The sequence below is a fragment of the Paractinoplanes lichenicola genome, from assembly GCF_016785085.1.
Lineage (GTDB): Bacteria > Actinomycetota > Actinomycetes > Mycobacteriales > Micromonosporaceae > Actinoplanes > Actinoplanes lichenicola.
On record NZ_JAENHO010000011.1, the window covers coordinates 170,156 to 284,096 of the forward strand.

A 113,941-nucleotide genomic window follows, 5' to 3' on the forward strand; every position below is an offset into this window, starting at 1 on the left:
CAGCGTCGAGGGGCAGCGGCCGGGCCCGGCCACGGCGGACGGGCGGCTGCCGGTCATCGCGCACCCGCATGTGAGCGTGTGGACGGTCGAGGTCGGCGCGGACGAGGCCCGCAAGCTCGACCTCAGCGACCGCCCCCACGTCATCGCCGAGCTGGCCAAGGACGGCGCGGTCGCCTACCACCCGGGCGGCCCGCTCACGCTGACCGGCCCGGGCGAATGGTTCGTCCTGGAGTTGACCTACTAGAACAGGTCGAAGCGGAACACCTCGAAACCGGTCGCGTATTTGACGCCCATCCGCGCGCCGGTCTGCCGGGCGAAGCCCTCCAGGAACTCCTCCGCGTCGAAGTCGCCCGAGCCGAGGCCGCGCAGGTAGGCGTCGTGCGCCTCCAGCGACCGCACGCCCAGCTCGAACGTGCCGGTGATGTCGACGCCGTGCCGGCCGCGGGGCGAGCCGCCCGCCCACACCTGCTTGACGCCGTCCCACTTCTCCTGCTCGAGGTCGCGGAACACCCAGCGGTTGGCGGCGTCGCGGACGGCGTCGAGCACGGTCCGCCCCGTCACGATGTGGTCGGCCATGTTGAGGGCGGCGCCGTCGGGGTCCCAGCTGTCGCGGAAGTTGTTGGTGATCACGATCTCGGGCCGGTGCTCGCGGATCGAGCGGGCCAGCAGCTTGCGCAGCGCCACCCCGCCCTCGAGCACCCCGTCGGGCAGGCCGAGGAACTCGACGTGCGACACCCCGACGATCTTCGCCGACTCCCGCTGCTCCCGTTCGCGCAGCGGGCCCGCCTCGGCCGGGTCCATGCCGTCGATGCCGGCCTCGCCGCTGGTCAGCAGCACGTATCTCACGTCTTTGCCCTGGGCCGTCCAGCGGGCGATCGCGGCCGCCCCGCCGAACTCCAGGTCGTCGGGGTGCGCCACGATCGCGAGCGCGCGCTGCCAGTCCTCGTCGAGCGGCTGCATCTGAGCGTCATCGGTCATGGCCACCATCATCCGCCGAAAACCTCTTGATCGACTGGGCGACAATTGGAGTCGTGCTCAAGTCCACGGGGGATCTTCTCGCTTCGCTCGACCCTTTCCCGTACGGGGTGAGGATGGCTCGCGTCGCGGCATGGGCCCGCACGGCCCCCGATCGCGCCGAGGTCTGCGCGGAGCTGCGCGCCGCCGGCCCGTACGAGCGCTCGCTGGCCCTCACCGCGGCCCAGGTCACCAGCGCCACCGACGAGGTGCGGCTGGCCCTGACCGACCCCGACGCGGCCCTGCGCGCCCGGGCCCTGCAGAGCGTGCTGACGACCGCGGAGCTTGACCTCGACCGTCCCGTCACCGAGCGTCGCCTGATCTATCGCACGCTGCGTCGCGTCGACGCCCCCGCCGCGGCCGATGCGCTGCTCCCCCGCGTCCGGGAGGCGTACGGGGATCAGGAGGCCGCCGCCCTGCTGCCCGCCTGCGGCGCCGAGGTCGTCCGCGCGGCCCTGCCCGGCCTCGACCACGCCACCAACCTCACGGCCGTCGCCCGCCGCCACCCGGCCGTGCTGCTGGCCCACCTGACCGCGCAGCTCGAGGCGGCCGATCCGGAGCGCGCTGCCCGCATCTGGGCCCGCGCCGGTCACGCCGTGCTGCACTGCGACCCGGCCGGCGTGCTCGACCTGCTGGAACGGCACGGCCCCGAGACTTATCTGCCTGGAAACCTTCCCCGGTACGGGGTGCTGGCCGCCCACGACCCGCGCCGGGTGGCCGCCCTGCTGGCCGCCGCGCCGCGCGCGAACTGGATCGCGCACCGGCCGCTGCCCCGTGCCCTGACGAGCCGCCTGGCCGCGCTGCCCGACGCGGAGTTGCTGCCGCTGGCCCAGCGGGTCCGCGACGGCTCCGGATACGCGAACCTGCTGGCCGCCCTGCCGCCGAGCCGCCGCGCCGCCCTGCACAACCGGACCGTCGGCTCGGCCGGCAGCACGCTCGACCCGCTCACGATGGAGCTGCTGCCCCACGCCGTACGGGAAGACGAGGCCCGCCGTCAGATGACACGCCCGTTCGCCCGGGGCAACGAGTCGGTCATGCGCGCGCTGAGCGCCTATCTGCCGTGGCCGGAGGCCCGCGACGCGATCGTGCAGGCAACCGGCAGCGGTGACGCCGCGGAGCGGGCCAACGCGTACGCGAAGCTCATCGACGCCGCCCGCCGCTCGCGGGACCCCGAGGCGGTGACCGAGGCCCTCGGGCTGCTCGGCCGGCTGCGCAACGAACAGGACCCGGTGCGCTCGACCGTGCTGCTCACCCTGGCGCACGTCGCGCCGCTGCTGACGCCGGCGACCGCCGACCGGCTGACCCGGCTCACCACCGATGCCGTCGAGGCCCGCGACGCCTCCGCGCAGTCGCTGGCCGCCTTGAGCGCGCTGGCCGTCCGCGTGCTGCAGCAGCACGTCGACGAGCCCGCGCTGCGCGACTGGGCGCTGCTGACGATCGACCTGACCGCGGCCGGCAAGTCGGTGCCGATGCTCGGCCGCTTCGACCGCACGCTGCGCCGCGGCCAGGAGGTGATGGTCTTCGACCGGCTGCGGGGCTGGGCCGAGGCCGGGATGGACCGGGGCTTCTTCGAGCCGCTGTTCGCCCTCACCCGGGCGCTCGGCAAGCGCGCATGGAACGTCGACGGCCTGCAGGCGTTGCTGCGCTCGGCGATCGCCCCCGGCAACGTGCCCTCGGTCCATCGCACGGCGGCCGAGCTGTGGCTGGCCGATCCGCGGGCCCGGCCCGTACGGGTGGCCGAAGTGCTCGACGTCGACCCGTCGATCGTGGCCGAATCCCGGACGGTCTGGCGGACCCTCTGCGGGAGCCGCACCGACCTGCTCGACCGGGTGCTGAACCGGACCCCGCGCGGCCGGTTCCTCAAGGAAGGCGTGCGCTGGGTGCCGCCGTGGCCGGACTTCTGCGAGCGGTGGCTGCCTCGCCAGCAGGCGGTCTTCGTCCAGCTGCACGAGCGGATCGCCGACGACACCGGGGCTACGCGGCATCAGCGGGCCGCCTCGATCCAGGCCGCCGCCCGGGTTCCGGTGCTGGGCTCGGCGATCGCGCTGCGCTACGCGGAATCGTCCGACGTGGTGCTGGCCGAGGCGGCGCTGGGCGCGCTGGTGTGGACCGACCGGCCCGAACAGGCGTTGGCCACGCTGCTCGCGCACGCCGGCGACGACCGGGCGCGGGTCGCCATGTACGCGGCGGGCCGGGCCGCCCGGTTCGTGCCGCCGTCGCGCCTGCCCGCGCTGCTCGACCCGATCCTGCTCGGCCGGGCCAAGGTGACCAGCCGCAAGGAGGCCGCGCGGCTGCTGAGCCAGTTCGGGCCGCCGGCGTCGATGGGGACGCTCATGACGGCGTACGGGACGGAAGGTCAGCATCGGGACGTGCGCGCGGCCCTGATCGCGGCGGCGCGGGCCCGGCTGTGGGCCGCCGAGAGCTGGACGATTCTCGAGGCCGGGATCGCGGGCAGCCGGGAGGAGCGGCAGGCCGTGCTGGCGGGCAAGCCGGGCGGGATGGCCGAGCGCTACCGGGCCCGGTTCGCCGCGCTGGTCGACGCGGCCTGCCGCAGCGACGACCAGCTGATCCGCGCCGTCGCGTTCGCGCTGGTGCCGGACTGGGCGCCCTGGCTCGGCGACGTCACCGGGCTGGTCGTCGACCGGCTCACCGACCTCGACGCCTACCTGAACCGGTACGAGACCGCCGCGCTGGTCGGCACCCTGCACGCGGGCGGGCTGGAGACGGTGTGGCAGCGCCTGACCGACGCCGACGCGACCGACGACCCGGGCAGCGCCGAGCGCGACCGCCCGTGGCGCGAACGCCTCGACGACCTGGCCGACGCGGTGGACACCTGGGCCGCCCGAGCCGACCCCGCCGTCGACCGCGGGCCGGCCCTGACCGCCGCGCGCTCGCTGGCCGACCGGGACGGGTTCCTGACGCCGGCGCTCAAGATGATGGTCGCGCTGGGCGGTTCGGACGTGCTGGACGAGGTCGCCGACCGCTGCGCGGATCGTCCGATCGTGGCCTACCATGCCGCGCAGACGCTGACCTCGTATCTGACCCGCGTGGAGTCGATGTTCGACGCCGGGGCGCAACTGGTCCGCGCGACCGACTTCGAGCAGCGCGGCGGCCTCGCCCACGGGCTGTTCGCGGTGGCCCTGACCCGGCGCGGCTACCGGCTGGGCTGGCCCGTCGAGTGGCGCGACCGGCTGCGCTCCTTGCGGCGGCACCCCGACCCCGACGTCCGCGACGCGGCCACCGCCGTAGTCATGACCTGGTGACGGCGTGCAGTCGCTTCGTCATACGCTCGTGACGGCAGCGGCGCGCCGTCGCTTCGTCATGCGCTGGTGACTGCTGGCGCGCGTAGCTTTTTCATGCGCTGGCGGCCGCCGCGCGTAGCCGGTCGGCCAGCACTGCGCAGCGCCCGCGCAACTCCGGCGGATCGAGCACCTCGAAGTCGTGACCGAGCAGCACCATGTGCATCAGGATGAAGTCGAGGTCGGCCGCCCCGCTGAGCACCTCGCAGGTCGTGTCCGTCCTCGCGCGCACGACCGCCGCCGAAGCCGGGATCAACGCCCGAATCGTCTCCGCCCTCGCCCGCACAAGAAACCGCGCCTGATACCGGTAAACGCGGCTCGACACGCTCTCCTGCACGAACTCGGCCGCATCGGGCGCTTCCCGCGGCCTGAACCGCCACGACTTCTCCGATATTTCCGACATCCGATCGACGCGAAATGTCCGCCAGTCGTCGCGGCCCAGGTCGAAGGCCAGCAAATACCAGCGCCGATCCGAGGCCACCAGACGGTAGGGCTCGACCTCCCGCTCGGTGCCCCCGTCATCTGAGACGCCTCGACCGCCGACACCCCGACCCGCGTAGACGAAACGGACCAGCACGGAGTCGCGGCAGGCTCGGGCCAGCGTCATCAGCGCCTCGGAGTCGATCGCCGGCCGGCCTCCCCCGAAGGACGAAACCGACTCCGCGAGCGCCCGCACCTCATGGCGCAGCCGGGACGGCAGCACCCGGTCCAGCTTGGTCAGCGCCCGTAACGCGGCATCCCCGCTCTCCGCCCCGGCCAGCAGCGCGACGGCCGTGGCGATGGCCTCCTCGTCGTCGAAGAGCAGCGGCGGCAGCGCCTGACCCGCCCCGAGCTGATACCCGCCGCCCACGCCCTGCCCCGCGTTGACCGGATAGCCCAGCACGCGCAAACGCTCAACATCGCGCCGAACCGTGCGCGTGGTGACGCCGAGTCGCTCGGCCAGCTCGGGCCCGGTCCACACCCGGCGTTGCTGCAGCAGCCCGAGCAGGGCGAGGACCCGCTCGGTCGTCCCCATGTCGTCCACGCGCACACTCTTTCAGACATCGCGGACCGATCCTGTCCTCGTTCCGTGTCAGGGTGTGCGTATGGACGGCTTCGACTGGAACCAGACACTGCGCGAGCAACTCGAATGGCATTGGAACAACCACCTTCGCGCAAGACTGAACGGCCTGACCGACGACGAATACTTCTGGGAACCCGCCCCCGACACCTGGAGCGTGCGGCCCCGCGGCACGTCGACGGCCCCGATGCAGGCGGGCAGCGGCGACCACACGATCGACTTCGCCTACCCGGAGCCCGTCCCGGCCCCGATCACGACCATCGCGTGGCGCCTCGGGCACGTCATCGTCGGAGTGCTCGCCGTGCGCAACTTCGCTCACTTCGGGGCGCCCGAGGCCTCGTACGAGAAATGGAACTATGCCGCCACCGCGGACGACGCTCTCGCGCAGTTGGATGAGCAGATCGGCGTGTGGCTGGCCGGAGTGCGCAACCTCGAACAAGATGGGCTGCGCGAACCGTGCGGTCCGGCCGAGCCCTACCCCGACGCGCCGATGGCCACGCTCGTCCTGCACATCCACCGCGAACTGATCCACCACCTGTCCGAGGTCAGCCTGCTGCGCGACCTCCACCTCCGAAAGGCCACCCGATGAGCCGCACGATCCAGGTCACCTTCGACGCCCACGACCCCAAAACGCTGTCCATCTTCTGGCGCGACGCGCTCGGCTATGTGCACCCCGGCCCGCCCGGCGTCACCGTCGAGCCCGGCACCGACCCGCTTGACGCCTGGGACGATTTCCTCGAACAGAACAACGTCCCCATGGCGCGCCGCAACTCCGCCTCCGCCCTCGAGGACCCGGACGGCACCGGCCCGCGCATCTTCTTCCAGCAGGTCCCCGAGGACAAGGTGGCCAAGAACCGCCTGCACCTGGATCTGCGCGCCGCCCCCGGCCTGGACGGCGACGACCGCATGGCCGCCCTCGAGAAGGAATGCGACCGCCTGGTCGCCCTGGGCGCCAAGCGCGTCAGCCGCTCCGAGCCCAACCTGCCCCTCAGCGCCGGCTTCATCGTCATGAACGACCCCGAAGGCAACGAGTTCTGCCTCGACTGAAACCCATCAACCCGTACGAATCGTCATCTCGAACAAGAGCATCGAGGCAGAACCGAGGGTCACGTGCCGGCCTGGGCGAAACCCCAGGCCGTAGCGCACGCACGGGATAATGCGCGGCATGGCCAACCTCGGACACCTGTTCAACGACGTGCCGGACCTGTACGACCGGGTCCGCCCCGGCTACCCCGAGGCCCTGTTCGACGACCTGGCCGCGCTGGCCGGTCTGCACCCTGGTTCACCGGTGCTCGAAGTGGGCGCCGGCACCGGCCAGGCCACCGTGCCCCTGGTGGCGCGCGGTTTCACGGTGACCGCCCTGGAACCCGGCCACGCGCTGGCGGCACTCGCTCGCAAAAAGACTCGTCTCGACGTGATCAAGCCCAGGCCCGGAGCCGCCGGCGCCGGCACGGTCGAACCCACGTCCGAGGCCGTCCGCACCGACTTTGCCGAACCGACGTTCAAAGCGGCCGGCGCCGACGTGATCGAGTCCACGTTCGAGCAGTGGGAGGCCGGCTCGCGCCGCTTCGACGCAGTGGTCGCCGCCTCCTCGTGGCACTGGGTCGACCCGGCCGTCGGCTGGCGCAAGGCACACGACGTGCTACGCCCTGGCGGCCGGCTCGCCCTGCTGGGCCACGTGGTGATCCGCCGCCCCGACGAGCCCGAGGTGTACGCCGAGACGGCCGACCTGCACGAGCGCTACTCCCCCGGCAACCCCGACTGGGGTCACCCGCCGGTCGAGCAGGAAGTGCGCAACTCCGATCAGTCCCTGCACGACCTGTTCGCACCCACGATCGTCCGCTGGTATCCGACCGAGCAACACTTCGACGGCCAGGGCTTCGCCGACCACCTGCGATCGAACTCGCCCTACCGCCGACTGCCCGCCGACGTCCGCGAACCCCTGCTGGACGCCGTTGCCGACCGCATTCGCACACACATGGACAACCACGCAGTACGCCGCTACCTCACCGTCCTACGCATAGGACAGCGCAACTAAGCACCGCGTTCGAGCGCCACACTTCTCCGGCGCCCGCCCAGTTCCAGGGGCATCATCGCGGTCGGAGGCGGCACGGCGAGGCCGCGCGTTTGAGCAATGCGCGTTTGGCGGTTGAGCGCTGCGTGGCTAGGGCTGGCGGCCGCCTCGGCGCCACGGGTGGACCGTTGCGTCGTCGGGGGCCGAGCGGATGGCGGCTTCCAGCGACGGCGCCTGCAGCAGCGCGGCCCGGCCTGCGTGCGCGGCGCCGTCGAGGGCGAACAGATCCCCGTACGCGAAAAGGTGTTTGCTCGTGATCGGCGCGACGCCACCGGCGATGACCAGATAGCCGGAGTCGCTCGGAACCGCGCGGCCGAGCAGGTTGACGTAGCGGCACAGCATCACCGACTCGAAGACGCCGCCCAGGTAATACGGCTCCTCGTACGCGAAGGTGCGCGCGGCCGCGACGTCGGGCAGGTCGACGATGTGCAGGCTGCCGGTGGGATCGCCGTGGTCGTCGAGCGTGGGGCCGCGGGCGATGAGGCGATCCGCGTACGGGTCGAGGAACGTCCAATGATGCTCGGTGAGGTCCATTTTGAGCTGCAGCGAGCCGGGACGGTCGCGGCCGTACACAAAGAACTGCACGAATACCTCTGTCGGACACGCAACGCCGCCCGGTCGGTGACCACCGGGCGGCATCGGCGAAACGGTCAGGAACAGTACGTGGCTTGCTTGCCGATCACTTTGTACGGGCAGTCTGCCACCTCGGCGAGCAGCACGGCGGACTCCCGGTTGCGCGTCGTCTCCCGTGTGATGACGCTCGCGGGCGGATAGAAGCCACCCCCGGACGCCGTACGCGGGTACATCTCGAACGTGTAGGCGAAGATCTTGTGCGTGCCCCACAGCCAGTCGAGCAGGTCGCCGTCGGTGATGTACAGGTCGGACGACTGTTCCGGTGTGTAGTTGTTCGTCGCGGCCATCTGCCGGCCGAACGTCGAGAACGTGTTGTAGTCGTCGGTCGTCATGCCCGTGGTCGTGTTCGCGGTGGTGTGCCCGAACGGCCACAGAACCAGTTCCGAATAGGTATGGAAGTCCATCGCCGCGCGGATCTGCTGCTTTCCGCCCACGACCCGGCTGTTGACGAAGTCGCGCACCGCACGCGTCTCGGGGGCCGAGAAGGCGGACGGGCCGCGGTAGGTCGCCGACGACGTGCTGCCCGACGAGCCGCCGCAACAACCCCAGCGGTAGCCGTAGTTGCGGTTGAGGTCGGTGCCGACGTTGGACGAGCCGCTGTTGGGCTGGCGGTTCTTGCGCCACGAGCGGTAGCTGCCGGTGGCGATGTCGTACTCCGAGCCGTCCGGGTTGACCGACGGGATGATCCAGAGCTCGCGGCTGTCGACGACGTTGCGGATGCGCGAGTCCGTCGCATAGCTGCTCGTGTAGAGGTTGAGGACGTAAAGCGCCATCTCGACGGTCAGGTGCTCACGCGCGTGATGGTTGGCGTCGTAGAGCACTTCGGGCTCGTTCTCGTCAGTGCCCACGTTGTCCGAGATCTTCACGGCGACGATGTCGCGGCCCTCGTACGTCTTGCCGATCGTGCGCTTGCTGGCGATAGCCGGGTAGGCGGCCACCACCCGGTTCACCTCGGCGACCATCTCGCTGTAGTTGTGGTACGGCGCGTCCGACGGCGGGAAGTCGAACGTGCTGAGCACGGGCTGCACGGTGAAACCCTGCCGTTGCAGGGCGCGCACCTCGGCCGGGGTGGCCGTGATCGTGACCGTGGCGTGCTCGACGCTGTCGATGGCCACTCCGGTACGGGCGATCTGGTTGCGCTGCCCGGCCCCGCGTACGTCGTAGATCTCGTACTGCGCGGGCTCGGTGCTCGCGGCCGGTGCCGCGTCGGCGGCCGGGGTGGAGATCAGGGCGCCCAGCATCGCGAGGGCCAGGGCGGCCACCGCCGTACGTCGTCGTCTCATGAACGACCTCCTGGTGGGGAATGATGCCCACTACCCCACCATCACGGCTGCATCGATAGCAATCTATTCGGTCATGCCAATGACACCCTCCTGCCGAGGTGATGACTACGTTTACGGCATGGTCGTCGTCACCGCGTACGACTCACGCTGGCCGGCGATGGCCGCCGCCGCGATCGCCGAGTTGTCGCCGCTGCTGCCGGTCATCGAACACATCGGCTCGACCGCTGTGCCCGGCCTGGCCGCCAAGCCGACCATCGACCTGATGGCCGCGGTGCCCGCCCTGTCGTCGTTCGATGCGCGTTTGCTCACTCCGCTCAACTATGAGCGCCACATCAACGCCATGACTGACCGTTTGTTGTTCGTCCGCTGGTCGGGCGCCGCCAGAACGCACATCCTGCACGTGGTCACCCTCGATACCTGGCCGACCCGCAACCAACGCCTGCTGCGCGACTACTTACGCGCGAACCCGTCCGAAGCTGCGCGCTACGGCGCCCTCAAACGTTCGCTGGCCGCCGCCGGCAACGGCCCCCACGACTACACCCGAGCCAAGACCACCCTGATCCAGGAACTCACCGACAAGGCCCGGGCCGCGGCAGGCCTGCCCTCGGTGCCGGTCTGGGAAAAGCCGTTCTGACCCCCTTTATTGACGGCCGGTTCCGCTGCGACCATGCCGACATGAGCGTTCGCCCCTACGAGTCCTCGGACCGCGAAGCCGTCCTGGCCCTGGCACCCCGTCTCGCGATCGGCGTAGCCGACTGGCGCAACCCCGAACTGGTCCACCGAGCCGTCGAGGGCTGGCTCTCGACCGCGGCCGACCAGGCCCACCTCGACAACCACGCGGTCTTCGTAGCCGTCGCCGCCGACACGGTGATCGGCGCGGTCAGCGTCACGGAACGAACCCACTTCACCGGCGAGCAGGACGCCTACGTCGGCGAGCTGGCCGTGGCCGCCACCCACGAGAGCCAGGGCATCGGCGCGGCCCTGATGCGCGCGGCCGAGCAGTGGTCCCGCCAGCGAGGCCTCACCCGCCTCACCCTGGAAACAGGCGCCGCCAACACCCGAGCCCGACGCTTCTACGACCGGCTCGGCTACCACGAGGAAGACGTCCGCCTGACCAAGGCCCTATGACACCACCCTCATAGCTCCTACCCGCAAGCTTCAACAGGTTCGCCCCGCCACGGCCCCGCGCATGTCAGCCTGAGGAGCGCGGCCCGTGTCCGCCTGCGAGGCCGGCGCCACCGCGACCCCGCCCGACCCAGACCTCAGGCGGCGCAACCCTGCCCGACCCAGACCTCAGGCGGCGCTACCCTGCCCGCGGGCGAGTGCGGCACCAATACAGCACCGCGCACCCAACACCGCCGAAAGCGCAACCCATGCCCCGCGCGAAGACGGCCCGCACCGCCCACGCCCGAACGGCGCAACCCCTGTCCGCGCGAGGACGACGCCGCGCACCCGCGCTATGGGTCCTGCTCGTCGCAGACTGGTGGTATCTGGCGCGCACACCCCCGAACAGCGCGACTTCTGCTCGCGCGCGAGGACGGCCCCGCGCACCGCACGCCCTCGAATAGCGCAACCCCTGTCCGCGGGCGGGGTCAGCGATCAGCCGTATACTGAGAAAATAGCTCAGAACGGACCTTTTCGACTTCTCGGGACCGGGCCGCGTGCTGCGGCCCGGCAAGCTGGGGTGCTTCTGGTGCTGGCGGGGCTGCTGGCCCTGCTGGGAATCGGCAACGATCCGGTGCACGCCGACCGGCTCCTCCTGGTGGCGGCGTGCGACTTCGCGGTCGCGTTCGTGGCGCTGCTGCCGCAGTGGGCCCGGACGTCCCCGAACGCCCCCGCATGGCTCGGCCTGCCGTCGTTCCTGGTCCTCGGCATGTCGACGTGGTCGTTCGGCGGGTCGGCCAGCGGGACCGGGCCGTTCCTGGTGCTGATCTACGCGTGGGCCGGGCTGCATTTCCCCCGCTGGATCCTGCTCAGTTACGCACTGCCGGCCACCCTCGCCTATCTGGTTCCGCTCGTGGTCACCCAGCAAGCGCCACTTGTGCTGGGCAGCGCGTTCATCCTGATGCCGATCGCGGTCGCCGTCGCGCTGCTGATCGAGGCCCAGGCCCGTCACCTGCGCGAGGATCGTGAGCGTCTTGCGCGCATCGAGCAGTGGCGCTCGGCCATGATGAGCACTCTCGCTCATGATGTGCGCACCCCACTCGCCACGGTGCGCATGGTGCTCGAGGAGCTGAAGACGGACGCACCCCCGCCGGTATCGCGCATGCTCGACGCCGCCCTGCGCCAGACCTCGCGCATCACCCGGCTCGCCGAGGGCCTGCTCGACGTGCAGCGCATCGACAGCGAGGGCCAGCTTCAACTCGACCGCCGCGAGCATTCGGCGCAGGCATTGGTGAAGGAGGCGCTCACCCACGTGCGCAGTTCGGACGCCGACGTGACGCTCGAGATCCACGACGAGCAGACCCTGTACGTGGACAAGCAGCGCTTCGAGCAGATCCTCATCAACCTGCTCACCAACGCGGCCCGCTACGGCGCCCCACCCATCGTCGTGACCGTCACGCGCAAGAACGGCCAGGATCGGCTGGAGGTGCGCGACCACGGCCCGGGCATCCCCACCGAGCTCCGCGAACGCTTGTTCGGCCAGTTCGCGGTCGGCAGCGCCGAGGGCACCGGCCTGGGCCTGTGGATCGTCCGCCAGCTGGCCGAGGCCCACGGCGGCCGGGCTTTCGCCGAGGCCCGCGAACCCGGCGTGGCCATGGTCGTCACGTTCCCTTCGCTAGGGTCGAAAGGTGACCATCGAGATCCGTGACTACGACCCGTCGTGGCCGGCCCGGGCCGCGCAGGCCCTGGACGAGGCCTTCGCCGCGCTCGGGGACACCATCACCGTCGCCGAGCACGTGGGCAGCACTTCGGTGCCCGGCCTGCCCGCCAAGCCCATCATCGACCTGATGGCCGCCGCGCCTTCCCTGGATGCCGTACGCGACCGCGAAGCGGCTTTGAGCGCACTCGGCTACGACTACGTCGACGCCCACATGCCCAGGCGTCTGCTCTATCGCCGCCCCGGCTACCACCTGCACATCGTCACCGCCGACACCTGGGAAACGCGCAATCAGCGCATCCTCCGCGACCACCTGCGCACAAACGAACAAGACCGGGACGCCTACGCCGCCCTCAAGCGCGAACTTGCCGCGACCGCCCCCGACGGCGACGCCTACACCGAGGGCAAGACAGCCCTGATCCAGCAAATAATGGACAGAGCCCGAGCCGCCCGCGGCCTCCCCCCAGTAGACGTCTGGGAAGCCGGCTGACCCCGCCCCGGACGGCAACGATCAACCTGGCGGCCGGCGCGGGCGGGAAACGGGTAGCCAGCGCGGGCAGGCAAACGAGTAGCCAGCGCGGCAGGCAAACGAGTAGCCAACGCGGGCAGGCAAACGAGTAGCCAGCGCGGCAGGCAAACGAGTAGCCAGCGCGGGCAGGCAAACGAGTAGCCAGCGCGGGCAGGCAAACGAGTAGCCAGCGCGGCAGGCAAACGAGTAGCCAGCGCGGGCAGGCAAACGAGTGGCCGGCGCGGGTCGGTAAACGGGTGGCCGGAGGCGTGCGGCGGGCTTAGCGTGGCGGCGGTGAGCGCTGTGGTGCCGTACCGGGAACTGGCTCTTGATGTTGCTGATGTTCGCTACGAGCACGGGCCGGACTCCGTACGGCGGTCCGGGGTGGCCGCTGGCCGGACGTTCGAGTTCGGATGGGATCGCAGCGCGGTCTACCCCGGCACGACGCGCAGGTTCTGGGTGCATGTGCCGGCCGGTTACGACCCCGCGGCGCCGGCCCGGCTGATCGTGTTCCAGGACGGCTGGTGGTATCTCGATCCCGCGGCCGAGATGCGCGCGGCGATCGTTCTGGACAACCTCGTGCATCAGGGCGACATCCCGATGACGATCGGCCTGTTCGTCGACCCCGGACGGCTGGGCGAGACGACGAACCGGAACGTCGAGTACGACGCGTTCGATGAGCGATATTGCTCGTTTCTGACCGACGAGATCATCCCGCAGGTGAGCGCCAGGTTCAGCATCGAGCGGTCGGGGTGGGCGATCTGCGGCGGCAGCAGTGGCGGAAACTGCGCGTTCACGGCCGCCTGGCTGCGGCCCGATCGGTTCGACCGCGCGATCTGCTTCCTGTCCAGCTTCGTGCAGATGCCCGGCGGCAATCCGTATCCCGAGCTGATCCCCGCCGTGCCCCGCAAACCGCTGCGGCTCTTCCTCCAGGCCGGCCACCGCGATCTCCATTGGAACGAACCCGGCGACAACTGGCTGGCCGGCAACCTGCGCGTGGCCGCCGCCCTGGCCGAGTCCGGCTACGACTTCCGCCTGGTCCTCGGCGACGGCGGCCACAACCCCAATCACGGCGGCGTCCTGCTCCCCGACGCCCTCCGCTGGCTCTGGCGCCCGCGGAACGCACCGGACGCTGTCGAATGACCAGCCCCGGTCGCCACCGGAATGACCGTTGCAGGCGGATGGAGGTGCCGAAGGCGTAACGAACAACCGCCGCCGCCGACAGCGGAAGTTGCGCGAAGCTGTTCAGCCTTGAGCCGGCGATCAAAGCTCAAGCAGCCCGACGTCAGGCGACTCCCAAAGCGGCCGCCAAGCCGTGCGGGGTGATGAAAACCTTGTCCGCCGTGCCGGTCTGCTGAGCTTTCAGCGCGTCGTCGAGCTGGTCCAGGCCATAGAAGGCAGGCCGCAACCGATCCAACCCGAGCGGCCCCAGCAACCGCGTGGCCCGGTGGTGCGTATACGGGTTGATCACGGCCCCGACCAGGGTCAGTTCGCGGGCGAAGATCTCGTTCGGCCGGATGCGGGCTTCGTCGGACGGATGGGCCACCCCGAAGACCAGGATGCGGCCGCCGCGGGAGGCCATGGAAATCGCCGATTCCAGGATGCGGCCGGAGCCCACCGCGTCGATCACGTGCGGAAAGCCCAGACCTTCAGTCGGCTCGGAGATCCCGGGGTCGTCGGGAGCGAACACGAAGTCCGCCCCCATCCGCAGCGCCACCTCGCGGCGATCGGGCCGCGGGTCGACCACCACGATCGGCGCCAACCCCCGGGCCGCAGCCAGCGCGACCATCATCGCCCCGGCCGGCCCGGCCCCGTAGATCAGGATCGGCAGACCCGAGCGCGGGTCGAGCTGGTCCATCCCGTGCAGGCAGCAGGCCAGCGGCTCCGTCAACGCCCCGATCCACGGCACAGTCCCCACCGGCAGCCGGTACGCGATCCGCCCCGGCACCACCATCCGCGACGCCATCCCGCCGTCCAGCTTGACCCCGTACCCCCGCTTCGAGTCGCACAGGTGCTCCTGGCCGAGCCGGCAATACGTGCACCGCGTGCAGTAGTCGTGCGGCTCGACAGTGACCAGGTCGCCCACCGACAGCCCGTCCACTGCGTCCCCGACGAACGTGATCCGCCCGCACACCTCGTGCCCGAGCACCACCCCGGGCGCCGCCGGGAAGCCGCCCGCCACGATGTGACTGTCCGTTCCGCACACCCCGACCGCGAGCGGTTCGAGCGCCACCTGGTCGGGGCCGGCCTCGACGACCGGCGACTCGACCAGCCGTACGTCTCCCACGCCGAAGAATCGGGCCTCAGTCAGCAGCACGGAGCAACTCCTTCAGACGGCGGATGTGCGCCCGCGCGGCCTCCTCGGCGGCGTCCGCGTCGCCCGACCCGATCGCCTCGAAGATGGCCTGGTGCTCGTGGACGGCCTGCACCATCCCGCCGGTCAGGCTGGTCGAGCGCATCGCCACGAGCACGCGCCCCTGCACGCCGTCGAGCATGCGGGCCAGCACGGGGCTCTGCGCGGCCTGCCGGATGGCGCGGTGGAAGGCCGCGTCGAGCTCGATGTGCCGGCCGAAGTCCTGCTGCGCGGCCACCTCGCGATGTTCGGTCAACAGCGCCAACAACGTACGGCGTAGGGAGGCCTGGTATTTCTCCGTCGCGAGCCGGGCCACGGCTCCCTCGAGCACCTCGCGCGCCTCGTACAGGCTGACGAGTTCCTCGCGGGTGATCCGCGCGACCTCGGCCCCCCGGTTCATCGTCTCGGTGACCAGATCCTCCTGCACGAGCCGGATCACCGCGTCGCGCACCGGGCTGCGGCTCACGCCGAACTCCTCGGCCAGGGCGGGGACGCTCAGTTTGGCGCCCGGCTTGAGCTCGCCGCTGAGGATGCGGTCGCGCAGGGCGAGGTAGAGGACCTCGCCCACGCGCTGCGGGTCGGTCTGCAGTGGAGCTGTCATCGAAGGAACGTCCCGGCGAAGTGGCGGTAGTTGGCGGCGACCGCGGCGACCGCCTCGGGCCGCGTCAGGTCGCCGGCCAGGAGCCCCCGCATCGAGTCCCACCAGATGCTACGGCCGATCGCGAAACCGGTGAACCCGTTGGCGGCCGCATCGGTCAGCCAGCCGTCCACGGTGTCGCGCGGGGCGTTCGCACCGAGCAGGATGCACTCGCCCCCGGTCTGCGCGGCCAGGTCCGCAGCTGCGCGATAGTGCGCACCCGCGCCCATGTGCTCGAGCTTCCAGACATCAACCGGCACCTCGGCGACGATCTCCTCCATCGCCTGCAGGATCAGCTGCGGCCGCAGAGAGGTCTCGAAAGTGTCCGAGCGCTGAGCATCCAGCGGCGGCACGAGCAACTCGAACAAGAACCGCCCACCAGCATCCCGTACGGCCTGGGACACCTTGGCCAGCCGCGAGAGCTGAAGCTTGTTGTCGTCGGCGTCGCCCGCGGGGTTGTAACGGACGAGAACCTTCGGCAGCTCCGGCCGGAAGTGCGCAAGGAACCCGGGCAGGTCGTCCGGCTCGGTCTCGTAAAGAGCCAGCCCACCCTGCTCGACCGGCATGCTCAGCGTGACCCGGTTGGCCCGGGCCCGCTCCGGCACCCCCGCCCCCAGCTGCTCGTCCACGAGAATGCCCGCGTGCGCGGCGAGCGACGGGTCGGCGGCGAGCGCGGCCAGCAGTCCCTCGAGCACCATGTGCTTGCCGTCGGTGATCGCCGCGCGCTCGGCGGGCAGGGCGGTGCCGGTGTGCCCGTAGAGGGCCTGGGTGAGCCAGGGTCGCTGGTCCACGGCGAGAATGAGCAGGCTCATCGGGCGTCCTCCGACACGATGCAGGGTTTGACGTAGTCGCCGGCCACGAAACGCTCGAAGGCGTCCGGCAGCTGCGGCAAAGTGAGCGGTTCGACGATCAGGTCGCGCAGCTGTGCGCCCATGACGCGCAACAGGTCCCAGTTGGCGTCGACCTCGTTCATCGGGAAGTAGAAGGAGCGCACGGTGTAGCAGTCCGTGCGCCGCCAGCGCGGCGTCGCCGGCATCGTGTAGGGCTCGTTCGACTCCCCCAGCGCCACGATCGTGCCGCCGGGCCGGACCACGCGCTGGGCCGTCTCGCGGGCCGCCGCCGCCCCGCTCACCTCGACGACCATGTCGTACAGGTTCTCGTCGTCCAAAGACTGCGCAGGTGTGGCGCCGAACGTGACCGCGGTCGACAAACGCGCAGCATGCGGATCGAAGGCGTCCACGGCGATGCCCATCGCCTGCGCCACTGCCACCACGCCGAGGCCCAGCGGCCCGGCCCCGACGACGAGCGCGCGATCGACCGAGTCCTGCGTACGCAGAGCAAGTCGCAACGCGTGAGCAGCAGTGCCCACCGTGTCCAGCGCGAGCACCGCCACCGACAGCGGGATGTCGTCCGGAACCGGAATCACGCAGCGGGCCGGCACGTCGACATGCTCGGCGAACCCGCCGTCCCGCTGCCACCCGACGAGCTGCGACAGGTTGAGGCACTGGTTCGTGCGCCCAGCCTGGCAGCGGACGCACGTGCCGCAGAACACCGGGATGTAGACGATGCCCCGCGTGCCGTCGGGCAGCGTGCCCCCGATCTCGTGGCCGGGGACGACCGCCGAACCGCTCTGCAGCAACCGCTTGTCCGAACCGCACAGCGCGCACACATCAACGCGCAACCGCACGTCCCCGTCGGCGACCGGCCCGAGCGTCACCTTCTCGAAGGCGATCTCGCCCTGGCCCTGGAAGCGGGCCCGCATCGATGTCACTTGACGGCTCCTCCGGTGATGCCGCGGACCAGCCAGCGCTGCGCGAAGATCGTCAGCAGCAGGGCGGGCGCGGAGATGAGCGTGCTGGCGGCCATCAGACCGCCGAAGTCGTTGGAGCCCTGGCCGATGAAGTTGAACGCGATCACCGTCAGCGGCAGGGTCTGCTCGTTCGCCAGGGCCAGCGCGAACAGGAAGTAGTTCCAGCTGAAGACGAAGCTGAGCGTGAGCGCGACCGACAGGCCGGGCAGGGCCAGCGGCAGGGCGATCCTGGTGAACCGCTGCCAGCCGTTGGCCCCGTCGATCAGCGTCGACTCCTCGATGCTGGCCGGGATCTCCTCGAAGAACGGCACCAGCAGCCAGATGCACAGCGGCAACGTGATGATCAGGTGGGCCACGATCAGCAGCGTGTAGTTGACCGCCAGGCTGTCCGGCCCGCCGACCCGGATCGAGAGCACGAACAGCGGCAGCACGAACAGCACGCCGGGCGCCATCCGGGCCAGCAGGGTCAGGAAGCCCAGCGCGGCCAGCTTGCGCCGCACGATCACGTACGCCGCCGGCGCGCCCAGCACCAGGCCGAGCAGCGTCGACCCGCCGGCCACGACGAAGCTGTTGCCGATGTAGCGCGCGAAGTCGAACCGCTCGAACAGCCCGGTGAAGTTCTCCAGCGTCAGCGGCGAGGCCAGGTTGAACAGCGAGCCGGTGATGTCGACGTTGTTGCGCAGCGAGGACCAGAGCATGAAGAGCACCGGGCCGAAGAAGATCACCCCGAAGACCACGTACGCGGCGTAGATGCCGCCCAGTCGCTTGGTCATCGCGCGGCCCGCTGACGGAACCAGGTGAACACGCCCGCGATCAGCACGACGAGCACGAGCAGGGCGATCTGCAGCGTGGCGGCGTAGCTGGGCTCGTTGTCCACGAAGCCGGTGTTGTAGCCGTACACATTGAGGGTGTTCGTGGCGTTCACGGGCCCTCCCTGGGTCATGATGTAGATCGTGTCGAAGAAGCGCACGAGGTCGACCGTGCGCAGCAGCATCGCCACGGTCAGGACGGGCCGCAGCAGCGGCAGGCCGACGTTCCAGGCCGTACGCCATCCGCTGGCGCCGTCGATGGCCGCGGCCTCGAACGGCTCCTCGGGCAGCGAGCGGATGCCGGCCGCGATGATCAGGGCCATGAACGGCGTCCACTGCCAGATGTCGACCAGCGCGATCGACCAGGGCGCGATGTCCGGGTCGCCCAGCCACACGACCGGGTCCACGCCCACCTTGGCCAGGATCTGGTTGGCCGCGCCGAGCGACGGGTCCATGATCAGCAGCCAGACCAGGCCGACCGCGACCGAGGCGGTGATGGCCGGGATCAGCATCATGCCCTGGAAGATGCGCCGGCCGGGCACGTCGAGGCTCATCACGTAGCCCAGCGCCAGGCCGAGCAGCGTCTCCACGATCAGGCAGACCGCGAACAGGAACACGGTGACCTTGAGCGCGTTCCAGAACTCGGAGTCGGCGAACATCTCGGTGTAGTTCGCGAACCCCAGGAACCCGGCGTTGGTGCCGTCGGCCTGCCGGTCGCTGACCGACAACCAGATCGTGTACGCGATCGGCGCGAGCACCAGCACGGCCGTGACCACCACGGCGGGCAGGGCGAAGGGCCAGATCCCCCGGGCGATGGGGTCGACCCGGCGGCCGCGCCGAGGCGGGGCCCCCGCCCCCGGCGCGCGCTTGGCGGCGCCGGAGGCGGAGGTCGGCTTCGTCATCAGGTCGCTCATCGCGAATCAGCCGTTCTTCGCCAGCAGCGGGGTCAGGCCGTCCTGGATCTCCTTCGCGGCCGCCGGGGCGTCGGCCTGGCCGAGGATCACCTTGCCGACCGCGTCACCGACCACCTTGCGCATCTCGGGGGCCGACACGCCGACCGGGCCGACCTCGGTCGAGCCGTTCTCCTGCACGTTGGCGAGCGCCTCGTTCCACTGCTTGAGCGTCTCGGTGTTCAGGGTGTCCGTGTACGTCTTGTCCTGCGCGACCGACGTGCGCGGCGGCGCGATGCCGTTGCTGGTCAGCTTGAGCTGAGTCGCCTTGCCGGTCGCCCACTCCACGAACTTCCAGGCCGCGTCCTTGTTCTTGGAGTACGACGAGATCGCGATGCCCCAGTTGAGGACTGTCGACTTGGAGCCCGCCGACCCGGCCGGGAAGTCCAGCACCCCGATCTTGCCGACGACCTTGGACGTCTTGGGGTCGTTGATGCTGCCGATCTCGTTGCTGCTCTCCAGCTCCATGGCCGCGTTGCCCGCCGCGAACAGGGCCGACGACTGGGTGAAGGTGTTGTTGACGACGCCGGGCGGGCCGAAGTCCTTGGCCAGGGTGGCGTAGCGGTTGATGACGTCGGCCGCGGCCGGGTCGTCGAAGGCCGGGGTGCCGTCCTCCTTCGTCCACTCCAGGCCCTGCGAGTGCAGGAACGGCCCGAAGGTGAACGGCAGGGCGGCCGACTGCCCGCGCAGCGCGATCGGGGTGACCTTGCCGCCGGACTTCTCCTTGATCGCCGCGGCCACCGTGGGCAGCTCGTCGAGCGTCTTCGGGGGCTGGATCCCGTACTGCTGGAAGAGGTCGGTGCGGTAGTAGAGCACGACCCCCTCGACGTTGATGGGCGCCGCGACCGTCTTCTCCTGCACGGTCATGCCGGTCTTGACCGCGGCCGGGAAGTCGGCCGCGTCGTACTCGGTGGACTTGGTCATGTAGTCGTCGAGCGGGGCGTAGTAACCGGCCTTGGCGAACTGCAGGCCCTCGCGCGACGGCAGCGTCATGAAGACGTCCATCGACGAGCTGCGCGACTGCAGGTTGAGCGAGATCTTGTCGCGGGCCTGCTGCTCGGCGAAGGTCTGCACCTTCACCTTGACCCCGCTGGCCTGCTCGAACTCGCTCAGCAGGGGCTCGATGGCCTTCTGCCACGGATGGTTGGACATGACCAGCGAGATCTCGTTGGCGTCGCCGCCCGAGTCGCTGCCGCCACCGCAGGCGGCCAGTCCGCCCGCGAGGGCCAGGGCGAGCCCGGCGCTCAGAACCTTGTATCGCATGCGCGTGCCTTTCAACCGAGGAGAGGGGAGAGCCAGTCGTGGAAGTCGCCGAGGTCGGCGGGGTTGGTGCTGCGCCACTGCGGCGGCACGGGCCGGGTCAGGCCGGCCACCTCCGTCAGCGGCACCGGGTCGTACGTGTTGGCGTGGCGGTGGACGCCGACCATCAGGCCCGAGGCCCGGTCGGCGAGAAGCTTGGCGGCGTGCCGTCCGGCCTCGGCGGCCTCTGCCCGATCGCGTTCGGAGGCCAGCGCGCCGGTGCTGCGCTGGGCCATGCCGAGCACCTCACCGCGCGCGGCCACTCCCAGCTCGGCCGAGACCAGCGCGGCCAGCGACCGGGAGACGCCGCCGAGCAGGATGCGCGTGTGGTTGGCGGCCTGGAAGGGCTCGTCGGTGAGCTCGCTCGCGGCCCCCTCGCTGACGATCACGAACGCGCGCCCGTGCTCGGCCAGGGCGGTCGTCACCGCGTACAGGAAACCGCTTCTGTCGAAGTTGATCTCGGGGATCAGAACCAGGTGCGGCCGGTACGCGGGATCGTCGCTGAGCGTCGCGGCGAGGGCGAGCCAGCCCACGTTGCGGCCCAGCGTCTCCACGATCCGCACCGGCTCGATGCCCTTCATCGCCTCGTGATCGCGGGCCAGCCCCGGCACCACCGTGGTCAAGTAGCGCGCGGCCGAGGCGTAACCCGGGGCGTGATCGATGACGGCGAGATCGTTGTCGACGGTCTTCGGGATGCCGACCGCCGGCACGCCCCGCTCGGCCAGCGCCTGGAGCAGCGCCATCGTGCCGTTGCCGCCGATCAGGGCCACGCCCTCGATCCCGTTACGCCGCAGCACGTCCACCGCCACGTCGAGGTCGTCCGGAGTGATCGCCCGCCGGCCCGCGCCCAGCCACGACCCGCCGTGCAGCACCGCCGAGGGCGGGACGTCGGCCGCGGTGACCGGCGTGAACCGGCCCTCGACCAGGCCGTCCGGGCCGCCGCGGAGGGCCAGCACCTCGTGATCGGCGGTCGCCTCTAGGAAGCCGCGCAGGCTCGCGTTGACCACCGCGGTGGGCGCGCCGGTCTGCCCGATGAGCAGCCGCATCACGCCCCCTGCGGCTTCGCGCCGACCGACAGGAACGTCTGGAACGCCTCGAGACCGGGCCGGCCGCCCTCGTAGCCCAGACCGGAGTCGCCGAGCCCGCCGAACGGGATCCACGGCGTGTTCGGGGTGCCGTTGTTGATGCCGACGATCCCGGCCGACAGCCGATCGGCGACCGCCTGCGCGTTGTCCAGGTCGGCCCCGCAGACGTATCCGGCCAGGCCGTAGCCGGTGGAGTGATGCAGCGCGAGCGCGTCGTCGAGCCGGTCGTAGACGTGGATCGGCGCGATCGGCCCGAAGATCTCCTCGGTCAGCACCCGCGAGCCGACCGGCGCGTCGAGCAGCACGGTGGCCGGCGCGTAGTGGCCTTCCCCCGGCACCTTTCCGCTGCTCACGACGCGAGCACCGCGCGACACGGCGTCCTCGACCAGGGCCGCCATCCGGGCCGGGTCGCCCGCCGGGGCGAGGGGGCCGAGGTCGGTGGCCGGGTCGGTGGGGTCGCCGACGACCAGCTTCTCGGTGGCGGCGGCGAACGCCTCGGTGAACTCGGTCGCGACCTCGCGGGCGACGAGGATCTGGTTGGCCGCGATGCAGGACTGCCCGTTGTTGCGATATTTCGCCACGAGCAGGGTCTGGGCGGCGGCCTGGGGATCGGCGTCCGGCAGCACGATGAACGGGGCACACCCACCCAGTTCCATCACCGTACGGACGAAGCGGGGTGCCGTGCTCGCGGCGATGAGCCGGCCGACCCGGGTCGAACCGGTGAACGACACGACGCCGACCTCTTTGGCGGCCAGCCACGGGTCGGCCACGTCCTGGGGGGTGCCGAGCACGGTCGACAACACCCCGTCCGGCACGTGCCGCTCGACGACCGCGGCCAGCACCATCGACGACAGCGGGGTCAGCTCGGACGGCTTGAACAGCACCGGGCAACCCGCGGCGAGCGCCGGGGCGATCTTGCGGGCCGGGATCGAGACCGGGAAGTTCCACGGCGTGAGCACGGCGGCGATCCCGGCCGGGCGGACGCTGACCCGATGCGCGATGCCGGGCACGACGTCGAACCGCTCGGTCTGCTGCCGGTCGAGCAGGTCGGCCATGATCCGGAAGTAGGCGACGGTCAGGCCCAGCTCGGCCGTGGCCTCGGCGAGGCGCTTGCCGGTCTCCTGAGTGATCAGCGCGGGCCACTCGGGCTCCTTGGCCAGGGCCTCGACGTCGGCGGCGATCGCGCGCAGGGCGGCCGACCGGCCGGCGGGCGCGGTGGCCGACCAGAGCGGCAGCGCGTTCCCGGCGACGGCCAGCGCGGCCTCGGCGTCGGCGCGATTTCCCGTACGGACCTCGGTGAACGCCGTGCCGGTGCGCGGATCGAGGACCGGTACGGCCGGGCCGTCGCTCCGGTGGGCGCCGATGCGCACCGCCGTCGCGGCCTCGCGGATCTCGTTGACGATGGTCACGCTTGCTCCTCGTACGCGTCGAGCTGCTGGTGGTCGAGGTCGATGCCGAAGCCCGGGCCGGTCGGCACGCGGACGGTGCCGTGCCCGGTGAGCAGGCCGTCGGCGGCCTCGCGGAGGGGGTTGGAGCGGATGTCCCACTCGATGAGCCGGGTGGCGGGCGAGATCGCGCCAGCCTGCACGGTGGCGGCGGTGGCAACGGCGCCGTTGTAGAGATGCGGGTTGACGGTCAGGCCGGCCTCGCTCGCCGCGGCCAGCACGGCCAGGTATTCGGTGATGCCACCGGTCTTGCCGAGGTCGGGCTGGACGATGTCCACCGCTTCCAGGTACGGGGTGAAGGCGTCCGCGCCGTACAGGTTCTCGCCGGTGGCCAGGGGCATCCCGGTCCTCTTGCGCAGCTCTGCGAGCTCGTCGGGCCGGTCGCCGGCCAGCGGCTCCTCCAGCCAGGCGACACCTTCGTTCATCAACGCCCGCGCCATGTCGATCGCCTCGTCCAGGCGCCAGGCCTGGTTGGCGTCGGCGAAGATCTGCGCGTCGTCGCCCAGGATCGCGCGAGTGGTGCGCACATTGGCCAGGTCGGTGTCCGTACCGAAGCCGACTTTGACCTTGACGGCGGTCAGGCCCAGGGCCGCGCAGCGCTCGGCGGTCTCGGCGACGCCGGTCGGGCCGAGGCTGGAGCCGTAGACCGGCAGTTCGGTGCGCGGGTCGTCGCTCAGCAGCGCGGCCAGGTTCGTGCCGGCGTGCCGGGCGGCGAGGTCCCACAGCGCGAGGTCGACGCCGCTGACCGCCTGGTGCACCGGGCCCGGGGCGCCCCACTGCCGGCCGAGCGGCGCGAGCGTGGTCAGCAGCGCGCGCTGAGCGGCGGCCGGGGACTCGTACGTGCGGCCGACGAGGATCGGCGCGATGCCGTCCTGGATCGTCGCCAGCCGCTCGCGCCAGGCCCAGGACGGGTAGTTGGCCCAGGTCTCGCCGACGCCGACCGAGCCGTCGGCCAGCTCGACCTCGATCAGGACCATCACGCGGTGGGTCAGCGGGGCGAACGACATCGCGATCGCCTCGCCGGGCCGGGCCCGGAAGACCCGGCAGCGCACGGCGGTCACCGGGGCGTCCGGCAGGGCCGTCGTCGCCGGCGCGGGGGCGGCTTGGAGATCCATGTGCCTTCTCTCACAGTCGTTCCGATCTGCATGCAGTGTTGAACGCACGTCACGGCGACGTCAAGAGCCGGAAACAAAGAAAGCCTGCCGTTCGGCAGGCTGAGAATCGGGCGGATGCGGATTTTTACGCGGTTAAGACCCGCGTTCCGGTGCGCCGGGCCGCCGCGGCGACCTTCTCGGGAAGCGGACCGTCGACCACGAGGGTGTCGATCCGGTCGAAACCGCACACCTGCACCGGGGCGGTGGCGGCCAGCTTGCTGACGTCGGCCAGCAGCACGACCTCGTCGGCGATGTCGAGGAACGCGTGCTTGGCGCTCAGCTCGACCTCGCTGCGCACATACGCCCCGCGCTCGTCGACGGCGCTCGCGCCCAGGAACAGCAGCCGCACGCGCATGCGTTTGACCAGGTCGAGCGCGGCGAAACCGACCATCGCCTGGTTGTCGTGCAGCAGCTCGCCCCCGATGCCGATGACCCGGGCGCGGGGCCTCGAGAGCATGTGGGCCAGCACCGGGACCGAGTGCGTGATCACGCAGCCGGCGAACTCCTCGGGCAGGGCGTGCGCGACCTCGGCGGCCGTGGTGCCGCTGTCGATGCCGATCGTGTCGCCCGGCTGGACCAGGCGCGCGGCGGCCGCCCCGAGGGCCAGCTTCGCCCCGGCGTGGCTGAGCGCGCGGGACGCGTAACCGGGGTTGGTGATGCCGCCGGGCGGCAGGCTGACTCCGCCGTGGACCAGCACGACCTCGCCGCCCTCGGCGAGTCTGCGCAGGTCACGCCGGATGGTCATCTGGGAGACGCCGAGCTGTTCGCTGATCTCGGCCACCGACAGGAAACCCTTGCGGCGCAGGGCCGCCATGATGTGGCTGCGCCGCTGCGGGGCGCCGTCGTAACGCATGGCCTCCACTGACACGACGTGAGTCTAGCCCCTGTTGCTCGACTCCCATCGGATGTTAGTTTCCGAACATACTGTTGCCCGTTGTGGGGGAGAGCTCATGTCCGTCGATCCTTCCGTGCTTGCCCGACCGTCCGGTGGGTACGCCATGCTCGCCGTCGACCAGCGGGAGGCGCTGCGGGCCATGTTCGCCGCCAAGGCTCCGGGTCCGGTGACCGACGCCGACCTGACCGCGTTCAAGGTCGACGCGACCCGGGCGTTGAGCCCGTACGCCTCGGCCGTGCTGATCGACAAGCAGTTCGGCTGGGACGCCGTGATCGCGGCCGGCGCCACCGACCCGTCCTGCGCGCTGATCGCCGCGGCCGACGCCTTCACGCCGAGCCCGACCGAGTTCGTGGCCGACGTGGCCATCGACCCGCTGGTCGACCCGGCCGTCGTCTCGAAGGAGGGCGCGAAGGCACTCAAGCTGCTCGTCCTGTGGCGGCCCGACGAGTCTGCGGACTCGCGGATCGCGATGGTGAACGACTTCGTCGCCCGGTGCCGCGAGGCGGGTCTGGTCAGCATCATCGAGCCGGTCTCACGCGGGCCGCGGGACGGTGGCGCGTACGACCACGAGGCCGGCATCCACGCCGCCGCCCGGGAGCTCGGGTCGCTCGGGGCCGACCTCTACAAGTCGGAGGTGCCGACCCACGGCAAGGGCACGCCGGCCGAGATCAGCGCCGGGTGCGCCGCGCTGACGTCGGCGATCTCCAGCCCGTGGGTGGTGCTGTCCTCCGGCGTACCGGCCGAGATGTTCCCGGACGCCGTCCGGCTGGCCTGCCAGGAGGGCGCGTCGGGCTTCCTGGCCGGCCGGGCCGTGTGGGCGTCAGTCGTGGGCAGCCCGACCATGGCCGACGACCTGCGCACGATCTCGGTGGACCGGCTGCGCCGCCTGGCCGACGTGGTCGACGACGCCGTCACTCGCTGACGTGCTGCCCGTCGCGGACGTGCTGGCCGTCGGCGCGGTCGCGATCGGGGCCGTCCTGCAACGCGCCACCGGGCTCGGGTTCGCGCTGGTCGCGGCCCCGTTCCTGGTCGTCATCCTGGGCCCGTTCACCGGGGTGACGCTGGCCAACCTGCTCTCGGCCGGCCTCAACCTGATCGTGCTGGCCACCACCGCCCGGGCCCTGCGCGGCCGGCTGGCGGCCCAGATGATCGCCGGGGCGGTGCTGGCGCTGCCGCTGGGCGTCTGGGTCGTGCACGTCCTGCCCGGATCCGTGCTGCTGGTGGGGGTCGGCCTGATCTCCGCGCTGTCGGTGGCGTGGGTGGCCGTCGGCCAGAGCATGCCGTGGCTGCGCCGCCGGGGCGGGGCGGTGGCGTCCGGGTTCGCGTCGGGCTTCTTCAACACCACAGCCGGTACGGGCGGTCCGCCGCTCGCCGTCTACAAGATGAGCACGGGCTGGGACCAGCACAGCTTCGTGCCCACCGTGCAACTCGTCGGCCTGGTCAGCAACGTGCTCTCGCTCGCCTCGAAGGGCTGGCCGTCCCTGTCCCCACCCCTGCTGCTGGCCTGCGGCGGGGCCCTGCTGGCAGGAATCGGCGGCGGCCATTTCCTGGCCGCCCGGCTGCCCGACCACACCGCCCGTACGTGGGTGGTCATGCTCGCGCTGGCGGGCAGCCTGATCGCCGTAGGAAAGGGAGTGGCAGCACTGTGGTGAACGAGGCTCCGCCCCGCCGGCCGCAACGCGTCTACGGCCGCGGAACCGACCCCGACCCGCGGTTCAGCCTGGCCAACGAGCGGACGTTCCTGGCCTGGATCCGGACGTCGCTGGCGCTGTTCGCGGCCGGCATCGCGCTGGAGGCGGTGACGCTGCCGATCGCCCCCGGCTTCCGCCGCGCCGCCGCCGTCGTCTTGATCCTGCTGGGCGCCCTCGCACCCGCCCAGGCCTGGTCCGGCTGGGTGCGCACCGAGGTCGCCCTGCGCCTGGGCCGAGGCCTGCCCCCACCGGTGATGGCGGTCCCGGTGGGGGCGGGCCTCACCCTGGCCGGTGTCCTGGTCCTGCTAGGCCTGCTCTGGTGACCGCCATTGCCGGTCCTGTCCCGGTGACCGCCATTGCCGGTCCTGTCCTGGTGACCCCACCGCACCGGGCCGGGCGGTGAACGCGGACGGCGGCCTGCAGGTCGAGCGCACCATCCTGGCCTGGCGCCGCACCGCCGCGTCGGTCGTGGTCGCGGCCGTCGTGGGCGCCCGCTTCCTGCTCCCCCACCTGGGCGGCTGGTCCTTCCTGGCCGCGATCACCGCCTCGCTCGCCGTGCTCGTGATCGCGGCCGCGGCCCTGCGCCGCCGGGTCCCGCCGTCCGACTTCCCGGTAGCGCCCTCGGCCGCTCCGCAGCCGGCGCGGTGGCTGGCCGCAGTCGCCCTGGCCACGGCCATCGGCGGCCTGGGGGTGGCGCTGGCCGTGTTCGCCGCCGGCTGACTCTCCGCACTAACGAACAGCCGGCAACGCGGACGGAGATAATGCTCGGGTGAGTCCAGCCACCCACCTGTTCCGCATCGACGGCGCCACTGCCACGCCTTTCCGGAGGGCGTCGATGACCACCGAGGGTCTGATGGAGTTGCAGCATCTCGAACGGTGGATCGTCGCACACCCGGAGATCATGGGCGGCAACGTCCGGATCGTCACACAACAATTCGATCGGTGGGCGACCAGCGGCGGTCAGGTCGCCGCAGATCGGCTCGACGTTCTCGGGCTCGACGCGACCGGCCAGCTCGTCGTCGTGGAGCTGAAGCGCGACGGCGACAAACGCGTCCATCTCCAAGCCGTCACATACGCCGCGCTGGTCGCCGGCTTCACCAAGGAGACGCTCGGCATCGTTCACGCTGAGTTTCTCAACAAGTCCAAGCCGGACACACCGATCACTCCGGAAGCCGCGCTCGCCCTTCTCACGGAGCACGTCGAGGGTGAGTGGGGCGACGAACTGCTGACCCGCCCCCGCATCGTCCTCATCGCGGAACGGTTCCCGTCTCAGGTGCTGACCACCGTGAGCTGGCTTACCGAGCTCGCTCCCAGCGATCTTGCCATCCAGTGCATCGAGGTCGCTGTTTTCCGGGAGCCCGAGCCGGCCGACCAGCTGTGTGCGACGTTTCAGCAGATCTTCCCGATCGACGACATGACCGACCGGATTCTCGGACCGACCGCGGATCGCGGGGGCTCGGGCGTCAGCGTCGAGTTGGCCGAGCGCACGCGCAGGCAACGGTCCGTCCCGTTGATCGTGGACAACAACTTGATTCCCCGGGGTGCGAGTCTGCAGCTGAACTTGGGAACTCTGCTCCGGCCGGACTGGGTCAGCGAGGTCGAGTCATGGATCGCCGAAGAACCAGATCGCGGTGCGGTGACTTGGTTAGAGGACCGTCAGAAACCACTGCGGTGGGCGTATCGGCCCGACGTCGAGGCCTGGTCCGCGACCAAACTGGCACAGCACATCGTCGAGCTGGCGACCGGCCAGGCCAGGACGTTCTCCGGTCCTGATGCCTGGACTTATCAGGGTGAGACTCTGTTCTGGATCGCCGACCGCTTCTCCAAAGCAAACGAGGCCGGGGCGCTCTAGTCGACCATCTACCGCCGAGCCGGTAGATGACGGACCGGCGGCGGGCCCGGTGGGGCGCGAGGATGGTGCGCGACCATGAGCTGTCGCCGTTTCTCGCCCTCTCGAGGAGAAGACATGACCTTCGACGACATCTTCGACGGCCGGAAGGTCATGGCCATCCTCCGCGGGCTGGCGCCGGCCGAGACCGTGGAGGTCGCGACCGCGCTCTGGGACGCCGGCGTGAACGTGCTCGAAGTGCCCATCGCGACGCCCGACGCCGTGGCCTCGTTGCGCGCGGCAGCGGCCGCCGCCGATGAGCGCGGCCTGCGCGTCGGCGCGGGAACGGTCATCACGGCCGAGCAGGTGCGCGCGGCCGCGGACGCGGACGCGCAATACACGGTCGCCCCCGGGCTCGACCTTGCCGTCCTGGCCGCGAGCCAGTCGGCCGGGATGCCCCATCTGCCCGGCGTCGGCTCGGCCACCGAGGTGCAGCAGGCGTGGCTGGCCGGGGCACGCTGGCTCAAGGCGTTCCCCGCGGCCGCGCTCGGCCCGGCCTGGATATCCGCCTTGCACGGGCCGTTTCCCGACGTCCGCTTCGTGGCCACCGGGGGTCTGACCATCGCGACAGCTCCCGGCTTCCTCGCCGCCGGTGCTCGGGTCGTCGCCTTGGGCGCGGCCGTGGCCGACCCCGCTCAGCGCGACCAGATCGGCGCGCTCCTCTAGACCGTTCCCAGAGGCAGACTGCAACGCGGCGAGGCGAACCATGCGGACATCGCGTCGATGCATCGTTGACCGCGGCCCGAAATGTACTCCAACGGGCGACGGTCGCCACCTTCGCTGCTTCTTAGGATGAGGCGGGCGAACTCTGCAGCGTCGAATACGGCTGTGACGCACCGCAGGAGGTGAGAGACATCCATGATGATACGCATCGGCGATCCGCCGGATCACCCTCCTGAACGGAAACAAATAGCAAACCCGAAAGTGAAGGTGCTGTTCGGCGCGTCAGTCGCCGCTCTCGGCGTCCTGTCGATCGTCGTGCATTATCTCGGTTTGTTCGAGACATTGTTCGACGCCTGTCTCGCCTTGGTCGGCATCGTCGCCGCCATCGTGGTCCACAAGCAAGAGCAGCGGTTTCCCCTGGGACCGGCGGCCCTCATCCTGGGCGTCGTCATCGGTGGCGGCGCGACGGGATATCTCATCGACCACCGGGAATGGCTGTCGACGAATGGTCCAGGACCGCCGCCGGTGTGGTTGACGGTGGAATCGGTCTCGGACCGTAAAGTTGTCATCAACTCCGTCCGGACTCGGGCGCCGGCCAACGGCCGGAAATTCTGGGTCATGGCTCATATTCACGACGTGAACGCGCACAGCGAATTCTGGCCCAGCAAAGATCTGTCACCGCAGCCGGACAGGTACAGCTACGAATTCACCCTCCCCGGCAACGCCAGTCCCCGCCAGCGTTGGAGTGTCCGCGTTTACGAGGTTGACGACGCCACGGGAGCGAGGCTTCAGTACTACCGGACGAACAAGCTGAAGCCGCCGATTCCCGAGCTGGTTCAGCCGCCTTGTGATGACTGTTCGGCGTCCAACGAGGTTGATCTGCCTTTTCGGTGATGGTGATCAGCTGTTGCGGGGGCGGCGGGCCACGATGATCGCGTGGGTGGTCGGCCAGTCGAGCGGGTTGCCGTCCTCGTCGGCCAGCGATGCCACCGGGGTGATCCGGTTGTCGATCACCCAGTCGTTGCGCAGCGGGTGCGACGCCGGGTCGAGGTCGAAGCCGGCCTCGGCCAGCAGCGACACCCAGTCGGCGAAGTCGAGGCCGCAGAACTGCTCGTGGGTCTCGGAGAGCCAGTTGTCGGTGTAGTCCTTGCGGGTCAGGAAGTCCATGGCCTGCCCGTACGGGATCCGGACGGTGCCGTCGGGCCGGGGCGTGAACTCGAACGGGAACGCGAAGTCGACCGCGAACTGATCGAGTTTGGCGCGCGTGGACAACGAGCCCACATAGGCGGCGACCTCGGCCGACGGCAGCGCTTCCAGATCCGTACGGGGGGAACTGGGGTTTTCGCCGTCGTCGCTGGTCAGGCGCAGGATCACCGGGCGGGTGCGGTCGCCGGGGCCGCAGACGTCGCTGTTGATCCAGACGCCGCCGGGGACGGTGTGGTCGTGGATGCGGCGCGCGAACTGGAGCAAAGATGCGCGTTGTTGTCCGTATGACCAGATCTCGTGGGTCAGCGCGAACGTGAGCGTGGTGTCCACCGAGCGGTCCGGAAGCACGGCGCCGCCGAGCACGTTGCGCTGGTAGAAGTAGACGTTCGCGTTGGCGAAGACGCCCTGCGCCTTCTTGTGCACGCACTCCTGGTAGAGGTGACGCGCGACCTCGACGCCGATCAGGTCGCTCTCGTGCAGCGCGTCGTCACGGTCGGCCAACTCGAGCACCGCGCCGGCGCCGCAGCCGATGTCCACGATCCGGCCCGGCTGCACGTATTGGCGCACAGCTGTCCATTTGCGCGCGGCCGCGTCGGCGAAAGCTTCCACATATGTGCGGTAGTCGCGCGTTGCGGTCAACCCGCCCTCGTCGCCGACGACCGGATCGTTCACCACCGTCTGCACGACCGTGCTCAGTCCGTAGCGGTCGTACACGTCGACCGTCGCCGGGTGCGCGAGTTTGCGCCACGAGTCGTCACCGGCGGCCAGCCGCAGCAACACGTCCCAGGGCCGCTCGGGCACCGAAGGCAGCGCGGGATCGGCCTCGACCGGGGCGATCCGGAAGCCGAGCTCCTCGTAGAGGGCGGCGACCTGCGGCGTCGAGCAGGCGACCAGGGTGTCGGCCGGCGTCAGGTCGAGCCCGGTCGCCACGGTGACGGTTTTGAGCGTTACTTGCGCGAACCTGTCCGTCGGCGCGGTGTCGAAGATCGGCACGACCACCGACCGCAGCCCGGTCTCCACGCTGAACCGCTCGATCGCCGCCTCGCGCCGGTGGTACGGAATCGGGTTACGCTTCGTGTTCTCGTGGTTGGCCGACGTCACCGCCCACACGATCGTCCCGGCGCCCTCGTCCGCGAGCCGCTGCAGGTAATCGGCCTGGAACTGGGTCAGCAGGTGATGCCGGCCGGGAAAGAGCACGTAACGCGGCGTGGAGGTCACGGTCGTTGATCATAGCCCCGCCGCCTTGGGCAGGGTCGGGTCGTGCTCGCGCGTGAGAGCCAGTCACCCCTGCCGCGGTTCATGATCCTGGTCTACGAACGGGACGTTCCGGACAGCTCCGCCGCGGTCTCACCCACGTTCCTCGAGGCCCACCTGGCGCTGCCCCGCCAGATCGCCGGCACCGGCGGCCGCATCGTCGCCGGCCACGCCGCCCGCCCCGCCTCGGCTGCGGTCTCCATTCGCGGCGCCGTGGTGACCGGCGGCTCGCTGGCCCCGGCCGAGCAGACGTTCGCCGGTCACTTCGTGGTCTAGGCGTCGGATCTCGACCACGCCGTATGGATCGCCCGCATGATTCCGGTGGTCGACTGCTGGGTCGAGGTGCGTCCGCTGGTCACGGCCTACCGGCGGTCGCTCAGCGGGCGATCAGGACCGGGCAGCCGGAGCGTTGCAGCAGGCGGCTGCCGATGGCGCCGAGCATCAGGCCCTGATAGCCGTGGGTGCGGGGCCCGACGACCATCAGGCAGGCCGACCGGGACCGCTGGATCAGAACCTTGTCGGTGCGGCCGGACACGTATGCGCGGTGGGCCCGCACGTCGGGATATTTCTCGCGCCACGGGTCGAGCTGGGCGTCCAAGTCGGCGCCGAGCGGGTCGGGGGCCTTGACGCCGCCGACGGTCAGCGCCTCGACCTCGGCGTTGTGCAGGGCGGCCTCCTCGAACGCGTGGCCGGCGACCGTGGCGGCGGCGGGACTGTCGTCCAGGCCGGCCACGACCGGGCCCGCGTCGGCGCCGTGCCGGCCGCGGACGACCACGACCGAGCTGCGGGCCTGCGTGGCGACCTGGCTGCTGACCGAGCCGATGGGCAGCCCGGGCAGGCCTCCCTCGTGCCGGCCGCCGACGACCAGCAGCGCGGCCTCCTCGGCGGCGTGGATCAGGATCGGGACCGCGTACCCGGGCAGGGCCTGGCATTTGACCTCGACCTCGGGGGCGACCTCGCGGGCGTGGGCGACCGCACGACGCAGGATGTCGCCGGCGCGTTCCTCGGCGGAGTGGCTGTCGGGGCTGGATCGGCGGCGGTAGAAGGCCGTCAACACCCTGAGCTCGGCGTGGCGGCGTACGGCTTCCGTGGCGGCCCAGCCGACGGCCGCAGTGGCCTGGGGTGATCCGTCTACGCCAACAACGATCCTGGTCTTGTCCATGTCCGCCTCCCTGAGGAACAGGCGGTCGCCGAACGGCGGCACGACGCCCAGCGTTCACCCGCCGGGCCGCCACTGACAAGGCCGGGTGCACGGGCTGTCGAACCAGGCGGAGGATGCGCATGACCGTCGATCAAGGCAGACTGCGTCGAATGGACGAACGCAGTGACCTCGCCGGTGTCGTCCTCGGTGGCCGGTACGAGCTGCACGAGCCGATCGGCGCCGGTGGGATGGCCGTGGTGTGGCGGGCCCGCGACCACGTGCTGGCCCGCACCGTGGCGGTGAAGATCGTCGGGTCGGACCGGGGCGAACAGCATCGGATCAGGCGGGAAGCGCAGGCCGCGGCCGGCTTGTCGCATCCGAACATCGCGCAGGTGCACGACTACGGCGAGCTGACGGCCGAGGGCCGGGTTCTGCCGTACGTGGTGATGGAGCTGGTCGAGGGGGGCACGCTCGCGGATCGCATGGCGGACGGTCCGGTGCCGCCGCGCCAGGCCATGCGGATCTGCGCCGAGATCGCGGCCGCGCTGGCCGCCGCCCACGCCCTGGGCCTCGTGCACCGCGACATCAAGCCGGCCAACGTCATGCTCGGCCCGACCGGCGCCAAGGTCGTCGACTTCGGCATCGCGGCCGCCACCGCCCCCAGCGGAACCGGGGAGCTCGACCCCGAGGTGCTGGGCACCCCCGCCTACCTGGCGCCGGAACGGCTGATCGACGACGCCGTGGAGCCGGCCTCCGACGTCTATGCGCTGGGTGTCGTCCTTTACCGCCTGCTCTCCGGGCACTCGCCGTGGAGCAGCGAGGACACCACCCAGATGCTGACCGCGCACATCTATCTGGAGCCGGCGCCGCTGCCTCCGGTGGCCGGGGTTCCCGCGTTCGTCGCCGAGCTGTGTGAGCGCTGCCTGATCAAGGACCCGACCCGGCGGCCCAGTGCCCGCGAGGTGTCCGCCCTGCTCAGCCGGGGTGCGACACACCCGGAACCGGGGGCCGCCGCGTCGCTCCCGGGTGGCGGGGCCGACGCGACGGCGAAGGATGCCCGCCCCCGGCATCGTGGCCGCTTGGCGGTCGCGGCCGCGCTCCTGCTGGCGACCGGCGCGGCCGGATGGCTCCTGATTCCCGACGACCCGCCGGACGGGGTCACGGCCGCCTTCCCGTCGGGTTCGCCGCCACCCGCCGCACCGGGCGGGCGATCCACCGCGCCCAGGGCCGGGTCCACGCCCGGGTCCTTACCCACCACCACGAAGGCAACGGCAACGACCACGGGCGCCACGCCCGATCCCGCCGTGACCCGGACCGTCGCGCCGGTTCTGACCGCAACTCCGACGGCCGGGCCGGCCACACCCTCCGCACCCGTTCCGACGAGGACGACAGTGGCACCACCGCCCGGTCCGGGCCCGGATCCGGAGCCGGTCACCCGTGCCTGGTCGTCCGACGCGGGCAGCCTCACCGCGACCTGCCCCTCCCCCGCCACCGCGGAGATCCTCACCTATCAGGCCCGCAAGCCGTTCAAGGTCCAGTCGGCCGGCACCGGCCCGTCCGCCGCCCCGGCCGTCACCTTCAAGCACGGCAACGCGGTCACCACGATGACGGTCACCTGTTCCGGCGGGCAGCCCGCGATGGCCACGACGTGACCCGCCACGGTCAGTGCGATTCGCGGGAGACCTTGTCGCCGGTCGCGCCGAGCAGGAAGGACTGGTCGGCGCCGGTGTTGGCCTGGCCCACGGTGTCGACGTAGAGCTTCTCCCAGCCCCGCACGGGGGCCGCGTACGCGCGGGCGGCCTCGGCCGACGGCGAACGGGCCTCCCACTCCTCGGCCGGCAGATCCACGTCGAGGCGGCGGTTCTCCAGGTCGAGCACGATCGTGTCGCCGGTGCGGACCTTGGCCAGCGGACCACCAGCAGCCGCCTCGGGGGCCACGTGCAGGACCACAGTCCCGTACGCGGTGCCGCTCATCCGCCCGTCGCAGATGCGCACCATGTCGCGGACGCCCTCGGCCAGCAGTTTGGCCGGCAATGGCATGTTCGACACCTCGGGCATGCCGGGGTAGCCCTTGGGCCCGCAGCCGCGCAGGATCAGCACCGAGTCGGCCGTGACCTCGAGCGACGGGTCGTCGAGCCGCTCCTTCAGGTCCTCGACCGAGTCGAAGACGACGGCCGGGCCGCGATGCTGCAGCAGCGCGGGCGTGGCCGCGGCCGGTTTGACCAGGGCACCGTCGGGCGCCAGGTTGCCGTAGAGCACGGCGATCCCGGCCTCCATCTGCAGCGGGTCGGCGCGAGGACGGATCACCTCACGGTCGTAGACCCGCGCGATGTCGAGCACTGACACGAGCGGCTCGCCGAGCACGCTGATTGCCGCGGGATCCAGCAGATCCTGCACCTCGGAAAGCACCGCATGCAGCCCACCGGCCCGATACAGGTCCTCCATCAGGAAGCGACCCGCGGGCTGAAGATCGACCAGCAGCGGCACGCCCGCCCCGATCCGGTCGAAGTCGTCCTGCGTGAGCGGAACCCCGAGCCGACCGGCGATCGCCAGCAGGTGGACGACGGCGTTGGTCGACCCGCCGAGCGCGGCCAGGGCCACGATCGCGTTGTGGAACGAGGCCCGGGTCATCACCGCGCTGGGCCGCCTGTCCCGCTCGACCAGGTCGACCGCGAGCACCCCGGTGGCGTGCGCGGCCTCGAGCAGCCGGCTGTCGGGGGCCGGTGTGCCCGCGATGCCCGGCAGCGTCATGCCCAGCACCTCGGCCAGCAGGCCCATGGTCGAGGCGGTGCCCATGGTGTTGCAGTGGCCTCGGCTGCGGATCATCGACGACTCCGAGCGCTGGAACTCGTCGGCGCTCAGCGTGCCCGCGCGCACCTCCTCGCTCAGCTTCCACACGTCGGTGCCACAGCCCAGCGGTACGCCGCGGAACGTGCCCGTCAGCATCGGCCCGCCCGGCACCACGACGGCCGGCAGGTCGACCGAGGAGGCGGCCATGAGCAGCGCCGGGATCGTCTTGTCGCAGCCGCCGAGCAGCACGACCCCGTCGATCGGGTTGGCCCGCAGCATCTCCTCGATCGCCATCGCGGCCATGTTGCGCCACAGCATCGCGGTCGGCCGCACCTGCGTCTCGCCGATCGACACCACGGGCAGGTTGAGCGCGATGCCGCCGGCCCGGTGGATGCCGTCGGCCACGCTCCGCCCGACCTCGTCGAGATGCGCGTTGCAGGGGGTCAGGTCGCTGGCCGTGTTGGCGATCGCGATGTGCGGGCGGCCGTCGAACGCGTCGGCGGGCAGCCCGCGCCGCATCCACGCCCGGTGGATGTAGCTGTTCCGGTCGTCGCCGCCGTACCACTGTGCGCTCCGCCGTTCAGCCATGTGACGACCGTAACCCCGGTGCCGCAACTCGGGAAGATCCTTCAACTGCTCGTAACTTGCGCCTACCATCCGGAACATGACTGCCCGCTTCGTCGCCCGGCCGGCCGGTGATCAGGCCTACGCCCTCGGCGAGGGGCCTGTCTGGGACGCGGAGCGGCAGCGCCTGCTCTGGGTCGACATCCTGGGCGGCACGGTGCACGCGGGCACGGTCACCCCCGAGCACATCGCCGTCACCGAGACCTGGGAGTTCGACGATCTGGCCTGCGCGGTGGCCGTCTCCGAGACCGGCGACCTGCTCGTGGCCACCCGCGACGACGTCATCAGAGCCGATTCCCGTACGGCTGTCGCCCGCCTCGGCCGTCCGGAGAGCCGGCTCAACGACGGCGCGGTCGACCCCCAGGGCCGGTTCGTGGTCGGGAGCATGGCCCTCGACGACACGCAGGGCACGCAGAAGCTTGTCCGGCTCGACGGGAACGCCGTCACCGTGCTCGACGACGATCTCACCCTGTCCAACGGGCTGGCCTGGAGTCCCGACGGCCGCACGCTCTACAGCATCGACTCGATCCCCGGCGTGATCTACGGACGCGACTACCCTGACGGCGTACGGCGGAAGCTCTTCGGCATCTCGGACGGCCTGCCCGACGGACTCTGCGTGGACGCGATCGGCAACCTCTGGATCGCCGTCTGGGGCCGGGGCCGCCTCGAGTGCCGCTCCCCCGCCGGTGACCTGCTGGCCGTGGTCGAGGTCGCCGCGCCCCAGCCGACCAGCTGCGCGTTCGCCGGCCCCGACCTCGACATCCTGGTGATCACGACGGCGACCCAGGATCTCGGCCCGGCCGACCTGACCCGCCACCCCGCGTCGGGCCGGTTGTTCACCGCCGACGTGGGCGTCAAAGGACTGCGTACGCCGTACTGGATCCCCTGAGATCGGAGAGTCCCACCCGTGTTTCTCATGCGCATCGGAGCCCCCGGCGCCGAAAAGCCCGCCGTCCGCGCCGGTGAGTCCGGCTACGTCGACGTGTCCGACCTGGTGCGGGACTTCGACGAGGAGTTCTTCGGCGGCGACGGGGTGGCGCGGATCGCCGGGCCGGTGGCCGAGCGGATCGCCGCCGGGGACGTCCGCGAGCTCGGCGAGCAGCGGATCGGCGCCCCGATCGCGCGGCCGCACCAGATCCTCTGCATCGGCCTCAACTACAGCGATCACGCGGCCGAGACCGGGCAGGCCGCGCCCGACGAGCCGATCCTGTTCACCAAGTCGCCGAACACGCTGGTCGGCCCGAACGACGACGTCCGGATCCCGCGCGGCTCGGCCAAGACCGACTGGGAGGTGGAGCTCGGCATCGTGATCGGCCGGCGCACCTCTTATCTGGAGTCGGTCGAGGCCGCGGCCGCCGCGATCGCCGGCTATGTGCTGGTCAACGACGTCAGCGAGCGCGCGTTCCAGATGGAGCGGGGCGGGCAGTGGGTCAAGGGCAAGTCGGCCGAGACGTTCAACCCGGCGGGCCCGTGGCTGGCCACCCCCGACGAGATCCCGGACGTCAACGACCTGGCCATGTGGCTCGACGTCAACGGCGAGCGCCGGCAGACCGGCAACACCCGCACGATGATCTTCGACCCGTTCTTCGTCGTGCACTATCTCAGCCAGTTCCTCGTGCTCGAGCCGGGCGACCTGATCAACACCGGTACGCCGCCCGGGGTCGGGCTCGGTCTGAAGCCGCCGGTGTATCTGCGGGCGGGCGACGTGATGACGCTCGGCATCGAGCACCTGGGCAGCGCCCGCCAGCAGGTCGTGGGCCCCCGATGACCGCCCTGCGTGCGATCGTCACCGGCGGCGCCTCGGGCATCGGGCTGGCGACCGCGACCCTGCTGGCCGAGCGCGGCTATCGGGTCGCGACCCTCGACCTCCACACCGGTGTGCCCGCCCCGCTGCTGGGCCTGCGCTGCGACGTCAGCGACGACGCGTCCGTACGGGCGGCGGTGGCCGAGGCGGCGTCCGCGTTCGGCGGGCTCGACGTGGTGGTCAACAACGCCGGGATCGGCGCCCAGGGCACGGTCGAGGAGAACGACGACGCCGAGTGGGCCCGCGTCTTCGACGTCAACGTGCAGGGCATCGTACGGGTCAGCCGGGCCGCGCTCCCCCACCTGCGCGAGTCGGCGCACGCGGCGATCGTCAACACGTGCTCGATCGCGGCCACGGCGGGCCTGCCGCGCCGGGCCCTCTACAGCGCGACGAAGGGCGCCGTGCTGTCGCTGACCCTGGCCATGGCGGCCGACCACTTGCGCGAGGGCATCCGCGTCAATTGCGTCAATCCGGGTACGGCGGACACGCCCTGGGTGCAGCGGCTGCTCGACGCGGCCGACGACCCGGACGCCGAACGGGCCGCGCTGGAAGGCCGGCAGCCCTCGGGGCGCCTGGTCACGGCCGACGAGATCGCGCACGCCATCGCCTACCTGGCCGGGCCGGACGCGTCGGCCACGACCGGGGTGGCGCTGGCCGTGGACGGCGGGATGCAAGGTTTGCGACTGCCCAAATAGGGCCGCCCGTGGCAGGATACTGACCGGTAACCACTGCCTCGGACGGAAGTGGGTGGCATCGTGGCCGACTCGCGCACCGCGTACCGGACCTGCCCGTTCTGCGAGGCCGCCTGCGGTCTCGAGCTGACCCTCGACGGGGACAGGGTGACCGCGGCCCGCGGCGACCGGGAGCACGTGTTCAGCCACGGCTTCGTCTGCCCCAAAGGTGCCATGTTCGGGCAGCTCAACGACGACCCCGACCGGCTGCGCCGCCCCCTGGTCAAGCGGGGTGGCGAACACGTCGAGGTCGAGTGGGACGAGGCGTTCGACGAGGTCGCGCGGGGGCTGCGGCCGATCCTCGACACGTACGGGCCGCACGCGGTCGCGCTCTATCTCGGCAATCCCAACGTGCACACGATGGCCGGCGGCCTCTACGTGACCCCGCTGGTCAAGGCGCTGGGCACGCGCAACGTGTTCTCGGCCAGCACGGTCGACCAGATGCCCAAGCACGTCTCCAGCGGCTATCTGTTCGGCAGCCCGCTGACCATCGGAGTACCGGATCTGGACCGTACGGACCTGCTGCTCATGCTGGGCGCGAACCCGTGGGAGTCGAACGGCAGCCTGGCCACGGCGGCCGACTTCCCGGGGCGGCTCAAGGCCATTCAGCAGCGCGGCGGCCGGTTCATCGTGGTCGACCCGCGCCGCACCCGCACGGCCGGGCACGCCGACGAGCACCTGTTCATCCGGCCCGGCACCGACGCGTACCTGCTCTTCGGCATCGTCCACACGCTCTTCGCCGACGGCCTGGTCGCGCTGGGCCACCTCGAGCCGTACGTGACCGGAGTGGACACCGTCGCCGAGCTGGCCGCCGGTTTCGCGCCGCAGGACGTCAGCGCGGTCTGCGGCGTGCCGGCCGAGCGGATCCGGTCGCTGGCCCACGAGCTGGCGGCCGCTCCCCGCGCCGCCGTCTACGGCCGGATCGGCACGTGCACCGTCGAGTTCGGCACGCTGACCTCGTGGCTGGTCGACGTGATCAACGTGCTGACCGGCAACCTGGACCGGGCCGGGGGCGTGATGTTCCCGCTCGCGCCGCACCTGTCGAAGGGCCGCGGCACGGGCAAGGGCTTCCGGGTCGGGCGGTGGCACAGCCGGGTGCGCGGGCTGCCCGAGGTCAAGGGCGAGCTGCCGGTGGCCACGCTGGCCGACGAGATCGAGACGCCGGGCGACGAGCAGGTGCGCGCCTTCATCACCGTGGCCGGCAATCCCGTGCTGTCCACGCCGAACAGCGGGCGGCTCGACCGGGCCCTGTCCGGGCTGTCGTTCATGGTGAGCGTCGACCCGTATCTGAACGAGACCACCCGGCACGCCGACGTCGTGCTGCCGCCGCCCGACGCGCTGCGGAAGGGGCATTACGACTTCTCCTTCCTGGCGCTGGCGGTGCGCAACTTCGCCGCGTACTCGCCGCCGGTCGTGCCGTTCGGCGGGCCTGACGAGTGCGACATCCTGGCCCGGCTCGCGCTGATCGCCTCCGGCCGAGAGGGCTCGGCCGACGACGTGCACGAGTCGATGGTGCGCCAAGCGCTTTCCCGCGCAAATCTCGAGACCGCGTCCGGGTCGTCACCCGCCGAGCGCCTGCTGGACGTGGCGCTGCGCTCGGGGGCGTACGAGGGAATGTCTTTGGATCTGCTGCTGGCGAACCCGCACGGCGTGGACCTGGGGCCGCTGCAGCCGCGGATCCCCGAGGTGCTGCGCACGCCGAGCGGCAAGATCGAGCTGAGCTTCGACGGGCTGGCGGCGGAGACCGACCGGTTGCGGGGCGCGCTCGACCGGCCGCGCGACGGGCTCGTGCTGATCGGCCGGCGGCACCTGCGCTCCAACAACAGCTGGATGCACAACGTGCCCGCCCTGGTGAAGGGCCGCGACCGCTGCACGCTGCAGATCCACCCCCTGGACGCGGCCCGGCTCGACCTCGGCGACGGCGACGACGCCCAGGTCACGTCGCGGGCCGGCGGGCTGGCGGCGCGGGTCGAGGTGACCGACACCGTGATGCCGGGCGTGGTGAGCCTGCCCCACGGCTGGGGTCACGGCCAACCCGGCACCCGCATGACAGTCGCCGCCGACCACCCCGGCGTGAACTCGAACATCCTGACCGACGAGACCACGGTCGACCCCCTGTCCGGCAACAGCGTCCTCAACGGCATCCCCGTCGAAATAAAGGCCCTGGCCGGCTAAGGCCCGTCGATCGAAAGCACCACCCCGGCCGCCAGGCGATAGGGGTTCGTGGCGACCAGGGCGCCGATCGCACGGCGCAGGCGGGACACCTCGGCCCGGACGGTGACCACGTGGTCGGCATCGCCGTACAGGAAACGGCTGAGCTGCGCCGCCGTCAGACCGGCCGGGCCGCACGCGTCGAGCAGGCCGATGATCTCGGCGTGGCGGCGGGTCAGCGGCGTGCGCCACGGCTCGGCCTCGCCGCGAACCTCCAGGACCGGACCGGAACGCAGGTCGAGCGTGGCGTGGATCGTCGCCTGCGGGCCGGCCGGGCGCACGAGCCAGCCCTCGGGCAGCCGCTCCGGCAGGCAGAGACCCATTCCCGGTACGCCGAGGGCCGCCCCCTCGCGCGGCGCGCCGATCCGGTCGCGGGCCGCCACCCCGCTCGCCGCGGCCACCCAGCCCTGCTCGTCCACGATCAGCAGCGGACCGTGCGCGGTGGCGACCACGTGCGCGGCCGAGCGCCGCAGCCGGTCGAGCCGGTCGGCGTGATGGCGCCACAATTGCGCCTCGGCCAGCCGTACGCCGGTCTCGACCAGCGCCTCGATCGCCGGGTGGAGGGTGAGCGCGGGCCCGCTGACGTCGACGATGCCGAGCAGGTCGCCCGTACGCGGGTCGTGCACCGGATGGGCCGTGCAGTACCAGGCGTGCTGCGCCTCCTCGAAGTGCTCGGCCGAGAACAGCTGGACGGGCGCCGCTTCGACCAGGGCCGTCCCGATGGCGTTGGTGCCGACGGCCGCCTCCGTCCAGTCGGCGCCCTCGCCGAACCCGAGCCCGTCGGCTCGGCGCAGCAGCCCGGGCGGCCCGGCCCGCCACAGGATCACGCCGGCGGCGCCGGTGACGACCAGCAGGAACCCGTCGGCCAGCCGCAGCAGGTCGTCGACGACCAGGGCCAGCGGGGATTCCCGGCGCAGCCGCTCGACCTCGTCGAACGGCACCGGATCGCGCGCGTTGGCCCGGGCCGGGTCGAGACCGAGCCCCAGCACGCGGGACCACGAGCGCTCGACCAGCGCGCGCGGGCGCTGCGGCGGCCTGGCCCCGGCGAGCACCGCGTCGTGCACCTTGCGCAGCTCACGGGCGTGCCGCGTCAGGTCGGTGCCCGGCCGCACCGCGCGGAAATCGCCCACGACTGAGCATGGCCCGCTTGTGCAATGTGTTGCAACCCTGTTGCGGACCGAAGTCGTCGCGGTCTCGTGAGCCCATGACGCAGACAAGAGAACGGCAGCGCGTGGACGACTGGCTCGCGTCCTTCGAGGCCGCGCTGCGGGCCCGGGACGTGCCGGCCGCGGCCGCGCTGTTCGCCCCCGCCTGTTTCTGGCGCGACCTGGTCGCCTTCACCTGGAACATCACAACGGTCGAGGGCCGGGACGGCATCACCGACCTGCTGACGAACACGCTGGACAACACCGATCCGTCCGGCTTCGAGCTGACCGAGGACCCGACCGAGGCCGACGGCGTGATCGACGCGTGGATCCGGTTCGAGACGGCCACCGGGCGCGGCGCCGGGCACCTGCGGCTCACCTCGGAAGGCGCCTGGACGCTGCTCACGACGCTGCGCGAGCTCAAGGGCTTCGAGGAGAACAAGGGCGAGCGGCGGCCCCAGGGGGTCGAGCACTCGCTGGCTCAGGGGCGCAAGTCGTGGAAGGAGAAGCGTGACGAGGAGGCGGCCACCCTGGGTCACGACGAGCAGCCGTACGTGGTGGTGATCGGCGGCGGTCAGGGCGGGATCGCGCTCGGGGCCCGGCTGCGGCAGCTCGGCGTACCGGCGCTGGTGATCGACAAGAACGCGCGGCCCGGTGACCAGTGGCGCGGCCGGTACAAGAGCCTCTGCCTGCACGACCCCGTCTGGTACGACCACCTGCCCTACCTGCCGTTCCCCGCGAACTGGCCGGTCTTCTCGCCCAAGGACAAGATCGGCGACTGGCTGGAGATGTACACGCGGGTCATGGAGGTGCCGTACTGGACTTCCTCCACCGTACGGTCGGCGCAGTTCACCGCTGGGCGGTGGAGCGTGATCGTGGAGCGCGAGGGCGGGACGGTCGAGTTGACCCCGGCGCACGTGGTCTTCGCGACGGGGATGTCGGGCAAGCCGAACTGGCCGTCGTTCCCGGGCCAGGACGTGTTCCGGGGCGAGCAGCAGCACTCGAGCGGGCATCCCGGACCGGAGGCGTACGAGGGAAAGAAGGTTGTCGTCGTCGGGTCGAACAACTCGGCGTTCGACATCTGCGGCGCGCTGTGGGAGCACGGCGCGGACGTGACCATGGTGCAGCGCTCGTCCACGCACATCGTGAAATCGGCCTCGCTCATGGATATCGGCCTGGGCGATCTCTACTCCGAGCGGGCCGTCGCGAGCGGGGTCACCACCGACAAGGCCGACATGATCTTCGCATCGATCCCTTACCGGATCATGCACGAGTTCCAGATCCCCCTGTACGAGCGGATGGCCGAACGCGACGCCGAGTTCTACGCGCGGCTCGAGAAGGCCGGCTTCCGGCACGACTGGGGCGCCGACGGCTCCGGGCTGTTCATGAAGTACCTGCGCCGCGGCTCCGGCTACTACATCGACGTGGGCGCGGCCGACCTGGTCGCCGACGGCCGGGTCAAGCTCGCGCACGGCCAGGTCGACCACCTGACCGAGGACGCGGTCGTGCTCGACGACGGCACCACGCTGCCCGCCGACCTGGTGGTCTACGCGACCGGGTACGGCTCGATGAACGGCTGGGTGGCCGATCTCGTCGACGCCCCGACCGCGGCCAAGGTCGGCAAGGTGTGGGGGCTGGGCTCGGACACGCCCAAGGACCCCGGCCCGTGGGAGGGCGAGCAGCGCAACATGTGGAAGCCCACCCAGCAGGAGAACCTGTGGTTCCACGGCGGCAACCTGCACCAGTCGCGGCACTACTCGCTCTATCTGGCCCTGCAGCTCAAAGCCCGGTACGAGGGCCTGCCCACTCCCGTTTACCGGTTGCAGGAGTCGCATCACACGGGCTGACACCTTCGGTCTCCACACTGGAGGCATGCCGGAGCCCTGGGTCTTTGTCGTGTCGGCGCTCGGCGCGATCATGGTCGTCGGCTTCGTCCAGGAGCGTCTCGACGAGAAGGCCGCCCGGCTGGGCCGCACCTTCAGCAGCAGCGAGCAGCCTTGGCCGCGCCGGTGGCGGTGGCTGTGCCGGACCGGGCGGCACAGCTCGCTGTCGTACGCGACCGGCGAGGCGCCGTGCGCGGTGGAGTTTCGCTGCACGACCTGCGGCGACGTGACCGGGGCGGGCTTCGAGCACCTCTGGGGCGAGTTCGGCGAGAAGGATCCCCGGTGCGTCGCGACGTCGCTCTGTGTGAGCTGCGACAAGCCTCGCTACCAGGACCGGCACCGCGAGACCGTGGTGAAGGCCTGGGAGACGCCCGACCTGGCCTTGCGCGAGCGCTTCGAGGAGTGCGCGGTCATCGCCGTGTGCGAGGACTGCGAATCCGAGCGCGAGGTGACACTCGACCACGACCACACCTACCCGGGCGACCGGTACAGGTGCGGCCGATGCGGCTGGGTCGACGACATCGGCGAGTGAGACGGCCGGGCCGGTCGGGACAAGCGTCCCGGCCGGCCCGGAGGGCGTCAGGCTACGGCCGCGAAGCCGCCGTTCCAGGAGAGCTTCTCGCCGGCGGCCAGGGTGATCTGCAGGAAGGCCAGCGACTCGAGCTCGCGGGCCCGCTTGAGCGAGCCGGCGTCGACGGCGCGCAGGCCGGCCGCGGTGACGACCTCCGAGACGGCCGCCTTGGCGTCGGCGTCGTCGCCCGCGATCAGGACGGCGGTGGTCTCGGCACCGACCGAGCCGGTGGCCAGCGTGCCGGCGAAGTTGGTGTTGAAGGCCTTGACGACCTTGGACTGGGGCAGCGCGGCGGCCAGTTCGGCGGCGGCGGACCCGTCGGCCGGGACGGTCAGGTTGTCGAAGGTGGCGAAGTCGACCGGGTTGGTGATGTCGACGACGACCTTGCCGGCGAGCTGGGCGCCGCGGGTGGCGACGATGTCGGCCAGCGCGGCGTGGGGCACCGCGAGGATCACGATGTCGCCGGTGACGCTCTGGTCGGCGCTGGAGGTGTTGAGCTGCTGCACCTCGTGGCCGCCCTTGGCGACGAGCCCGCCGATGGCCTGACCCATGTTGCCGGTGCCGAGGATGCTGATGTTCGCCATGATGCCCTCCCGAGCCATTTGGTTGTTGCGACAACCATTGCACGTACGGCGAGGTTGTAGCAACAACTAATGCCGTGAGAGACTTGTGACCGTGGACACGCGATGGCTCGACAACCAGCAGAAGGCGGCCTGGGTGCGCCTGGCCGCCGTGATCGAACTTCTGCCGGCCGCCCTGGACTCGCAGCTGCGCCGCGACGCGCAGCTCACCCACTTCGACTACTTCGTGCTCGCCATGCTCAGCGAGGCACCCGCGCGCACGCTGCGGATGACGGCGCTGGCCGAACACACGACGGCCACGCTGGCCCGGCTCTCCCACGTCGTCCAGCGGCTCGAGACGCGCGGACTGGTCGAACGTTTCCCCTGCCCCGAGGACAAGCGCGCCACCAACGCCCGGCTGACCGAGGAGGGCTGGAAGAAGGTGCAGGAGGCCGCGCCGGGCCACGTGACGACCGTACGGGAAAGTGTCATCGATGCCCTGAGCCCCGAGCAGGTCGAGCAGCTCGCGGGCATCGCCGACGCGATCCTGCACCGCCTGGACCCTGAGCGGGCCCGGGCGGCGGTGTACGAGAGATACGACGAGCCCGGCTAGCGGCCGTAGCGGCTCTTCAGGTGGCGCCACCAGTCGCGGAACATCCACTTGTCGAACTCGGTGATCTGGGTCGCTGAGCCGGCCTTCATGATGAAGCCCTGCCCGGGGGTCGGGTCCCAGTCGTAGAAGTCGTCCAGCCCGTACGTGTGACCCAGCTCGTGCAGGAAGATGTGGATGTCCGAGGCGTTGACGTTGCTCAGGAAATACTCCGAGCCCATCCGCTGACCCCAGTCGCCGCCCGCGCCGCCGCCGAAGCCCGCCGTCAGCCACAGCGAGTGGTCGTAGTGCCGGGCCGCGCCGCCGGGACAGCCGTTGTAGTTGCCGTCCTGGTGGAAGAAGCGGCCGCAAGCGGGGGCGCACTGCGGGGCGTTCTCGTTGATGTTGCCGACGGTGATGTCGACCGACGTGTCGCTCCACTCGAGCTGCGCGCGGTCCCGCACGGCCCAGCCGACGACCTTGACCGGCACCTGCGTGTACGGCCAGTTGTTCCAGCCCTGCCCGTTATCGAGCAGCTGATCCATCCACTTCTGATACTGCCGTTGCAGGGCCGCGTGGATCGAGTCACGTTGCGCCGCCGTCACATGGGCCGTCGAGTCCCACCGTACGCAGTAGTTGATCGCCCCGCCCGCGGCGAACAGCTGGTCCCAGCCGTAGTTCTTGAACCCGTACAGGTTGCCATTGCTGTAGGTCTGCTCCTGGTGCGTCCAGACCGCGGCCAGCGGCTGCACGAGCTGCGACGGCGGATTCCAGACATTTCCGGCCGGCGGGGTAGTCGGCGGTGGGGTCGTCGTCGGCGGGGTGGCCGGAGGTGTTGTGGGAGGCGTGGTCGCGGGCGGCGGAGTCGACCCGGTGCACGTCGTCCCGTTCACGGCGAACGCGGTCGGTACCGGATTGGCACTCGTGAACGAGCCGTTGAAGCCGACGCTGATCGACCCGCCGGAGGCGACCGAGCCGTTCCAGCTCGCGTTGGTCACGCTGACAGTGGATCCGCTCTGCGCGAACGTGCCGTTCCAGCCTTGTACGACCTTCTGGCCGGCATCCGGGAACGCGAAGGTCAGCGTCCAGCCGTTGAGCGCGTCACCCAGGTTCGCGACCGTAACCGAGGCGCCGAAGCCACCGGACCATTGATTCGTGACCGCATACGTGACGCGGCACCCGACTGCGGCGTACGCCGGACGCAGGACCGCCACGACGCAGAACACCGCCATCAAACAGGCGACGGACCAGGCAATGCGACGTTTCATCGCTCCTCCTTGGCGAGGGATGGGGGGTTGAGGGCTCGGAGAGAGGAGCTGTGGGCGGGGGTGCGGGGATTGGGGTTCGGGGAGTCAGAGGGTCGCGTCTGTTTTTCGCTGGCGACCGAACGATCGGCGGGGTGGGATGTCGCTATGACGTCTCCCCGGGTGCCGGGCGCCGCGGTTGCCGCCGCGTCCGTCACCGTTGTGTTCTGGGCTTCGGCCTTCGTCGGGATCCGGGCCGCGGCCCCCCACTTCTCGCCCGGCTCGCTCGCGCTCGGCCGGCTGCTGTCCGGCTCGGTGGTCCTGGTGCTCTTTTTGGCCGTACGTCGTCAGGGCCTGCCCCCGCGGGCCGCGTGGCCCGGCATCGCGATCTCGGGCGTGCTCTGGTTCGGGCTCTACATGGTCGCGCTGAACTGGGGCGAGGAACTGGTCGACGCGGGCACGGCGGCGATGGTCGTCAACGTCGGCCCGGCGCTGATGGCGCTGCTCGCCGGGTGGCTGCTGAACGAGGGCTTCCCGCCGCGCCTGCTGGCCGGCATCGCGGTCTCGTTCGCGGGCACGGTCGTGGTCGGCCTGTCGATGTCCGGCGCCGGGCGGGCGTCCGTGCTGGGCGTGCTGCTGTGCCTGGTCGCCGCGATCACGTACGCCTCCGGGGTCGTGGCCCAGAAGCCGGCCCTGCGGCACGCGACCGCCCTGCAGGCCACCACGTTCGGCTGCCTGATCGGAGCGATCGCCTGCCTGCCGTTCGCCGGGCAGCTCGTGCACGACATCGCCGGCGCGCCCGTCTCGGCCACGCTCAACGTGATCTACCTGGGCGTCTTCCCGACGGCGGTCGCGTTCACGACCTGGGCGTACGCGTTGGCCCGGACGACCGCGGGCAAGATGGGCTCCACCACGTACGCGGTCCCGGTCGTCGTGATCGTGCTGTCGTGGCTGATCCTCGACGAGGTGCCGAGCCTGCTGGCCATCGGCGGCGGCGTGCTCTGCCTCGCCGGCGTGGCCGTCTCGCGCAGCCGCCCCCGGGCCACTCTCGAGCGAGCCCACCAGTGACGTCACCGGCGCAGGTTAAGCGCGTGTTTCCAATGACGTCAATCAATGCGGCCGAATAGTGGGAGCGCTCCCAAGTTTCTCTCTGCGAGCTTGCGCGGGCGGGTGCGGGCTCGTACCATCCGCCCTACTCTGTGGTTGTGTCCACCGACGACGAACGCCCGGCCCGCGTCGAGGACGTGCGCGCGCTGGCCGAGGCCATGCCCGACGTCGTCGTGAGCGAGGGCGACTATCCCGGTTTCGCGGTCGGGGGCAAGGCGTTCATCTTCTTCCGCGAGCCCCGCAAGGACGCGGTCGACCCCGAGACGGGCGAGCGCTATCCCGACGTGATCGCGTTCCACGTCGAGTCGGAGGACGACAAGCAGGCCCTCGTGCTCGACGAGAGCACGCCGTTCTTCACGACGCCGCACTGGAACGGCTATCGGGCGGTGCTGCTGCTGGCCCGCGACGTCGGGCGACTGAGCCGGGCCGAGCTGGCCGAGATCGTGCAGGACGCGTGGCTGGCCCGCGCCCCGAAACGCGCGGCCGCGGCCTGGCGGGCGGCTCGCGCGGGCTGACTAGGATCGAGACATGTGGTTCTTCGGGGCGGTCGCGCGGTGGCGGGCCTGGTTCCTGGTCGCGGCGCTCGCGCTCGCCGTCCTGCTGCAGACGGCCTTCCCGCTGCAGCTGGCCGGGTTCGGCCTGACGTTCGGCCTGATGTTCCTCTCGTTCTTCGGCTACCTGAAGTATCGCCCGGTCACGCTCGACCCGGTCGCCAGTCCGGGGTTGGTGCTGTCCGCCGCGGCCTTCACGTTCCTCGGGACGAATCTGGTCTCCGACGACATCGGCGATCTGATCGCCGGCCGGGACGACATGCTGTGGTGGGGCGACATCCCGTCGGGTGCGCTGTGGGTCCTGCTCGTCGCGTACTGGTGGTATCTGGCGCTCGGCCCGCAGGGCGTCGAGATCCGGGCCGACGGGGTCCACGACCGGCAGCCGCTCGGGCGGATGTTCGTGCCGTGGGAGGCGCTGGGCTCGGCGACCGTCGGGCGCCGCAACGAGATCTTCCTGCGGATCGTCCGGCCGGAGCTGGTCGTGCGGCGCGGGCTGCGGCTCCAGCCGTCGACGATCAACCCGGTCGTGGATGCCGGCTACCTGGCGAGCGTGATCAACGCGCGGCTCGAAACCGGCGATAACGCCCCACTGCCGCAGTCCTGACACCTAAAGTCGGGCACATGCTGGATCCGATGCTCAACGGCGCCTCGGCGCAGGTCAACTGGGCCGAACCGGACGGCGTGCTGGGCACGTACGTGGCGCAGATGGACCGGCTCACCGAGCCCGTCGACCCCGGGGTGCCGCTCAGCCTCAGCGTGCACGGGCTGCTGGTCAGCGGCGAGCTGATCCCCCAGTGGCAGTGGTTCGCCGAGGTCAGCGAGCTCAACGACCACGAGGACGCCTTCTATGTGGGCACGGCCGAGCACGTCAAGGAGCAGTCCGACCTGGCCCACGCCGCGGTCAAGATCCGGGACACGGGCGGCGAGGTCACGCACCGGCAGTACACGGCGCTGATGGCCCCGACCCGCTACATCCACCTGCGCAACGCGCGGATACACAGCCCGGGCCTGCACCACAACGACGCCGGCACGCTGTGGCGGGGACGGCTGGCCGACGTCTCCGGCTGGACCCCCGGCACCGGCACGCTGATCGAGGACTGACCCGCTACGCGGCGAATCGGCGGCGGAAACGCCGCCAGCCGCCGCCCGCGCCGGTGACGATCCGGTCGCCGATGATGACCCACTCGGCCAGCAGCGAGGCCGCCCGGTCCATCGTGCGGCGGGCCTGCTCGAAATCCTCGCCGTCGTGGCGCAGCAGCCACAGGTCGCGGGCCTGGTCCCACGCGCGGGCGCGGGTCACGGTGACGAGCACGCGCTGGCTCCAGTCGTCGAGCGGGCCGACGAACTCGTCCAGCTCCAGCTGCCACTTCGTCGAGAAGCCGCGGCGCAGGGGCGGGATCTCCTCGTAGAAGATCTCGTTGACCAGCAGGTAGTCGGGGTGGATGGTGTCGTCCTCGGCGTGCGGCGCGCCCGTCTCGTTCCACGTGCCGATCAGCGCCAGCGCCAGGTCGTGGTTGATGTGCGCGTTGACGCCGAGCATGGCCGCGGTCAGCCGGCTCATCCTGGTGTCGCCGGCCCGCTTGAACAGGACCTCCCAGACGTCGGGGGGTCTCCTCGTCGTCGTTGTTCCACAGGTCGAGCGCGGCGAAATAGCGCTTGGCGAACTCGATGTCGAGCAGCTCGAGGAAGTCGGGCTCGTTGACGCCGGTCAGGATGGCGTGCTCCACCCGCCGGGTGATCTTGAGGTAGAGCGAGTTGAACGCGGACACCCTGTTCTTGGCCGGGCTGGGCGGCAGCTCGTCGAGGACGGCCTGCAACGCCACGAGCCGGGTGACGACCGACCCGATGCTCTGCGGCTGCTCGCCGAGCAGCTCGGTCACCTTCTCGCGCAGCGGATGCCAGCCGCGGCCGGCCGGGATCTCGAGCGCCGACAGCTCGATCCGCTTGGTGCGCATCAGCTCGGCGCTCCCCCGCGCGAGCTCACGATCAAACGCCGTGGCAGTCATGCCGAACACAATTCGCTTCCGAACGGCTTCGCACCACCTCCGTGTCGGCAAACTTACCGACGGCGGCCCCCAGGGGTCAGAACTGGAACACCGGCCAGCGGTCGACCGGCTGGAACCCGAGCGCCGCGTTGACCGCCCGCATAGGAGTGTTCTCCTCGGCGTTCCACGCCTCGATCACGCGCAGGGCCGGCACCCCGGCCCGGGCGTACGCGTGGTTGGCCGCCTTCACGATCAGCCCGACGGATGCTCGAACCGGGCCAGGTGTTCCCGCCGGCTGGGCGCGAGAACGTCCGGCGCCTCGACCATCACGTCGTACCACTGATCCATCGCGATCGGGTCGAGCGGACTCGTCATGCCTTCAACCCCGTGATCAAGGCCTCGAGGAGGTCCGTGCGGTCGGCGATCCCCTGGACGGAGACCCATTCGTGGCGGGCGTGCGCTCCTCCGCCGGGCGGGGCCAGGCCGTCGACCGTGGGGCGGCCCATCGCGCCGGTGGTGTTGGTGTCGGCGGCGCCGTCTGCCGGATGCCCGTCGAGCGTCTGCCCGATCCCGGCGGCCACGGCGACGATCCGCGCCAGCAGGCCGGTGGTCGGTTCGGCCTCGCGCCACGTGGGCCGGTGCGCGAGCAGCGTCGTCGTCAAAGCAGCCCTTTCCCGTACGGGGGTGAGCCCGTCGAGCGCGCCCAGGACCGCCCGCTCGTCGTCCAGGGAGACGAAGCGCAGCCCCAGGTCGGCCCGCGCGTGCCCGGCGACCACGTTGGTGCGGCCGCCGCCGGCGATCGTACCCGCGTTGAGCAGCACCGGCCGTCCCTCGACGAGCGCCCGCACCCGAACCAGCTGGTCGACCAGCTCGTCGATCGCGTTGACGCCGGCGTCGGGATCCAGGGCGGCATGGGCCTCGACGCCGGTGACCTCGATGCGGGCCCGCGTGCTGCCCCGGCGGCCCGTCTTCAGGTCGCCGCCCGGGTGCGGCGGTTCCATGCCGAGCACCGCGGCGGCCCGTACGGCCTCGGCGCGCACCAGGTCACCCGCGGTCGGCGAGCCGATCTCCTCGTCGGCGGCGACGACGACCCGTACCTCGGGGTGGTCTTGATCTGTGCCTCGCAGCCGGGTGACCGCGGCGAGCAGCGCGACCAGGCCCGCCTTGGTGTCGTAGACGCCCGGCCCGCGCACGGTGTCGCCGTCGACCGTGAACGGCATCGAGGCCAGCGTGCCGACCGGCCACACCGTGTCGTAGTGGCTGAGCAGCAGCAGCTCACCGCCGGTGACACCGCGGGCGGGCAGGGTCCAGAGCAGATGGCCGCCCTCGCGCGCGGTCGCGAACCCGGCCTCGGCGGCGTCGGCCTCGAGCACCTCGGCCAGGGCGGCGAGCGCGCGGGAATCCCCGGTCGGCGACTCCAGGCCGGCGTATTGGCGCAGCTTGTCGAGCATCATATACGGACGCTAAGTTCGCTCCCCCACGTTGTCAACGGCCGCTGCCGGGGGCAAGATGACGAACATACGGTACGTATCTTGGAGGTCGATGTGGGGATCGAGGTGCGCGACCTGGCCGGGCTGCACGAGTGGTCGCTGGCGTCGGCGCTCTACCGGGCCGTCTTCGGATACACCCATCCCGAGTTCGGCATCAGCCCGCGCCTGCTGGCCGCCCTGCGCGAGAACTCGGGGTCGGTGATCGGCGCCTTCGACGGGCCCGCCCTGGTCGGCTTCTGCTACGGCTTCACCGCGGTCGACAGCGGCGAGATCTACCACTACTCCCAGGCGGCGGCGGTCGCGCCCCGCTCCCAGGGCTTGGGGATCGGCCGCCGGCTCAAGTTCGCCCAGGCCGAGGCGGCGCGGGCCACGGGCGCCCGCACGATGCGATGGACCTTCGACCCGTACGCCCTCCGCAACGCCCACTTCAACCTGTCGGTGCTCGGCGCCACAGCCGTGAAGTTCCTCCCCGACTACTACGACGACGGCTCCTCCGACCGCCTTCTCGTCACATGGAACCTGACCGCCGCTCACCCCCTCCCCCGCGGATCTGGTCTGCCGGACGTCACCTGCCGGGCTGTTCATGCTCGCTTCGCCGCGCCCGAGGCCGCCGAACGCGCCCGGCTGCGGGAGGCGCTCATGGCACGCTTTCAGGACGGCGGCGTCCTCGTCGCTGTGGAAACGCACGGCGATCAGGCCATCTACCGGTTCGAGAGGGCAGCGAAGTGACCTCCAGCCCCGCCGAGCGGTTCGACCGCAACGTGCAGCGGCGCTCGGCCCAGGTGCTCAAGCAGCGCGTGCTCGACCAGCAGCGCGAGGCGTTCGAGAAGGCCCTCGCGTGGGCCGCCGAGCACGACGCCATCGAGCAGGCCGCGGCCCGCATAGTCTCGGCCCGGCGGCGCTACCTGCTCGGCAACGGCAAGTCGTTCGGCTACGCGTCGATGCTCAACGCCGACCTCAGCGCGGGCCTGTCCGGCGTACACCTGGTCGACGGGGCGGGCCTGCGGCCGCTCGACGTGCTCGGCGACATCCGCCAGGGCGACCTGCTCGTGGCGATCCTGATGTCGCGCTACCGCCGGGACACGGTGGCGGTGGCCGAGTCGTACGTGTCCCGCGGCGGCGAATTGGTGCTGATCACCGACTCGGAGGACGCGCCGCTGACCGCCAAGGCGTCGACCCGCATCGTCATCGGCACCGACACGGCCTCGTACGCGAGCTCTCCGACCTCGGTCGTGCTGGCGCTGCACCTGCTCGCCACGCTCACCATCGCCAGCTCGAAAGGGGCCGGCCGCCGCCTGCACGAGCGCGACGCCCTGGCCGCCGAACTCGACCTCTACGTGGAGCCGGCATGACCCGCATTCAAAGCATCGAGATGTTCCGCGTACGGCTTCCGCTCGTGCACGAATTCACGACAAGCTCGCACGCCAAGCGCTCGCTGGAACACATCCTGGTCGCGCTGACCGCCACCGACGGCACTGTGGGCTGGGGCGAGATCGCCTCCCCGAGCGGCCCGTTCTATTCGGCCGAAACCGTCGAGAGCTGCTGGGCCGTGGCCCGCGACCACCTGGCCCCGATCGTGCTGCGCACCGACTGGGATCATCCCGCCACGCTGGCCGCCGCCCTGGCCAAGGTGCGCGGCAACCATTTCGCCCGCGCCGGCTTCGACATGGCGGCGTGGTCGGTGTGGTCGTCCGCGCACGGCGTCCCGTTGGCGGCCGCGCTCGGCGGCACCCGTTCCACGGTCGAGGCGGGCGTCTCGCTGGGCATCGAGCCGACGATCGACGACCTGCTGGCCCAGGTCGCGCCGCGCGTGGCCGAGGGCTACCGCCGCGTCAAGCTGAAGATCGCCCCAGGCTGGGACCTGGACCCCGTACGGGCGGTGCGGTCGGCTTTTCCCGACGTCCCGCTGCACGTCGACGCGAACGGCGCCTACGGCGTCGACCACCTCCCCGTCATGCGAGAGCTCGACAAGCTCGGCCTCCTGATGATCGAGCAGCCGTACGCTCCCCGCGCGCTCGCCGACCTGGCCGACCTGCAAGCCGAACTGGACACCCCGATCTGCCTCGACGAGTCCATCGAGGAGGTCGACGACCTGATCACGGCCCTGCGCCTGGGCGCGGGCCGCATCCTCAACATCAAGGTCTCCCGCATGGCCGGCCTGACCCCCGCCGTACGGGCCCACAACCTCGCCCAGGACCACGGCCTGCCGGTCTGGTGCGGCGGCATGCACGAATTCGGCATCGGCCGCGCCGCCAACGTGGCCCTCAGCGCCCTCCCCGGCTTCACCCTGCCCTCAGACGTCTCCGGCTCCGACAAGTACTACGCCCGCGACGTCACCACGACCCCCATCATCAGCACGAACGGCCAGGTCGAAGTCCCCACGATCTATGGCCTGGGCCGCGACCCCGACTTCGCTTTCATCCAAGCCAACACCACCACCAGCTGGCACTCTCACACTCCATGACAACCATCTACACCGCTGCAGGCGAACTAGAAGGCCTCGTACGCCTGGCCACCGCCTGGCACACCCGAGTGCTGGCCGACCCGGTAGTAAGCCACGCCTTCAGCCACGGCTACCACCCCGACCACACGGCCCGCCTAGCCGCCTACTGGTCCGAGGCCCTCGGCGGCCCGCCCTCGGGCCTGGACGAGTCCACAATCGTCCGCATGCACAGCGGCAACGGCCCCCACGAAGACATGAACCAAAGAGCCATAGCCTGCTTCGACCAGGCAATGACCGACACAGGCTTGACGGACAACCCCCTGCGCCAGGCCCTGCACGACTATTTCGCCTGGTCCACAAACACCTCAATGAACCGCTACCACACCACAGCCAACGAAGTCCCAGACAACCTCCCCATCCCCCACTGGTCGTGGAACGGCTTGCAAACTATCTAGGTCTTCGCTGTTGAACCTGAACCACAGAATGACGAGTTGCACCCACCCGAAGCCTGATTACGGCATCGAGTGTCACCGCAACCACCCACAAAGACCGCCCAAAAAATTCCATTAAAATGCAACGAGCACACGCATCACTCCTCCCCCGACCCACCACGGGTTGAGAGCCGCAGCCACACTCCACGCGCCCAAAAGCCACGGCAGAGCGCCCACGAGACGGGGACGAGCCGTCCGCGCCGCCGGAAAACGCAGGCATCCACCCAGGAGTCCAAGCTGGGCGAGCCGAGAACGAGCCACCACAAATCAAAGTCGTGACTGGGCGGGCCTTCGACGCCGGACGCAGACCCTAGCCGGCGCCCCGCCCAGAAGTCAGGACAGGTCGCGCCTGGACCAGAGCTCGGACCAGCGCTGGGAACGGGTCTGGAGCTGGGGCCGGGAACGGGTCTGGGGCTGGGGCCAGGACCGGGGCCGGGGCCGGGGCCAGGAGCGGGGCCGGGGCTGGGATTAGGACCAGGGCCGGGACTGGGACCGGAGCCGGGGCCAGGACTGGAGCCGGGGCCAGGACCGGGGCCGGGGCCAGGGACCGGGACCGGGGCCAGGACCGGGACCGGGGCCAGGACCGGGACCGGGGCCGGGGCCGAGGCTGGGGCCGGGGCCGGGCCTGGGACCAGGACTGGAGCCGGGGCCGAGGCTGGGGCTGGGACCAGGACTGGAGCCGGGGCTGGGGCTGGGCCTGGGGCCGGGGCCAGCACCGAGGGGGCCGGAGCCGACCGGACCAGGCCAGAGCGGGGCGATATCGGAGCTGATGCCGGGCGGGCCGAGACCGGGCGGGCCGGGGCCACGGCCGCGCGAGTTGGCGACACAGCCGGGCGAGTTGGGAGCCGGTTCGAGCTGGCGGGACGAGCTGCGGGCGTGGCCCGACCGGCTGGACGAGTCGAAGGCACAACCGAACCGGCCGGGCGAGCGGGCGAGATCGGCGGGCGGAGCGAACCCGAGGCTGGCCGCGAGGATGCAGGCTGCCTGCTCATGGACGCAGCGGGACGGCTCGATTGGGCATTGCGACTCGAAAGACCGGATGCATCACGGCTGCGCAGCCACGCCAATTTCTCGGCATGCCGGCGCTGCAAACCCCACGCCCGACGCTTCTGATGCTCACGCCGAAATTCTTCTGCACTGGGAGAATAATTGCGCGCCAGAGTCCGATCACGCATTGCAGCGGTATCGGCTCGGCTGAACAACGAGATCTGCCCCTTCATCTAGATATTATCCCGAATCCAGATCCGCCTTGTCAGCATTCGATCATGCCAATCAGAGTTTCGTCGCGACAAGAACCGCCAGCTCAGGAAACGCGACCAAAGGAAACGACGAGCCAATCACTTTACAGCGAAATAGCTATTATGAACAAAGGACAGACGGCGCAGGCAAGGAACGACAGGCGCGTGGGCGGTGGCTGCAAGCGGGGTAGGCGGTGCCTACAAACGAGGCGGGGGCGACGAAAAGGCGGGGTGGGCGGGGGCGACGGGCGAGGCAGGGTGGGCGGGGGCGACGGGCGAACCGGGGTGGGCGGGGGCGACCGGCGAACCGGGGTGGGCGGGGGCGACCGGCAAACCGCGGCGGGCGAGGCGACCGGCAAACCGCGGCGGCCGGGGACGACCGGCGAGGGGGGCGACGAAGACGCGGGCACAAGTGGGGTGGGCGGCGGGCGATGCGGGGGCTGGAGGCGAAGTAGGCGGTAGCAGCAGGCGAGGTGTGGCAGCCGCCGCCGGGTGCCGGCCGACGTGGAGATGGCGGAGGTGTGGTGACAGGTGCGGTGGGCGGTCACTGAGCTCGAGGTTTCAGCAAGGTGATCCGGGAGGCGCCGAGTTCGGTGACGTAGAGGTTGCCGGTGGCGAGGTCCTGGGTTACGTCGAGCGGCTGGCTGAATCCGGTGAAGCCGGTGATTCCGGTGCGCCGGTTGGAGAGTGCGCCCGAGGCGGCCACGTCGAACGTCTCGATGTCCTGGCCGGCCGAGTAGCGGACCACCAGCAGTTTGCCGTCGAGCTGGCCGCCGCGGTATTCGATCGCCCCGTTGGCCGACGCGTGCAGGCCGGCGTCGTACATGCCGGCCAGGTCGAAGTTCGGGTCGGGCGAAGTGCCTACGGGGTAGGCCCCGACCTGGAACGGGTCGGTGCTCGCCGTCGGGTTACCGCCCGCGAGCACCCATTCGCAGCGGGCCGGGTTGGGGTGGCCGTAGTACCGGCCCGCGCGCACGTCGAAGACGTAGTCGGTCTCGGCGGTGGGCACATTGGTCAGCGCGGGCACGGCCGGCCCGGTGTAGCCGCGGCGGGCGCACGCCGGGGGCAGGGTGGCCGGGGTGGCGGGCGTGTTGCCGCCGGCCGCCGAGCCGTTGGTCGGGGCGTACAGGTGCCCGTTGCGATGCCAGACCAGATCAAAGGCGTTCCGTACGCCGGTCGCGTACAACGTCAGCGGGGCGTTCGCCGCGTACGGGTCGTAGTTCTGGACGTCGAGCGGCTGCGCAGCCGGGTCGAGCCGCAGGATCGCCGCGCTGAGCAGCCGCTCGGGGCGGTTGCCCCAGGTCGAGTCGGCGGCGCCCATCGCGTTGTTGGCGCCCTGCGACACGTAGAGCGCGCCGTCCGGCCCGAAGGCCAGCGAGTTCGTCTCGTGATCCTTGACCGAGCGCGGCAGCCCGGTCACGACCGGCGTGTACGTGCCGAGGTCGGGCCCGCTGAGCCGGCCGATCCGTCCCGACCAGTCGGGCACGTCGAGCGGGCCGACGTATTCGTAGTTGTCGGTGACCCACAGGATCGGCGCGGTGGCGGTCGAGGCCGGGTCGAAGACCATGCCGATGACGGTGCGGGCGGCCGCGCCGGGCAGGCCGAGGGCCGCGGCGTTGGCCCGTACGGTGGAAATGATCGTGGGGGTGCCCAGCGTGCCGCCCGCACCGATCGGGAAGCGGAAGATCCGGCCGTCGAGGGTGCCCGCGTAGAGCCGGCCGTCGGGCCCCTTGACCACCGTCGTGAACGGTGCCCCGGTGGCCACGCCGACGGTCTTGTCGAACGCCGGGCCGCCGCCGGTGGGGTTGCCGCTCGCGGTGGTGAAGACCATCGAGTACGGCGCGAAGGGTTTGCCGGTCACGTCGGTGACGCCGCTGGTCACGGTGAACCGGTACGCGGTCAGGGGCGCGAGCGGCGCGGTCGGCGAGAGGTTGATGACGTCTCCCCCGCCGCTGGTGATCACCGTCGCCGCCACCGGAGCGCCGTCGCTGAGCCGGGTCAGCGTGACCGTCGAGCCGCTGAGCGACGCGGCCCGCACGCCGCCGTTCGGCAGCACCAGGTCCTCGACGATGCTGGTGGTCAGCGGCACGCCGGTCGCCCCGTTGGCCGGCGTGCTGGTGCGCACGGCCGGGATGGACTCGCTCCCGGCGACCGCGGCGATGTCGGCGTACGCGACCTTGGTGTTGACGCCGCCGGCCGGGCTGATCGTGAGGCGGCCGTCGGCGACCCGGACCGTACGGGTGGCCGTGGCGAACTTCGTCGCGGAGCTCGGCTTGAAGGCGGCGACGGCGTTCTGGTCCTCGATCGACACCCAGTGCGTGCTGTCGACGGCGGTGCCCGCGTCCCCCACGGCGACGGTCACGGTGTAGAGGCCGTTGGGCAGGGCCGCCTCCCACGCGCCCGGTGTCTTCACCCCGGCCGAGCCCGCCGGCAGCTGCGCGTGCATGAAGGTGGCCAGCCGCTGATCGGCCTGCCCGGCGGCCGGGTTGCGGTTGCGGCCGTTGCCGGTGAGGTCGACCGGCGTGCGCTCGCCCAGGTCGACCCAGCCGTAGCCGCGCGCGGCCGTGAACGCGCCGCCGGAGTCGCGGACGTAGCCGGCCGCGGGCGCGGTGCCGGCGTCGGAGAAGTCGACCTTGAGCGGCGCGACCGCCGCGGTAGCCGGAGTGGCGGGCATCGCGGCACCGGCCAGCGCAAGCGGGACCAGGACGAACCATCGACGAGGACGCATGCTCGACAACGTCGCACGCCGATGAGCTGCGGACAGAGTCGGAAATCGGCACCCGCGGTGAATTGCGGCGGGGCGCCAACAGCGACCACTGACGTATAAGCGGAGTGGCCGTACAAGCGATCGATTTCCGCGCGGAGGTGGTATCCCACCAGGACCGGGGCGTACCGTCCGGAGAGCCCTGCAGAAGGAAGGGAACGTTGACCGCCATCTTTGGGACCACACCGGGATCAATCGCCGATCTCGAAGTGGTCGCGCAGCTCGGCCGTGGGGCCGAGACGGTGGTCTACCGTGTCCGGCGCCGCGGCGAGGACTACGCGCTCAAGGTGCTGGCGGCGGCCGACTCGGGCCGGGCCCTGACCGCCATCCGCCGCGAGGCCGCCCTGCTCGGCTGTGTCGGGCACCCGCTGCTGCCGCGGATCTTCGAGGTGGGCCGCTCGGACGCCGGGGCCTATCTGGTGCTCGAATACATCGACGGCGCCCCGCTGACCCAGGTGCTGCGGCGCGACCCGCTCGACGAGGACGACGTGGTGCGGCTGGCCGTCGACCTGGTCGGCCCGCTCTCGGCCGCGCACCGGGCCGGCCTGGTGCACCGCGACGTCAAGCCGGACAACGTGATCGTGGACCGGTCGGGCCAGGGCCGCTTGATCGACTTCGGACTCGCGGGGCGGTACGGAGCGAGCGACGACGGGGTGGCGGGCACGCTGGCCTACAGCGCCCCCGAGCAGACCGGCATGCTCAAGCGCCCGGTCGACGGCCGCAGCGACCTGTACGCGCTGGGGGTGCTGCTCTACGAGTGCGTGACCGGCCAGGTCCCGTACGTCTCGGACGACGTCGGCGAGCTGATCCGGCTGCACGCCACCGCGCCCGTCCCCGACGCCCGCGAGCGACGCCCCGGCCTGTCCACGGGTCTGGCCGCGATCATCGCCACGCTGATGGCCAAGGATCCCGACGACCGCTATCAGAGCGGCGACGGCCTGCTGACCGACCTGCGGCGGCTGGCCGAGCGGCCGGGCGAGCCGTTCGAGCCGGGCACCGACCGCCGCGGGGTCCGGCCGCTCGGCCCGACCCTGCTCGTCGGCCGTGATCAAGAGGTGATCGCGCTGGCCAACCGCTGGCTGCGGGCGCGCGACGGCGCGGGCGGGGCGGCCGTGGTCGAGGGCCCGGCCGGCGCGGGCAAGACCCGGCTGGTGCGCGAGCTGACCAACGCCGTCGCGTCGGACGGCGACCTGGTGCTCTACGGCAAGTGCGTGCCCGACGACCCGGTCCCGCTGGCTCCCTTGCGGGGTGCGGTCGAGCGTTATCTCCGTACAGTGGAACGCCTGCCCGATCGGGAACGTGAACTGGCCGTGGGGCGGTTGCACCGGGCCGCGGGCCGCGGCGGGCCCCTGCTGCGCACGCTGTCGCCGCTGCTGGCCGACCTCATGCAGGCGCCCCGGATCGGCGAGCTGAGCCGGCAGGAGCAGTTCGTCAACGCGGTCGCGGCGTTCCTGGTCGGGCTGGCCGACGAGTTCCAGGGCGCGGTGCTGCACATCGACGACGTGCAGTGGCTCGACGGCCCGACCCGGCGGGTGCTGCAGCAGGTGACCAACCGGCTCACCGGCACCCCGCTGCTGGTCATCGCGACCAGCCGGGACGACCCCGACAGCGCGCCCGCGCTCGACCGGTTCGGCGCCGACATGGACGCCACCCTCGACACCCGGCTCCCGCTGCGCCCGCTCGACGCCGACGCCGTGCTGCAGCTGGTCGACGAGCACCTGGGCGCCGTCCAGCTGCCCCGCGACCAGGTCGCCGAGCTGGCCGAGCGGGCGGGCGGCAACCCGTTCATCGTCGGCGAGTACGTGCGGGCGGTCTTCGACGCCGGGCTGGTCACCCCGACCTGGGGCGGCTGGACGCTCGACCTGGCCGGGCTCGACCGGCTCGAGCTCTCCGGCGACGCGGTCGACCTGGTGCTGCAGCGCATCGACGGCCTCGGCGAGGAGAGCCACCGGCTGCTGGTGGCCGGGGCGACGGCCGGCCGCTGGTTCCCGACCGAGCTGGTGGCGGCGGTCTGCGGCATCGACCCGCGGCACGCCGGCGCCCTGCTGGCCGAGGCCGAGTCGCGGCGGCTGGTCACCGCGGCCGGCACGGGCGGCTACCGGTTCCTGCACGACCGGATCCGCGAGGCGCTGCTGGTCGGCCTGGACGACGCGGCCACCCGCCGGCTGCACCAGCGGATCGCCGAGATGCTCGACGCGGCCACCTTCGACGACCCCCGCTACGTCTATCTGACCGCCCGCCACTACGCGCTCGGCGAGCCGCACCGCCGCCCCGACCGGGTGCACCTGAGCGGTCTCAACGCCGGCCGACTGGCCCTCGCCGAGCACGCCCCGGCCGAGGCTCGCACGTTCCTCGAGACCGCCGGGAAGGCCGCCGAGGCCGCGGGCCTGACCCCGCTGCCCGGCTTCTTCGTCGCGCTCGGCACCAGCTGCGCCCGCAGCGGCCGGTTCGCCGAGGCGCTGCGCCATTTCGACCACGCGCTGCGCGACGAGCCGGACAAGCTGCGCCGGGCCGAGATCCGGGCGCTGGCGGCCCAGGTGCACAACGCCTCGTGGAATCCCGACCGGGCCTTCGACGCCGTCCGCCGCGGCCTGTCCGAACTGGGCAAGCCGCTGCCCCGCGGCAAGTTCGGGCTGATCGCCACCACGCTGGCGTCGGTGCTGCTCGGCCTGGTCGTCGGCCGCACCCACCTCGGTTTCGGCTCCGCCCGCGACCGGGCCCGCGAGCGCTACCGCCTCCAGGCCATCCTGTACGACCTGGGCACGTTCGCCCTGTCGATGCGGATGCGCCGGCTCATGCGGGCGATGATGAGCCTGCGCGCGCTCTATCCGATCAACCGGCTCGGCCCCGGCCGCGAATACGCGCAGCACATGGCCGGGCTCGGGGTGATCGCCGACGTGGCCGGCCGGCCCGCGCTGGCCACCCGGCTCTACGACCGCTCGGCCGCGGTGGCCGCCGAGATCGGCGACCCTGAGCTGGTCGGGTATGTCGAGTGGAAGCGCGGCGCGGGCAGCCACCTGGGCGGCCGCGACGACGACTCGCAGGTCTGGGGCCGGGCCCTGATCGAGCACGAGCGCTGGCTCGACCTGGGCGACTACCTGACCGCGGTCGGCGGGGTCTGCATGCAGTACTTCCAGCGCGGCCGCACCGCCGACGCCGAGGCCTGGCTGCAGCGGGCCAAGGCCAGGATCGGGCCGGGCGCCGAGGCCGAGGGGGCCGCGATCCGGGCCGTCGAGGCCGCGATCGCCGCCCAGCGCGGGCGGCACGACGAGGCGGCCGCGCACATCGAGGCGCTGCGCCGGTTCCTGCGGGCCAACCCGGACAACCCGATGCAGCTGATCAACCTGTACGGGGCCCGGATGATCGCGCTGGTCGAGAACGATCAGCTGGGCGAGCCGTTCGAGCGGCTGGCGGCCGAGTTCGCCGGGCTCGGGATCAAGCCGGGGTCGATCGTCCCCCAGCAGCGGGTGATCTACATCTTCGAGGCGCTGGGCCGGCTGACCCGCTGCCGCCGGGCCGCGCCGGGCGCCCCGGCCGAGCTGCGCGCCGCGGCCGAGGCGGCCATCACCCGGCTCGGCGACAAGGCGACCAGCAAGCCGCTGCGCGCGTTCCACCGGGTCGCCCGGGCCGACTTCGAGGTGCTCGACGGGCGGCCCGAGGAGGCGGTGCGCACGCTGGCCGGCGTCGAGATCGACCTGCTGCCGATGGACGCGCCGCTGATCGCCTACGAGGCGGCCCGCGTGCACGCCCGCGCGCTGCAGGCGCTCGGCCAGCCCGGCCCGGCGGCGCTGCAGGCGGCCACGGCCCGCACGATCGCCGCCGACCAGCAGTGGCCGCAGCGGGTGCGCTGGCTGGACGAGGAGTTCCCCGAGATCCGGCCCGAGCCGCCCAGCCCCGCGCCGCAGGTGACCACCGGCGGCCGGCACGCCGCGGAGGGCGGGGCGGCCGCCCTCTACCGCCGCCGGTTGGAGGCGTTGCAGCAGGTCAGCCTGGCCTCGGCGACCCTGCTCGACCCGCGCGAGCTGGCCCGGGTGGCGCTCGACGAGACCCTGCGGTTCCTCGGCGCCGAGCGGGCCTTCCTGTTCCTGCTCGACCGTGACCTCAACCAGCTCGTGCCGCACGTGGGCCGCGACGGCGCCAGCCACGACATCCGGCAGATGACCGGTTACAGCGCAACCCTGGTCGACCGCGTACGGGAATCCGGGGAGCCGCTCGTGGTGACCGGCACCGAGGAGGGGGTCGCGCTCGGCTCGCACAGCATGCAGGCGCACGGGCTGCGCAGCATCCTGATCGCGCCGCTCAAGTTCGACGGACAGCTGCGCGGCGTGGTCTATCTCGACAGCCGGGTCGCCAAGGGCGTGTTCACCGGCGACGACGTGGCGATCCTGAAGGCGATCACCAACCACATCGCGGTGTCGCTCGAGACCGCGCGGGCCGCCCAGCTCGAGGTGGCGGTGCAGACGGCCAGCCGGCAGCGCGACGTGGCCGAGACCCTGCGCGCGGCGATGGCCGATCAGAGCTCGTCGCTCGACCCCGACGAGGTGATGCGGCGCCTGCTGGGCAGCCTGACCCGTACGGTCGGGGGCAACTCGGCCGTGCTGCTGACCCGCACCGAGGGCGACGGGCTGGTCGTGGCCGCCTCGCACGGCGACGGGGCGGCGGTCGGCCGGCGGTTCTCGGTGCCGTCCGACCTGCTCGGCCTGACCGGGCCGCGCACCCGGACGGCGGCGCACGGCACGGAGTCGGTCGACGCGCTGCTCGGGGCGCCGCGCAGCTGGTGGGCGATCCCGGTGGCGGTGCGGGGCGAGTCGTTCGGCATCCTGCTGGTCGGGTCGGCCCGGGCCGAGGCCATCAGCGAGGCGCAGGCCCAGATCGCGGCGGCGATCGCCGGGCAGGGCATGACCGCGTACGAGAACGCCCGCCTGTTCAGCCAGGTGCGCCGGCTGGCCACCGTCGACGGGCTGACCGGCCTCTACAACCGCAACCACTTCTTCAGCGAGGCCGAGCGCGAGCTGCGCGAGGCCCGCGCGCGGCGCACCCCGATCGCCGCGGTGATGGTCGACATCGATCACTTCAAGAGCATCAACGACACGTACGGGCATCCGGTCGGCGACGAGGTGATCCGCGTGGTGGCCGCCCGGCTGCGGCAGGCGCTGGGCGAGGGCGACGTGCTGGGCCGGTACGGCGGCGAGGAGTTCGCGCTCGTCGTCCCGCAGGACAAGGCGGCCGCGACCGAGGTGGCGGAGCGGCTGCACCGGGTCGTCTCGGGCGAGGCGGTGCCGACCGCCGCGGGCCGGTTGCCGGTGACGATCAGCGTCGGGCTGGCCTGCGGCGACAGCGACGCCGAGCCCGATCTGCGCCAGCTGCTGAGCCGGGCCGACCGGGCGCTCTACGAGGCCAAGCAGACCGGCCGCGACCGCGTCCGCATCGCACCCTGAATCTCTACTTGAGGGTTACAACAGCAGCTCACGGTCGCGTTTTCGACCGTGCGGTCTAGGATTCGACCATGCGGTCGTCATTCATCGAGCAGGCGCGGCGGCACCAGTTCGTGCGATGCGCGCTCGACTCGCTGCACGAGGTGGGCTTCGCCGGCACGTCGCTGGCGGCCGTGGCCGAGCGGGCCCAGATCTCCAAGAGCGTGGTGGTCTACCACTTCGGCTCGAAGCAGGCGCTGCTCGAGGCGGTGGTCGAGTCCGTGTATTCCAGCGCTGTGCCCGACATTCTGGCCGCCCTCGAGGCGGCCGAGGGGCCCCGGGCCCGCCTGCTGGCCTACGTGCGGATCGCCGTGCTCTTCGCGGCCGGCAACGCGCGTGCGCTGGCCGCCGTGGGCGAGATCTTCCGCAACCTGCGGCGCCCCGACGGAACCCTGCGCTACACGGCCGCCGAGAACGAGCAACTGATCGCCTTCGTCGAGGACCTGCTGCGGGCCGGCCAGCAGTCGGGCGACTTCGGCGACTTCGACACCCGCACGGTCGCCCTCGTCATCCGGGCCGCGATCGACGCGCTGCCCGAGCGTTTCACCCTCGACCCGGCCATGACCGGCCCCGGCGTCGCCGCCACCCTGTGCGACGCCGTGGACCGGATGACCCGCTGAGCGGCCGGTCAGCCCGCGTGGGCCGCGTTCACCTGCAGGATCCAGGTGACGCCGAAGCGGTCGGTGAGCATGCCGAAGCCGGGGCTGAACGGGGACGGGCCGAATTTCTCGACGATCTCGGCGCCGTCGGCGAGCTTGTCCCAGAGGGCGCTGACCTCGTCGGCGGTGTCGCCCCCGACGGCGACGAAGAACCGCTCGCCGGTCAGCGTCATCCCGTTCTCCCGGGTGGTGGGGGTCAGCGGGGCGGTCGGGACGGCCTGGCTCGGGATGTCGTAGGCCAGGATCGTGAAGCCGCTGTCGGCGGTGACCTGGCCGAAGACGACCTTGCCGGCGTCGGGCAGCTCCTTCGGCATGCCGAAGTCGCTGTAGGCGACGACCGTCAGGTGACCGCCGAACACGGACTGGTAGAACTCCAGCGCCGCCCGGGCGTCGCCGCGGAAGTTCAGGTGCGTGTTGGTGGTGATCGCCATGGTGACTCCTCGTTGATCGGGGCCGGTGCTCCGGCGCTGAGATCAGCCTCCCAGCCGTAGGTGCCAGGGAGTGTCACCTTCTCCGAACCATCGCCGCAGCTGCTCGTCCAGCTCCCGCTGGCTGTCGCCGGTCCAGGCCACGTGACCGTCGGGCCGCAGCAGCACCGCCGGCACGCCCGGGCCGGCCACGTAATCGACCCGGTCCGACCAGCCGCCGACCCGCAGGCGGCCGGTCGGGTCGAGCAGCAGTCCCCGGCCGCGGCGCATCCGGTCGTAGAGGGTGCCCTGCTTCAGGTCGAGGTCGCGCTGGCGACGGCCGACCAGCTCGGGGCCGGGGCCGAAGTCGTAGCGCAGGTCGATCGCGCTGATCTTCTCCATCAGGCGGCGGTTGACCTCGTTGATGTCCATCAGCTCGGTGAACAGCCGGCGCAGGGCCCGCGCGCCCGGCTCGACGGCCTGCAGCGCCATCTGCGCGCGGGTGTTGTCGAGCACGTCCGCGGCCACCGGGCGGCGCTCGGCCTCGTACGTGTCGAGCAGGCCGTCCGGCGCCCACCCGCGCAGCTGCCCGGCCAGTTTCCAGCCGAGGTTGACCGCGTCCTGGACGCCGAGGTTGAGGCCCTGCCCGCCCAGCGGTGGGTGGATGTGCGCGGCGTCGCCGGCCAGGATCACCCGCCCGGCCCGGTAGCGCTCGGCCAGGCGGGTGGCGTCGCCGAAGCGGGACAGCCAGCGCGGCGAGTGCGCCCCGAAATCGGTCCCGGCCACGGTCCGCATCTCCCGCACGAGGTCGTCGAGGGTGGGCGGCGCCGAGCTGAGCCCGGCCGCGGGCACCACGACCTGGTACGCCGGCCCTCCGGCGGGACGGAGAATGAAACGCCGGTCGGTCACGGCCAGCTCGGCCGCCCGGGCTGCGATCTCGCCGGCCGGCGTCGCGAGTTCCACCTCACCCATCACCCACTGGGTGCGCGCGGGCTCGCCGGGGAAGCCGACGCCGAGCAGCTTGCGCACGGTGCTGCGCGCGCCGTCACAGCCGACCAGGTAGCGCGTGCGCAGTCGCTCACCATCGGCCGTCGAAACGGTCACCCCGTCGTCGTCCTGGTCGAGGCCGGTCACCTGACTTCCGCGCCGCAGCTCCGCGCCCAGGCCGAGGGCGTGCTCGGTGAACAGGCGGACGGCGACCGGCTGCGGGATGCCCAGCAGATAGGCGTGGGCGGAGTCCAGGCCCTCGGGCTGGGGTTTGGCGATGGCGGCGAAGAAGCCGGCGGCCGGGCGTCGGCGGCCGTGGGCGAGCATGCGGTCGAGCAGTCCCCGCATGGCCATGAGCTCAAGGCTGCGGATGTGCAGGCCGACGATGCGCACCTCGGGCGCGGGCTCGGCTTCCTTCTCCAGGATGAGCACGCTGACGTCGTGCAGGCGGAGCTCGGCGGCGAGCATGGCGCCGGTCGGGCCGCAGCCCGCAATGATCACGTCGAACACAGGTGGTGCCTTTCGGGAGTCTGGGCACTCCCGGCGACACCTACGTCAGTCGCCCGGCCGTGACGGGACGGGGAGCACCCACGGCGATCACAACGGTCATGGGTCTCACCTCCTCGGGCGGGGTCACAGTCACGGTGGAAGATACAAGCCGGCTCCGAGCCCCGTCCAGCGAATTAAAGCGGCCGGGTGTCATAGGCGGCCAGGAGCCGCTGGGCGGCCTGGGCCGGCGTGAGCGAGCCGTCGAGAATCTGCTCGCGGGCTTCAGTGGCGGCGGCCCGCACCGACGGGTCGGTCGTGAAGCGGCTCAGCACCGACTCCCGGGCCATCGCCCACATCCAGTCGAGCTGCTGGTGGCGGCGCCGCTCGGCCACGTCGGTCTTGGCCCGGTGCGCGGTCACCTGCGCCCACACCTCGTCGACGCCCGTGCCCTCGAGCGCGCTGCAGGTGAGCACCGGGGTCGTCCATTCCCCCGTACGCAACAAGCGAAGCGCCCCGGAAAGCTCGCGCGCGGCCCGCTTGGCGTCGCCCTCGTGCGGCCCGTCCGCCTTGTTGATGGCGATCACGTCGGCCAGCTCCAGGATGCCCTTCTTGATCCCCTGCAGCTGATCGCCCGTGCGGGCCAGGGCGAGCATCAGGAACGTGTCGACCATGTCAGCCACCGCGGTCTCCGACTGCCCCACGCCCACGGTCTCGACGATGACCACGTCGTAGCCGGCCGCCTCGACCACGACGATCGCCTCGCGGGTCGCCTTGGCCACGCCGCCCAGCGTGCCCGCCGTGGGCGAGGGCCGCACGTACGCGTCCGGGTCGGCCGCCAGCCGGGCCATCCGGGTCTTGTCGCCCAGGATGCTGCCCCGGCTGCGCGTCGAGGACGGGTCGACCGCGAGCACGGCCACCCGGTGCCCGGCCGCGGTCAGTTTGCTGCCCAGCGCGTCGATGAACGTCGACTTGCCCGCCCCGGGCACCCCGCTGATGCCGATCCGGTGCGAGTTCCCCGCGTACGGGGAAAGGGTCGTCAGCAGCTCCTGCGCCCGCTCCTGATGGTCGCGCCGGGTCGACTCGACGAGCGTGATGGCGCGCGCCACCCAGGCCGGCGACCGGTCGCGGACCCCGGCCGCCATCGCGGCGAGATCAGTCACCGCGGCGCCGGGACAGCTCGGCCAGCAGCTCGATCGCGGCCTCGGTCAGCACCGTGCCCGGGGCGAAGATCGCGGCCGCCCCCGCCGCCCGCAGCGCGTCGTAGTCCTGCGGCGGGATCACCCCGCCCGCGATGATCATGATGTCGGGGCGGCCCTGGGCGGCCAGCTCGTCGCGCAGCGCGGGCACCAGCGTCAGGTGACCGGCGGCGAGCGAGTTGACGCCGACGATGTGCACGTCGGCCTCGACCGCCTGCCGGGCCACCTCGGCCGGCGTCGCGAACAGCGGGCCCACGTCGACGTCGAAGCCGAGGTCGGCGAACGCGGTGGCGATCACCTTCTGCCCCCGGTCGTGCCCGTCCTGGCCCATCTTGGCGACCAGGATGCGCGGCTGGCGGCCCTCCTGCTCGGCGAACTCGGCCGCGGCGGCGCGGGCCCGCTCGATGTCGCCGGTCTGACCCGCCTCCTGCCGATACACACCGGAGATCGTACGGATCCGGGCCGTGTGCCGCCCGAACACCTTCTCCAGGGCCATCGAGATCTCGCCCACGGTCGCCTTGGCCCGGGCCGCGTCGACGGCCAGGGTCAGCAGGTTGCCCCCGCCGGGCTCCCCCGCCGCCCTGGTCAGCGCGTCGAGGGCCGCGGTGCACGCGCTCTCGTCCCGCTCGGCGCGCAGCCGGCGCAGCTTCTCGACCTGATTCGCCCGTACGGCCGCGTTGTCGACCTTGAGGACGTCGATCGGCTCGTCGGCCTGCGGGCGGTACTTGTTCACGCCGATCACCGGCTGGCGGCCCGAGTCGATGCGCGCCTGCGTGCGGGCGGCCGCCTCCTCGATGCGCATCTTGGGGATGCCCTCGTCGATCGCCTTGGCCATGCCGCCGGCCGCCTCGACCTCGGCGATGTGCTCCCAGGCGCGGGCGGCCAGGTCGTGGGTGAGCCGCTCGACGTAGGCGCTGCCGCCCCACGGGTCGATGGCCCGGGTGGTGCCCGACTCCTGCTGGATCAGCAGCTGCGTGTTGCGGGCGATCCGGGCCGAGAAGTCGGTCGGCAACGCGAGGGCCTCGTCGAGCGCGTTGGTGTGCAGCGACTGCGTGTGCCCCTGGGTGGCCGCCATCGCCTCCACACACGTACGCATGACGTTGTTGAACACGTCCTGCGCCGTCAGCGACCAGCCGGAGGTCTGGCAGTGCGCGCGCAGGCTGAGCGAGCGCGGATCCTTCGGCTCGAACTCGCGGACCAGCTTGGCCCAGAGCAGCCGCCCGGCCCGCAGCTTGGCCACCTCCATGAAGAAGTTCATGCCGACGGCCCAGAAGAACGACAGTCGCGGGGCGAACGCGTCGATGTCGAGCCCGGCCGCCCGCCCGGCCCGCAGGTATTCGACGCCGTCGGCCAGTGTGTAGGCCAGCTCGAGGTCGGCCGTGGCCCCGGCCTCCTGGATGTGATAGCCGGAGATGCTGATCGAGTTGAAGCGGGGCATCCGCTGCGAGGTGAACGAGAAGATGTCCGAGATGATCCGCATCGACGGCTCGGGCGGATAGATGTAGGTGTTGCGGACCATGAACTCCTTGAGGATGTCGTTCTGGATCGTGCCGGACAGCTGCTCCGGCGCGACCCCCTGCTCCTCGGCCGCGATGATGTAGAGCGCCAGGATCGGCAGCACGGCGCCGTTCATGGTCATCGACACGCTCATCCGGTCGAGCGGGATGCCCTCGAAGAGCTGCCGCATGTCGTAGATGGAGTCGATGGCCACCCCGGCCATGCCCACGTCGCCGGTCACCCGCGGGTGGTCGGAGTCGTAGCCGCGATGCGTGGGCAGGTCGAACGCGACCGACAGGCCCTTCTGCCCGGCGGCCAGGTTGCGGCGGTAGAAGGCGTTCGACTCCTCGGCCGTCGAGAAGCCCGCGTACTGCCGGACGGTCCACGGCTGGTTGACATACATGGTCGGGTAGGGGCCGCGCAGATAGGGCGCGATCCCGGGGTAGGTGCCGAGGTTGAGCCCCTCGAGGTCGGCCGCGGTGTAGAGCGACGGCACGGCGATTCCCTCGGGCGTCTGCCACACCGGGCCGTCGTTTCCCCGTACGGCTTCCGCGGGCTTCGGCGTGGTCAGCCGCGCCGTGGCGAAGTCGGGAATCACTGCGCTACCCCCAGGTCGTCCAGCGTCTTGGTCAGCGCGGCCACGGCGTCCACACCGACGTGGACGTACGCGTCGACGCCCGCGTAGTCGCCCCGGCCGGCCAGCAGGACCCGGGTCGCCCCCGCTTCTCGCGCCCGGGCGGCCTCGGCCTCGGCGTGCTCCGCGTACTCCTTGTCGGGACCGCACAGCACGACCACCGGCGACGAGCCCTCGGTCGTGACCGCGATGCCCCCGGCGGCGAACAGGTTGGTCGTGAACGTGAGCCGGGCCCCGTGCGCGGCGGCCGACCCGAACATCGCCAGGCGCACCGTCGGTCGCGCCCCGGTGGCGGCCAGGTGGGCGTCGCTGCGGTCGCGCAGCCGCTCGTACGCCTCGGCGTAGCGCCGCCGCGGCAACCCTCCGCCGGGCGGCTCGGCCGCGGGTCGTCGTTCGGGCACCTGCTCGGCGAGTTGGGGGAACTCGCTGACCCCGGTGATCGGGTCGCGGCGGTGGGCCAGGTTGGTCTCGCGGGCGGCCCAGACCTCGGCCAGCCGGTCGGCCACCAGCCCGCTGCCGAGCGCAGCGGCCAGCCCGCCCTCGCGCTCGATCCGGGTGAACCACTCCCAGGCCGCCTCGGCCAGCTGCTCGGTGTACTGCTCGACGTAGAACGAGCCGCCGGCCGGGTCGAGCACCCGGGCCACGTGCGCCTCCTCGAGCAGGATGGTCTGGGTGTTGCGGGCCAGCCGCCGGGCCAGCGCGTCGGGCCGGCCGAGCTGGTGGTCGAACGGCAGCACGGTGACCGCGCCGGCCCCGCCGACCCCGGCCGCGAAGGTGGCGATCGTGGTGCGCAGCAGGTTGACCCAGGGGTCGCGGGCGGTCATCATCGCGGCCGACGTGACCGCGTGCTGCCGCTGGCCACCGGCCTCGGCCGCGCCGGAGAGCTCGGCGATCCGGGCCCAGATCCTGCGGGCCGCGCGCAGCTTGGCGATCGTGGCGAACTGGTCGGCCGTGGCCGCGTAGCGGAACTCGAGCTGGCCCAGCGCGGCCGGCACGGACAGGCCGGCCTCGGTCAGCGCGCGCAGGTAGGCCACCCCGGCCGCCGCGGCCGCGCCCAGCTCCTCCACCTCGGAGCCGCCGCCGTCGTGGAAGACGGTCGCGTCCACGGTGACGGCGCGCAGGCCGGGCGTCTCGGCGGCGCAGCGCACGGCCAGCGCCGCCGCCTCGCTCAGGTCGCCCGGCGCGCCCGTGCGGGCCTGCCAGCCGAGCGGGTCGGCCCCGAGGTTGCCGCCGGCCTGGCTCGGCTCGACGCCGCGGGCGGCCAGCAGGTCGAAATACGCGCGGGCGGCCCGGCCGGTGGCGTCGCCGGCGTCGAGCACCACGGCGGCCAGGTCGAGATAGACGCCGTCGAGGGCCTCGGGCAGCGAGTCGAGCGGCAGCGCGCCGTCGCCGAGCACCAGCCACAGCGAGGTCGCGCCGTTCTCGAGGTCGGTCAGGACGGCCTCGCGGGCGTCCTTGGGCACCGGGTCGGCGTAGCGCTGCCGCACGTCCCAGCCGCCGGCGGTCGTGGTGGCGCCCCGGATGAACGGCGGCCGGCCCGGCAGGCCGGAATCCGGGCCCGTGGTGTGCAGCGCGGCGATCGTCGGCCCGCCGTACGTCACCGTGGCCAGCAACTCCTCGACGGCCTCGGGCGTGGTCTCCTCGGTCGCGGCCCCGGACTTGCGCAGCGCGGCCAGGGCCAGGCGGCGCCACTGCTCGGCGCTCGCGGCGGGAAAGTCCGCCCCCAGCGACAGGTTCTCGGCCATGCCCCGCCTTCCGTAGTCCCGAGTCACAATTAGCGGGCCGGGGCGTGACGCTGCCAACCCCTAAGCCGACGTTACGGCACCCTCGGCCGGGGTCGCACGGGTGGGCACGTCGCGGATCGGCACCGGCTGCCACCAGGTCAGGCAGCGCCACACCCACTCCAGCGGCCCGTAGCGGAACCAGCGCAGCCAGAGCACGCTGAGCAGGGCCTGCACGACCCCGATGACCAGGCCGGTCCAGACGATCGGGGCGAAGCCGGCGGCGTGCCCGAGGTCGAGCAGCGCGTCGGCCGCGAGGATCAGCGCGGAGGCGAGGACGTAGTTGGTCAGCGCCATCCGGCCCATCGGCGCGAGCACCACGTCGAGCGGGCGGCGCAACGGCGTACGCATGAGCAAGAGGAACGCGACCGTGAACAGGAACGCGCACACGGTGCCGGCCGGGAGGATCCGGTAGTTGGAGCTGTTGCCGACGCCCGCCTGCCACTGCAGCCAGAGCATGCCCGCGGCCAGCGGGACGGCGACGGCGAACGCGATCACCAGCTGCCGGCCGCGGCGTTCGAGAGTGTCCGGGATGCCGTACTCCGCGACCGCCATGCCCAGCAGGAACAGGCCGGGGATGATGAACAGGCCGTTGAAGGTGAGACTCGCGGCCACGGTGAGCACGATGCCCAGGCCCAGCACCCAGCGGCGGGACAGATATGACGCGGGCAGCAGCACGACGATGCCGAACGCGGCGTAGAACTTCAGCACCTCGCCCGGCTGCAGCAGCGTGTGCAGGGCGGAGAAGACGCCCAGCCACAGCAGGCGGCGCAGCAGCACGAGCCGCGGCTTATCGGTGCGGTTGCCCGCCGTACGCAGGAAAAGGGCGAAGCTGATGCCGAACAGCAGCGAGAAGATCGGGAACGGCCGCTGGACGAACAGCGCCTCCCACACGAACGCCCCGGGGTGGTCGGACGCCGGGCCCTCGGGACGCGGGAAGCCGGTCATCTGGACGATGTTGAACTCGACGATGCCGGCCAGCGCGAACCCGCGCAGGGCATCCAGCTCATGAATGCGGCGTGCCATGTGTTCCAGGCTTTCGCACCCGTGACGATCGTCGATAGCGCCACGAGTCGCGATCGGACCCTACTTTCGTATGCTCGGACCATGGGTCGCCGCCGGGTTCTCGACACCACGGTCGATGTCGTGCTCGTGCTCGTGGCCGCGGTCATGGGCACGATCCTGGAGCATCCCGACCGCCTCTCGGTGGGCGTGCAGATCGCCGGTGCGGCCGCCCTGCTGCTGCGCCGCCGCCACCCGTACGTGATGGCCGTCGCGCTCGCCGCACTCAACGTGTTCGTGCCGGTGTGGGCGACCGTGCTGACCCCGTACGCGGTGCTGGCCTTCGGGCGCCGTCGCACGTGGGCGGTCGTCGGGCTGCTCGTCGTGACGTTCCTGATCGGAGCGCGGGCCTGGCAGATCGCCGACCCGTTCACGGCCCCGGTCGTCATCGTCTGCTCGGCGCTGCTCGGCCTCTACGCCCGGGCCCGCGCGCGGCTGGCCGACGAGGCGACGCTGCGGGCGACCGAGCAGGCCCGCGCCGACGAGCGGGTGCGGCTGGCCGGCGAGATGCACGACGTGGTGACCCACCGGATCAACCTGATGGTGCTGCAGGCCGGGGCGCTGCGCACGACCACGGCCGACGAGCCGACCCGGCGGGCCGCCGACGAGTTGCGCGAGGCGGGCGTGCAGGCCCTGGCCGAGCTGCGCGACCTGGTCGGGGTGCTGCGCGACGGCAAGGAACCGGCCCCGCCGGGCGCCGACCTCGGCGGGGACGTGGCCGCCCTGGTCGACGAGTCCCGGGCGGTCGGGCTCCCGGTTCAGCTGACGGCCGGCGGCACGGAGGGGCGGCCGTCACCGGCGGTCCAGCGGACGATCGTCCGGATCGTGCAGGAGGCTTTGACGAATGTCCACAAGCACGCGCCGGGGGCCTCGACGGCGGTCACTGTCGGCTGTCAACGGGAAGGCATCGACGTGGAAGTGGTGAACCAGCCCTCGGCCGACCGGCCCCGGGACCTGCCGGCCGGGGGGAACGGGCTGCTCGGGCTGCGCTACCGGGTCGAGATGGTCGGCGGGTCGTTCGACGCCGGGCCGACCGCGGACGGCGGATTCCGGGTCAGTGCGCGGCTCCCCGACTACGTGCCGTCATGATCCGGGTGCTGCTCGTGGACGACGAGCGGATGGTGTGCGCGCACCTGCGGACGATCTTGTCGGCCGACGCCGGGATCGAGGTCGTCGGGGAGGCGTACGACGGGGCCGAGGCGGTCGAGTCGGTGGTGCGGCTGCGGCCCGACCTGGTGCTGATGGACCTGCGGATGCCCGGGGTGGACGGGATGACGGCCCTGGAGCGGATCACGGCCTTCCCCTCGCCGCCGCGGGTTGTCGTGCTCACCACGTTCGATCACGACGACTACGTGCTGCGGGCGCTGCGCGCGGGAGCGGCCGGGTTCCTGGTCAAGTCGACGGCGCCCGAGGACCTGATCGACCTCGTACGGGCGGCGGTGGGCGGGGGCACCGTGCTGTCCCCCGTGGCCGCCCAGCGCCTCGTCGGAGCGGCCGGGGATCGGCAGCGCGGGCGCGACCGCGTACGGGACCTGACCGAGCGGGAGGCCGAGGTGCTGGCCGGGCTGGGCAACGGCGACTCCAACCTGCGGATCGCCCGGCGGCTCAACCTCTCGGAGGCGACCGTGAAGGGCTACGTGTCGCGGCTGCTGGTCAAACTGGGGTGCGACAACCGCACGCAGGCCGGGTTGCTGGCCCAGCAGGCCGGGCTCACTCCTGAGTGAACGCCGCTCGCGGATCCAGCAGCTCGCCGTGCGCGTGCTCGCGGGCGAACTCGTCCGGGCCCAGGGCGTCGAGCGCCAGCGCCCGTACGAGGGAGAGGTCTTTGGCGTCGTCGGGGTCGGGCACCTGACCCAGCTCGGCGAACGCGACCTCGGTGACGCCGATCAGGCGGGCCGCCCGCGCATAGTCCTGCTCCGCCGCGGCCAGGGCGGCGCCGGCCAGGCACACGTACGGCACGAAGTCGGCCCAGCCGTGCGCGAAGACCCGGGCCCGGCCCTCGGCGAACAGCTGCCGGGCGGTGTCGACGTGACCGAGGCCGAGCTCGCAGAACGCCAAGTTGTGATACTCCGAGTTGACCGTCTCGGGCCGGCCCAGCGCCTCGTTGAGCGCGATGCTCTCCCGATAGAGCTCCACGGCGCGGGTCAGCTCGCCCGACATCCGCGCGATCGCCGCCAGCACATGCCGGGGCCGCTCCTCGAGGCTGCGATCCCCCGACCTCAGCGCGACCTCGAGAGCCGTCCGGGCGCGGCTCTCCCCCTCGCGCAGATCCCCGTCGCGAATGGCCACCCGGGCCAGACTGTATCGCGCCTCGACCTCCCCCGCCGCGTCCCCAGCGGCCCGGGCCCGCTCGATCTCGGCCTCACTCATCCGCACGACGGCATGATCGTCCCCACGCCGGAACGCCGACCGCACCCGCTCACTGAAATGCACGCCATGACTCTAGGATCCTCGCCGGTGACATCGTTCGATGGGTTGAAGGAGACGGGGATGTCGTACGGGGAAAAGGTCCGGCCGCGAGTGGTCGGGATCGGCGCGGCTCTGGTTGCGCTGATCGGGGTGATCACGATCGCGCGGGTGGCGTACGGGGTGGTGGACAACCTGGCCCAGGACGACTGGAGTTCCGGCGCGCGGGGTGTCTTCCTGGTGCTCAACGGGATCTCGCTGCTGTTCGCGGCGTTCTTCCTGGTGCTGGCCGACCAGGTGCGCCGCGGCCGGATGTGGGCCTGGATCGGCAGCCTGATCATGCTGCCCTTCGCCTTCCTGTACGGCGCGTTGATGCTGGTCATCGAGGCGACCAGCGATCGCGTCCCGTGGTCGGGCGGCGGCATCGCGCTGGCCGCGGTCGTCGCCTTCATCATGCTGCTCGCGCCGCGGGACGCCCGCGACTTCTTCAACCGGCCCGCCGTGCCGCAGTGGCAGGGCGACCGCTACACCGTCTAGACGGAGAGCAACCGCCCGAAGCCGGCCGAGAGCAGGGCCCCCGCATGGCCGACCGCCTCGAACTGACGCTCGCCACCCTCGGCCAGCGTCAGCGAGACGGTCACCTTCGGGGGCTCGGACCGGCTCTTGGCGTCGACCACTGACGCGGCCTGGATGATCTCCGCGGTGGCCCCACGCTCGCGGCGGGCCACGACGAACCACCAGGCCGCCCCGGCCAGGGCCGCCAGCAAGGCCACCCCGGCGGCGATCCAGAGGCCGGTGTCGAGGCCGGGGATCGCGCGGTCGCCGGCGCTCACCGCGACCAGGGCCAGCCCGGCGGCGAGGATGAGCCCGCCCGCGCAGGCCCGCACGGCACGCTGCCGAGCCTGCGACACCTCGCGCACCTCGACCTGCTCGGCGCCGAACAACAGGGTGACCGGCCGGCCACTCTCGGTGGTCACGTGGGAGATCTTCACTCCGGAAGCTTAGGGTCCGTTTCATAACTGGGGTGGGAGCGAGGCCGGGTCCAGATTTCGTCTGGTGGTGGCCCGGGGAAGCCTGGCTCCCGGTGTTGGAACCTGGCTTGCCCGGGACGCCGCCAGGCGGGATCTGGGCCCTGCCGCAGCCCCGCCACAGTTGTGAAACGGACCCTAAGGGCGGTCGGTCAGGGCGACCCAGGCGATCAGCATGGCGACGACGGCGAGCATCACGGTGAACGCGGCCAGCACAAGCGCGGTGGTGTGCAGGGAAATCACCTCACGGGGACGGTGGTGGTGACGGTGGCCTGGTCGATCTCGGACACCCGGAGCGTCATGGACAATTGCCAGTCGCCGGCGATCGGAAACGTGACGCTGCCCAAGCCCTGATTGTCGATCACGGTCGCAACCGGGGCGGCGATCGCCTCGATGCCCTGCGCCGGCATCGACGCCGACACCTTCCACTCGAGCACCTTGAGCGGCTTGCCCTCGGGGGTGTAGGCGAAGGCGTGGATGGTGTTGTACTCCCCCACGGTGGCCGGGAAGATCTCGAACTGCACCGCGTACAGGGGGCTGTTGAGCGTCTCGACGAAGCCGCGCGACCGCTCGGCGGCCACGGCTTCCACGTCCACCGTACGGCCGGTGGTGGTCTGCACGAGCACGGCGCTGGCCGCCAGCACGAGCACGGTGATGCCGAGCTCGAGCCCGACCGCGCGCCGCAGCCGGGCCGGGGTAGCCGCGGCGATCCCCCGCTGCACGAGCCGCCGCGAGACGAACGCGACGGCCAGGACGATCGCCAGCAGCCCGGTCTTGGCCAGGATCAGCCGGCCGTACGTGGAGGAGAACAGCGCGTCGAGCGTGCCGAGCTGGATCAGGGCCTGGATCGCCCCCGCCGCGACCAGCCAGTACACGGCGAACGCGGCCCATTTCGACCAGGCCGGCAGGATCAGGCGCAGCTCCCGCGTCTCGGCCCGGCGCAGCAGGAACACGGCCAGCGCGACGAGCCCGCCGAGCCAGACGCTCATGGCGGCCAGGTGGGCCGTGTCGGCCACGATCAGCAGCCACGCCTGCGGGCCGGCCGCCGGATGCCCGGTCAGCGGCCAGGTCACGAGGATGGCCAGGGTGAGCACGGCCAGCAGGGCGGCCGGTCGCCACCCGCCCCCGCGGCGCAGCCGGCCCACCAGCGCCGCGGCGATCGCCAGCAGGGCCAGCCGGACGGCCAGGGTGATGCCGAAGTCGCTGTTCAGCACCTGCCCGAGCTCGCTCATCGAGACGTCGAGCGGGCCGGCCCCGGAGGAAGCGGGCGCCTGCAGCCAGAGGCCCGCGAGAGTGGCCACCGCGATCAGGGCCAGGCCGCCGCGGGCCAGGCGCACGGGGCCCCGGCGGGAGAGCCGGCGCGGCCACCACAGGGCCAGGATCAGCACCGGGCCGAGGGCCACCGAGAGGCCCGCGTAGCCGATCCACTTCGTGACGGCCGTCGCCGTCACCACCGCCGGGTCGACCCTTTCGACCGGGGCGGTCGGGGCGTTCTCGGAGGGCGCGCCGACCGAATAGGTGTAGGCGCCGGAGACGGGGTGGCTGTCGGCCGAGATGATGCGATAACTCACCAGATAGGTGCCCAGCGGGCGCTCAGCCGGCCGCAGCTTGATGACCAGGCCCTCGGGCGTGATCTCGGGGTCGCCCTCGTTGATCCGCTTGCCGTCGGGGCCGATGACCTGCGACCGGCCCGGCACGATCCGCACGTTCTCGCTGAACTTGAGCACGACCCGCTCGGGCGCCGCCTTGACCACCGAGCCCTGCTGCGGGACGGCCGCACTGAGCACGGCGTGCGCGTAGGCCGGCGGGGCCGGCCAGCAGAGCGCGGCCAGCAGGAAACAGACCGCCAGCAGAGCGGACTTCCGCACCAGGGACCTCCCAACGTCCGGCGCAATATAACCAGGCCCGCCCGGTCGGCCTCCTCCCGCATACGGACCAGCACCGGCCGGGGATCAATACAGGCTTCCGTGGATTCAGCATGCACTGTACTGTCACCGGCATGGGTGCGGAGTGCTGCGGACACGAGCCGGACACCGGCGGCGACGAGCTGGTCACCGAACGCGAGGAGCCGGGCCGGTGGTGGCAGGTCCGCGAGCTGCGGTTCGCGGCCGCCGCGGCCGTGGTGCTGGCGGCGGGGTGGCTGGCCGGGCGGGCCGGGTTCGAGCGGGCCGGCCTGGGCCTCGAGCTGGTGTCGGCGGCCATCGGGGCCTGGGTGTTCGCGCCGGCGGCGGTCCGCGACGCGCTGCGGGGCCGGGTCGGGGTCGGCACGCTGATGACGATCGCCGCGGCCGGGGCGGTCGCGCTGGGCCAGGTCATCGAGGCCGCGCTGCTCGGCGTGCTGTTCTCGACCGCCGAGGGCCTGGAGGAGTACGCGGTCACGCGGACCCGGCGCGGCCTGCGGGCGCTGCTCGACCTGGTGCCGCGCACGGCGACCGTGCTCCGCTCCGGCGCCCAGCGGCAGGTCGAGCCGGCCGAGCTGCGGGTCGGTGACCTGCTGGTGCTGCGCCCGGGCGAGCGCGCCGCCACCGACGGGGTGCTGCGCGCCGGCCGTACGGTGCTGGATCTGTCGGCGATCACCGGCGAGCCGGTGCCGGTCGAGGCGGGCGCCGGCGACCCGGTGCCCGCGGGCGCGATCAACGGCGGCGGGGTCGTCGAGGTCGAGGTCACCGCGCCCGTCGCCGGCAGCTCGCTGGCCCGCGTGGTGCACATCGTCGAGCAGGCGCAGGAGCGCAAGGGCCGGGGTCAGCGCCTGGCCGACCGCATCGCCCGCCCTCTCGTGCCGGCCATCATGCTGGTCGCGCTGGCCGTGGCCGTGCTCGGCAGCGTCTTCGACGACCCCCGGGTGTGGCTCGAACGCGCCCTGATCGTGCTGGTCGCGGCGTCGCCGTGCGCGCTCGCCATCTCGGTGCCGCTCACGGTCGTGGCCGCGGTCGGCTCGGCCAGCCGCTCGGGCGCGCTGGTCAAGGGCGGCCTCGCCCTGGAACGGCTGGGCCGGGTGCGCACGGTCGCGCTCGACAAGACCGGCACGCTGACCCGCAACCGGCCCCGGGTGGTCGCCGTCGTGCCGGTCGGCGGCGTCCCGGCCGACCGCGTGCTGACCGTCGCGGCCGCCCTCGAGCTGCGCAGCGGGCATCCCCTGGCCCGCGCGATCCTGGCCGAAGTGCCCTCCCCCACGCCCGCGACCGACGTGCAGGCGGTCGCCGGCTCCGGCCTGACCGGCACGGTCGACGGGACGCCGGCCCGGCTCGGCCGCCCCGGGTTCGCCGAGCCGGGCGAGCTGGCGGCCGACGTCGAGCGGCTGACGGCGGGCGGGGCCACGGTCGTCGTGGTCGAGCTGGGCGGGACGCCGATCGGGCTGATCGCCGTACGGGATGAACTGAGACCGGAGGCGGCGGAGACGGTGACCGGGCTGCGGGCGCTCGGCCTGTCGGTGGTCATGCTCACCGGCGACAACGCCCGCACCGCGCACGCCCTGGCCGAGCAGGCCGGCATCGACGTGGTGCATGCGGACCTGCGGCCCGAGCAGAAGGCCACCCACGTGCGGGACGCCACGGCGATGGTCGGCGACGGCATCAACGACGCGCCCGCCCTGGCCACCGCGGACGTCGGGATCGCCATGGGCGCGATGGGCACCGACGTCGCGATCGAGACGGCCGACGTGGCCCTGATGGGCGAGGACCTGCGACATCTGCCGAGCCTGCTCGGGTACGCCCGCCGGGCCCACCGGATCATGCGGCAGAACGTCGGGCTGTCGCTGGCCATCATCGCCGCGCTGCTCCCGCTGGCCGGGTTCGGCCTGCTCGGGCTGGCCACCGTCGTGCTCGTCCACGAGCTGGCCGAGGTGCTGGTGATCGCCAACGCTGTCCGCGCGGCCCGCCTCCGGCCGTCGCCCGGCGCGGCCTGAAAGGATCGACGGCATGGAACTGCTGACCCACGGGCAGGTGCTGGCCCGGTTCGGGCACGCGCTGTCGGACGCCACCCGCTGCCGGCTGCTGCTGGCCCTGCGCGACGGCCCCGGCTACCCGGCCGAGCTGGCCGACTCGCTCGGCGTCACCCGGCAGAATCTCTCCAACCACCTGGCCTGCCTGCGCGGCTGCGGCCTGGTCGTGGCGGTGCCGGAGGGCCGGCGCACCCGCTACGAGCTGGCCGGCACCCGCCTGCGGCACGCCCTCGACGACCTGCTCGGCCTGGTGCTGGCGGTCGACCCGGCCGCCTGCCCCGACTCGGCCGGCAAAGACTGCTGCTAGAACTGAATCGTGATGCCGGCCGACTCGGCGGTCTCGCGCAGTTCGAGATAGCGGATCTCGGGCATCGCGTAATACAGGTTGTCGGTGAGCTCGGAGCGCGGCGGCAGGTCGTCGAGCAGGTGGGTGCCCCGCTGCACCTCGGCCACGGCGTCGCTCAGATGCCCGGCGCCGTCCGGGTCGAAGGCGCGGGCGAAGGCGATCCCCGGCTTGCGGGTCTTGCCGGACAGGTTCTTGATCGTGATGCGCACGGTGCAGGTCGTCGTGCAGTCGACCGCGTTCACCGTGTACTGGAAGATGCCCTCGCGGGTCACCGGCTTGCCGACCACCCCCGTGTCCGACGCCACTGGTTTGTCGTCAGCCCCACGCCCGTACGCCAGGGAGCCCCCGGCGCCGGCCACGGCGACCAGCACGACGGCGATCCACGGCCAGTGCCGGGTCCTCGAAGCACGCATGCCGCCTAAGGTCGGCACCGGCGCCACCCACTGAAGGATCAGGCGTCCGGTTCCGGGGGGACACCGCTGAGGTTGGTGGCCGTGCCGACCCACTCCTCGATCTCGCCGTTCTCGTCGAGCAGCGGCACCGCGCGCGACAGGGTCAGGCCGATCGAGCCGTCGGGCCGCCGCACCCGGTGCTCGAGCTGGAAGATCGTGCGGGTGCGGACCGCCTCGTCGATCGCCGCCAGCACGCGCGGCTGGTCCGGCGGGTCGATGTAGTGGTCGAGCCACGAGTCGGTGGGCTCGGCCGTGTCGTCGAGGAAGCCGCGCCCGGTCAGCGTGCGCATCTGCGACCAGTCGGGGCTCATCCGATAGACCACGTCGAAGCCGGCGTCGACGATCGCCTTCCACCGGGCTTCGGTGCGGCGGCGCTGGCGGGCCAGCTCGATCTGCGCGGCGACCCGGGCCACCAGCTCGCGGGCCGAGAACGGCTTGACCACGTAGTCGTCGGCCCCGGCCAGCAGCCCCTCGATCGCCGCCTCCTCGCCGGCCCGGGCGGTCAGCAGGACGACCGGCAGGGTCGCCAGCCGGGCGTCGTCGCGCACCCGGCGCAGCAGCTCGAAGCCGTCCAGGCGCGGCATCATCACGTCGGCCAGCACGAGGTCGGGCGTCCAGTCGCGCAGGATCTCGAGGGCGTGCACGCCGTCCGCGGCCCCGGTGACCTGCCACGTGCCGCCGAGCAGCCGGGCCAGGTATTCGCGCATGTCGGCGTTGTCGTCGACCACCAGCACCTGCCCGCCGGTCAGCCGGCGGCCGGGCAGCGGCGGCAGCTGCGGGTCGCTGTCGAGGCGCAGGTCGCGCTGCGACTGCTCGCGGGCGGCGTCCCACCGGACGGCCTCGGCCGCCATGGCCGAGGCGACCGGCCCGATCGGCGGGGGCGCCTGCTCGCCGTCCTGGGCCGGGCGGCGGCTCAGCGGCAGCCACACCGTGAACGCCGACCCGTGGTCGACCTGGCTGACGGCGCGGACCCGGCCGTGGTGCCGGCGGACGAGCTCGTCGACCAGGGCCAGGCCGATCCCGGCGCCCTCGTGCGTGCGGCCCCGCGTGCGGGAGACCCGGTGGAACCGGGTGAAGATGTGCGGCAGCTGGCCGGCCGGGATGCCGACGCCGGTGTCCCGCACGGTCAGCTCGGCGTGGCCGGTCAGCGCGCGCAGGGTCACGTCGACGCCGCCGGCCCAGGTGAACTTGAGCGCGTTGGACACCAGATTGGAGACGATCTTCTCCCACATCTCGGCGTCGACCCAGACCGGCCGCGGCAACGTCGGGGCGTCGACGGTCAGCCGCAGCCCGGCCGCGTCGGCGGCGCTGCGGAACATCGACACGATCTCGACGGTCAGCGCGGCCAGGTCGGCCGGCGCGAACCGGGCCCGCATCCGGCCCGCCCCGAGCTGCGAGAAGTCGAGCAGCGTGCCGACCAGCCGCAGCAGGCGCCGGGTGTTGCGCTCGGCGATCTCGAGCTCGGCCGCCACCCCGGGCGGCAGCTCGCTCGCCTGCTGCAGCACCTGCTCCAGCGGGGCCAGCATCAGCGTCAGCGGGGTGCGGAACTCGTGGCTGATGTTCGAGAAGAACTCGGTCTTGGCCCGGTCGAGCTCGGCCAGCCGGTCCAGCCGTTCCCGCTCCCGGCGCCGGGCGTCCGACTCGGCGACCTTCGCGGTGACCGTCTCGGCGACCAGCGCCAGGAACTCGCGATACCGGTCGTCCAGCGGCAGCTGCGGGTTCGCGCCGAGGATCAGGATCCCGACCACCTTGTCCTCGCCCATGTCCCGCAGCGGATGCAGCAGCGCCGCCTCGGGCGCCAGCTCCTCGGCGCCCAGAAGATGCCCCCGGAACCGCGTGCCCAGATCCTCCAGCAGCACCCGCGCGCCGTCCGCGACCTCGCGCAGCGGCCACACGCCGTGCGGAGTCAACCGCGCATCCCGTACGGCGAGAGGGCCGCCCGCGGCGACGCCCGTCGCGCCGACCAGGCCGGCCCGCAGGCCCGTGACGCCGACCAGGTACGCCATCGAGAACAGCACGTCGGCCGAGTCGCCGAGCACGGCCAGCGCGGCCTCGGCGGCGGCCCGCCGATCGACGGCGACCGGGATGGCGGCGAGCCGGTTCAGCACGTGCATGCGCCGGCCGGCCAGCACCTCCTGCGTGCGGTCGAAGAAGGACTGATAGATGCCCGCGACCTCGCCGTCGGTGGTGCGGATCGGGGTCAGCGAGACGTCGAACCACGCGTCCTGCATCCGCCCGGCGCGCTCGAACGGCAGGTGGGCCGCCTCCATCCGGGGCCGCCCGCCGCGCATCGTCTCGGCGTACAGGGGGCTGATCCGCTCCCACAGCTCGGGGAACCCCTCCCGTTGCGGGCGCGCGAACGCGGCCGCGTACCGCCCGTTGAGGGGGGCGACCGCGGCCTCGTTGAACATCAGGAAGTAGTCCTCGCCCCACATGACCGCCGTCGGATCGGGCGAGTCCTGCGCCAGCCGGACGGCCGTGCGCAGCACCGGGGACCAGTCGCAGACCCGCCCGACCGGCGTCCGGCTCCAGTCGATCTCGCCGGCCAGCCGCGCGACCTGCCCCTGGTCGCCGAACGTGGCCCGGATCGCGGCCAGTTCCTCGTTCGCGGGCGGCAGCGGGGCGCCGTTGACCACGTCGCCGATCACCGCGGGGATCTGCTCGAGCGGCAGCACCAGGTCGGCGCCGGCCTCGATCGCCGCCCGGGGCATGCTCGGCTGCTCGGCGGACTCCTCGCTCTGCGCGATGACCAGGCCGCCGGCCGCCTTCATGGCCCGCACCCCGCCCGCCCCGTCGACACCCATGCCGGTCAGCACCACGGCCAGGGCCCGCGGCCCGTACGAGTCGGCGAGCGAGGTCAGCAGCAGGTCGTGCGGCCGCTCGCGGATGTCCAGCAGCGCCGCCCCGACCGCGGTGCTGCCGTCGGGCAGGATCTCGAGCCGGCGCCGGGGCGGGGTGACGACGACCTGGCCCGGCTTGAGCAGCTCGCCGTCCAGCGCCCAGGCCACGGGCAGCCCGGTCTGCCGTTGCAGCACGTTGACGAACTGGCTGCCGTGCGTGCCCAGGTGCTGCTGCACCACGACGGGCGCGGCAAGATCCTTGGGCAGCTGCCTGAGCACAGCCCCCAACGCGTACACACCGCCGGAGGACGCCACCAGGACCACCACAGCGACCCCGGTCACGTCCGGCGACGACTGGTGGTCGCTCACGATCACACCTCGGTCACACCGGCTTCCCCGACAGTCTTACACTTCCCGCGCCCAGGTCGCCTTACTCGCGTGCGTGCGGTCGTTAATGCTCGTGCTCGTGGCGGTGGGCACTCAGGACGTCGAGGCCGAAGTCGTTCGCGGGGTCGCGCCAGACGGAGTGGGCGTGGTTGGCCGCGCGCTGGGTGTTGTCCCATTCCAGCAGCAGGCGCGGGCCCTGCACCCGGTAGTAGTGCGGCTCGCCCGGCTCGGTCGCGCCGGCCCACGCGAAGTGCACGGCGTCGAGCGAACTGCCCTCGTACGCGGGAAGGGGTGAGACCGCCGCGGGAACCCGGTCGAAATACGTGGCCAGCAGCGCCCGCAGCAGGTCACGCTGGGCGGCCGACAGGTCGGCACCGGCCACCCCCTTCGCCCGTACGGTGTATTCGAGCGCCTCATGATCGGCGTCCGCGAACCCGGCCGCCTCGTCGATCCGGTCGCTCAGCTCCTGCAGCTTGTCCTGCTGCTCGGGGTCGGCGAAGGGCCCGCGCCAGATCCCGGCCAGCGAGATGATCCGGTCGCCCTCGCCGATCGTGGTGCGGTTGCCGGTCACCAGGTCGGCCGGCGCCTTGGCGGACAGGATCGCGCGGCGCCGCTGCTCCTCGGTGAGCGAGCCGACCAGCTCGCGGGCCAGGTCCTCGACGCGGGCCAGCGGCCGGTTGACCGCCCCGCCCAGCAGCTCGGACGAGGCCGGATCGGCGCCCAGGAAACACGGCGTGGTCGCGACCACCTCGCCGTCGGCGACCAGGTTGTTCAGCGACACGTGATGCCCGCCGAACCGCCACCCCCACGTGCCCCGGCCCGGCTCGCCGAAGACGCGCAGGTAGTAGAGGCCCGGGTCGCGGCCGCGTTCGCGATCGAACGTGGTCACGAACCCGTCGGCGTGGTCGAGGACGTTCTCGAGCCCGATGATCGTCGCGACCGTGACGTAGCCGGCCCGGGACAGGCCGGTCGCCACGAGCCGCATGGCCGCCTGCTGCTGCGCCGGGCGCTGCTGGTGGAAGGTCAGGCCGCCGTGATCGGTGGGCGTGTAGAACCAGCGCCGCCGCTCGTCGTCGCTCGCGCCGGCGGCCGGCCTCGCCCCGGCGGCGGTCTCGTGCTGCTCCGCGCTCAGCAGCCCCAGCCAGGCCTGCGCGGCCCCGGCCATCTCGGCGGCAAGTTCCCGGCGATCCGACATGACCTCAATCTATAGAGTGGGTCGCGTGCCAGCGCTCGGCCCTTACTTCACGTGGCAGCCTCGCGACGACGGGCCCGGCTGGCGCCCGCTGACCGACCTGTTCGAGCCGGCCGTCGTGGCCGACCGGGTCACGACCGGGCAGCGGGCGCTCATGCGCATGTCCGGGCTGGGCCCCGGCGCCATCGGCGAACGCGTGGTCGCCTCGACGGTCTTCCTCGGCCTGGCCGCCCGGCTCGTGTCCCCGGTGCTGGCGACGGCCACGCTGACCGGGGTGGTGCCGGCGGCCGATCCCGCGCGCCTGTGGTGGCGGCCCGTGGAGAGCGGTCCCCTGCCCCTCGCGTACGGGGATCTGCCGGACTCAGCCGAGTCGCTGCACCAGGTCGCGATCGCGGGCCTGATCACGCCGCTGCTGACGGTCTTCGAACGGCAATACAAGCTGTCGCCCCAGGTGCTGTGGGGCAACGTGGCCTCGGCCCTGGGCGGGGCGGCCGGCATGATCGCCGACGCGGGCGACCCGGCCGCCGCCGCACGCAGCGCCGCCCTGGTGACCGACCTGCTCGCCGTGCCGCCCCTGCGAGGCATGGCCACCCTGCACCACCCCGACCCCCGGCACGCCCGCTGGTTCCTCGAACGGCACAACTGCTGCCTGTATTACCGCATCCCCGGCGGCGGCACCTGCGGCGACTGCGTGCTCACCGGAGAGGCCGAGCGGCGGGCGCACTGGCGGGCCGTGCTGAGCCGCCGATCCGGGGGCAGAATGATCGGGTGACTGACTTCGATCCGCGGGCCCTGCTCGCCGAAAGCCGCCTCGGGGTGCTGGCCACGCTCAAGTCGGGCGGCCTGCCCCAGCTCTCCCCCGTCACCCCCTTCTACGACCGCGACGCCGAACGCCTCTACATATCGGTCACCGACGGCCGGGCCAAGACGGCCAACGTACGCCGTGACCCGCGCGCCGCCCTCGAGGTGACCAGCGCCGACGGCCGCTCCTGGGCCACCGCCGAGGGCACGGTCGAGCTCATCGGCCCGGGCGACGACCCGCAGGGCCCCGAGGTCGACGCCCTGGTCGACTACTACCGCCGCGCCGCCGGCGAACACCCCGACTGGGCCGAATACCGCCAGGTCATGGTCACCGACCGGCGCGTCCTGCTGGTGCTCAAGGTCGACCACGTCTACGGCCAGAGCATGGGCTGACATTTGTCACGGCCGATCCCGGTCGTTCGGCCTGCTCGGGCGGCGCTCGCGGGGCGTCCACTGAGGGCATGACCCGTCGGATCGCCCCCGCGCTCGGGCTGTTCTTCCTTGCGCCGCTCGTGGCCGAGTTCCTGCTCGGCAATCTGCCCATCACGTTCCTGCCCGCGGTGGTCGCGCTGGCCCCCATGTACGGCGGGGGCGCACTGCTCATCCGCGAACTGGTGCGCCGCCGCGGGCTGGGCCGGCCCAGCATCCTCGTGCTGGCGGTGGCGTACGGCGTACTGGAAGAGGGGTTGACCACCCAGTCGCTCTTCAACCCGAGCTACGCCGATCAGCACCTGCTGGTCCACGGTTTCGTGCCGGCGCTGGGCATGTCGATCCCGTGGACCCTGTACGTGATCGGGCTGCACGTCTTCTGGAGCATCAGCGCACCGATCCTGATCATGGAGACGATCGCCCGTGACCGGCGCACGACCCCGTGGCTGGGCCGCACCGGGCTGATCGTGACCGGGGTGCTGTTCGCGGCGGGCATCGCCATCACCACCGCGATCAACATGTCACTGTGGCCCTACACCGCCACGGCGGGCCAGTTCATCGGCACCGGGGTCGTCCTGGCGCTGCTCGTCGCGGCCGGCCTGCTGATCCCCGTCAGGTTCAAGGTCAACCCCGGCCGAGCACCCCGAGCCCGTACGGTCCTGGCCGCCACCCTCGTCGCGGGCGCGCTCTTCCAGGGCCTCACCCTGATCGACCTGCCGACGTGGCTGGTCGTGGCCGTGTGGATCGCCGTCCCCGTCGTCTTCCTGACGGTGCTCGCCCGCTGGTCGGCGCGCGCCGGATGGACCGACCGGCACCGGCTCGCCGTCGGCGCGGGCGCCCTGCTCACGTACGCCTGGCACTCGTTCACCGAGACCCCGACGGGCGCCGCCGCGGCGTCGATCGACCTGATCGGCAACGCCGTCTTCACCGCGGGCGCCCTGTGGCTGATCTGGTTCGCCGCGCGCCGGTTGCGCCCGGCCGAGATCTACGCCATGCCGGACCGTCGATCAATGGCCGATGACACCCGCCGCGCAGTACGGTGACGGCGTGGCTTTCAAAACCGAGCTGACCAGCTCAGACCTCAGTGAGATCCGGCAGTCCGCCCTGGGCGCGGCCGACCCGCTCGGCATCGCCGCCGACCTGGCCGACGCGGCCGAGGCGGGGCGACTCGCGGACAAGGACGACGCGGGCTATGCCCTGGCGCTGGCCGCCGAGATCGCGGAGAGCCGCACCAAGCTCGACGCCGCGCTGCGCTACGTCGAGCGCGCCGTCGAGGCGTACGGGGAAAGGGACGACAGCCAGGCCGGCGCGGCGCGGGCCCTGCGCGCGCGCATCCTGTTCCGGCTGGGCCGGGCCGACGAGGCGATGGCCGCGCTCGAGCCGCTGCGCCCGCTGCTCACCCGCTATCCCGACGCGGCCGCCTTCGTCACCGCGGCCCTGGGTGCGGGTCAGGAGCACCGGCTGGCCGAGAAGTGGCTGACCGAGGCCGTGCAGGAGGGGCTGGCCGCCTCCGGCAGCACGACCGAGCCGTCGTCGGCCGAGGACGCCGGGGTGCTGTTCTTCCTGCTCCAGCAGCGCCACCGCCTGCGCCACGCGCTGGGCCTGCAGCACGACACGCACGACAACCTGGCCGAGCGGCTCGAGACCCGGCTGGCCAACGCCGGCGCGGGTGTCTCTCAGCAGGTCGACCTGCTGTTCTTCCGGGAGGCCGAGTTCGGCAAGCTGGCCGAGCAGTTCCCGGCGCTGTCCCCGGTCTTCGGCGAGAACTGGGACGAGCACCGCGCGATCCTCGAGCGCGAGCTGGTGCGCCTGACCAACGCGGGCCGCACGGGGCTGACCGTGCTGCCCGGCACGGTGGTCGGCCTGACCGGTTTTGCCGGCGCCGACGGCGACGTGGCCGACGCCAAGGTGCGCTCCGGCTACGCCCAGCAGCTGGCCGGGCGCGAGGGGCAGATCCCCTGGCCGCCGGAGCGCAACGGGGCCTGCTGGTGCGGCTCGGGCAACAAATACAAGAAGTGCTGCCTGCCCCGCTCCCGGTGACGACTAAACTCCTGGGGTGACCGATCCTGATGAGGATCCGCTGGTTCCTTATCAGGACTCGGATGCCGAACCCGGAACCCGCCGCGGCGACTGGCGATGGCTCATCATCACAGTCGTCGTGCTGCTGGTTCTGTGCGGCGGGGTGGCCGTCGCCCTGAACGCGTGGCTGAGCGACAACGCGGGAAAGGTTCGCGACTCGGTGGCCTCGGTGCGATCCCGCGTCTGAAACTGTCGTACCCCCGGTGTTGCATGGGTGGCATGACGATTGCCGTGACCACACCCACCGGAAATGTCGGCTCCCAGGTCGTCCGTCTGCTCGTCCAGGCCGGCGTGCGACCACGCGTGCTCGTGCGCGATCCTGACAAGCTGCCGCCCGGCCTGCGCCCGCTCGTCGAGGTGGCCCAGGGCGACCTGCTCGACGCCGCCTTCGTGGCCGGGGCGCTGCAGGGGGCCGACGCGCTGTTCTGGGCCAGCCCCGAGTCGTTCACCGCGCCCGACCCGCTGGCCGACATGGTCACGATGGGCGCGCACGCCGCCTCCGCCGTACGGGCCGCCGGGGTCGCCCGGGTGCTGCAGATCAGCAGCGTGGGCGCCGAACGCAAGCACGGCGCCGGTCTGATCGACGGCCTGGCCCGCAACGAGGAGCAGCTGCGCGGCACGGGCGCCGACGTGCTCACGCTGCGCTGCGGCTACTTCTTCACCAACCTGCTCGGCATGCTCGACGCCCTGCGGGCCGGCGTGCTGACCACCACGATGCCCCTCGACCAGCCGCTGACCTGGGTCGACCCGCGCGACATCGGCGAGGTGTCCACTGCCCGCCTGCTGGCCGGCTGGTCCGGCTCCGACATCCAGGCGGTGCACGGCCCGGCCGACCTGTCGTGGTCGTCGGTGGCCTCGATCCTGTCCGCCGCGACCGGCCGCCCTCTGCAAGCCCAGCAGATCACCGACGACGCCTTGCGATCAGCCCTGCTCGAAGCAGGCCTGACCGCGCCCGCCGCGGCCGGGGTCGTGGGCATGACGGCCGGCACCCGCGACGACTTCACGCCCGAACAGAAACGCGACTTCGTCAGCACGACCCCGTCCACGCTGGAGGCCTGGGCCTACACGACGCTGCGCCCGCTGCTGCAGTAACACGGTCCGCCGCCACCGCGGCCGCCTCGAACTAGTGTCGACTGCTCGGTGCCTTTCGGCGCTCCGCACCCGACCCACACGGCGGCGCAGCGGATCAGGCTGCGGCGTGGGTGATGCGCAAGTAATAGCCGTCGGGGTCGAAGAGCCGAAAGTCGCGCAGCCCCCACGGTTGCTCCCGCAACGGCTCGATGGCCAGTTGCCGCACCCGGCAGCGGTCGTGCAGGGCGGCCACCTCCTCCGGCCCGGCCAGTTCGAGCACGATCTCAACGCCGGCACCGCGGCGGTGATCGAGGGCCGCGGCACCGCCGGCGTCCGGCGAGCGCCAGACCCGCCCCGGCCCGGTCTTGTCATGCGCGGAGAGCCCGTCGGCCCGGCCGAGCCCCAACGTCACGTCCCCGCGGCGCAGGCTCGCATAGAACTCCTCCCGCCGAGTCACCTCGAACTCCAGCACATCGGCGTAGAAGGCCGCGCTGACATCGAGATCGTCCACAAAGAGCTCCATCCGCAATCGCATGCCCCGATCATGCCGCCGCGCCGCCGTCCCCGGGTGCCCGCCCAGCCCCTGCCCGCACCACCTCCACCGCTCGACTTCCACCGCCGCGCCTGGTCGTCCCACCTCCGCCGCCGACTTTGCTGTCGCCCCGCCCCTGCCAGCCGCGCCGTGCCGATTCACCCTGCCGCTGCTCCACCTCCAGCGCCGCACCGTGCCGCGCCGTGCCGTGCCGTGCCGCGCCGTGCCGTGCCGTGCCGCCCAACTTTCCGCCACTCCGCCTCCACCGCCGTGCCGCACAACCTTCCGCCACTCCGCCTCCACCGCCGTGCCGCACAACCTTCCGCCACTCCGCCTCCACCGCCGTGCCGTGCCGCACAACCTTGCGCCACTCCGCCTCCACCGCCGTGCCGTGCCGTGCTGCCCAACCCTCCGCCGCTCCGCCTTCACCCCGCGATGTGCCGTGCCGATCCGGATCCACCGCCGTGCGTGGTCGCCGCTCTGCGGCCGCGGCCCCTCGCCCCACCCGCTGCCGCCGGATCCCGCCCGCTACGCGGTCGCCGCGCCGCCCTGCCGCCGCTCCGTATTCATCGCCGTTCCCGGTCGCCCACCCCGCCGTCGCTTCCGCATCCGCTGCTGCGCCTGGTCGCCACTCCGCCGCTTCACCCCGCGACCGCCGCCCACGCCGTGCAGGCCACACCCTGCCGCTGCCCCCGCCGGCCATCCGCCGCCGCATGCTCAGCCCGCCGCGCACCCCACCGCCGGCCAGCAACACGCCTCTGGGTCACGCCCGCCCGCCAACGGCCCGTGACGACGACGCATCTCCCCAGCCACGCCCGGGGCAGGCGGCGGATCTCCCCCAGCCCCGCCATGCCCTGGGCAGGCGGCGCCCGGGCGAGTAGGCTCCGGGCTTACACGTGTAAGCCACCCCGAACGGCAGACGCGATCCCGACCGCCGGGCGATGCTGGGCAGAACGGCCGAAGCCGGCATGTCCCGCCTCGCCGGGCCGGCCAGCGCGGGCCGGTGCGAGACCGAGGAGAAGAGCGCCCATGGCGAACGTCGAGGAACTGCTGGCGCGCATGTCGGCCGAGGAGAAGGCCGCGCAGCTGACGCAGTACTTCTATTTCAAGCTGCCCGCCGACGCCCAGCCCGACCCGGCGCTCGGTGTCGACGTCGACGCCCAGCCGCGCGGCGTCGAGGAGGCCCTGACCCGCGGCGGAGCCGGCTCCCTGCTGTTCGTCACCGACCCGGCCGAGACCAACCGGCTCCAGCGCCAGGCCGTCGAGGGCAACCCCCACGACGTACCGCTGCTGTTCGGTTTCGACGTCATCCACGGGCTGCGCACGATCTTCCCGGTGCCGATCGCCATGGCCGCCTCGTGGGATCTCGACACCATCGCCAAGGGGCAGGCCGTCGCGGGCCGGGAGGCGCGGGCCGTCGGCATCCACTGGACGTTCGCCCCGATGGTCGACATCGCCCGCGACCCGCGCTGGGGCCGCATCGTCGAGGGCGCCGGCGAGGATCCGTTCCTCGGCGCCGCCGTGGCCGCGGCCCAGGTCCGCGGGTTCCAGGAGCACATCATCGCCGGCCCGAAGCATTTCGCGGGTTACGGCGCGGCGGTCGGCGGGCGCGACTACGACGAGGCCAACATCTCCGAGTACGAGTTGTGGAACGTCTACTTCCCGCCGTTCCAGGCCGCGATCGACGCCGGCGCCGGCAACGTCATGACGGCGTACATGGATCTCAACGGCATCCCCGCCTCGGGCAGCCACTGGCTGTTCACCGAGGTGCTGCGCGAGACGTGGGGTTTCGACGGCTTCGTGGTGAGCGACGCCAACGCCGTGAAGAACCTGGTCACCCACGGCTACGCGCGCGACCTGGCCGAGGCGGGCAAGCGGGCGGTCGAGGCCGGCGTCGACATGGAGATGGCGATCAGCGAACCCGCGTACGGCACGATCGCCGGCGCGGTCGACGACAAGGTGCTCGACGAGCGCGCCCGCAAGGTGCTCGAAGCCAAGCAGAAGCTGGGCCTGTTCGACAACCCGTACGTGGATGAGGACCGCGCCCGCGAGATCCTGGCCGACCCGGCCCACCGCGACGCCGCCCGGGTGGCCGCCCAGCGCTCGGCCGTGCTGCTGCGCAACGAGGGCAGCCTGCTCCCGCTCGACGCCGCCGCCCTGGCCTCGATCGCCGTCGTGGGCCCGCTGGCCGATTCCCGCCGCGACATCCTCGGCCCGTGGGTGTTCGACTTCGACCTCGACGAGACCGTCACCGTGCTCGACGGCATCCGTTCCGCGGCCGGCGACGGCATCCGGGTCGACTATGCGCAGGGCGTTCCGGTCACCCAGCGCACGTTCCCGTCCATGTTCGACATGTTCGGCCGCAACCGGCCCGCCGATCCCGAAGGTTTCGACGCCGAGGCCGAGTTCGAGCGCGCGATCAGCGTGGCCACCGCGGCCGACGTCGCCGTCGTGGTCATCGGCGAGTGGCAGAACATGATCGGCGAGGCCGCGTCCCGGTCGTCGCTGGAGCTGCCCGGCCGCCAGCTCGAGCTGTTGCAGGCGGTCGTGGCCACCGGCACCCCGACCGTCGCGCTCGTCATGAACGGCCGCCCGCTCGACCTGCGCTGGGCCGCCGAGCACGTGCCGGCGATCCTCGACATCTGGTATCCGGGCACCCAGGGCGGTCACGCCGTGGCCGACCTGCTCTTCGGCGCGGTCTCCCCCGGCGGCAAGCTGCCCTTCACCTGGCCGCGCACCGTGGGTCAGATCCCGCTGACGTACACGCACACCACGTCGCACGAGCCGGAGAACCAGGCGCGCCGCTACTGGGACGAGGCCAGCACCCCGCTCTTCCCGTTCGGGCACGGCCTCAGCTACGCCACGTTCAGCTACGACGACCTCACGATCACCGAGCATTCCCCCGTACGGGATGGGTCTGTGACTGTGTCGGTCGAGGTGTCCAACGAGTCGGATCGCGAGGCGGCCGAGGTCGTCCAGCTGTACCTGCACCAGCGGCACGGCAGCGCGTCCAGGCCCGTACGGGAGCTCAAAGGTTTTGACCGGGTGATCGTGCCCGCCGGGTCGAGCCGGCGCGTCGAGTTCACGGTCGGCCCCGAGCAGCGGCGCTACTGGAACGCCGAGGCCCGCGACTGGGTGCTCGACGCGTCCACGTTCGACGTCTGGGTCGGCGGCAACTCCCAGGCCGACCTGCACGGCACGTTCCAGGTCGACTAGCTCGTCGCTCGGAGGCCGTCCAGCAGACTGTTCAGGTCCGCGACGACGGCCTCCAGCTCGTCGGGGGCGTCGGCGATGCGCAGCGCCGCCTCGTTCCTCGCGCCCGACAGCACGCGAGCAGCCCCTGCCAGTCGTCTCCTTCCATTGAGGCGGCGTAGGCCACATTTGAAGCCACGCGCTGCTGCACCTGGGCGGTGACCGCCCGGAACAATTCCTTGCGCGCGAGGACTTCGGCCAGCGGCATTTCATCGTCGAGGCCCCCGACGGCGTGCTGGTCGACGTCGTCGTCAACACCGAACCCACCGGCGAGTTCGCCGAGCAGTACCGCTAGCCCTGAGCCTCGATCGCCAGCGGCTGCCACTCGCGCCAGCTCGCCAGCCGCGACTCGTAGTCGGCGGTCGCGATGCCCAGCGGCGCCTCGCCGAAGAACACACGCAGCGGCGGGTTCTCCGCGTCCACGATCTTGAGGATGGCCGTCCGCGTCGCCCGCGGGTCACCCGGGTTCGACACCCGCTTGCGGCGCCCCTCGGCGGCGATCTCGCGCACCTTGTCGTACTCGCCCAGCCGCGTCGCGTGCTTGGCCGACGCCCCACCCCAGTCGGTGCTGAACCCGCCCGGCTCGACCAGCGTCACCTTCACGCCGAAGAGCGCGACCTCCTGGGCCAGGGACTGGCTGAAGCCCTCGAGGGCCCACTTCGACGCGTTGTAGATGCCGATGTTGGGGAACGCGGAGATCCCGCCGATTGACGACACCTGGATGATGTTGCCGCCGCCGCTCTCCCGCAGGTAGGGCAGGGCGGCCTGGGTGACCCACAGCGCCCCGAACAGGTTCGTCTCGATCTGCAGGCGGGCCTCCTCCTCGCTGACCTCCTCGATCATGCCGAACTGCCCGTAGCCCGCGTTGTTGACGATCACGTCGAGCCGCCCGAAGTTCTCGTAGGCCCGAGCCAGCGCGGCGACGACGGCCCCCCGATCGGTCACGTCGAGAGGCAACGGCAAGACCCTTTCCCCGTACGTCTCCACGAGCGCGTCGAGCGAGGAGACGTCCCGCGCCGTCGCCGCGACGCGGTCGCCCCGCTCGAGCGCCGCCTCGGCCCATTCCCGTCCGAAGCCACGGGAGGTGCCGGTGATGAACCAAGTCCTGGCCAAGGGAGGATCCTCTCTAGAAAAGTCACCTCCAGTCTTATCCGGCCGCCTCCCGGATGAACCGGGTTACGTCGTTCGTCACAGCGTCCGCGTTCAGCTCGTTGAACAGCTCGTGCCGCGCCTCGGGATAGGTGCGCTCGACGAACCTCGGCCCGCGCAGGTGCTCGACACCGGCCCGCGAGCCGTCGATCGGAACCAGCGCGTCGGCCTCGCCGTGGATCCACATCACCGGCAGGCCCTCCGGCAGCGCCGGACCCTGCCCGACGGCGTCGATCGACCGTTCCAGGGCCTGCAGGGTCGCGCGCTTGAACGGGCCGTGCCAGACCAGCGGGTCGGCCGCGTACTTCTCGCCCACCGCCGGGTCGCGCGAGAGCGTCGTGATGTCGAGCGGCACGTCCGGGATCTCGTCGAACGCCAGCAGCTGCCCGACCGCGTCCCACCGCCCGACGACCGGGCTCGACAGCACCAGCGCGGCCAGGGTGTTGCCGTAGCGCTGGGCGTAGCGGGCGGCGATCAGGCCACCCATCGAGTGACCGAGCAGCACGACCGGCAGCCCCGGATGCTCGCGGCGCGCAGTTTCGTGCAACGTACGGAAGTCGTCGACCACGTCCTCGAAGTCGCCGATCAGCACCCGCTCACCATCGCTGCGGCCGTGCCCGACATGGTCGACGGCGTACACGACCGCGCCGTCGGCCACCAGCCGGTCGGCCAGCCGCTCGTACCGTCCAACATGCTCCCCGTACCCGTGAGCGATCAGCACGACTCGTACCGGCTCGCCCGTTCCCGACCACGTTCGCGCAGCCAGGTCACCCTGCCGGCCCTGGTACGTCCACTCCCGCGATTCCGCCACGTCCGCCTCCTCGTCACTGTTTCGGCAGGAACTTCCTCATCAGCTCGGCCACCTCGTCAACGGCACTCTCCAGCAGGAAGTGGCCGCCCGGCAACAGGTGAATCTCGGCGTCGGGCAGGTCGGTGGCGAACGCGCGGGCGCCGGCCGGGCCGAAGATCTCGTCACCCTCGCCCCACACGGCGAGCAGCGGCGGCCGGTGGGTGCGGAAGTATTCGTGCAACCGGGGATAGAGCGGCCGGTTGGTGGCGTAGTCGTAGAACAGGTCGAGCTGCACGGCGTCGTTGCCCGGCCGCGACACCAGGGCGAAGTCGTGCCACCACGTCGTCGGGTCGACCAGCGTCTCGTCGGGCACGCCGGTCAGATATTGCCAGCGGATCGCCTCCAGGGTGAGGGCCCCGCGCACGGCCGCCTCGGTGGTGGCGTCACGATGGCGGTGATACTCGAACACGCTCTCCCAGAAGGCCGGGACAAAGCCTTCCTCGTACGCGTTGCCGTTCTGCGACACGATCGCGGTGATCGCCGACGGGTCCCGCAAGGCCAGCCGCCAGCCGACCGGTGCGCCGTAGTCCTGCACGTAGATCGCATAGCGCCGCACCCCGAGCTGATCGAGCAGCCCGGCGGTCAGGTCGGCCAACGCGTCGAACGTGTACGAGAACTCGTCCGTCCCCGGCGCGTCGGACAGCCCGAACCCGAGGTGGTCGGGCGCGATCACGTGGAAGTCGGCGGCCAGCCGCGGAATCAGCTCGCGAAACATGAACGAGCTGGTCGGATAGCCGTGCAGCAGCACGATCGCCGACTTGGCCGGGTCGCCCGCCTCCCGATAGAAGAGCCGCTTGCCGTCGACGACCGCGTACCGGTGAAACACCATCGCTCTAACCTCCATAGACCCGTTTGATAGTTAGAGCCTGCCCCGCCATCGTGTAACCTGTCAACCGGCGATTGGGGGTTAGATGAACGACGTGCTGCTGCTCACGCTGCTCAACAGCACTCCGATGATCGACGGAGTGCGCACCGAGACTTTGCGCCTGGAGGCCGACGACCAGGCCCTGCTCCGGGCCGGCCGCGACACCCTGCAAGACGTGGTCCGCGGCACCCGGCCTGCCTCCGCCCTGACCCCGTTCCTGCAGGATGTGGTGTCCCACCCCGCGATCGAGAACGGCCACCTGACCTGGACCGTCTCGGCGACCAACACCCGCGCCCTGCTGATCGAAGCCATCGAGGCATGGGACGAGCTGGAACGCTCCCGCCCCGGCCGCCTACGCCCCTGCGCGAACGCCGAATGCGCCCTGTTCCTGCTCGACCGCAGCAAGTCGAACAGCGCCCGCTGGTGCTCGATGTCGTCCTGCGGCAACAAACTCAAGGCCCGCCGCCACTACCAACGCAAAACCACCGGCAACGCTTGAGCCACGCCACAGCCGCGACCACCAACGCGAACCCCCGGAGCCACCCCGCCCCGACCGACATCAGGCCACCGGCACCTCCGACGCCACCTGAGCAGCACCTCGGCCGCCACAACCTCCGCAAGCCCTTGCAACGGCCGGCCCGCCACGGCCAAGACCAACTCGAGTCATCGCCAACGCTTGAACCACAGGCCGCCACGACCACCGGCTGCAAACAAGCGGCACCGCCGGGGGCAGCACCCCACCCGGGCGCAGCTGGTGACCGGTGTCTGCGGTTACGACCACGCCTCGAACCCGCATGCGCAAATCCGCACCGCCGCCCCTTCACACGAAGAAGCAGGACGCTGCAGAGCGGAGACGCGGCATACCGAACCGAGACACGCCCTCCCATGTCGAGAGCCGAGGCACGGGCCAGCTCAAGCCGAGACACGAGCGGCCTGGGCCGTGACAACGGCAGCGTCAGGGTGAGCCTCGGTCCGGGTCGAGGCGGCGGCCCACGAGCGTGGTCAGGGTGGCAGTCAGGATGACGGCGGCGGCCGGGGCCAGCACGAGATGCGGGGCGCCGAACAGGTAGGCCCGGCCCTCGGCGACCATCGAGCCCCACTCCGGGGCCGGGGGCTGCACGCCCAGCCCCAGGAAGGACAGGCCGGAGACCGTGAGCAGCGTGCCCGCGAAGCGCAGGAACAGGTGGGCCAGCAGCGGGCCGGCGATGTTGGGGGTGATGTGCCGGATCAGCAGGCGCAGCGGGCCCGCGCCGAGCGTACGGGCGGCTCCCACGTAGTCGCGGGCGGATTCGCGAACCGTGAGGTGGTAGGCCTGGCGGGCGAACGGTGTCCAGCCGACCAGGCACACGGCGGCGACGATCGAGAGCAGGCCGGGCCCCAGGGCGGCCGCCACGAACAGGCCGACGAGGATGGTCGGCAGGGCGGCCAGCATGTCCGCGATGCGCGGCACGACCCGGCCGAGCGGTCCCCCGGCGTAGCCGGAGAGCATGCCGACAGCCGTGCCGAAGAGCGCGGTGACCAGCAGCGTGGCCACGGTCAGGCCGAGCGTGAGCCGGGCGCCGGCGAGCAGGCGGGCGGCGGCGTCGCGGCCCAGTTGGTCGGTGCCGAGCGGGTGGCCGAGCGACGGCGGGGCCAGGATGGCGGAGTAATCAACGGCCAACGGGCCGGGCAGCAAGAAATGCGCCGCCACCGTCACCACCACCAGCAGCGAAGCGAGCCCCAGCCAGCGGCGTCTCATCGGGCCGCCGGGTCGAGCAGCAGTTGCAGCAGTTCGGCGAGCACGCCGGTGAGCAGCGCGATCGCCAGCACGGCCAGGGTGCCGGCCTGGATCACGGGCAGGTCCTGGGCCAGGACGGCCTCGTGCAGCAGCCGCCCCAGGCCGGGGATGCCGAAGACGACCTCGACGACGACCGAGCCACCGATCATCCCGGCGATGAACATGCCGGACAGCGACAGCACGGACGTGGTGGCCAGCCGGGCCGTATGCACCCAGAGCACGCGGCCCGGCGACAGCCCCTTGGCCCGGGCGGTGCGCACATGCGGCAGCTGCCGGACGGCGATGGTCTCGGCCCGCACGAGCTGGGCGGCGAGCGCGGCCGGGTAGACGGCCAGGGTGAGCGCGGGCAGCACGGCGTGGGCCGGGCCGTCCCAGCCGATCGCGGGCAGCCAGCCCGCGTACACGGCGAACACCAGGACCAGCACCGGGGCGACGACGAACTCGGGCACGGACACGCCGACCAGGCCGGCCCCGGTGAGCAGCCGGTCGAGGGGGCCGCCGGGGCGGCGCGCGGCGTACACGCCGGCCGGGACGCCGAGCACGACGGCCAGGCCGAGCGCGAGCGCCGCGAGGACCCCGGAGACGAGCAGCGCGTCGCCGACCGCGGGGCCGACCGGCGTACGGGAAATGAACGACAGCCCCAGGTCGCCGCGCAGGGCCGCGCCGAGCCAGCGCAGGTATTGCTCGGCCCAGCTGCCGTCGAGGCCGAACTCGGCGGCGATGCGGGCCTGCGTGGCCGGGTCGGGCACCTCGGCCGCGGTGCGGGTGCGCAACACCGTGCGGACCGTGTCGGCCCCGGTCATGCGCGGCAGGGCGAACACCGGGACCGTCGCGGCCAGCAGGATCAGCGGCAGCAGGGCGAGCCGCCGCAGCAGCCGGGTCACCCGGCCGGGCGCAGTTTCGGCAGCACCGGCTGGACGCCGAGCGGGTCGGGGACGAAGCCGGTCGCCCCGCGCGAGCCGGCGCTGTTGCTCGGATGCACGATCATGACGCCCACTGCTTGTTCGGTGAGCATCTTCGCGGCCTGAGCGAACACTTTCTGCCGTTCACCGACGTCGGTCGTGCGCGACAAGCCTGCGATCAGCTTGTCGAACGAAGGTGCGCAAAAGTGATCGATGTTGTAGCCACCCTGGCACGTGTAGTCCGAAGTGAGCACGCTCGCGGCGTCGGCGAAGTCGGACAGGTAGCTGCGCGAGTTGAGGAACATGTCGAACTGCCCGGCCAGGATCTTGGGCTCATGGGCCGCGTAGTCACCGACGGTCACCTCCACCTTGATCCCGGCCTCGCCCAGCATGGCCTGGATGGCACTGGCCAGCACCGGCATCTCGGGGCGATTCGGAAACGTCCACAACCGTACGGTCAATGCGCTCTTCCCCGCCTCGGCGAGCAGCCGCTTGGCCGTCGCCACGTCGGCGGCGGGCGGGGCGGCGGTCGCACCCCAGGGCACGGCCGAGCCGAACAGGTCGGACGCCGGCGTGGCCGCACCACCGAGCACCTTGGCGGCCAGGGTGGGCCGGTCAAGCGCGGCCGTTACCGCACGCCGCACCCGCACATCGTCGAACGGCGCGGCCGACTGGTTCATCAGCAGTTCGATAGTGCGCGCGGCCGGATACGACTGCACCGACGCGCCGGCCGACTCGACCTGCGCGATCGAGGCCTGCGGCAGCCCCTCGGCGAACTGCACGTCCCCGGATTGCAGGGCCAGCGCCCGGCTCTGCGGATCGGTCACATAACGCACGGTCACCTTGGCCGCGCCCGCTTTCGGACCCCAGTACGCATCGTTGCGCGAGAGCGTGGCCGAGTCGGCGCCGTTCACCTCGGTCAACACGTACGGCCCGGTGGCTGTTCTCGTCACCGCCGGCGCTGCGCCTTCCCGATACGCCGAGGGCGCCAGGATGCCGAGGTTGCCGCTGCTCATCCGCAGGGGCAGAACCGGATCGGGCTCCTTCGTGCTGATCAGCACGGCGTCCGCACCGTCAGCGCGCACAGTGAAGCCGATGTCGCGCACAGCCCGCGGCGGCGCGGTGACCGTCGAGATGTACGTCAATGCGGTCACCACCGCGTCCGGGGTCAGCGGAGTGCCGTCATGAAACGTCACGCCCGCGCGCAACGTGAACCGCCATGTGCGCGGACTGCTCGTTGGTGTCCATTCGGTGGCGAGTCCCGGCGCGGGCTGCGCGTTCTCGTCGACGGTGGTCAGCGTCTCGGCCACGCCCAGGGTCATCAGCAGTGCGCCGTCGTCGGCGTCGAAGGCGTACGCGGAACGGGGTGGGAACTGCAGGGCGACGGCGAGGGAGTCGCCGGTGGCCGCGGGGCTGCCGCCGGAGCAGGCGGTCAGGGCGGTGAGGAGCAGGCATGCGGCGGCGAGCCGGAGCCGGGCAGGCAGGGTCACAGATACCTTCCTGGGAGCGTCGCGTCCCGTGGGTCAGGGTGAGTGACGGGCCGGGTCTGACTCCCCGCCCGGCTGACAGACCCGGCGAGTAACAGTGGCGCGACCGTGCCGGGCTTGCACCGGCTTCCGACAACCGTCACTTGACGTCGCGCAGTCTAGGCGGTGGTCAGCGCGGTTCCGAGGGCCGCCGTCACACCTGTGGGATGCGCTACGTCAGAGGGATGAAGGCACACACCCATCCCGTACGGAGGAATGACCGTGACACTCGCAGCGAACGCCATCGTGCTCGGAGTGCAGGACCTCGACCGCGCCAAGAAGTTCTACGGCGAGGGCCTGGGGGCGACGATCGTCCAGGACTACCCCGGTTTCGCCATGTTCAGCCTGGGCGAGGGGTCGTCCAACCTCGGCCTGTACGACCGTGAGGCCACCGCGCAGGAGGCGGGCGTCCCGTCCGAGGGCAGCGGCTTCCGGGCCGTCTCGTTCCACCACCTCGTGCAGACGCGGGACGAGGTCGATGACGTGCTGCTGCGGGCCGCGGCGGCCGGGGGCACGATCGTCAAGCCGGCCGAGGCCGCGCAGTGGGGCGGCTATTTCGGCTACTTCGCCGACCCGGACGGCTTCCTCTGGAAGGTGGCGTCGGCCGCTTAGGCGGGAACTTTCCGCGGACGGCGGGCGACCAAAGCAGCGACCGTGTTCCCCGCCCTGAGGTGGCCCATGTCGACTGTCGCCCCGCCCGCCGTCCGGCCCGCGCAGAGCACGCGCGAAACGCGCAGTTTCGGCCCACTGCTGTTACGCCTGCACTTCTACGCCGGCATCTTCGTCGCGCCGTTCCTGTTCGTGGCCGCGCTGACCGGCCTGGCGTACACGCTCACCCCGCAGCTCGACCAGCTCGTCTATGGCCACGAGCTGACTGTGGCGGCCACGGACGGCGCCCCGCGGCCACTCTCCGAGCAGATCACCGCCGCTCAGGCCGCGCACCCCGACGGCACGATCGCGACGATCCGCCCCGGCGAGGGCGACGCCACCACGCAGGTCGACTTCAATGTGCCCGGCCTCGAGAACGACCGGCAGCACACGGTCTACGTCGACCCGTACACGGCCGAGGTCAAGGGCCGGCTCACCACCTGGTTCTCGTACACGCCGCTGATGACCTGGTTCGACGACTTCCACCGCAACCTCCAGCTGGGCGACCTCGGGCGGCACTACTCCGAGTTCGCGGCGAGCTGGCTGGCGATCATCGCGCTGGGCGGGCTCGCGCTCTGGTGGCGGCGGCAACGCAGCGCGCGCAAAATGCTCACTCCCGAGCTGAAAGCGCGCAAAGGCGTACGGCGAACGCGCAGTTTTCATGCGGCGACCGGCGTCTGGCTGAGCGTGGGCCTGCTGTTCCTGTCGGCGACCGGGCTGACGTGGTCGCGCTATGCGGGCGAGAACTTCGGCGCGGCCCTCGACGCCCTCGACTCCCGTACGCCGGAACTGTCGACCGGTGTCGCGGCGCCCAGCGGCGGGCATCACGGCGGCGCCAGCGGGACGGCCACCTTCGACCCGGCCACCGTCGACTCAATCGTTCAGGCCGGGCGGGACAACGGCCTCGACGGACCGCTCGAGCTCACTGTGCCCGCCGACGCGACGACGGCGTGGGCCGTGGCGCAGAACGACGACACCATTCCCGTACGCAAGGACAGGATCGCCGTCGACGGCGCGTCCGGGGCCGTGGTGGACCGCAGCGAATTCGCCGACTATCCCCTGCTGGCCCAGGCGACCAGCCTCGGCGTCTCCGCGCACATGGGCCGGCTGTTCGGCCTGGCCAACCAGATCGTGCTGGCCCTGCTCGCGCTCGGGCTGCTCACCGTGATCGTCTGGGGTTACCGGATGTGGTGGCAGCGCCGCCCCACCCGGGCCCTGGCCGGTGCCCCGCCGCGCCGCGGTGCCTGGCTGCGGATGCCGGCCTGGGGCATCGTCGCCGGCGTTCCCGTGGTGTTCGGGCTGGCCTGGGTGGTGCCGCTGTTCGGCATCCCCCTCGCCGCGTTCCTGCTGGTCGACATCGCGGCCGGGGCGTGGCGGGGCCACCGGCACCCGGAGATCCCGGTCTCCCCGGCGCCGGCGGGTCCTCGCTAGAACGCGGCTTCCGACACGGGCTGCCAGTCGCGCCAGGTTTGCAGCCGCTCGGTGTAGATGGCCTCGATGACCGGGAACAGCCGCCCCAGGATGAGCCGCCGGGGCGGCTGCTCGGCGTCGACCAGCTGCAGGATCACCGGCTTGGTGTTCGCGGGGTCGCCGACGTCGAACTCGGCCGCGGCGCGAGCCTCGTCGTAGTCCGGCAGCTCAGCGCTGCGCCGGGAGCCACGGTCCAGCCAGTCGGTGGCGTACGGGCCGGGCTCGACACACGTGACGTGGATGCCGAACGACTCGACCTCCTGGGCCAGCGACTCGGTCAGCCCCTCCAGGGCCCACTTCGAGGCGTGGTAGGCGCCGATGCCCGGATAGGCCCGCACGCCGCCCTCGCTCGTCACCTGCAGCAGGTGGCCGCTGCGCTGCCGGCGCAGGACGGGCAGGACGGCCTGGCTCACCCAGACCGCGCCGAAGAAGTTCGTCTCCAGCTGCTGGCGCAGCTCGCGCTCGGTCAGCTCCTCGACCATGCCGAAGTGCCCGTAGCCGGCGTTGTTGACCACCACGTCGAGCCGGCCGAACCGCTGCACCGCGGAGTCGACGGCGGCGAAGACCCCCTCCCGGTCGGTGACGTCGAGCTCGAGCGGCAGGACCGTCTGCGGGAACCGTTCCACGAGGTCGTCGAGCGCCTTGACGGTGCGGGCCATCGCGACGACGCGATCGCCGCGCTCCAGGGCCGCCTCGGCCCACAGCTTGCCGAACCCGCTGGACGTACCGGTGATGAACCAGATCTTGGACATGCTTCGAGCCTGGCTCGCTTTCCGGCATGCCACCAGCGAATGATCGTCAGATCAGGTATTCCTTGATGGCATGAGTCTGGATGTGCACCCGCAGCTGCTGCGGGCCCTGCGGGCGGTGCTGGAGACCGGTTCGCTGACCGCGGCGTCCGAGCGCCTGGGCTTCACGCAGTCCGCGCTGTCGAAGCAGATCGCCACGCTGGAGTCCGCCGCGGGCACCCAGCTGTTCCGCCGAGGGCCGCGCGGCGTGGAGCCGACCCCGGCCGCCACCCGGCTCGCCGCCCGCGCGGTCACCATCCTCGACCAGCTCGACGCCGCCTCGCGTGAGCTGGCCGCCGTCGACGCGCCGCTGGACGGCCGGGTGGCGCTGGGCGGCTTCCCGGCCACCGCCATGCGGCTGGTTCCGCAGACCATCGCCCGGGTGCGCGCCGACTACCCAGCCGTCGAGATCGACTTCCTGGAATCGTCGACGCCCGTGCAGATCCGGCGGCTGCGGGCCGGCCGGCTGGACCTGGCGATCCTGGGTGTCGGCGCGGGCCTGCCGGAGTGGGACCTGACCGGGATCGAGCTCGAGCAACTGCCGAGCGGTTCGCTGCTGCTCGCCGTCGGGGCGCGGCATCGCCTGGCCCGCAGCCGCCACGTCGCGGTGACCGACCTGGCCGGCGAGGGCTGGATCGCCGGCCGGGGCGCCCGGGGCGAACCCCAGTTCGGGCCGTGGCCCACCCTCGCCGGCCCGCGCGTGGTGGCCGAACTGGGCGACTGGTCGACGCGGTTGGGCTTCGTGGCCGCCGGGCTGGGCATCACCACGGTCCCGCGGCTGGCCGCCCAGTCGCTGCCGGCCGAGGTCACCTGCGTGGAGGTCGACGACCCGGACTGGACCGGCCGCTCGATGACCCTGGCCCGCATAGGCGCCCTGCCCGCCCCGGCCGCGGCGGTCCGCACGGCACTGCGCCACGAGGCGCGCCGGATCGCCGACTGGACCCCACTGTCGTCCTGAGATGCTTCAACACGACGGGTCCCTACTCGACCGGCGCCCGTCGCCGTCCGGTGAGCGCGAAGTAGGCCGCCAACCCGATCAGGGCGGCACCCACCACGCCGAGGCCGATCAGCACGCCGGTCGGGATCCCGTTCGACTCCCTCACGGCGACGGCCACCGGGGTGGGCGCGACCGACGACACCGAGCCGACCGTGAAGGCGTACGAGCCCTGCACGGTGTGCCCGTCCTTGGAGACGACCCGATAGGCGACCGTGTAGGCGCCGTTCTCGACCGGGGAGTCCACCGCCACTGTGGCCGTCGCGGCCGCCACCACCGGCGCACCGGCGGGCACCCGCTGCTGGGCCGCGTCGCTGAGGACGATCGTGATGAAGGACGGGTTGAGCTCCTCGCTGAAGCGCAACGTGACCACGGCCGGCGACGCGGCGAGGGCGGCCCCCGCGGCCGGCGCCGAGGAGAGCAGCTGGGCGTGCGCCCACGCCGGGGACGACGGCAGGAGCACCGCCACCACCGCGGCCAGGGCGACCAGAACGCGTCTCACCCCAGCACCTGCTCGCCGATCCAGCCGCCCTCGGCGCAGCCGGGCGGGACGGCGAACACGGCCGACCCGATCGGCGTGATCCACTCGTTGAGCAGGTCCTTCTCGGCCAGGCGCTGCTGGATCGGAAGGTACTGCTCGGTGATCGACCGCTGGTAGGACGCGAAGATGAGACCCGAATCGGGGTGCCCGGCCGCGTTCGGGGCGCCGTCGTAGTTGTACGGACGGCGCAGGATCTTGAGTTTGGGATCGGTCACGCGGGCCCGGGTGACGTGCGAGAAGTCCGGCATCGCGGGCAGCCCGGAGTCGTCCAGCTTGGCGAAGTCCGGCTCGTCGCGCTCGTGCGTACCGCTCAGGGGTGCGCCCGATTCCAGCCGCCGGCCGACCGCGTTCTCCTTGTCGGCCACGGCCAGGATGTCCCACGTCTCCATCTCGGCCCGGATCCGGCGCACCACCAGCGTGGTCGAGCCATCCGGGTTCCACACCGCGGGGTCGATCTCGGCGCCGCGGGGGTTGGCGGTGCCGTCCATCTGGCCCAGCACGTTGCGCTGGGTGTGCTCGGGGGCCTGCACGCCGGGGCTGCGCCGGAAGCCCTGCTGCACCCACCGGACGGCGGCGAACGGCCGGGTGTCCTTGATGAGCATGCGTTGCGTGTGGGCGACGGTCAGCGGGTCGTCGGCGCAGATCTGCAGCAGCAGGTCGCCACCCGACCAGCGGCTCTCCAGCCGGTCGATGCGGAACTTGGGCAGGTCGGCGATCGGCGGTTTGAGCCCGGCGGCGCGATAGAGGCCGGGGCCGAAACCGAACGTCACCGTGAGCCGGGCCGGCAGGACGGCCAGGGTCGCGTCGGTGTCCCCCAGCGCCGGCACGCCCCGGGTGAGCCGGGCGACGTCGTCGGTGAGCAGCCGCATCATCCGGGCCAGGGCCCGCCGGTCGGTGCCGCCGGGCAGGGTGAACGCGACGAACGCGGCGTGCGCGGGCGGGTCCTCGGCGATGCCGGCCTGGCGGGGGCCGTGGAACGGCACGGTGGCCGTGCCCGTGGTCAGGGCCACGGCGTCCGCCTCCGCGACCGGCGCGGGGGCCACGCCCCGGCCGGTCGTGGCGACCACCGCGGCGCCCGCCGCCACGCCGAGACCGGCGACTGCCGCTCCCCCGGCGAGCAAGTGGCGCCGGGTCGTCACGGAGCCATGCTCCCCATCGGCATGCCCGACGCGCCGTGCTCGCCCGGCGCGTAGCTCTCCTCGGCGCCGGCGAACGGCTTGGCGATCGCGCTGAACGGCACCGTCGAGCCGTCGGCCAGCTTGAGCGTGAACGTGATCTCGTCGCCCGGCTCGATGGCCTCCTTCGGCTTCATCAGCATCAGGTGGTCGCCGCCGGGCGACAGCTCGTGCGTGCCCTTCGACTTGATGACGAAGCCGCCCTCCTTCGGCTGCATGACCATCTTGCCGTCCTTCATGGCCATCTCGTGCAGCTCCAGCGGCGACGCCGGCGATTCGGCCCCGGTGATCGTGATGTCCGCCCCGGTGTCGTTGACCAGCGTGCCGAACGCGGCCGTCATCGTGCCCGCCGCGGAGGCCTTCACCCACGGATCCTTGATCGTCAGCGTGCCCGCGGCGGCCGTCGCCGAGGGCGCCGGGGCCGGTGTCCCGCCCGCGGCGGTGGTCGTGTCGTCGCTTTTCGCACAGCCGGTCAGACCGAGCACGGCCAGCGCCGCAACCGCGATGAGAGTGTTTCGCATGATGTCCGTTCCTCGTTGGGGACTGCGATGCGTTGGTCCCTGACGAGGCCCGGGAAGTTCCCGGCCGCGCACAACTTTTTCAGCCGGCCCTCACACGCAGGGCTTCCCCTTGAGCCCCGTGGCCAGCTCACTGTTCTCCGACCCGTTCACACTGATCGCCTTGATCTTCCCCACGTACGCCACCTCGGCCGCGACGTTGCACACTTCGCGCGCTTCGGCCGTGTCCGTTCCCCCAAGCGACGTCCCGATGGACAGAATCGTGCAGTCCCCGATCACCTCGACGACTTCGACGGCATCCGAAGTCATCTTCTGCGCAACAGCCTCCACCGTGTCGTCCCCGCACTTCGGCGCCGGCGCAGCGGTAGGCATGGCATCGTTCGCGTCGGGAATGTCGTCGAACACACTCGCACAACCCGTCATCGAAAGCGCGACCACCAAGGACACCAGAACCACTCGGCTTCTCATGCCCGCCAGATTGACGCGCCGCCCCAAAAAATCGCTAAAGACCTCCAAAGCCTTCCCGTACGAGGGACAAGCCAGCCCCCGAACCACCACACTCGACCATCACGCGCGCAGGTTCGGCCTCCACCCCCACGATTCCCACCGCCACGCGACCCTGCCGCCCCGCCTCCCCACGGCCACGCCGCCACCACCTCGCCGCCATGCGACCGGGTTGCCACGCCGCCACGCGACCGCGCACGCACGCCGCCACGCCACCGCCCCGTCACGCCACCCCGCCCCGCGCGGCCACGCCCCCCCCATGCGACCTCGCCGCCATGCGACCGTGCTGCCACGCCGCCACACGACCGCGCCGCCACGCAAGCCCGCCACCAAGCCACCCAGCCGCCACGCCGCCAGGAACTCGCCAGGCACTGGTCCAGAGCCTGGCGGGACCCACCTGCGTCACCGCCATGGCGCTCGTAGACGACCTGGCTAGTCGCGGCGGGCGGACTCCTTGGCTGCGGCGTCGGCCAGGAAGGCGTTGTAGCGGGCCAATTCGTCCTCCTCCCCCGAGGCGTCGGCGCGGTCGGCGGCCCGGTCCAGGCGAGCCTGTTCGCGTTCGTCCGAGCGGATCCATTGCCGTACGAGGATGAGCATCACCACCACCGCCGGGAGCTCGCCGAACGCCCAGGCCAGCGCCGCGCCGAGATGCTGGTCGTCGAGCAGGGACGCGGCCCACGGCGGGTGGACGGCGGTGTACCAACCGGCCCCGATCACCGTCGTCGACTGCAGCAGTACGAAGCCGAAGAACGCGTGCGCGACCATGGCCAGGAAGTGCACAACTGTGAGCAGTGCCGGGTGCACGCGACGGCGACCCGGGTCGGTGCCGATCAGGACCCAGACGAGCAGGTAACCGGCTAGCACGAAGTGCGCGAGCATGGCCAGGTGACCCAGGTGGTAGCGCATGAGCGTGCCCAGCAAGTTGCCCATGTAGAGGCCGTAAAGGCTGGCCACGTAGATGACGAGCGCGACGACAGGGTGGCTCAGGAACCGGGCTGCGCGACTGTGCAAAACGAGCAACAACCACTCACGAACGCCGCGCACTTGCGGGTCGGCCGGGCGGCGCAGAGCGCGCAGAGCGAGAGTGATCGGTGCGCCACAAACGAGCAGGATCGGCACGGCCATGGACAACACCATGTGCTGCACCATGTGCGCGCTGAACAACACGTACGCATAGCGCGCAATCCCCAGGCCGGTGATCGCGCCGAGCAGCAGCATGCCGCCCACCCACGATGCGGTGCGCGCGATCGGCCAGGAGTGGCCGGCCCTGCGCAAACGCGCAACTCCGCTCAAGTAAGCGGCGATACCGACGGCCACCACGGTCAGGATGAACATGTCCAGCAGCGGATGCGCGAACATGTCGCGGGCGGTCGGCGGGCCGGGCATCGCGAAACCGAGCAGTTCGACCAGCGGGTCGGGTTCGGTCAGGCCCTCGGGCACAGGCGTGGGGCTGCGTGACAGCGCCACGGCCAGACCGATCGCCGCGGCCAGCACGACAAGCTCACCGGCCGCGAGGCGCACGAACATGAACGTCGTCGAGGCGCGCAAAGTGCGCGTTCGGTGCACGGCCCCGATCGCGCCCACGGCCAGCAGGGCCAAGACCTTCAAGAGCACCATCAACCCGTACGGGGAACCGAACAACGCGTCCCATGAGCCCAACCGGATTCCGGCGTTGACGGTGCCGCTGATCGCCGTGGCCACGAAGCACGCCAGCGCGAGCCGGCTGTAGCGCGCGGCCGTCTCGGCGAAACGGCGATGACGGCGGACCAGGAGGAGGCCCGCGAGCCCACCCACCCACAGCGCGGCGGCCAGCACATGCAGGGCCAAGCTGCTCACTGCGATCTGATGGTTGCCGGCGCCGGCCGCGTGCCCGGTGAACGCCGGCGGCAGCAGTGCCACCATCGCCAGCCCGGCCGTGATCGCGGCCGTCCCCCGGGAGAGGCCCGCGCGCGAAAGGACGGCCACGGTCAGCGCGAGCCCGATCTGCAGCAGTAGAGCCTGCCCCTGCGAGATGGAGAACGCGAAGCTGACGGCCACTTGGCGGCTCAGATTGTTCACGGGGATGCCGAGGATGTCCGAGACGGTCAGCAACACGACCGCGGCCGAGGTGAACGCCCAGGCCACGGCCAGCCAGGTGACCCGGCGCAACAGCACCCAGCCGTGCGCGGCGACACTGCGCCCGTCGCCCGGCAGCAGGAACGCGGCCGTGACGGCCAGCCCGACCGTGAGCACGCCCAGCACCTCACCGACCAGCGTGAACACGGGCAGCGCCCACTCGGTCACCGGCCCCGGCGACGGGATGCCGGGCAGCGCCTCCGCATCCACCGCACCGCCGAGAGCAAGCGCCGCCACCAGCACCACACCGGCCGCCCCCGCAGCCGAACCCACCACAACCGGAGTCTTCACACCGGATGGTCGGCCGCCAACGGCCAGGAGTTCCCGCCGCCACCAGCGCGTGTGCAAGAACACCACAAACACGGGGACGAACGCCCAACTCCGGCCTCCAGTTCCGCAGTCATCACCGCATACACAAGGACACCGCCAGCACTGGACGAACGCCCAACACCGGCCGGCAGTTCCGCAGTCACCACCGCATGCGCAAGAACACCGCAAGCACTGGACGAACGCCCAACACCGGCCGGCAGTTCCGCAGTCACCACCGCATGCGCAAGAACACCGCAAGCACAGGCATGATCCCCAATATTGGCCAGTGTCAGCGCGTGTGCGAGACCGCAAGCACGCACATCCCGGCTCGTCGAGAAGCGCCTGCGCCAGCAGGCGGCCGCACCCCGACGCCATACGGGACGACTCGAGCGGGGGTGGTCTGCGCGATGAGGACTGGGTCGGGCGGCTTCGACCAACTCCGGCCCGTACTACCCCGCCGTCACCGGAGCGTGCGGAAGAACTGGGTGATGTCCTCGGCCAGGAGTTCGGTTTCCTCGTACGCCGCGAAGTGGCCGCCGCGTGGCATGCGCGTGTAGCGAGCGATGTTGTATGTTCGCTCGGCCCAGCTGCGCGGTTGCCCGCCCGGGATGTCCGCCGGGAACAGGGCCAGCGCCGTCGGCACCTCGACCCGTTCGATCGGCGGCACCAGCTGCTGGCGGCGCTCGTAGTACGGCCGGAACGACGTCGAGATCGCGCCGGTGAACCAGTACAGCGAGGCCTGGGTGAGCAGGAAATCGTCGCTGAACTTGGCCGGGTCGTCGCTCCACGTCCGATACTTCTCGCCGATCCAGGCGAGCAGCCCCGACGGCGAGTCGGACAACCCCTGCGCGAGGGTGAGCGGACGTGTCCCCTGCTCGTGCGAGTAGCCACCCTCGGCCGCGTGCCACTGCCGTTTGGTGTCCAGATATGCGCGTTCCTCGTCGGTCAGCGACGCCGGATCCCACTCGGCCGGGTCGGCGATGTCGAGCACGTGCATGCCGGCCAGCGCACCCGGATAGGCCTGCGCGAGCCGGATGACGTCCCCGGCGCCGATGTCCGAACCGTGCACTCCGTAGTGCTCGAAGTTGAGCGCTTCGCTCATCAGCCGATGCCACAGGTCATGGGTGTGCGGACCGTCGATCGCTGCTCGCTGCGGCGCAACGCCGTAGCCCGGCAGCGACGGCACAATGACGGTGAAGGCATTCGCCGGATCACCCCCGAACCGCGACGGTGCCGACAGCCGCTCGGCCAGCCCGACCAGCTCCAGGAACGAGCTGGGCCAGCCGTTCGCCACGAGCAGCGGCAACGCACCCTCCCGCTCGGCGTCGAACCGCAGATAGTGCACGCCCTGCCCGTCGATCTCGGCAGACCCGTGGGGCAGCGCGTTGATCGCAGCTTCGTGCTTGCGCCAGTCGTACGCCGACGCCCAGTACTCAACCAGGCGGCGCAGCTCGTCACCGTCGAACCCGGCCTCCCAGCCGGCGATCGGCCACTGCTGGGCCCACCGGGTCGCCCGCAACCGGGCCCGCAGATCCTCGAGGTCAGCGTCGGAGACGTTCAGCATGGTTCCTCCTCAGTTGTGACTCGACACCACCGAACGCTAATACCGGTGTTGCGGCCGAGTCAAACACCGTTCAAGCGATACGATGGTGTCGTGGCTGATCTGGACCTGGTCGTGGACTTCCTCAACACGCTCGACGAACGCACGTTCCGCCGGCACGGCGAGAACCACAAAAGCGCCGAGAAACTGACCTCCCCGCAGGCCCTCGCCGACTGGCTGGCCGCCACCGCCGACACAGTCGCCCGCAGCTCGCAAGCGCCCGCAAGTCGCACGCATCCGGCCACCCCAAACGCAGCCGACGACGCAAACGAGCACCTCCGCGCAACCAACGCACACCAAAGCCAGCGCGTAGCGGCGCGTGCGATCGAGCACCCGGCACTTAAGGCCAACCCGAACGCAGCCAGCCCGCCAAATGCGCAACTTCGCCCACCACCTGCGCACGAAGCCAGCCCTCACCCCGCCGAAACGTCAAACGCAACCAACGAGCACGCCGCCGATCGGCACGCGGCCGGCCCTGACATGTCGGGCGATCTCGGCTCGGCCGACCTGGACGCGGCCATCACCTTGCGCACTGCGTTGCGCGCAGCGCTCGACGGTGACGCGATAGCGTTGGCCGGCTATCCCGTGCACCTCACGTCCGATCTCGGCAGCGGCGAGTTGCGGCTGTCGGCCACCACCGGCCGGCCCTGGCTCGACCGGATCGTCGAAGCAGTAGCGATGAGCGTGGCCCGCGGCGACTGGAAGCGGGTCAAGCTCTGCGACGCGCCCGACTGCCGGTGGGCCTTCCACGACACCTCGCGCAACGGCCGCGGCCGCTGGTGCGAGATGGGGGTGTGCGGCAACCGCCACAAAACCCGCGCCTACCGGGAGCGCCGCCACCAGCACGCCGGGTGACCTGGAACTTCCGCGTCGCGTCGAGCGACTACTTCCGAGTGGAAGACGGGGACGAACAGCAGGCCACTCGGCAGCGGTGTCATGCACGAAGCCGGCAGGCCAGGGCACGACGGGCGCCAATTGCGGTCCGGCACGTCAACGGCGGCCTGGTAGTCCGGTCCCGCCCTCGGACGCGCGTGACGCTTCGCCGCCGCGCGGGCTTGGTCATCGCCACGATGGCCGCGGCGCTCTTGGCGATCTGCGTGACCGCACTCCTCGGAACGCGCCCCGGGACATGGGCGCCGACCGCCGCTGGGCCGTGCCCCGCCAAGACTTCGGCCGTCGCCACCAACGCCGGGCACACGCTGAGACTGTGGGCCGAACCAGGCCCCGTCACGCTCGTTCACCTCTGCGCCGGCCGCTCCGTGGGCCTCATCCGCGAGTGGCGCGTCACCAGAGCAAGCACCGCTGATTCCGGGTGGCGGGAGACGGTTGCAAGCCCCGCGGCTCTTACGGTCGCACGGGTCGGCGACCGCCTCGCCCTCGCCGTCGCCGATCTCCAGCCCGGCCAGGACGCCCGGCTGACGGTCGACGCCCTCCTCGACTCCGGCGGCACCATACGCTTCGACGCCCGACTCGCGGTCCCCTCGATGCATCCTTGACCAGTGATGCCTATCGATTGACACTCGTCGGGCAAGCGCTTACCTCAGGAGGTTTGCCGTGCCGAGTGTTCTCGCCGCCACCACCGCGCTGCTCCTGCTGGCCGCGCCCGCGGTCCCCCGCACCGGCCCTCACGGCGACCAGAGTCACCGCCAACAGCAGCCCGCCGCCCAGCCCGCAGCCCAATCCGGCGGCCAGCCCACAGCCCAGCTCGAGCGACTCGACCGCGGCCTAGTCGTGGCGAACACCAGCGAGGGCACGTTCCTGAGCTGGCGGTTGCTCAAGCAGGAAGCCACAGGCCACAGCAGCACCGGCCTCACAGGCAGAACCTTCGTCGTCTACCGGGACGGCAAACGCATAGCCACGGTCACCGGCAGCACGAACTACCTGGACCGCGACGGCTCCAAATCCTCCCGCTACACAGTCTCCGGCAGCCACCCCACCGCGACGAGCAGCACCACCCATTTCGACCTGCCGCTGCAGAAACCCGCCGACGGCGTCACCCCCGCCGGGGAGGCGTACACCTACTCGGCCAACGATCTGAGCGTCGGCGACGTGGACGGCGACGGCCAGTACGAATAC

General features: G+C 71.8%; 105 protein-coding genes and 1 pseudogene (2 of these 106 cut by a window edge). 54 read left to right on the forward strand and 52 right to left on the reverse strand.

Going from position 1 to position 113,941, the window contains the following annotated elements; genetic code table 11:
- Positions 1–244: the end of a cupin domain-containing protein gene (locus JKJ07_RS34540; RefSeq protein WP_202996150.1), read on the forward strand. 377 nt of this gene lie to the left of the window's left edge; only the last 244 of its 621 coding nucleotides appear in the window; the start codon falls outside the window, past its left edge; it ends in the stop codon at positions 242–244.
- Here JKJ07_RS34540 and JKJ07_RS34545 read toward each other — a convergent pair.
- Positions 241–978, reverse strand: a complete 738-nt coding sequence (locus JKJ07_RS34545; RefSeq protein WP_202996151.1) for a PIG-L deacetylase family protein — start codon at positions 976–978, stop codon at positions 241–243. The two genes, JKJ07_RS34540 and JKJ07_RS34545, sit on opposite strands and share 4 nt — an antisense overlap.
- A 53-nt stretch (positions 979–1,031) precedes the next feature.
- Between JKJ07_RS34545 and JKJ07_RS34550 the strand changes: the two genes are divergently transcribed.
- Positions 1,032–4,277, forward strand: coding sequence for a hypothetical protein (locus JKJ07_RS34550; protein ID WP_202996152.1), 3,246 nt, complete (start codon positions 1,032–1,034; stop codon positions 4,275–4,277).
- A gap of 91 nt (positions 4,278–4,368) precedes the next feature.
- Here JKJ07_RS34550 and JKJ07_RS34555 read toward each other — a convergent pair whose 3' ends face one another.
- On the reverse strand, positions 4,369–5,328 hold the full coding sequence (locus JKJ07_RS34555) for a helix-turn-helix transcriptional regulator (RefSeq protein WP_202996363.1): 960 nt from the start codon (positions 5,326–5,328) through the stop codon (positions 4,369–4,371).
- Positions 5,329–5,398: 70 nt separating this feature from the next.
- Here JKJ07_RS34555 and JKJ07_RS34560 point away from each other — a divergent pair, with 70 nt between their 5' ends.
- The 3 genes from JKJ07_RS34560 (at position 5,399) to JKJ07_RS34570 (ending at position 7,411) form a co-directional block, all read left to right on the forward strand.
- On the forward strand, positions 5,399–5,962 hold the full coding sequence (locus JKJ07_RS34560) for a DinB family protein (RefSeq protein WP_202996153.1): 564 nt from the start codon (positions 5,399–5,401) through the stop codon (positions 5,960–5,962).
- Positions 5,959–6,420: a VOC family protein gene (locus JKJ07_RS34565; protein WP_202996154.1), complete on the forward strand. Its 462-nt coding sequence runs from the start codon at positions 5,959–5,961 to the stop codon at positions 6,418–6,420. The genes JKJ07_RS34560 and JKJ07_RS34565 overlap by 4 nt, the downstream gene beginning before the upstream one ends.
- A 118-nt stretch (positions 6,421–6,538) precedes the next feature.
- Positions 6,539–7,411 (forward strand): class I SAM-dependent methyltransferase, encoded by an 873-nt coding sequence (locus JKJ07_RS34570; protein WP_202996155.1) that lies wholly within the window; start codon positions 6,539–6,541, stop codon positions 7,409–7,411.
- A 126-nt stretch (positions 7,412–7,537) separates the two neighbouring features.
- Here JKJ07_RS34570 and JKJ07_RS34575 read toward each other — a convergent pair whose 3' ends face one another.
- The gene (locus JKJ07_RS34575; RefSeq protein WP_202996156.1) at positions 7,538–8,032 is read right to left on the reverse strand and encodes a YciI family protein; all 495 of its coding nucleotides are present in this window, start codon (positions 8,030–8,032) and stop codon (positions 7,538–7,540) included.
- A gap of 65 nt (positions 8,033–8,097) precedes the next feature.
- Complete coding sequence (locus JKJ07_RS34580; RefSeq protein WP_202996157.1) at positions 8,098–9,363, reverse strand: M14 family metallopeptidase; 1,266 nt, start codon at positions 9,361–9,363, stop codon at positions 8,098–8,100.
- Between JKJ07_RS34580 and JKJ07_RS34585 the strand changes: the two genes are divergently transcribed.
- From JKJ07_RS34585 to JKJ07_RS34605, 5 genes are all read left to right on the forward strand, one after another.
- The gene (locus JKJ07_RS34585) at positions 9,362–9,997 is read left to right on the forward strand and encodes a GrpB family protein (protein WP_202996158.1); all 636 of its coding nucleotides are present in this window, start codon (positions 9,362–9,364) and stop codon (positions 9,995–9,997) included. The genes JKJ07_RS34580 and JKJ07_RS34585 overlap by 2 nt on opposite strands.
- A 41-nt stretch (positions 9,998–10,038) precedes the next feature.
- A complete protein-coding gene (locus JKJ07_RS34590; RefSeq protein WP_202996159.1) occupies positions 10,039–10,491 on the forward strand; it encodes a GNAT family N-acetyltransferase in 453 nt (150 codons plus the stop codon).
- A gap of 556 nt (positions 10,492–11,047) precedes the next feature.
- Entirely contained in the window at positions 11,048–12,175 is a 1,128-nt protein-coding gene (locus JKJ07_RS34595) for a sensor histidine kinase (RefSeq protein WP_307834552.1), read from the forward strand.
- Positions 12,156–12,674, forward strand: a complete 519-nt coding sequence (locus JKJ07_RS34600) for a GrpB family protein (protein WP_202996160.1) — start codon at positions 12,156–12,158, stop codon at positions 12,672–12,674. The genes JKJ07_RS34595 and JKJ07_RS34600 overlap by 20 nt, the downstream gene beginning before the upstream one ends.
- A 312-nt stretch (positions 12,675–12,986) precedes the next feature.
- Positions 12,987–13,835 carry an alpha/beta hydrolase gene (locus JKJ07_RS34605; protein WP_202996161.1) on the forward strand — a complete coding sequence of 283 codons (849 nt, stop codon included), beginning with the start codon at positions 12,987–12,989 and terminating at the stop codon, positions 13,833–13,835.
- Between the two features lie 142 nt (positions 13,836–13,977).
- Here JKJ07_RS34605 and JKJ07_RS34610 read toward each other — a convergent pair whose 3' ends face one another.
- The 11 genes from JKJ07_RS34610 to JKJ07_RS34660 all read right to left on the reverse strand — a co-directional run bounded on the left by JKJ07_RS34610 (position 13,978) and on the right by JKJ07_RS34660 (position 25,102).
- Positions 13,978–15,009, reverse strand: a complete 1,032-nt coding sequence (locus JKJ07_RS34610) for an alcohol dehydrogenase catalytic domain-containing protein (RefSeq protein ID WP_202996162.1) — start codon at positions 15,007–15,009, stop codon at positions 13,978–13,980.
- Entirely contained in the window at positions 14,996–15,646 is a 651-nt protein-coding gene (locus JKJ07_RS34615; protein WP_202996163.1) for a GntR family transcriptional regulator, read from the reverse strand. The genes JKJ07_RS34610 and JKJ07_RS34615 overlap by 14 nt, the downstream gene beginning before the upstream one ends.
- Positions 15,643–16,494 carry a 2-deoxy-5-keto-D-gluconate 6-phosphate aldolase domain-containing protein gene (locus JKJ07_RS34620; RefSeq protein WP_202996164.1) on the reverse strand — a complete coding sequence of 284 codons (852 nt, stop codon included), beginning with the start codon at positions 16,492–16,494 and terminating at the stop codon, positions 15,643–15,645. Before JKJ07_RS34620 ends, JKJ07_RS34615 begins: the two co-directional genes overlap by 4 nt.
- Positions 16,491–17,444 carry an alcohol dehydrogenase catalytic domain-containing protein gene (locus JKJ07_RS34625; RefSeq protein WP_236030445.1) on the reverse strand — a complete coding sequence of 318 codons (954 nt, stop codon included), beginning with the start codon at positions 17,442–17,444 and terminating at the stop codon, positions 16,491–16,493. Before JKJ07_RS34625 ends, JKJ07_RS34620 begins: the two co-directional genes overlap by 4 nt.
- 5 nt (positions 17,445–17,449) lie before the next feature.
- Positions 17,450–18,265 carry a carbohydrate ABC transporter permease gene (locus tag JKJ07_RS34630; RefSeq protein ID WP_202996166.1) on the reverse strand — a complete coding sequence of 272 codons (816 nt, stop codon included), beginning with the start codon at positions 18,263–18,265 and terminating at the stop codon, positions 17,450–17,452.
- Positions 18,262–19,203 carry a carbohydrate ABC transporter permease gene (locus JKJ07_RS34635; RefSeq protein ID WP_202996167.1) on the reverse strand — a complete coding sequence of 314 codons (942 nt, stop codon included), beginning with the start codon at positions 19,201–19,203 and terminating at the stop codon, positions 18,262–18,264. Before JKJ07_RS34635 ends, JKJ07_RS34630 begins: the two co-directional genes overlap by 4 nt.
- Before the next feature lie 18 nt (positions 19,204–19,221).
- Entirely contained in the window at positions 19,222–20,514 is a 1,293-nt protein-coding gene (locus JKJ07_RS34640; RefSeq protein ID WP_202996168.1) for an ABC transporter substrate-binding protein, read from the reverse strand.
- Positions 20,515–20,525: 11 nt separating this feature from the next.
- The gene (locus JKJ07_RS34645) at positions 20,526–21,596 is read right to left on the reverse strand and encodes a 6-phosphofructokinase (protein ID WP_202996169.1); all 1,071 of its coding nucleotides are present in this window, start codon (positions 21,594–21,596) and stop codon (positions 20,526–20,528) included.
- Positions 21,596–23,044 (reverse strand): aldehyde dehydrogenase family protein, encoded by a 1,449-nt coding sequence (locus tag JKJ07_RS34650; protein WP_202996170.1) that lies wholly within the window; start codon positions 23,042–23,044, stop codon positions 21,596–21,598. Before JKJ07_RS34650 ends, JKJ07_RS34645 begins: the two co-directional genes overlap by 1 nt.
- A complete protein-coding gene (locus tag JKJ07_RS34655; RefSeq protein ID WP_202996171.1) occupies positions 23,041–24,195 on the reverse strand; it encodes a mandelate racemase/muconate lactonizing enzyme family protein in 1,155 nt (384 codons plus the stop codon). The genes JKJ07_RS34650 and JKJ07_RS34655 overlap by 4 nt, the downstream gene beginning before the upstream one ends.
- 124 nt (positions 24,196–24,319) lie before the next feature.
- Positions 24,320–25,102 carry a DeoR/GlpR family DNA-binding transcription regulator gene (locus JKJ07_RS34660; protein WP_202996172.1) on the reverse strand — a complete coding sequence of 261 codons (783 nt, stop codon included), beginning with the start codon at positions 25,100–25,102 and terminating at the stop codon, positions 24,320–24,322.
- Between the two features lie 82 nt (positions 25,103–25,184).
- On the opposite strand from JKJ07_RS34660, the gene JKJ07_RS34665 reads away from it, so the two are divergent.
- The 7 genes from JKJ07_RS34665 to JKJ07_RS34695 all read left to right on the forward strand — a co-directional run bounded on the left by JKJ07_RS34665 (position 25,185) and on the right by JKJ07_RS34695 (position 30,265).
- Positions 25,185–26,051 carry a hypothetical protein gene (locus JKJ07_RS34665; protein WP_202996173.1) on the forward strand — a complete coding sequence of 289 codons (867 nt, stop codon included), beginning with the start codon at positions 25,185–25,187 and terminating at the stop codon, positions 26,049–26,051.
- A gap of 1 nt (position 26,052) precedes the next feature.
- Positions 26,053–26,781 carry a sulfite exporter TauE/SafE family protein gene (locus JKJ07_RS34670; protein WP_202996174.1) on the forward strand — a complete coding sequence of 243 codons (729 nt, stop codon included), beginning with the start codon at positions 26,053–26,055 and terminating at the stop codon, positions 26,779–26,781.
- A complete protein-coding gene (locus JKJ07_RS34675; protein WP_202996175.1) occupies positions 26,775–27,143 on the forward strand; it encodes a YidH family protein in 369 nt (122 codons plus the stop codon). Before JKJ07_RS34670 ends, JKJ07_RS34675 begins: the two co-directional genes overlap by 7 nt.
- A gap of 76 nt (positions 27,144–27,219) precedes the next feature.
- Positions 27,220–27,540: a DUF202 domain-containing protein gene (locus tag JKJ07_RS34680; protein WP_202996176.1), complete on the forward strand. Its 321-nt coding sequence runs from the start codon at positions 27,220–27,222 to the stop codon at positions 27,538–27,540.
- Between the two features lie 49 nt (positions 27,541–27,589).
- On the forward strand, positions 27,590–28,672 hold the full coding sequence (locus tag JKJ07_RS34685; RefSeq protein WP_202996177.1) for a PDDEXK family nuclease: 1,083 nt from the start codon (positions 27,590–27,592) through the stop codon (positions 28,670–28,672).
- A 114-nt stretch (positions 28,673–28,786) separates the two neighbouring features.
- Entirely contained in the window at positions 28,787–29,374 is a 588-nt protein-coding gene (locus tag JKJ07_RS34690; RefSeq protein WP_202996178.1) for a bifunctional 4-hydroxy-2-oxoglutarate aldolase/2-dehydro-3-deoxy-phosphogluconate aldolase, read from the forward strand.
- A 192-nt stretch (positions 29,375–29,566) separates the two neighbouring features.
- Complete coding sequence (locus JKJ07_RS34695) at positions 29,567–30,265, forward strand: hypothetical protein (protein ID WP_202996179.1); 699 nt, start codon at positions 29,567–29,569, stop codon at positions 30,263–30,265.
- Positions 30,266–30,271: 6 nt separating this feature from the next.
- Here the strand turns inward: JKJ07_RS34695 and JKJ07_RS34700 are convergent, their stop codons facing one another.
- Positions 30,272–31,795, reverse strand: a complete 1,524-nt coding sequence (locus tag JKJ07_RS34700; RefSeq protein ID WP_202996180.1) for a class I SAM-dependent methyltransferase — start codon at positions 31,793–31,795, stop codon at positions 30,272–30,274.
- Positions 31,796–31,837: 42 nt separating this feature from the next.
- On the opposite strand from JKJ07_RS34700, the gene JKJ07_RS34705 reads away from it, so the two are divergent.
- Positions 31,838–32,107 carry a YciI family protein gene (locus JKJ07_RS34705; RefSeq protein ID WP_202996181.1) on the forward strand — a complete coding sequence of 90 codons (270 nt, stop codon included), beginning with the start codon at positions 31,838–31,840 and terminating at the stop codon, positions 32,105–32,107.
- Between the two features lie 100 nt (positions 32,108–32,207).
- On the opposite strand, the gene JKJ07_RS34710 is transcribed toward JKJ07_RS34705, so the two are convergent.
- The gene (locus JKJ07_RS34710; RefSeq protein ID WP_202996182.1) at positions 32,208–32,993 is read right to left on the reverse strand and encodes a universal stress protein; all 786 of its coding nucleotides are present in this window, start codon (positions 32,991–32,993) and stop codon (positions 32,208–32,210) included.
- 149 nt (positions 32,994–33,142) lie between these two features.
- Between JKJ07_RS34710 and JKJ07_RS34715 the strand changes: the two genes are divergently transcribed.
- Positions 33,143–34,624: a serine/threonine-protein kinase gene (locus JKJ07_RS34715; protein WP_202996183.1), complete on the forward strand. Its 1,482-nt coding sequence runs from the start codon at positions 33,143–33,145 to the stop codon at positions 34,622–34,624.
- A gap of 10 nt (positions 34,625–34,634) precedes the next feature.
- Here JKJ07_RS34715 and JKJ07_RS34720 read toward each other — a convergent pair whose 3' ends face one another.
- Positions 34,635–36,350 carry a dihydroxy-acid dehydratase gene (locus tag JKJ07_RS34720; RefSeq protein ID WP_202996184.1) on the reverse strand — a complete coding sequence of 572 codons (1,716 nt, stop codon included), beginning with the start codon at positions 36,348–36,350 and terminating at the stop codon, positions 34,635–34,637.
- 76 nt (positions 36,351–36,426) lie between these two features.
- On the opposite strand from JKJ07_RS34720, the gene JKJ07_RS34725 reads away from it, so the two are divergent.
- The 4 genes from JKJ07_RS34725 to JKJ07_RS34740 are packed head-to-tail and all read left to right on the forward strand — an operon-like array spanning position 36,427 to position 41,096.
- Positions 36,427–37,275, forward strand: a complete 849-nt coding sequence (locus tag JKJ07_RS34725; RefSeq protein ID WP_202996185.1) for an SMP-30/gluconolactonase/LRE family protein — start codon at positions 36,427–36,429, stop codon at positions 37,273–37,275.
- Between the two features lie 27 nt (positions 37,276–37,302).
- Positions 37,303–38,154, forward strand: coding sequence for a fumarylacetoacetate hydrolase family protein (locus JKJ07_RS34730; RefSeq protein ID WP_236030394.1), 852 nt, complete (start codon positions 37,303–37,305; stop codon positions 38,152–38,154).
- Complete coding sequence (locus tag JKJ07_RS34735) at positions 38,151–38,885, forward strand: SDR family NAD(P)-dependent oxidoreductase (RefSeq protein ID WP_202996187.1); 735 nt, start codon at positions 38,151–38,153, stop codon at positions 38,883–38,885. The genes JKJ07_RS34730 and JKJ07_RS34735 overlap by 4 nt, the downstream gene beginning before the upstream one ends.
- Before the next feature lie 60 nt (positions 38,886–38,945).
- Complete coding sequence (locus JKJ07_RS34740) at positions 38,946–41,096, forward strand: molybdopterin oxidoreductase family protein (RefSeq protein WP_307834553.1); 2,151 nt, start codon at positions 38,946–38,948, stop codon at positions 41,094–41,096.
- On the opposite strand, the gene JKJ07_RS34745 is transcribed toward JKJ07_RS34740, so the two are convergent.
- Positions 41,093–42,262 (reverse strand): GAF domain-containing protein, encoded by a 1,170-nt coding sequence (locus JKJ07_RS34745; RefSeq protein ID WP_202996188.1) that lies wholly within the window; start codon positions 42,260–42,262, stop codon positions 41,093–41,095. The genes JKJ07_RS34740 and JKJ07_RS34745 overlap by 4 nt on opposite strands.
- A 74-nt stretch (positions 42,263–42,336) precedes the next feature.
- Here JKJ07_RS34745 and JKJ07_RS34750 point away from each other — a divergent pair, with 74 nt between their 5' ends.
- Together JKJ07_RS34750 and JKJ07_RS34755 are read left to right on the forward strand one after the other, a co-directional pair.
- Positions 42,337–44,124, forward strand: a complete 1,788-nt coding sequence (locus JKJ07_RS34750; RefSeq protein WP_202996189.1) for a flavin-containing monooxygenase — start codon at positions 42,337–42,339, stop codon at positions 44,122–44,124.
- Positions 44,125–44,149: 25 nt separating this feature from the next.
- Complete coding sequence (locus JKJ07_RS34755; RefSeq protein ID WP_202996190.1) at positions 44,150–44,692, forward strand: hypothetical protein; 543 nt, start codon at positions 44,150–44,152, stop codon at positions 44,690–44,692.
- A 47-nt stretch (positions 44,693–44,739) separates the two neighbouring features.
- On the opposite strand, the gene JKJ07_RS34760 is transcribed toward JKJ07_RS34755, so the two are convergent.
- Positions 44,740–45,315: an NADPH-dependent F420 reductase gene (locus JKJ07_RS34760; RefSeq protein ID WP_202996191.1), complete on the reverse strand. Its 576-nt coding sequence runs from the start codon at positions 45,313–45,315 to the stop codon at positions 44,740–44,742.
- Between the two features lie 91 nt (positions 45,316–45,406).
- Here JKJ07_RS34760 and JKJ07_RS34765 point away from each other — a divergent pair, with 91 nt between their 5' ends.
- Positions 45,407–45,904 (forward strand): MarR family winged helix-turn-helix transcriptional regulator, encoded by a 498-nt coding sequence (locus tag JKJ07_RS34765; RefSeq protein WP_307834554.1) that lies wholly within the window; start codon positions 45,407–45,409, stop codon positions 45,902–45,904.
- Here JKJ07_RS34765 and JKJ07_RS34770 read toward each other — a convergent pair.
- Positions 45,901–47,148 (reverse strand): cellulose-binding domain-containing protein, encoded by a 1,248-nt coding sequence (locus JKJ07_RS34770; RefSeq protein ID WP_202996193.1) that lies wholly within the window; start codon positions 47,146–47,148, stop codon positions 45,901–45,903. The two genes, JKJ07_RS34765 and JKJ07_RS34770, sit on opposite strands and share 4 nt — an antisense overlap.
- 144 nt (positions 47,149–47,292) lie before the next feature.
- Here JKJ07_RS34770 and JKJ07_RS34775 point away from each other — a divergent pair, with 144 nt between their 5' ends.
- From JKJ07_RS34775 to JKJ07_RS34790, 4 genes are all read left to right on the forward strand, one after another.
- Complete coding sequence (locus tag JKJ07_RS34775; protein WP_202996194.1) at positions 47,293–48,192, forward strand: DMT family transporter; 900 nt, start codon at positions 47,293–47,295, stop codon at positions 48,190–48,192.
- 137 nt (positions 48,193–48,329) lie between these two features.
- Complete coding sequence (locus tag JKJ07_RS34780; protein ID WP_307834555.1) at positions 48,330–48,746, forward strand: MmcQ/YjbR family DNA-binding protein; 417 nt, start codon at positions 48,330–48,332, stop codon at positions 48,744–48,746.
- 13 nt (positions 48,747–48,759) lie between these two features.
- Entirely contained in the window at positions 48,760–49,386 is a 627-nt protein-coding gene (locus JKJ07_RS34785; RefSeq protein ID WP_202996195.1) for a hypothetical protein, read from the forward strand.
- Positions 49,387–49,403: 17 nt separating this feature from the next.
- Positions 49,404–49,883, forward strand: coding sequence for a GvpU-like protein (locus JKJ07_RS34790; protein WP_202996196.1), 480 nt, complete (start codon positions 49,404–49,406; stop codon positions 49,881–49,883).
- Positions 49,884–49,887: 4 nt separating this feature from the next.
- Here the strand turns inward: JKJ07_RS34790 and JKJ07_RS52310 are convergent.
- The 4 genes and pseudogenes from JKJ07_RS52310 to JKJ07_RS34805 form a co-directional block, all read right to left on the reverse strand.
- A pseudogene (locus tag JKJ07_RS52310) lies at positions 49,888–50,788 on the reverse strand (DUF5995 family protein).
- Between the two features lie 76 nt (positions 50,789–50,864).
- The gene (locus JKJ07_RS34800; protein WP_202996198.1) at positions 50,865–51,017 is read right to left on the reverse strand and encodes a hypothetical protein; all 153 of its coding nucleotides are present in this window, start codon (positions 51,015–51,017) and stop codon (positions 50,865–50,867) included.
- A 2-nt stretch (positions 51,018–51,019) separates the two neighbouring features.
- Positions 51,020–51,142 carry a hypothetical protein gene (locus JKJ07_RS51325; protein WP_268919335.1) on the reverse strand — a complete coding sequence of 41 codons (123 nt, stop codon included), beginning with the start codon at positions 51,140–51,142 and terminating at the stop codon, positions 51,020–51,022.
- Positions 51,139–52,221, reverse strand: a complete 1,083-nt coding sequence (locus JKJ07_RS34805; protein ID WP_202996199.1) for a M20/M25/M40 family metallo-hydrolase — start codon at positions 52,219–52,221, stop codon at positions 51,139–51,141. The genes JKJ07_RS51325 and JKJ07_RS34805 overlap by 4 nt, the downstream gene beginning before the upstream one ends.
- A 78-nt stretch (positions 52,222–52,299) precedes the next feature.
- Here JKJ07_RS34805 and JKJ07_RS34810 point away from each other — a divergent pair, with 78 nt between their 5' ends.
- The 4 genes from JKJ07_RS34810 to JKJ07_RS34825 are packed head-to-tail and all read left to right on the forward strand — an operon-like array spanning position 52,300 to position 55,155.
- Complete coding sequence (locus JKJ07_RS34810) at positions 52,300–52,986, forward strand: GNAT family N-acetyltransferase (RefSeq protein ID WP_202996200.1); 687 nt, start codon at positions 52,300–52,302, stop codon at positions 52,984–52,986.
- Entirely contained in the window at positions 52,983–53,609 is a 627-nt protein-coding gene (locus tag JKJ07_RS34815) for a MurR/RpiR family transcriptional regulator (RefSeq protein ID WP_202996201.1), read from the forward strand. The genes JKJ07_RS34810 and JKJ07_RS34815 overlap by 4 nt, the downstream gene beginning before the upstream one ends.
- Complete coding sequence (menC, locus tag JKJ07_RS34820; RefSeq protein WP_202996202.1) at positions 53,606–54,721, forward strand: o-succinylbenzoate synthase; 1,116 nt, start codon at positions 53,606–53,608, stop codon at positions 54,719–54,721. The genes JKJ07_RS34815 and menC overlap by 4 nt, the downstream gene beginning before the upstream one ends.
- The gene (locus JKJ07_RS34825) at positions 54,718–55,155 is read left to right on the forward strand and encodes a group II truncated hemoglobin (protein WP_202996203.1); all 438 of its coding nucleotides are present in this window, start codon (positions 54,718–54,720) and stop codon (positions 55,153–55,155) included. Before menC ends, JKJ07_RS34825 begins: the two co-directional genes overlap by 4 nt.
- A gap of 1,818 nt (positions 55,156–56,973) precedes the next feature.
- Here JKJ07_RS34825 and JKJ07_RS34830 read toward each other — a convergent pair.
- Positions 56,974–59,157: a PQQ-dependent sugar dehydrogenase gene (locus JKJ07_RS34830; RefSeq protein WP_236030395.1), complete on the reverse strand. Its 2,184-nt coding sequence runs from the start codon at positions 59,155–59,157 to the stop codon at positions 56,974–56,976.
- A 197-nt stretch (positions 59,158–59,354) separates the two neighbouring features.
- Between JKJ07_RS34830 and JKJ07_RS34835 the strand changes: the two genes are divergently transcribed.
- Positions 59,355–64,631, forward strand: coding sequence for a diguanylate cyclase (locus JKJ07_RS34835; RefSeq protein ID WP_202996204.1), 5,277 nt, complete (start codon positions 59,355–59,357; stop codon positions 64,629–64,631).
- Positions 64,632–64,699: 68 nt separating this feature from the next.
- The gene (locus JKJ07_RS34840; protein ID WP_202996205.1) at positions 64,700–65,287 is read left to right on the forward strand and encodes a TetR/AcrR family transcriptional regulator; all 588 of its coding nucleotides are present in this window, start codon (positions 64,700–64,702) and stop codon (positions 65,285–65,287) included.
- A gap of 8 nt (positions 65,288–65,295) precedes the next feature.
- Here the strand turns inward: JKJ07_RS34840 and JKJ07_RS34845 are convergent, their stop codons facing one another.
- The 6 genes from JKJ07_RS34845 to JKJ07_RS34870 form a co-directional block, all read right to left on the reverse strand.
- A complete protein-coding gene (locus tag JKJ07_RS34845) occupies positions 65,296–65,757 on the reverse strand; it encodes a VOC family protein (RefSeq protein WP_202996206.1) in 462 nt (153 codons plus the stop codon).
- A 42-nt stretch (positions 65,758–65,799) separates the two neighbouring features.
- Positions 65,800–67,230, reverse strand: a complete 1,431-nt coding sequence (locus JKJ07_RS34850; RefSeq protein ID WP_202996207.1) for an FAD-dependent monooxygenase — start codon at positions 67,228–67,230, stop codon at positions 65,800–65,802.
- A 173-nt stretch (positions 67,231–67,403) separates the two neighbouring features.
- Positions 67,404–68,369 carry a methylmalonyl Co-A mutase-associated GTPase MeaB gene (gene meaB, locus JKJ07_RS34855; protein WP_307834556.1) on the reverse strand — a complete coding sequence of 322 codons (966 nt, stop codon included), beginning with the start codon at positions 68,367–68,369 and terminating at the stop codon, positions 67,404–67,406.
- Entirely contained in the window at positions 68,362–70,473 is a 2,112-nt protein-coding gene (gene scpA / locus JKJ07_RS34860; RefSeq protein ID WP_202996368.1) for a methylmalonyl-CoA mutase, read from the reverse strand. Before scpA ends, meaB begins: the two co-directional genes overlap by 8 nt.
- A gap of 23 nt (positions 70,474–70,496) precedes the next feature.
- Entirely contained in the window at positions 70,497–72,281 is a 1,785-nt protein-coding gene (locus JKJ07_RS34865; protein WP_202996208.1) for a methylmalonyl-CoA mutase subunit beta, read from the reverse strand.
- A gap of 60 nt (positions 72,282–72,341) precedes the next feature.
- Positions 72,342–73,343 (reverse strand): DUF418 domain-containing protein, encoded by a 1,002-nt coding sequence (locus JKJ07_RS34870; protein ID WP_202996209.1) that lies wholly within the window; start codon positions 73,341–73,343, stop codon positions 72,342–72,344.
- Positions 73,344–73,424: 81 nt separating this feature from the next.
- On the opposite strand from JKJ07_RS34870, the gene JKJ07_RS34875 reads away from it, so the two are divergent.
- Entirely contained in the window at positions 73,425–74,468 is a 1,044-nt protein-coding gene (locus tag JKJ07_RS34875) for a sensor histidine kinase (protein WP_202996210.1), read from the forward strand.
- Positions 74,465–75,103, forward strand: coding sequence for a response regulator (locus JKJ07_RS34880; RefSeq protein WP_202996211.1), 639 nt, complete (start codon positions 74,465–74,467; stop codon positions 75,101–75,103). The genes JKJ07_RS34875 and JKJ07_RS34880 overlap by 4 nt, the downstream gene beginning before the upstream one ends.
- Here the strand turns inward: JKJ07_RS34880 and JKJ07_RS34885 are convergent.
- Entirely contained in the window at positions 75,090–75,812 is a 723-nt protein-coding gene (locus tag JKJ07_RS34885; protein WP_202996212.1) for a tetratricopeptide repeat protein, read from the reverse strand. The two genes, JKJ07_RS34880 and JKJ07_RS34885, sit on opposite strands and share 14 nt — an antisense overlap.
- A 24-nt stretch (positions 75,813–75,836) precedes the next feature.
- Between JKJ07_RS34885 and JKJ07_RS34890 the strand changes: the two genes are divergently transcribed.
- Positions 75,837–76,322, forward strand: coding sequence for a hypothetical protein (locus JKJ07_RS34890; protein WP_202996213.1), 486 nt, complete (start codon positions 75,837–75,839; stop codon positions 76,320–76,322).
- Here the strand turns inward: JKJ07_RS34890 and JKJ07_RS34895 are convergent.
- Both JKJ07_RS34895 and JKJ07_RS34900 read right to left on the reverse strand, forming a co-directional pair.
- Complete coding sequence (locus JKJ07_RS34895; protein ID WP_202996214.1) at positions 76,319–76,777, reverse strand: hypothetical protein; 459 nt, start codon at positions 76,775–76,777, stop codon at positions 76,319–76,321. The genes JKJ07_RS34890 and JKJ07_RS34895 overlap by 4 nt on opposite strands.
- A 275-nt stretch (positions 76,778–77,052) precedes the next feature.
- Complete coding sequence (locus JKJ07_RS34900) at positions 77,053–78,681, reverse strand: copper resistance CopC/CopD family protein (RefSeq protein WP_307834558.1); 1,629 nt, start codon at positions 78,679–78,681, stop codon at positions 77,053–77,055.
- A 110-nt stretch (positions 78,682–78,791) separates the two neighbouring features.
- Between JKJ07_RS34900 and JKJ07_RS34905 the strand changes: the two genes are divergently transcribed.
- Both JKJ07_RS34905 and JKJ07_RS34910 read left to right on the forward strand, forming a co-directional pair.
- On the forward strand, positions 78,792–80,717 hold the full coding sequence (locus JKJ07_RS34905) for a heavy metal translocating P-type ATPase (RefSeq protein ID WP_202996215.1): 1,926 nt from the start codon (positions 78,792–78,794) through the stop codon (positions 80,715–80,717).
- A 13-nt stretch (positions 80,718–80,730) separates the two neighbouring features.
- On the forward strand, positions 80,731–81,060 hold the full coding sequence (locus tag JKJ07_RS34910; protein ID WP_202996216.1) for an ArsR/SmtB family transcription factor: 330 nt from the start codon (positions 80,731–80,733) through the stop codon (positions 81,058–81,060).
- Here the strand turns inward: JKJ07_RS34910 and JKJ07_RS34915 are convergent.
- The 3 genes from JKJ07_RS34915 to JKJ07_RS34925 form a co-directional block, all read right to left on the reverse strand.
- Positions 81,057–81,512, reverse strand: coding sequence for a DUF4352 domain-containing protein (locus tag JKJ07_RS34915; protein WP_202996217.1), 456 nt, complete (start codon positions 81,510–81,512; stop codon positions 81,057–81,059). The two genes, JKJ07_RS34910 and JKJ07_RS34915, sit on opposite strands and share 4 nt — an antisense overlap.
- A 38-nt stretch (positions 81,513–81,550) precedes the next feature.
- A complete protein-coding gene (locus tag JKJ07_RS34920) occupies positions 81,551–84,760 on the reverse strand; it encodes a chemotaxis protein CheB (protein ID WP_202996218.1) in 3,210 nt (1,069 codons plus the stop codon).
- An 82-nt stretch (positions 84,761–84,842) separates the two neighbouring features.
- The gene (locus tag JKJ07_RS34925) at positions 84,843–85,973 is read right to left on the reverse strand and encodes a DUF3500 domain-containing protein (protein ID WP_202996219.1); all 1,131 of its coding nucleotides are present in this window, start codon (positions 85,971–85,973) and stop codon (positions 84,843–84,845) included.
- Between the two features lie 25 nt (positions 85,974–85,998).
- On the opposite strand from JKJ07_RS34925, the gene JKJ07_RS51960 reads away from it, so the two are divergent.
- The 6 genes from JKJ07_RS51960 (at position 85,999) to JKJ07_RS34955 (ending at position 90,371) form a co-directional block, all read left to right on the forward strand.
- Complete coding sequence (locus JKJ07_RS51960) at positions 85,999–86,742, forward strand: (2Fe-2S)-binding protein (RefSeq protein ID WP_307834559.1); 744 nt, start codon at positions 85,999–86,001, stop codon at positions 86,740–86,742.
- Positions 86,739–87,164, forward strand: a complete 426-nt coding sequence (locus tag JKJ07_RS34935) for a PPOX class F420-dependent oxidoreductase (RefSeq protein WP_202996221.1) — start codon at positions 86,739–86,741, stop codon at positions 87,162–87,164. Before JKJ07_RS51960 ends, JKJ07_RS34935 begins: the two co-directional genes overlap by 4 nt.
- Positions 87,165–87,232: 68 nt before the next feature.
- On the forward strand, positions 87,233–88,243 hold the full coding sequence (locus tag JKJ07_RS34940; RefSeq protein ID WP_202996222.1) for a hypothetical protein: 1,011 nt from the start codon (positions 87,233–87,235) through the stop codon (positions 88,241–88,243).
- 4 nt (positions 88,244–88,247) lie between these two features.
- Entirely contained in the window at positions 88,248–89,240 is a 993-nt protein-coding gene (locus JKJ07_RS34945) for an SEC-C metal-binding domain-containing protein (protein ID WP_307834560.1), read from the forward strand.
- Between the two features lie 16 nt (positions 89,241–89,256).
- Positions 89,257–89,466: a hypothetical protein gene (locus JKJ07_RS34950; protein ID WP_202996224.1), complete on the forward strand. Its 210-nt coding sequence runs from the start codon at positions 89,257–89,259 to the stop codon at positions 89,464–89,466.
- A 32-nt stretch (positions 89,467–89,498) separates the two neighbouring features.
- Positions 89,499–90,371 (forward strand): NmrA family NAD(P)-binding protein, encoded by an 873-nt coding sequence (locus JKJ07_RS34955; RefSeq protein ID WP_202996225.1) that lies wholly within the window; start codon positions 89,499–89,501, stop codon positions 90,369–90,371.
- A 94-nt stretch (positions 90,372–90,465) separates the two neighbouring features.
- On the opposite strand, the gene JKJ07_RS34960 is transcribed toward JKJ07_RS34955, so the two are convergent.
- Positions 90,466–90,885 (reverse strand): VOC family protein, encoded by a 420-nt coding sequence (locus JKJ07_RS34960; RefSeq protein ID WP_202996226.1) that lies wholly within the window; start codon positions 90,883–90,885, stop codon positions 90,466–90,468.
- Between the two features lie 1,026 nt (positions 90,886–91,911).
- Here JKJ07_RS34960 and JKJ07_RS34965 point away from each other — a divergent pair.
- Complete coding sequence (locus JKJ07_RS34965) at positions 91,912–94,098, forward strand: glycoside hydrolase family 3 N-terminal domain-containing protein (protein ID WP_202996227.1); 2,187 nt, start codon at positions 91,912–91,914, stop codon at positions 94,096–94,098.
- Between the two features lie 327 nt (positions 94,099–94,425).
- On the opposite strand, the gene JKJ07_RS34970 is transcribed toward JKJ07_RS34965, so the two are convergent.
- From JKJ07_RS34970 to JKJ07_RS34980, 3 genes are read right to left on the reverse strand one after another with little or no spacing between them, the layout of a single operon-like run.
- Positions 94,426–95,247: an SDR family oxidoreductase gene (locus tag JKJ07_RS34970; RefSeq protein WP_202996228.1), complete on the reverse strand. Its 822-nt coding sequence runs from the start codon at positions 95,245–95,247 to the stop codon at positions 94,426–94,428.
- A gap of 34 nt (positions 95,248–95,281) precedes the next feature.
- Positions 95,282–96,094, reverse strand: coding sequence for an alpha/beta hydrolase (locus JKJ07_RS34975; RefSeq protein WP_202996229.1), 813 nt, complete (start codon positions 96,092–96,094; stop codon positions 95,282–95,284).
- Between the two features lie 13 nt (positions 96,095–96,107).
- Positions 96,108–96,962, reverse strand: a complete 855-nt coding sequence (locus tag JKJ07_RS34980; protein ID WP_202996230.1) for an alpha/beta fold hydrolase — start codon at positions 96,960–96,962, stop codon at positions 96,108–96,110.
- An 82-nt stretch (positions 96,963–97,044) separates the two neighbouring features.
- Here JKJ07_RS34980 and JKJ07_RS34985 point away from each other — a divergent pair, with 82 nt between their 5' ends.
- The gene (locus JKJ07_RS34985) at positions 97,045–97,497 is read left to right on the forward strand and encodes a CGNR zinc finger domain-containing protein (RefSeq protein ID WP_202996231.1); all 453 of its coding nucleotides are present in this window, start codon (positions 97,045–97,047) and stop codon (positions 97,495–97,497) included.
- Between the two features lie 456 nt (positions 97,498–97,953).
- Here the strand turns inward: JKJ07_RS34985 and JKJ07_RS34990 are convergent, their stop codons facing one another.
- From JKJ07_RS34990 to JKJ07_RS35000, 3 genes are read right to left on the reverse strand one after another with little or no spacing between them, the layout of a single operon-like run.
- Positions 97,954–98,736 carry an ABC transporter permease gene (locus tag JKJ07_RS34990; protein ID WP_202996232.1) on the reverse strand — a complete coding sequence of 261 codons (783 nt, stop codon included), beginning with the start codon at positions 98,734–98,736 and terminating at the stop codon, positions 97,954–97,956.
- The gene (locus tag JKJ07_RS34995; protein ID WP_202996233.1) at positions 98,733–99,659 is read right to left on the reverse strand and encodes an ABC transporter permease; all 927 of its coding nucleotides are present in this window, start codon (positions 99,657–99,659) and stop codon (positions 98,733–98,735) included. The genes JKJ07_RS34990 and JKJ07_RS34995 overlap by 4 nt, the downstream gene beginning before the upstream one ends.
- Positions 99,656–101,167 carry an ABC transporter substrate-binding protein gene (locus JKJ07_RS35000; RefSeq protein WP_202996234.1) on the reverse strand — a complete coding sequence of 504 codons (1,512 nt, stop codon included), beginning with the start codon at positions 101,165–101,167 and terminating at the stop codon, positions 99,656–99,658. Before JKJ07_RS35000 ends, JKJ07_RS34995 begins: the two co-directional genes overlap by 4 nt.
- Positions 101,168–101,419: 252 nt before the next feature.
- Here JKJ07_RS35000 and JKJ07_RS35005 point away from each other — a divergent pair, with 252 nt between their 5' ends.
- The gene (locus tag JKJ07_RS35005; protein WP_236030396.1) at positions 101,420–101,815 is read left to right on the forward strand and encodes a VOC family protein; all 396 of its coding nucleotides are present in this window, start codon (positions 101,420–101,422) and stop codon (positions 101,813–101,815) included.
- 66 nt (positions 101,816–101,881) lie between these two features.
- Positions 101,882–103,282: a PepSY-associated TM helix domain-containing protein gene (locus JKJ07_RS35010; RefSeq protein WP_202996236.1), complete on the forward strand. Its 1,401-nt coding sequence runs from the start codon at positions 101,882–101,884 to the stop codon at positions 103,280–103,282.
- Here JKJ07_RS35010 and JKJ07_RS35015 read toward each other — a convergent pair.
- Positions 103,279–104,073, reverse strand: a complete 795-nt coding sequence (locus JKJ07_RS35015; RefSeq protein ID WP_202996237.1) for an SDR family NAD(P)-dependent oxidoreductase — start codon at positions 104,071–104,073, stop codon at positions 103,279–103,281. The genes JKJ07_RS35010 and JKJ07_RS35015 overlap by 4 nt on opposite strands.
- Positions 104,074–104,143: 70 nt before the next feature.
- On the opposite strand from JKJ07_RS35015, the gene JKJ07_RS35020 reads away from it, so the two are divergent.
- Entirely contained in the window at positions 104,144–105,067 is a 924-nt protein-coding gene (locus tag JKJ07_RS35020) for a LysR family transcriptional regulator (protein WP_202996238.1), read from the forward strand.
- A gap of 22 nt (positions 105,068–105,089) precedes the next feature.
- Here JKJ07_RS35020 and JKJ07_RS35025 read toward each other — a convergent pair whose 3' ends face one another.
- The 6 genes from JKJ07_RS35025 to JKJ07_RS35050 form a co-directional block, all read right to left on the reverse strand.
- The gene (locus tag JKJ07_RS35025) at positions 105,090–105,605 is read right to left on the reverse strand and encodes a copper resistance CopC family protein (RefSeq protein ID WP_202996239.1); all 516 of its coding nucleotides are present in this window, start codon (positions 105,603–105,605) and stop codon (positions 105,090–105,092) included.
- Positions 105,602–106,783 carry a Dyp-type peroxidase gene (locus JKJ07_RS35030; RefSeq protein ID WP_202996240.1) on the reverse strand — a complete coding sequence of 394 codons (1,182 nt, stop codon included), beginning with the start codon at positions 106,781–106,783 and terminating at the stop codon, positions 105,602–105,604. Before JKJ07_RS35030 ends, JKJ07_RS35025 begins: the two co-directional genes overlap by 4 nt.
- Positions 106,780–107,340, reverse strand: a complete 561-nt coding sequence (locus JKJ07_RS35035) for a copper chaperone PCu(A)C (protein WP_202996241.1) — start codon at positions 107,338–107,340, stop codon at positions 106,780–106,782. The genes JKJ07_RS35030 and JKJ07_RS35035 overlap by 4 nt, the downstream gene beginning before the upstream one ends.
- A 90-nt stretch (positions 107,341–107,430) precedes the next feature.
- Positions 107,431–107,805, reverse strand: coding sequence for a hypothetical protein (locus JKJ07_RS35040; protein ID WP_202996242.1), 375 nt, complete (start codon positions 107,803–107,805; stop codon positions 107,431–107,433).
- Positions 107,806–108,273: 468 nt separating this feature from the next.
- Positions 108,274–110,247, reverse strand: coding sequence for a bifunctional copper resistance protein CopD/cytochrome c oxidase assembly protein (locus JKJ07_RS35045; protein ID WP_307834561.1), 1,974 nt, complete (start codon positions 110,245–110,247; stop codon positions 108,274–108,276).
- Between the two features lie 478 nt (positions 110,248–110,725).
- Positions 110,726–111,829, reverse strand: a complete 1,104-nt coding sequence (locus tag JKJ07_RS35050) for an epoxide hydrolase family protein (protein WP_202996244.1) — start codon at positions 111,827–111,829, stop codon at positions 110,726–110,728.
- A gap of 90 nt (positions 111,830–111,919) precedes the next feature.
- Here JKJ07_RS35050 and JKJ07_RS50420 point away from each other — a divergent pair, with 90 nt between their 5' ends.
- Together JKJ07_RS50420 and JKJ07_RS51965 are read left to right on the forward strand one after the other, a co-directional pair.
- Positions 111,920–112,720, forward strand: coding sequence for a CGNR zinc finger domain-containing protein (locus JKJ07_RS50420; protein ID WP_307834562.1), 801 nt, complete (start codon positions 111,920–111,922; stop codon positions 112,718–112,720).
- Positions 112,721–113,419: 699 nt separating this feature from the next.
- Positions 113,420–113,941, forward strand: partial view of a rhamnogalacturonan lyase gene (locus JKJ07_RS51965; RefSeq protein ID WP_202996245.1) — the 5' end (the start) only. 1,731 nt of this gene lie beyond the right edge of the window; 522 of the gene's 2,253 nt are visible here — the first part of the coding sequence; the start codon lies at positions 113,420–113,422; its stop codon lies off the right edge, out of view.

Excerpts from the sequence above, each read along its gene's own strand:
- JKJ07_RS34695 (WP_202996179.1), top strand. The coding sequence starts at position 29,567 with ATGATGATACGCATCGGCGATCCGCCGGATCACCCTCCTGAACGGAAA.
- JKJ07_RS34965 (WP_202996227.1), top strand. The coding sequence starts at position 91,912 with ATGGCGAACGTCGAGGAACTGCTGGCGCGCATGTCGGCCGAGGAGAAG.
- JKJ07_RS34725 (WP_202996185.1), top strand. The coding sequence starts at position 36,427 with ATGACTGCCCGCTTCGTCGCCCGGCCGGCCGGTGATCAGGCCTACGCC.
- JKJ07_RS34880 (WP_202996211.1), top strand. The coding sequence starts at position 74,465 with ATGATCCGGGTGCTGCTCGTGGACGACGAGCGGATGGTGTGCGCGCAC.
- JKJ07_RS34555 (WP_202996363.1), bottom strand. The coding sequence starts at position 5,328 with ATGGGGACGACCGAGCGGGTCCTCGCCCTGCTCGGGCTGCTGCAGCAA.
- JKJ07_RS51325 (WP_268919335.1), bottom strand. The coding sequence starts at position 51,142 with ATGACGAGTCCGCTCGACCCGATCGCGATGGATCAGTGGTACGACGTG.
- JKJ07_RS34925 (WP_202996219.1), bottom strand. The coding sequence starts at position 85,973 with ATGTCGGATCGCCGGGAACTTGCCGCCGAGATGGCCGGGGCCGCGCAG.
- JKJ07_RS35035 (WP_202996241.1), bottom strand. The coding sequence starts at position 107,340 with ATGCGAAACACTCTCATCGCGGTTGCGGCGCTGGCCGTGCTCGGTCTG.
- JKJ07_RS34805 (WP_202996199.1), bottom strand. The coding sequence starts at position 52,221 with ATGATGCTCGACAAGCTGCGCCAATACGCCGGCCTGGAGTCGCCGACC.
- JKJ07_RS34865 (WP_202996208.1), bottom strand. The coding sequence starts at position 72,281 with ATGGCCGAGAACCTGTCGCTGGGGGCGGACTTTCCCGCCGCGAGCGCC.
- JKJ07_RS34630 (WP_202996166.1), bottom strand. The coding sequence starts at position 18,265 with ATGACCAAGCGACTGGGCGGCATCTACGCCGCGTACGTGGTCTTCGGG.
- JKJ07_RS34635 (WP_202996167.1), bottom strand. The coding sequence starts at position 19,203 with ATGACGAAGCCGACCTCCGCCTCCGGCGCCGCCAAGCGCGCGCCGGGG.
- JKJ07_RS34615 (WP_202996163.1), bottom strand. The coding sequence starts at position 15,646 with ATGACAGCTCCACTGCAGACCGACCCGCAGCGCGTGGGCGAGGTCCTC.
- JKJ07_RS34590 (WP_202996159.1), top strand. The coding sequence starts at position 10,039 with ATGAGCGTTCGCCCCTACGAGTCCTCGGACCGCGAAGCCGTCCTGGCC.
- JKJ07_RS34845 (WP_202996206.1), bottom strand. The coding sequence starts at position 65,757 with ATGGCGATCACCACCAACACGCACCTGAACTTCCGCGGCGACGCCCGG.
- JKJ07_RS35050 (WP_202996244.1), bottom strand. The coding sequence starts at position 111,829 with ATGCTGAACGTCTCCGACGCTGACCTCGAGGATCTGCGGGCCCGGTTG.
- JKJ07_RS34790 (WP_202996196.1), top strand. The coding sequence starts at position 49,404 with ATGCTGGATCCGATGCTCAACGGCGCCTCGGCGCAGGTCAACTGGGCC.
- JKJ07_RS34620 (WP_202996164.1), bottom strand. The coding sequence starts at position 16,494 with ATGAGCCTGCTCATTCTCGCCGTGGACCAGCGACCCTGGCTCACCCAG.
- JKJ07_RS34980 (WP_202996230.1), bottom strand. The coding sequence starts at position 96,962 with ATGGTGTTTCACCGGTACGCGGTCGTCGACGGCAAGCGGCTCTTCTAT.
- JKJ07_RS34870 (WP_202996209.1), bottom strand. The coding sequence starts at position 73,343 with ATGGCACGCCGCATTCATGAGCTGGATGCCCTGCGCGGGTTCGCGCTG.
- JKJ07_RS34750 (WP_202996189.1), top strand. The coding sequence starts at position 42,337 with ATGACGCAGACAAGAGAACGGCAGCGCGTGGACGACTGGCTCGCGTCC.
- JKJ07_RS34960 (WP_202996226.1), bottom strand. The coding sequence starts at position 90,885 with ATGCGATTGCGGATGGAGCTCTTTGTGGACGATCTCGATGTCAGCGCG.
- JKJ07_RS34570 (WP_202996155.1), top strand. The coding sequence starts at position 6,539 with ATGGCCAACCTCGGACACCTGTTCAACGACGTGCCGGACCTGTACGAC.
- JKJ07_RS34730 (WP_236030394.1), top strand. The coding sequence starts at position 37,303 with ATGCGCATCGGAGCCCCCGGCGCCGAAAAGCCCGCCGTCCGCGCCGGT.
- JKJ07_RS34645 (WP_202996169.1), bottom strand. The coding sequence starts at position 21,596 with ATGCGGCTGCTCATCGGGCAGACCGGCGCGCCCACCGCGGTGGTCAAC.
- JKJ07_RS34755 (WP_202996190.1), top strand. The coding sequence starts at position 44,150 with ATGCCGGAGCCCTGGGTCTTTGTCGTGTCGGCGCTCGGCGCGATCATG.
- JKJ07_RS34830 (WP_236030395.1), bottom strand. The coding sequence starts at position 59,157 with ATGCGTCCTCGTCGATGGTTCGTCCTGGTCCCGCTTGCGCTGGCCGGT.
- JKJ07_RS34770 (WP_202996193.1), bottom strand. The coding sequence starts at position 47,148 with ATGAAACGTCGCATTGCCTGGTCCGTCGCCTGTTTGATGGCGGTGTTC.
- JKJ07_RS34655 (WP_202996171.1), bottom strand. The coding sequence starts at position 24,195 with ATGGATCTCCAAGCCGCCCCCGCGCCGGCGACGACGGCCCTGCCGGAC.
- JKJ07_RS35005 (WP_236030396.1), top strand. The coding sequence starts at position 101,420 with ATGACCGTGACACTCGCAGCGAACGCCATCGTGCTCGGAGTGCAGGAC.
- JKJ07_RS34760 (WP_202996191.1), bottom strand. The coding sequence starts at position 45,315 with ATGGCGAACATCAGCATCCTCGGCACCGGCAACATGGGTCAGGCCATC.
- JKJ07_RS34955 (WP_202996225.1), top strand. The coding sequence starts at position 89,499 with ATGACGATTGCCGTGACCACACCCACCGGAAATGTCGGCTCCCAGGTC.
- JKJ07_RS34720 (WP_202996184.1), bottom strand. The coding sequence starts at position 36,350 with ATGGCTGAACGGCGGAGCGCACAGTGGTACGGCGGCGACGACCGGAAC.
- JKJ07_RS35020 (WP_202996238.1), top strand. The coding sequence starts at position 104,144 with ATGAGTCTGGATGTGCACCCGCAGCTGCTGCGGGCCCTGCGGGCGGTG.
- JKJ07_RS34580 (WP_202996157.1), bottom strand. The coding sequence starts at position 9,363 with ATGAGACGACGACGTACGGCGGTGGCCGCCCTGGCCCTCGCGATGCTG.
- JKJ07_RS34715 (WP_202996183.1), top strand. The coding sequence starts at position 33,143 with ATGGACGAACGCAGTGACCTCGCCGGTGTCGTCCTCGGTGGCCGGTAC.
- JKJ07_RS34840 (WP_202996205.1), top strand. The coding sequence starts at position 64,700 with ATGCGGTCGTCATTCATCGAGCAGGCGCGGCGGCACCAGTTCGTGCGA.
- JKJ07_RS34775 (WP_202996194.1), top strand. The coding sequence starts at position 47,293 with ATGACGTCTCCCCGGGTGCCGGGCGCCGCGGTTGCCGCCGCGTCCGTC.
- JKJ07_RS34875 (WP_202996210.1), top strand. The coding sequence starts at position 73,425 with ATGGGTCGCCGCCGGGTTCTCGACACCACGGTCGATGTCGTGCTCGTG.
- JKJ07_RS34560 (WP_202996153.1), top strand. The coding sequence starts at position 5,399 with ATGGACGGCTTCGACTGGAACCAGACACTGCGCGAGCAACTCGAATGG.
- JKJ07_RS34585 (WP_202996158.1), top strand. The coding sequence starts at position 9,362 with ATGAACGACCTCCTGGTGGGGAATGATGCCCACTACCCCACCATCACG.
- JKJ07_RS35040 (WP_202996242.1), bottom strand. The coding sequence starts at position 107,805 with ATGAGAAGCCGAGTGGTTCTGGTGTCCTTGGTGGTCGCGCTTTCGATG.
- JKJ07_RS34990 (WP_202996232.1), bottom strand. The coding sequence starts at position 98,736 with ATGAGACGCCGCTGGCTGGGGCTCGCTTCGCTGCTGGTGGTGGTGACG.
- JKJ07_RS34545 (WP_202996151.1), bottom strand. The coding sequence starts at position 978 with ATGACCGATGACGCTCAGATGCAGCCGCTCGACGAGGACTGGCAGCGC.
- JKJ07_RS35010 (WP_202996236.1), top strand. The coding sequence starts at position 101,882 with ATGTCGACTGTCGCCCCGCCCGCCGTCCGGCCCGCGCAGAGCACGCGC.
- JKJ07_RS34905 (WP_202996215.1), top strand. The coding sequence starts at position 78,792 with ATGCACTGTACTGTCACCGGCATGGGTGCGGAGTGCTGCGGACACGAG.
- JKJ07_RS34940 (WP_202996222.1), top strand. The coding sequence starts at position 87,233 with ATGACCCGTCGGATCGCCCCCGCGCTCGGGCTGTTCTTCCTTGCGCCG.
- JKJ07_RS34625 (WP_236030445.1), bottom strand. The coding sequence starts at position 17,444 with ATGCGGGCCCGCTTCCAGGGCCAGGGCGAGATCGCCTTCGAGAAGGTG.
- menC (WP_202996202.1), top strand. The coding sequence starts at position 53,606 with ATGACCCGCATTCAAAGCATCGAGATGTTCCGCGTACGGCTTCCGCTC.
- JKJ07_RS34710 (WP_202996182.1), bottom strand. The coding sequence starts at position 32,993 with ATGGACAAGACCAGGATCGTTGTTGGCGTAGACGGATCACCCCAGGCC.
- JKJ07_RS34565 (WP_202996154.1), top strand. The coding sequence starts at position 5,959 with ATGAGCCGCACGATCCAGGTCACCTTCGACGCCCACGACCCCAAAACG.
- JKJ07_RS34825 (WP_202996203.1), top strand. The coding sequence starts at position 54,718 with ATGACAACCATCTACACCGCTGCAGGCGAACTAGAAGGCCTCGTACGC.
- JKJ07_RS34665 (WP_202996173.1), top strand. The coding sequence starts at position 25,185 with ATGTCCGTCGATCCTTCCGTGCTTGCCCGACCGTCCGGTGGGTACGCC.
- JKJ07_RS34640 (WP_202996168.1), bottom strand. The coding sequence starts at position 20,514 with ATGCGATACAAGGTTCTGAGCGCCGGGCTCGCCCTGGCCCTCGCGGGC.
- JKJ07_RS35015 (WP_202996237.1), bottom strand. The coding sequence starts at position 104,073 with ATGTCCAAGATCTGGTTCATCACCGGTACGTCCAGCGGGTTCGGCAAG.
- JKJ07_RS34785 (WP_202996195.1), top strand. The coding sequence starts at position 48,760 with ATGTGGTTCTTCGGGGCGGTCGCGCGGTGGCGGGCCTGGTTCCTGGTC.
- JKJ07_RS34735 (WP_202996187.1), top strand. The coding sequence starts at position 38,151 with ATGACCGCCCTGCGTGCGATCGTCACCGGCGGCGCCTCGGGCATCGGG.
- JKJ07_RS34915 (WP_202996217.1), bottom strand. The coding sequence starts at position 81,512 with ATGCGTGCTTCGAGGACCCGGCACTGGCCGTGGATCGCCGTCGTGCTG.
- JKJ07_RS34690 (WP_202996178.1), top strand. The coding sequence starts at position 28,787 with ATGACCTTCGACGACATCTTCGACGGCCGGAAGGTCATGGCCATCCTC.
- JKJ07_RS34910 (WP_202996216.1), top strand. The coding sequence starts at position 80,731 with ATGGAACTGCTGACCCACGGGCAGGTGCTGGCCCGGTTCGGGCACGCG.
- JKJ07_RS34985 (WP_202996231.1), top strand. The coding sequence starts at position 97,045 with ATGAACGACGTGCTGCTGCTCACGCTGCTCAACAGCACTCCGATGATC.